The organism is Lacinutrix cladophorae, assembly GCF_053604645.1.
The window spans coordinates 346,029-461,371 of record NZ_JBSHNR010000110.1; the positions used below are offsets into that span (position 1 = coordinate 346,029).

General features: G+C 32.6%; 89 protein-coding genes, 3 tRNA genes and 1 riboswitch (2 of these 93 cut by a window edge). Of the genes, 56 read left to right on the forward strand and 36 right to left on the reverse strand.

The window, feature by feature from the left end; translation table 11 throughout:
• Together ACVC3Y_RS08865 and ACVC3Y_RS08870 are read right to left on the reverse strand one after the other, a co-directional pair.
• A protein-coding gene (locus ACVC3Y_RS08865) for an AsmA family protein (protein WP_452226666.1) crosses the window boundary here: on the reverse strand, nucleotides 1-2,425 show its 5' portion. It extends 293 nt beyond the left edge of the window; 2,425 of the gene's 2,718 nt are visible here — the first part of the coding sequence; the start codon lies at nucleotides 2,423-2,425; the stop codon falls past the left edge of the window.
• A gap of 88 nt (nucleotides 2,426-2,513) precedes the next feature.
• Complete coding sequence (locus tag ACVC3Y_RS08870; protein WP_303422393.1) at nucleotides 2,514-3,218, reverse strand: queuosine precursor transporter; 705 nt, start codon at nucleotides 3,216-3,218, stop codon at nucleotides 2,514-2,516.
• Nucleotides 3,219-3,289: 71 nt separating this feature from the next.
• On the opposite strand from ACVC3Y_RS08870, the gene folK reads away from it, so the two are divergent.
• Nucleotides 3,290-4,417, forward strand: a complete 1,128-nt coding sequence (gene folK / locus ACVC3Y_RS08875) for a 2-amino-4-hydroxy-6-hydroxymethyldihydropteridine diphosphokinase (protein WP_452226667.1) — start codon at nucleotides 3,290-3,292, stop codon at nucleotides 4,415-4,417.
• A gap of 31 nt (nucleotides 4,418-4,448) precedes the next feature.
• A complete protein-coding gene (locus ACVC3Y_RS08880) occupies nucleotides 4,449-6,755 on the forward strand; it encodes a hypothetical protein (protein ID WP_452226668.1) in 2,307 nt (768 codons plus the stop codon).
• On the opposite strand, the gene ACVC3Y_RS08885 is transcribed toward ACVC3Y_RS08880, so the two are convergent.
• A complete protein-coding gene (locus ACVC3Y_RS08885; RefSeq protein ID WP_452226669.1) occupies nucleotides 6,739-7,284 on the reverse strand; it encodes an RNA methyltransferase in 546 nt (181 codons plus the stop codon). The two genes, ACVC3Y_RS08880 and ACVC3Y_RS08885, sit on opposite strands and share 17 nt — an antisense overlap.
• Before the next feature lie 175 nt (nucleotides 7,285-7,459).
• Between ACVC3Y_RS08885 and mutS the strand changes: the two genes are divergently transcribed.
• From mutS to ACVC3Y_RS08900, 3 genes are all read left to right on the forward strand, one after another.
• Nucleotides 7,460-10,072, forward strand: a complete 2,613-nt coding sequence (gene mutS / locus ACVC3Y_RS08890) for a DNA mismatch repair protein MutS (RefSeq protein ID WP_452226670.1) — start codon at nucleotides 7,460-7,462, stop codon at nucleotides 10,070-10,072.
• A 99-nt stretch (nucleotides 10,073-10,171) separates the two neighbouring features.
• Nucleotides 10,172-10,243 (forward strand) — tRNA-Gly (locus ACVC3Y_RS08895).
• Between the two features lie 53 nt (nucleotides 10,244-10,296).
• A tRNA-Leu gene (locus tag ACVC3Y_RS08900) sits at nucleotides 10,297-10,380 on the forward strand.
• 340 nt (nucleotides 10,381-10,720) lie between these two features.
• Here the strand turns inward: ACVC3Y_RS08900 and ACVC3Y_RS08905 are convergent.
• Together ACVC3Y_RS08905 and ACVC3Y_RS08910 are read right to left on the reverse strand one after the other, a co-directional pair.
• Complete coding sequence (locus ACVC3Y_RS08905; protein ID WP_303422381.1) at nucleotides 10,721-11,140, reverse strand: hypothetical protein; 420 nt, start codon at nucleotides 11,138-11,140, stop codon at nucleotides 10,721-10,723.
• Between the two features lie 115 nt (nucleotides 11,141-11,255).
• Nucleotides 11,256-12,491 (reverse strand): 3-deoxy-D-manno-octulosonic acid transferase, encoded by a 1,236-nt coding sequence (locus ACVC3Y_RS08910; protein ID WP_452226671.1) that lies wholly within the window; start codon nucleotides 12,489-12,491, stop codon nucleotides 11,256-11,258.
• Nucleotides 12,492-12,660: 169 nt separating this feature from the next.
• Between ACVC3Y_RS08910 and ACVC3Y_RS08915 the strand changes: the two genes are divergently transcribed.
• Together ACVC3Y_RS08915 and galE are read left to right on the forward strand one after the other, a co-directional pair.
• Nucleotides 12,661-13,818 carry a DegT/DnrJ/EryC1/StrS family aminotransferase gene (locus tag ACVC3Y_RS08915; protein ID WP_303422376.1) on the forward strand — a complete coding sequence of 386 codons (1,158 nt, stop codon included), beginning with the start codon at nucleotides 12,661-12,663 and terminating at the stop codon, nucleotides 13,816-13,818.
• A 101-nt stretch (nucleotides 13,819-13,919) separates the two neighbouring features.
• Nucleotides 13,920-14,930, forward strand: a complete 1,011-nt coding sequence (gene galE, locus ACVC3Y_RS08920; protein ID WP_452226672.1) for a UDP-glucose 4-epimerase GalE — start codon at nucleotides 13,920-13,922, stop codon at nucleotides 14,928-14,930.
• A 2-nt stretch (nucleotides 14,931-14,932) separates the two neighbouring features.
• Here the strand turns inward: galE and lspA are convergent, their stop codons facing one another.
• The 3 genes from lspA to ACVC3Y_RS08935 form a co-directional block, all read right to left on the reverse strand.
• Nucleotides 14,933-15,418 carry a signal peptidase II gene (lspA, locus tag ACVC3Y_RS08925; RefSeq protein WP_303422371.1) on the reverse strand — a complete coding sequence of 162 codons (486 nt, stop codon included), beginning with the start codon at nucleotides 15,416-15,418 and terminating at the stop codon, nucleotides 14,933-14,935.
• Nucleotides 15,418-16,311, reverse strand: a complete 894-nt coding sequence (gene fabD, locus ACVC3Y_RS08930; protein ID WP_452226673.1) for an ACP S-malonyltransferase — start codon at nucleotides 16,309-16,311, stop codon at nucleotides 15,418-15,420. The genes lspA and fabD overlap by 1 nt, the downstream gene beginning before the upstream one ends.
• 88 nt (nucleotides 16,312-16,399) lie before the next feature.
• A complete protein-coding gene (locus ACVC3Y_RS08935) occupies nucleotides 16,400-17,956 on the reverse strand; it encodes an NAD(P)/FAD-dependent oxidoreductase (protein WP_452226674.1) in 1,557 nt (518 codons plus the stop codon).
• Nucleotides 17,957-18,129: 173 nt separating this feature from the next.
• On the opposite strand from ACVC3Y_RS08935, the gene ACVC3Y_RS08940 reads away from it, so the two are divergent.
• Nucleotides 18,130-21,966 (forward strand): T9SS type A sorting domain-containing protein, encoded by a 3,837-nt coding sequence (locus tag ACVC3Y_RS08940; RefSeq protein ID WP_452226675.1) that lies wholly within the window; start codon nucleotides 18,130-18,132, stop codon nucleotides 21,964-21,966.
• Nucleotides 21,967-22,044: 78 nt separating this feature from the next.
• Here ACVC3Y_RS08940 and ACVC3Y_RS08945 read toward each other — a convergent pair whose 3' ends face one another.
• From ACVC3Y_RS08945 to ACVC3Y_RS08965, 5 genes are all read right to left on the reverse strand, one after another.
• Complete coding sequence (locus tag ACVC3Y_RS08945; protein ID WP_303422361.1) at nucleotides 22,045-22,779, reverse strand: SDR family oxidoreductase; 735 nt, start codon at nucleotides 22,777-22,779, stop codon at nucleotides 22,045-22,047.
• Between the two features lie 11 nt (nucleotides 22,780-22,790).
• On the reverse strand, nucleotides 22,791-23,171 hold the full coding sequence (locus ACVC3Y_RS08950; RefSeq protein ID WP_303422358.1) for a DoxX family protein: 381 nt from the start codon (nucleotides 23,169-23,171) through the stop codon (nucleotides 22,791-22,793).
• 1 nt (nucleotide 23,172) lies between these two features.
• A complete protein-coding gene (locus ACVC3Y_RS08955) occupies nucleotides 23,173-23,973 on the reverse strand; it encodes a haloacid dehalogenase type II (RefSeq protein ID WP_303422355.1) in 801 nt (266 codons plus the stop codon).
• Nucleotides 23,974-24,022: 49 nt separating this feature from the next.
• Complete coding sequence (locus ACVC3Y_RS08960; RefSeq protein WP_452226676.1) at nucleotides 24,023-24,625, reverse strand: TetR/AcrR family transcriptional regulator; 603 nt, start codon at nucleotides 24,623-24,625, stop codon at nucleotides 24,023-24,025.
• Between the two features lie 126 nt (nucleotides 24,626-24,751).
• Entirely contained in the window at nucleotides 24,752-25,660 is a 909-nt protein-coding gene (locus tag ACVC3Y_RS08965; RefSeq protein WP_452226677.1) for a dihydrofolate reductase, read from the reverse strand.
• Nucleotides 25,661-25,912: 252 nt separating this feature from the next.
• Between ACVC3Y_RS08965 and ACVC3Y_RS08970 the strand changes: the two genes are divergently transcribed.
• Nucleotides 25,913-26,209, forward strand: a complete 297-nt coding sequence (locus tag ACVC3Y_RS08970) for an isoamylase early set domain-containing protein (RefSeq protein ID WP_303422347.1) — start codon at nucleotides 25,913-25,915, stop codon at nucleotides 26,207-26,209.
• A gap of 80 nt (nucleotides 26,210-26,289) precedes the next feature.
• On the opposite strand, the gene ACVC3Y_RS08975 is transcribed toward ACVC3Y_RS08970, so the two are convergent.
• The 6 genes from ACVC3Y_RS08975 to ACVC3Y_RS09000 form a co-directional block, all read right to left on the reverse strand.
• Nucleotides 26,290-26,703 carry an energy transducer TonB gene (locus ACVC3Y_RS08975; protein WP_303422344.1) on the reverse strand — a complete coding sequence of 138 codons (414 nt, stop codon included), beginning with the start codon at nucleotides 26,701-26,703 and terminating at the stop codon, nucleotides 26,290-26,292.
• A gap of 12 nt (nucleotides 26,704-26,715) precedes the next feature.
• A complete protein-coding gene (locus ACVC3Y_RS08980; RefSeq protein WP_303422342.1) occupies nucleotides 26,716-27,540 on the reverse strand; it encodes a thymidylate synthase in 825 nt (274 codons plus the stop codon).
• Nucleotides 27,541-27,760: 220 nt separating this feature from the next.
• Nucleotides 27,761-29,428 carry a NupC/NupG family nucleoside CNT transporter gene (locus ACVC3Y_RS08985; RefSeq protein WP_452226678.1) on the reverse strand — a complete coding sequence of 556 codons (1,668 nt, stop codon included), beginning with the start codon at nucleotides 29,426-29,428 and terminating at the stop codon, nucleotides 27,761-27,763.
• 14 nt (nucleotides 29,429-29,442) lie between these two features.
• Nucleotides 29,443-30,057: a bifunctional nuclease family protein gene (locus tag ACVC3Y_RS08990; protein WP_303422337.1), complete on the reverse strand. Its 615-nt coding sequence runs from the start codon at nucleotides 30,055-30,057 to the stop codon at nucleotides 29,443-29,445.
• A gap of 86 nt (nucleotides 30,058-30,143) precedes the next feature.
• Nucleotides 30,144-31,103, reverse strand: a complete 960-nt coding sequence (locus tag ACVC3Y_RS08995) for an electron transfer flavoprotein subunit alpha/FixB family protein (protein ID WP_303422334.1) — start codon at nucleotides 31,101-31,103, stop codon at nucleotides 30,144-30,146.
• Nucleotides 31,104-31,209: 106 nt separating this feature from the next.
• Nucleotides 31,210-31,956 carry an electron transfer flavoprotein subunit beta/FixA family protein gene (locus ACVC3Y_RS09000; RefSeq protein ID WP_452226679.1) on the reverse strand — a complete coding sequence of 249 codons (747 nt, stop codon included), beginning with the start codon at nucleotides 31,954-31,956 and terminating at the stop codon, nucleotides 31,210-31,212.
• Between the two features lie 223 nt (nucleotides 31,957-32,179).
• Here ACVC3Y_RS09000 and ACVC3Y_RS09005 point away from each other — a divergent pair, with 223 nt between their 5' ends.
• A complete protein-coding gene (locus ACVC3Y_RS09005) occupies nucleotides 32,180-33,157 on the forward strand; it encodes a pyruvate dehydrogenase complex E1 component subunit beta (protein WP_452226680.1) in 978 nt (325 codons plus the stop codon).
• An 84-nt stretch (nucleotides 33,158-33,241) separates the two neighbouring features.
• Entirely contained in the window at nucleotides 33,242-35,749 is a 2,508-nt protein-coding gene (locus tag ACVC3Y_RS09010; RefSeq protein WP_303422326.1) for a DUF5686 family protein, read from the forward strand.
• 5 nt (nucleotides 35,750-35,754) lie between these two features.
• On the opposite strand, the gene ACVC3Y_RS09015 is transcribed toward ACVC3Y_RS09010, so the two are convergent.
• The gene (locus tag ACVC3Y_RS09015) at nucleotides 35,755-37,428 is read right to left on the reverse strand and encodes an FAD-dependent oxidoreductase (RefSeq protein WP_452226681.1); all 1,674 of its coding nucleotides are present in this window, start codon (nucleotides 37,426-37,428) and stop codon (nucleotides 35,755-35,757) included.
• A gap of 6 nt (nucleotides 37,429-37,434) precedes the next feature.
• On the reverse strand, nucleotides 37,435-38,925 hold the full coding sequence (gene glpK, locus ACVC3Y_RS09020) for a glycerol kinase GlpK (RefSeq protein ID WP_452226682.1): 1,491 nt from the start codon (nucleotides 38,923-38,925) through the stop codon (nucleotides 37,435-37,437).
• Nucleotides 38,926-39,086: 161 nt separating this feature from the next.
• Between glpK and ACVC3Y_RS09025 the strand changes: the two genes are divergently transcribed.
• The 12 genes from ACVC3Y_RS09025 to ACVC3Y_RS09080 all read left to right on the forward strand — a co-directional run bounded on the left by ACVC3Y_RS09025 (nucleotide 39,087) and on the right by ACVC3Y_RS09080 (nucleotide 52,709).
• Nucleotides 39,087-39,626 (forward strand): hypothetical protein, encoded by a 540-nt coding sequence (locus tag ACVC3Y_RS09025; RefSeq protein ID WP_452226683.1) that lies wholly within the window; start codon nucleotides 39,087-39,089, stop codon nucleotides 39,624-39,626.
• Nucleotides 39,627-39,634: 8 nt separating this feature from the next.
• Nucleotides 39,635-40,435 carry an AfsR/SARP family transcriptional regulator gene (locus ACVC3Y_RS09030; RefSeq protein WP_303422315.1) on the forward strand — a complete coding sequence of 267 codons (801 nt, stop codon included), beginning with the start codon at nucleotides 39,635-39,637 and terminating at the stop codon, nucleotides 40,433-40,435.
• Nucleotides 40,436-40,554: 119 nt separating this feature from the next.
• Nucleotides 40,555-40,818, forward strand: coding sequence for a hypothetical protein (locus ACVC3Y_RS09035; RefSeq protein ID WP_452226684.1), 264 nt, complete (start codon nucleotides 40,555-40,557; stop codon nucleotides 40,816-40,818).
• A gap of 108 nt (nucleotides 40,819-40,926) precedes the next feature.
• Nucleotides 40,927-41,787, forward strand: a complete 861-nt coding sequence (locus ACVC3Y_RS09040; RefSeq protein ID WP_452226685.1) for a hypothetical protein — start codon at nucleotides 40,927-40,929, stop codon at nucleotides 41,785-41,787.
• Between the two features lie 28 nt (nucleotides 41,788-41,815).
• A complete protein-coding gene (locus tag ACVC3Y_RS09045; RefSeq protein ID WP_303422306.1) occupies nucleotides 41,816-42,106 on the forward strand; it encodes a hypothetical protein in 291 nt (96 codons plus the stop codon).
• 129 nt (nucleotides 42,107-42,235) lie between these two features.
• Nucleotides 42,236-42,886 (forward strand): TetR family transcriptional regulator C-terminal domain-containing protein, encoded by a 651-nt coding sequence (locus tag ACVC3Y_RS09050; RefSeq protein ID WP_452226686.1) that lies wholly within the window; start codon nucleotides 42,236-42,238, stop codon nucleotides 42,884-42,886.
• 98 nt (nucleotides 42,887-42,984) lie between these two features.
• Nucleotides 42,985-44,295, forward strand: coding sequence for an ABC1 kinase family protein (locus ACVC3Y_RS09055; RefSeq protein WP_303422300.1), 1,311 nt, complete (start codon nucleotides 42,985-42,987; stop codon nucleotides 44,293-44,295).
• 196 nt (nucleotides 44,296-44,491) lie between these two features.
• On the forward strand, nucleotides 44,492-46,333 hold the full coding sequence (locus ACVC3Y_RS09060; RefSeq protein ID WP_303422297.1) for a WS/DGAT/MGAT family O-acyltransferase: 1,842 nt from the start codon (nucleotides 44,492-44,494) through the stop codon (nucleotides 46,331-46,333).
• Nucleotides 46,334-46,336: 3 nt separating this feature from the next.
• On the forward strand, nucleotides 46,337-47,272 hold the full coding sequence (locus ACVC3Y_RS09065; RefSeq protein WP_303422295.1) for an alpha/beta hydrolase: 936 nt from the start codon (nucleotides 46,337-46,339) through the stop codon (nucleotides 47,270-47,272).
• 7 nt (nucleotides 47,273-47,279) lie between these two features.
• Entirely contained in the window at nucleotides 47,280-48,461 is a 1,182-nt protein-coding gene (locus tag ACVC3Y_RS09070) for an alpha/beta fold hydrolase (RefSeq protein ID WP_303422292.1), read from the forward strand.
• A 6-nt stretch (nucleotides 48,462-48,467) separates the two neighbouring features.
• Nucleotides 48,468-51,698: an HAD-IB family hydrolase gene (locus ACVC3Y_RS09075; RefSeq protein ID WP_452226687.1), complete on the forward strand. Its 3,231-nt coding sequence runs from the start codon at nucleotides 48,468-48,470 to the stop codon at nucleotides 51,696-51,698.
• A 9-nt stretch (nucleotides 51,699-51,707) separates the two neighbouring features.
• Nucleotides 51,708-52,709 carry an NAD(P)H-dependent glycerol-3-phosphate dehydrogenase gene (locus ACVC3Y_RS09080; protein WP_303422287.1) on the forward strand — a complete coding sequence of 334 codons (1,002 nt, stop codon included), beginning with the start codon at nucleotides 51,708-51,710 and terminating at the stop codon, nucleotides 52,707-52,709.
• Nucleotides 52,710-52,732: 23 nt separating this feature from the next.
• Here the strand turns inward: ACVC3Y_RS09080 and ACVC3Y_RS09085 are convergent, their stop codons facing one another.
• Nucleotides 52,733-53,134 carry a hypothetical protein gene (locus tag ACVC3Y_RS09085; RefSeq protein WP_452226688.1) on the reverse strand — a complete coding sequence of 134 codons (402 nt, stop codon included), beginning with the start codon at nucleotides 53,132-53,134 and terminating at the stop codon, nucleotides 52,733-52,735.
• A gap of 167 nt (nucleotides 53,135-53,301) precedes the next feature.
• Here ACVC3Y_RS09085 and ACVC3Y_RS09090 point away from each other — a divergent pair, with 167 nt between their 5' ends.
• The 3 genes from ACVC3Y_RS09090 (at nucleotide 53,302) to ACVC3Y_RS09100 (ending at nucleotide 57,599) form a co-directional block, all read left to right on the forward strand.
• Nucleotides 53,302-53,829 (forward strand): inorganic diphosphatase, encoded by a 528-nt coding sequence (locus ACVC3Y_RS09090; RefSeq protein WP_303422282.1) that lies wholly within the window; start codon nucleotides 53,302-53,304, stop codon nucleotides 53,827-53,829.
• Nucleotides 53,830-54,089: 260 nt separating this feature from the next.
• Nucleotides 54,090-56,519: a sodium-translocating pyrophosphatase gene (locus tag ACVC3Y_RS09095; protein WP_452226689.1), complete on the forward strand. Its 2,430-nt coding sequence runs from the start codon at nucleotides 54,090-54,092 to the stop codon at nucleotides 56,517-56,519.
• Nucleotides 56,520-56,594: 75 nt separating this feature from the next.
• On the forward strand, nucleotides 56,595-57,599 hold the full coding sequence (locus ACVC3Y_RS09100) for an App1 family protein (protein WP_303422277.1): 1,005 nt from the start codon (nucleotides 56,595-56,597) through the stop codon (nucleotides 57,597-57,599).
• Between the two features lie 151 nt (nucleotides 57,600-57,750).
• Here the strand turns inward: ACVC3Y_RS09100 and ACVC3Y_RS09105 are convergent, their stop codons facing one another.
• Together ACVC3Y_RS09105 and ACVC3Y_RS09110 are read right to left on the reverse strand one after the other, a co-directional pair.
• Nucleotides 57,751-58,365 carry a deoxynucleoside kinase gene (locus tag ACVC3Y_RS09105; RefSeq protein ID WP_303422274.1) on the reverse strand — a complete coding sequence of 205 codons (615 nt, stop codon included), beginning with the start codon at nucleotides 58,363-58,365 and terminating at the stop codon, nucleotides 57,751-57,753.
• A 7-nt stretch (nucleotides 58,366-58,372) separates the two neighbouring features.
• On the reverse strand, nucleotides 58,373-59,152 hold the full coding sequence (locus ACVC3Y_RS09110; RefSeq protein WP_452226690.1) for a hypothetical protein: 780 nt from the start codon (nucleotides 59,150-59,152) through the stop codon (nucleotides 58,373-58,375).
• A 162-nt stretch (nucleotides 59,153-59,314) separates the two neighbouring features.
• Here ACVC3Y_RS09110 and ACVC3Y_RS09115 point away from each other — a divergent pair, with 162 nt between their 5' ends.
• Entirely contained in the window at nucleotides 59,315-60,208 is an 894-nt protein-coding gene (locus tag ACVC3Y_RS09115) for a GLPGLI family protein (protein ID WP_452226691.1), read from the forward strand.
• Between the two features lie 43 nt (nucleotides 60,209-60,251).
• Entirely contained in the window at nucleotides 60,252-62,948 is a 2,697-nt protein-coding gene (locus ACVC3Y_RS09120; protein WP_452226692.1) for a carboxypeptidase regulatory-like domain-containing protein, read from the forward strand.
• A gap of 155 nt (nucleotides 62,949-63,103) precedes the next feature.
• On the opposite strand, the gene ACVC3Y_RS09125 is transcribed toward ACVC3Y_RS09120, so the two are convergent.
• The 5 genes from ACVC3Y_RS09125 to metK form a co-directional block, all read right to left on the reverse strand.
• Nucleotides 63,104-64,501 carry a metallophosphoesterase gene (locus tag ACVC3Y_RS09125; RefSeq protein WP_452226693.1) on the reverse strand — a complete coding sequence of 466 codons (1,398 nt, stop codon included), beginning with the start codon at nucleotides 64,499-64,501 and terminating at the stop codon, nucleotides 63,104-63,106.
• A gap of 239 nt (nucleotides 64,502-64,740) precedes the next feature.
• Nucleotides 64,741-64,822 (reverse strand) — tRNA-Tyr (locus ACVC3Y_RS09130).
• A gap of 247 nt (nucleotides 64,823-65,069) precedes the next feature.
• Nucleotides 65,070-65,195 carry a hypothetical protein gene (locus ACVC3Y_RS09135; protein WP_452226694.1) on the reverse strand — a complete coding sequence of 42 codons (126 nt, stop codon included), beginning with the start codon at nucleotides 65,193-65,195 and terminating at the stop codon, nucleotides 65,070-65,072.
• 20 nt (nucleotides 65,196-65,215) lie between these two features.
• Nucleotides 65,216-65,347 (reverse strand): hypothetical protein, encoded by a 132-nt coding sequence (locus ACVC3Y_RS09140; RefSeq protein WP_452226695.1) that lies wholly within the window; start codon nucleotides 65,345-65,347, stop codon nucleotides 65,216-65,218.
• 127 nt (nucleotides 65,348-65,474) lie between these two features.
• On the reverse strand, nucleotides 65,475-66,731 hold the full coding sequence (gene metK / locus ACVC3Y_RS09145; protein WP_452226696.1) for a methionine adenosyltransferase: 1,257 nt from the start codon (nucleotides 66,729-66,731) through the stop codon (nucleotides 65,475-65,477).
• Between the two features lie 433 nt (nucleotides 66,732-67,164).
• On the opposite strand from metK, the gene ilvD reads away from it, so the two are divergent.
• The 15 genes from ilvD (at nucleotide 67,165) to argH (ending at nucleotide 85,360) form a co-directional block, all read left to right on the forward strand.
• Entirely contained in the window at nucleotides 67,165-68,844 is a 1,680-nt protein-coding gene (ilvD, locus tag ACVC3Y_RS09150) for a dihydroxy-acid dehydratase (protein WP_303422255.1), read from the forward strand.
• Between the two features lie 100 nt (nucleotides 68,845-68,944).
• Nucleotides 68,945-70,681, forward strand: coding sequence for a biosynthetic-type acetolactate synthase large subunit (gene ilvB / locus ACVC3Y_RS09155; protein WP_452226697.1), 1,737 nt, complete (start codon nucleotides 68,945-68,947; stop codon nucleotides 70,679-70,681).
• A gap of 1 nt (nucleotide 70,682) precedes the next feature.
• Nucleotides 70,683-71,213: an acetolactate synthase small subunit gene (gene ilvN, locus ACVC3Y_RS09160; RefSeq protein ID WP_303422251.1), complete on the forward strand. Its 531-nt coding sequence runs from the start codon at nucleotides 70,683-70,685 to the stop codon at nucleotides 71,211-71,213.
• A gap of 18 nt (nucleotides 71,214-71,231) precedes the next feature.
• Complete coding sequence (ilvC, locus tag ACVC3Y_RS09165) at nucleotides 71,232-72,734, forward strand: ketol-acid reductoisomerase (protein ID WP_303422249.1); 1,503 nt, start codon at nucleotides 71,232-71,234, stop codon at nucleotides 72,732-72,734.
• Nucleotides 72,735-72,819: 85 nt separating this feature from the next.
• Entirely contained in the window at nucleotides 72,820-74,085 is a 1,266-nt protein-coding gene (ilvA, locus tag ACVC3Y_RS09170; protein WP_303422247.1) for a threonine ammonia-lyase IlvA, read from the forward strand.
• 13 nt (nucleotides 74,086-74,098) lie between these two features.
• Nucleotides 74,099-75,676 (forward strand): NADP-dependent glyceraldehyde-3-phosphate dehydrogenase, encoded by a 1,578-nt coding sequence (locus ACVC3Y_RS09175; RefSeq protein ID WP_452226698.1) that lies wholly within the window; start codon nucleotides 74,099-74,101, stop codon nucleotides 75,674-75,676.
• Between the two features lie 434 nt (nucleotides 75,677-76,110).
• The gene (locus ACVC3Y_RS09180; RefSeq protein WP_452226699.1) at nucleotides 76,111-76,740 is read left to right on the forward strand and encodes a GNAT family N-acetyltransferase; all 630 of its coding nucleotides are present in this window, start codon (nucleotides 76,111-76,113) and stop codon (nucleotides 76,738-76,740) included.
• The gene (locus ACVC3Y_RS09185; RefSeq protein ID WP_452226700.1) at nucleotides 76,733-77,914 is read left to right on the forward strand and encodes an argininosuccinate synthase; all 1,182 of its coding nucleotides are present in this window, start codon (nucleotides 76,733-76,735) and stop codon (nucleotides 77,912-77,914) included. Before ACVC3Y_RS09180 ends, ACVC3Y_RS09185 begins: the two co-directional genes overlap by 8 nt.
• A 52-nt stretch (nucleotides 77,915-77,966) precedes the next feature.
• Nucleotides 77,967-78,950 (forward strand): N-acetyl-gamma-glutamyl-phosphate reductase, encoded by a 984-nt coding sequence (argC, locus tag ACVC3Y_RS09190; protein ID WP_303422236.1) that lies wholly within the window; start codon nucleotides 77,967-77,969, stop codon nucleotides 78,948-78,950.
• A gap of 244 nt (nucleotides 78,951-79,194) precedes the next feature.
• The gene (proC, locus tag ACVC3Y_RS09195) at nucleotides 79,195-79,995 is read left to right on the forward strand and encodes a pyrroline-5-carboxylate reductase (RefSeq protein WP_303422234.1); all 801 of its coding nucleotides are present in this window, start codon (nucleotides 79,195-79,197) and stop codon (nucleotides 79,993-79,995) included.
• 39 nt (nucleotides 79,996-80,034) lie between these two features.
• Entirely contained in the window at nucleotides 80,035-81,162 is a 1,128-nt protein-coding gene (locus tag ACVC3Y_RS09200; RefSeq protein WP_452226701.1) for an aspartate aminotransferase family protein, read from the forward strand.
• 31 nt (nucleotides 81,163-81,193) lie between these two features.
• Nucleotides 81,194-82,129, forward strand: a complete 936-nt coding sequence (locus ACVC3Y_RS09205; RefSeq protein ID WP_452226702.1) for an acetylornithine carbamoyltransferase — start codon at nucleotides 81,194-81,196, stop codon at nucleotides 82,127-82,129.
• Nucleotide 82,130: 1 nt separating this feature from the next.
• Nucleotides 82,131-82,907, forward strand: a complete 777-nt coding sequence (gene argB, locus ACVC3Y_RS09210; RefSeq protein ID WP_452226703.1) for an acetylglutamate kinase — start codon at nucleotides 82,131-82,133, stop codon at nucleotides 82,905-82,907.
• Nucleotides 82,904-83,965, forward strand: a complete 1,062-nt coding sequence (locus ACVC3Y_RS09215) for a M20 family metallo-hydrolase (RefSeq protein WP_303422225.1) — start codon at nucleotides 82,904-82,906, stop codon at nucleotides 83,963-83,965. Before argB ends, ACVC3Y_RS09215 begins: the two co-directional genes overlap by 4 nt.
• A 120-nt stretch (nucleotides 83,966-84,085) precedes the next feature.
• On the forward strand, nucleotides 84,086-85,360 hold the full coding sequence (argH, locus tag ACVC3Y_RS09220; RefSeq protein ID WP_452226704.1) for an argininosuccinate lyase: 1,275 nt from the start codon (nucleotides 84,086-84,088) through the stop codon (nucleotides 85,358-85,360).
• Between the two features lie 75 nt (nucleotides 85,361-85,435).
• Here argH and ACVC3Y_RS09225 read toward each other — a convergent pair whose 3' ends face one another.
• Nucleotides 85,436-86,902 (reverse strand): glutamate synthase subunit beta, encoded by a 1,467-nt coding sequence (locus tag ACVC3Y_RS09225; RefSeq protein WP_452226705.1) that lies wholly within the window; start codon nucleotides 86,900-86,902, stop codon nucleotides 85,436-85,438.
• A 3-nt stretch (nucleotides 86,903-86,905) separates the two neighbouring features.
• A complete protein-coding gene (gene gltB / locus ACVC3Y_RS09230) occupies nucleotides 86,906-91,402 on the reverse strand; it encodes a glutamate synthase large subunit (protein ID WP_452226706.1) in 4,497 nt (1,498 codons plus the stop codon).
• Nucleotides 91,403-91,843: 441 nt separating this feature from the next.
• On the opposite strand from gltB, the gene ACVC3Y_RS09235 reads away from it, so the two are divergent.
• From ACVC3Y_RS09235 to ACVC3Y_RS09245, 3 genes are all read left to right on the forward strand, one after another.
• Complete coding sequence (locus ACVC3Y_RS09235; RefSeq protein ID WP_452226707.1) at nucleotides 91,844-92,866, forward strand: outer membrane beta-barrel protein; 1,023 nt, start codon at nucleotides 91,844-91,846, stop codon at nucleotides 92,864-92,866.
• A 32-nt stretch (nucleotides 92,867-92,898) separates the two neighbouring features.
• A complete protein-coding gene (locus ACVC3Y_RS09240; protein WP_303422209.1) occupies nucleotides 92,899-94,203 on the forward strand; it encodes an ammonium transporter in 1,305 nt (434 codons plus the stop codon).
• A 73-nt stretch (nucleotides 94,204-94,276) separates the two neighbouring features.
• Entirely contained in the window at nucleotides 94,277-94,618 is a 342-nt protein-coding gene (locus tag ACVC3Y_RS09245; RefSeq protein WP_452226708.1) for a P-II family nitrogen regulator, read from the forward strand.
• Between the two features lie 200 nt (nucleotides 94,619-94,818).
• On the opposite strand, the gene ACVC3Y_RS09250 is transcribed toward ACVC3Y_RS09245, so the two are convergent.
• The 5 genes from ACVC3Y_RS09250 to ACVC3Y_RS09270 all read right to left on the reverse strand — a co-directional run bounded on the left by ACVC3Y_RS09250 (nucleotide 94,819) and on the right by ACVC3Y_RS09270 (nucleotide 101,871).
• Complete coding sequence (locus tag ACVC3Y_RS09250; protein WP_452226709.1) at nucleotides 94,819-97,398, reverse strand: phosphoenolpyruvate carboxylase; 2,580 nt, start codon at nucleotides 97,396-97,398, stop codon at nucleotides 94,819-94,821.
• A gap of 4 nt (nucleotides 97,399-97,402) precedes the next feature.
• Complete coding sequence (leuB, locus tag ACVC3Y_RS09255) at nucleotides 97,403-98,521, reverse strand: 3-isopropylmalate dehydrogenase (protein WP_303422201.1); 1,119 nt, start codon at nucleotides 98,519-98,521, stop codon at nucleotides 97,403-97,405.
• Nucleotides 98,522-98,726: 205 nt separating this feature from the next.
• Entirely contained in the window at nucleotides 98,727-99,311 is a 585-nt protein-coding gene (gene leuD, locus ACVC3Y_RS09260; protein WP_303422198.1) for a 3-isopropylmalate dehydratase small subunit, read from the reverse strand.
• A 1-nt stretch (nucleotide 99,312) separates the two neighbouring features.
• Nucleotides 99,313-100,695 (reverse strand): 3-isopropylmalate dehydratase large subunit, encoded by a 1,383-nt coding sequence (gene leuC, locus ACVC3Y_RS09265; RefSeq protein WP_452226710.1) that lies wholly within the window; start codon nucleotides 100,693-100,695, stop codon nucleotides 99,313-99,315.
• A complete protein-coding gene (locus ACVC3Y_RS09270; RefSeq protein ID WP_303422192.1) occupies nucleotides 100,696-101,871 on the reverse strand; it encodes a 2-isopropylmalate synthase in 1,176 nt (391 codons plus the stop codon).
• A gap of 147 nt (nucleotides 101,872-102,018) precedes the next feature.
• Here ACVC3Y_RS09270 and ACVC3Y_RS09275 point away from each other — a divergent pair, with 147 nt between their 5' ends.
• From ACVC3Y_RS09275 to ACVC3Y_RS09320, 10 genes are all read left to right on the forward strand, one after another.
• Complete coding sequence (locus ACVC3Y_RS09275) at nucleotides 102,019-103,563, forward strand: hypothetical protein (RefSeq protein ID WP_303423199.1); 1,545 nt, start codon at nucleotides 102,019-102,021, stop codon at nucleotides 103,561-103,563.
• Between the two features lie 107 nt (nucleotides 103,564-103,670).
• A riboswitch (SAM riboswitch) is annotated at nucleotides 103,671-103,792 on the forward strand.
• 120 nt (nucleotides 103,793-103,912) lie between these two features.
• A complete protein-coding gene (locus ACVC3Y_RS09280; protein ID WP_452226711.1) occupies nucleotides 103,913-105,205 on the forward strand; it encodes an O-acetylhomoserine aminocarboxypropyltransferase/cysteine synthase family protein in 1,293 nt (430 codons plus the stop codon).
• A 66-nt stretch (nucleotides 105,206-105,271) separates the two neighbouring features.
• Complete coding sequence (thrA, locus tag ACVC3Y_RS09285) at nucleotides 105,272-108,670, forward strand: bifunctional aspartate kinase/homoserine dehydrogenase I (protein WP_452226712.1); 3,399 nt, start codon at nucleotides 105,272-105,274, stop codon at nucleotides 108,668-108,670.
• 19 nt (nucleotides 108,671-108,689) lie between these two features.
• Entirely contained in the window at nucleotides 108,690-109,853 is a 1,164-nt protein-coding gene (locus ACVC3Y_RS09290) for a trans-sulfuration enzyme family protein (RefSeq protein ID WP_303422186.1), read from the forward strand.
• Between the two features lie 26 nt (nucleotides 109,854-109,879).
• On the forward strand, nucleotides 109,880-110,290 hold the full coding sequence (locus tag ACVC3Y_RS09295) for an RrF2 family transcriptional regulator (RefSeq protein ID WP_303422183.1): 411 nt from the start codon (nucleotides 109,880-109,882) through the stop codon (nucleotides 110,288-110,290).
• Between the two features lie 122 nt (nucleotides 110,291-110,412).
• Nucleotides 110,413-111,033, forward strand: coding sequence for a phosphoadenosine phosphosulfate reductase domain-containing protein (locus tag ACVC3Y_RS09300; protein WP_452226713.1), 621 nt, complete (start codon nucleotides 110,413-110,415; stop codon nucleotides 111,031-111,033).
• Between the two features lie 12 nt (nucleotides 111,034-111,045).
• A complete protein-coding gene (locus tag ACVC3Y_RS09305; protein ID WP_452226714.1) occupies nucleotides 111,046-113,139 on the forward strand; it encodes a nitrite reductase in 2,094 nt (697 codons plus the stop codon).
• Between the two features lie 12 nt (nucleotides 113,140-113,151).
• Nucleotides 113,152-113,934, forward strand: a complete 783-nt coding sequence (gene cobA, locus ACVC3Y_RS09310) for a uroporphyrinogen-III C-methyltransferase (RefSeq protein ID WP_452226715.1) — start codon at nucleotides 113,152-113,154, stop codon at nucleotides 113,932-113,934.
• Nucleotides 113,935-113,945: 11 nt separating this feature from the next.
• Nucleotides 113,946-114,542, forward strand: coding sequence for a precorrin-2 dehydrogenase/sirohydrochlorin ferrochelatase family protein (locus ACVC3Y_RS09315; RefSeq protein WP_303422172.1), 597 nt, complete (start codon nucleotides 113,946-113,948; stop codon nucleotides 114,540-114,542).
• Nucleotides 114,535-115,343, forward strand: the 5' portion of a protein-coding gene (locus tag ACVC3Y_RS09320; protein ID WP_452226716.1) for an NAD(P)/FAD-dependent oxidoreductase. Its footprint extends 241 nt past the window's final position; only the first 809 of its 1,050 coding nucleotides appear in the window; its start codon is at nucleotides 114,535-114,537; its stop codon lies off the right edge, out of view. Before ACVC3Y_RS09315 ends, ACVC3Y_RS09320 begins: the two co-directional genes overlap by 8 nt.

Consider the following 115,343-nt stretch of genomic DNA (forward strand, 5'->3'; position numbering starts at 1 on the left):
GTATTTCAATTAACTGTTTTGTAAGGTTAGTAATACCACTTTTTAAATCTGTTTTTACTGTTGGCGATGTAAATGTTCCACCAATTGTTGCCGTTACTGGGATGGTTATTTTTTCAACAGCAGGATCGTTTATTTTACCAATAAGTTGGTTTATTTCGCTACCTAAGTATTTCGCTGGTACTTGTAAAACGGCATTGTATGCCATGCTTTTGTTGAAGCCATGAGAACCATCTACTGTGATTTTTATGTCTTCATATTTTATATCAAATGGTTTAATGTTTACTTTACCGTCATTAAAATCTAGTTTCGTTTTTAGGTCTTTTAAATCTAGTTTTTCAAAATCTATAAAATTAAAAGCACCATTTAATTTGCTTATTAAAGGGGCGCTTTCTGAAGAGATATCTGTAGTCAATAATTCTGCTAATGCATTACCAGAAACTGAAGATAAATCTGGTGTAAATTCTTCGTTTAAAACACCAGAAAGATTTATGGTAGTATTTAGTTTTCCTTGTAAAATTTTGGCAATTGGTGCTAAACTTTGTAGTAACTCTAAATCTTTAAAGGATTGTGAAATATCAAAATTTGCAATACCTAGATTCATATTAAAAAGAGGTGTTTTGCTTTTGGTGTCTATCAAGCCCGAAATTGCAATGTCACCATCAAAAATATTAGATGTAAGATTTTCTAAAGTTGCTTGTTCCTCTTTAATTTTTAAGTTTCCTTTTACGTTTTTTAGTGTTAAATTATCATATAAAACCGTTTTTGCATCTGCTTGAATCGTGCAATCTAAAAATGCTGGGATTTTAAGAGATTCCTCAGGAGTAGTTTTTTTGTTTTTTGTCGTTGTTTCGGTTTCTGCAACCATAAAATCATTAACGGCAAAAGTGTTAGACTTGACATCAAAATTTCCTTTCAATTTTCCATCACTTAATAAAAAGCCTAATAAATTATTAATCGTTCCTGTAGCGTTTAAGTCACTAGAGCCTGTTTTGGCGTTAAAGCTATCTAAAGAAACTGTTCCTGGGTTAAAGTGAATGTCTGCTTTAGAAATGTGAATTGGGTTTACCATATCTTCACTAGAGAATATAAATTCACTAACACTAACATTACCATTGTTTTTAATTCGTTGGTATGCATTTGTTTCTATGGCATTCCAATCAAAAGAAGTATTTAGCTTTGCTTTTAAAATTCCGCTTAGTTCTTTTTCTAATTCTACTGGATACGCTTTTGTAATATTTGCCAGGTTTAAAACACCATCAATATTAGCATTAACTAATATGTTTTTAGTAATGTTTTTTAGGGTTGCTGAAGATTGAAATACATCTTCATCTATTTTGAAGTTTAAGGTTTTTAAATCTAAATAGGTGTTGTCTATATTTCCATCGTCATTTTTTAACGTTGCATTTATAACAATGTTTTCTACGCTTTTAGGTAAATCAGGATATTTAAAAGATGCGTTATTAGATACTACATTAATATCTAAAGTAGGAATTGTGGTGTCACTGCTTAATCCTTTAATATTACCTTTTACTTTAAAGGTTCCTGTTGTTGCAACGTTTTCAATGTTTTTTGAATATGCTTCTGGAATTATAGCAAGAAAATCTTTAAAATCGGATCCAGTGTTTTCAAAAGAAAGATCGATGTTTTGACCTTCGTCTACCATTTGAAAAAAACCTTGAAATGCTATTGGTAACTGATTTATAATTGCTTTATTTTCTTTAAAAGTGTATTTGCTATTTTCTAAATCTAGACCAATTATAGCATCTAGTTTAATCGTGTTATTGTTTAAGTACTGTGTGCTGTCTAGGCTTAAGCTAACTCTAGCTTCTGTGTTTGTGTCTAATTCAGAAACATCTTCAGAGAAAGTTCCTTTACCAGAATGGTTTAGTTCTGTTATATAAAATGTGGTGTTCGATTTTTCGTCTAGATACGTAAATGCACTATTTTTAATAGCATAATCTTCAATGTCAAAACGGAAACTTTGTTCGTCTTCTGTGACGCTATTGTTTTGGTTCTCATTTTCTTTTACTATATCGTAATTTACATCACCGAATTTGTTCGTTTTTAATGTTAATAAAGCCTCGTTTACGTTAATTGCATTTACTAAAAGTGGCCCTTCGTCTGCTTTTTTTAATAATTCCTTTACAGACATATCGAAAGTAATAGACTTTGCTGTAGCAAAAGTTTCGTCTTTAAAAGGTTCGAAATTGGTAATAACTAAATCGTTTACACTAACATGAGCTTGTGGAAAACTACTAATAAGACTCAGGCTTACATCGCTAAAATCTACTTTAGCATTCATGTTTTCGTTAATAAATTGTTTTACCATATCCTTAATTTGAGATTTAAACATAAAAGGAATGGCAACTAATAGTGCCAAAATAATAAGTAAAGTTATACCAATAATTTTTAAAGCTTTCTTCATAAAAAATACAAATTTATTTGTGTAAGTATTTACGTAATAATACTTGGTTTAGATCTTGTATTGATAGATTTTAGCAAAAGTTTAGCATTTAAAGTAAATTTATCTCTTCGTTGACCTTAAGCTGAAAACGTTTTCTAAAAAGATAAACCCCTAAATATAAAAAGGGAGTATCTACAATAGCAATTAGTACTTTAAAGGCAAAACCAGCAACCAATAATCCAGCAAATTTATCCCATGCTATAATATCAAAAGAACATAGTAATGTTAAGATGGTAAACGTATCTACAAATTGAGAGAAAAAAGTTGAAAAATTATTTCGTAACCATAGGTGTTTTCCTTTGGTTAATTTTTTCCAGAAATGATACACCTGAATATCTACAAGTTGTGCAAATAAGTACGCCATCATGCTCGCAAAAACTGCAATTGCTGTACTTCCAAAAACGGTTGTAAATAATTTGTTGTTGACAGGAGACCAGCTTGTTGCGGGAACTAAATTAGCAACGTAAACAATTAGCATGGAAAAAAATGAAGCAAATATTCCAGCAATTACAATATCGTTAGCTCGCTTCTTTCCATAAATCTCGCTAATTAAATCGGTTATTAAAAAAGTTATTGGATATGGTAAAATACCAACAGAAATTTCAAAAAGAGAAACTCCAAAAATTTTATTAGGAAAAGGGTACCAATAAAAAAACTTCTGAAATATTAAATTAGAAACTACCAAAGAGGTTATAAATAAAGCGCCCAGAAACAGGTAAATACGTTGTGCAGTAAGTTTATCTTTTAATGTCATTGCAAATTGTGAATAAATAGCGAAGATAAATATAAAGCATTAAAAATTGTTTTCCTTATTTTGCTAATTCTATGAGCCAACCAAAAAAAGCATACATTTCCTTAGGGAGTAATAAAGGCGACAAATTTAAAAATTTGCAAAACGCTATAGACTGTATTCATGTACAGGTTGGTAATATTAAAATTATTTCTAAAGTATATAAAACACCTGCTCTTGGTTTTGAAAGTGAAGCATTTTTTAATACCTGTTTGATTTTAGAAACCGAATTAAAACCCAATAAGCTTTTAAAGAAATTACTAGATGTTGAAACGCAATTAGGAAGAGTAAGAACAAAGATTAAAGGGTATCAAGCCAGAATTATTGATTTAGATATTATTTTTTTTGAAGATGAAATTGTAGAAACAAAATCTTTGCATATTCCACATCCCGAAATGCAAAAACGAAAATTTGTTTTGCAACCATTATATAATATTGCATCGCAAATACAACATCCTGTTTTAAAAAAAGAGATTAGTGTTTTATTAGAAGAATGTGAAGATGAAAGTGTTTTAGAACCCATAAATATTTGGCTTAAAAACCCAAGTAAACAATATGATTTTTCAAATTATAATTTTATAGCTATTGAAGGAAATATAGGAGCAGGAAAAACAAGTTTAACCAATAAAATGGCGCATGATTTTAATGCGAAACTTATTTTAGAACGTTTTGCCGATAATCCATTTTTACCAAAATTTTATAAAGAACCAAAGCGCTATGCGTTTACTTTAGAAATGTCTTTTCTGGCAGATCGTTACCAACAAATTAGTGATGATTTATCGCAATTAGACTTGTTTAAAGATTTTATTGTTAGTGATTACGATGTGTTTAAATCACTAATTTTTTCTAAAATAACCTTGCCAGAAGATGAGTTTAGACTTTATAGAAAACTCTTTTATCAAGTATATAAAGATATAGCAAAACCAGATTTGTACGTATATTTATATCAAAATACAGAAAGACTTCAGGCTAATATTAAAAAAAGAGGTAGAAATTACGAGAAGAATATTGAAAACGACTATTTAGAAAAAATAAATGCTGGTTATTTAGAGTTCTTAAAAGAACAAACCGAATTAAACGTGAAGATTATTGATATTTCAGATAAAGATTTTGTGAAAAATAGAGCAGATTATTTATGGTTGTTAGATAAGATTTGTGAATAGTTTTTTAAAATCCCTAAAATATATAGCATTCATGATGCAAAACAGATTTTTACTATTTTACTTTATTCTTTTTTCTTCTATTGCTACAATTGCTCAAAATAAATTTACAGATTCTATAATTACTGCTTTACAAAAAGAGCCCTTATTTTTCGAAAAAGTATTTATTCATACAAATAAGATTAAGTATAATCAGGAAGATACTATTTGGTTTAAAGCTTATGTTTCTTCAAATGAAAATACGCCTTCATTAAAAACCACATTGCTTTATGTTAGTCTGTTTTCGGAAACAGGAGCATTAATAGAAACTCAAAATATATTGATTAATAAAGGTGTTGGTATTGGGCAATTTGAGTTGTTTCATTCTTTAAAAGGTGGAAATTATTATTTGCAAGCACAAACCAATTTTATGAAAAACTTTGGAGAAGCTAATGTGTTTGTTTCTAAGATAAGTATTAGTAATGCTGTAGAGGAAAAAGCTGAAACTAATGAGTTCTTATACGATGTGCAACTCTTTCCAGAAGGTGGTTTTTTGTTAGAAAATGTTGAAAATGTAGTTGCTGTTAAGGTGTTGACTAATGGTCTTGGGAATGATTTTTCTGGTAAAATAGTAGATTCTAATAATAATGAAGTGGCACATTTTAAAAATGCGTATTCAGGAATGGCTAAATCTAAATTTTATTATAAAGAATTAGAAAAATATCAAGCTATTATAGCTACTAATGATTCGGTTTTTCGAGTAGATGTTCCGCTAGCTAAAAAACAAGGTGTAGCAATAACTGTAAGTGATGATAAGGATTTCATAACATTACAATTGCAAACCAATACACAGACGATACAAAATGCAAATGATGATTATTTTATTCTATTTCATCAAAATAATAAGTTAGTCAATTATGCAGATGTTGTTTTAGTAGATACTTCAAAAATTAAACTAAGATTAAACAAAAAAGATTTTTTTAATGGTGTAAATACAGTGACCGTTTTTGAAAATAATACACCGGTTTTAGAAAGGAAATTTTTTGTGTATAAAAGTAATACTAAAAAAGAAGTAAAAATTGAAAAACTACTAGAAGTAAAGGATTCTATTGCATTTAAAATGCTAATAAAAGACACCTCTGGAGTAGCAAATATTAGTGCATCTGTTTTGTCTAATACCGTGGAGCTAGATGAAAATGCAAGTATTGAATCTGCCTTTTTGTTGACTCCTTATCTAAAAGGTTATATAGAAAAGCCTTCTTACTATTTTAATACTAATAATAAAAATAGGTTTAATCATTTAGACTTGCTATTGTTAACACAAGGATGGACGCAGTATTCTTCTACAGAGTATGTGCATAATCTAAATCCAAAATACAAGTATAATTTTGAAATGGGTTTTAAATTATCTGGTTATGTAAAACCATTAGGTTCTAATAATCTTGCCTTAATTAGTGAAGACAATAAGATTATTGACAAGATATTTTTAAACAATAAATTAGATTTTACATTTAAAAATCTATTAATATACAAAGGGGATTCTGTAAAGTTATCTTTTGTAAAGCCAGACAAAGCATTAGCAAAACCAGAAAACATGGTTTTAGATTCTGTTAGTAATTATAAAATGAAGTTTCAACCAAAAAAAAAGGCATCTAACTATTCCTTATCCAAGCAGGAAAACTATAGTCATGTAGATTTTTACCAAAGTAATACTACTACATTAGATACCGTAAATGTTTCGGGTAAGGTTAAAAGTAGAGCGTATTTTGAAAAGAAAAAGCTCGTGAATAAATATAAAAAAATAACTTCCGATATAGGTAAATATATGCCTTTAGAAGTGAGTGATTATTATAAAAATGAATTCTTATTAAGGTATTTAGAGCGAGAAGAAGGTGTTAAGTTGGTTAATTGGAAAGGTTTAGAATGGTATTTGGAGGTTGGTGTAAAAAAGGAAGCACTTTTGTTTATTGATGGTAAAAGAATGGAATCGGAAGATTTAGCAGGTTTGAAATTAGAAATGAAAGATATTGAAAGTGTTATGATGCAGCCATATCCAAAAGAAGGAGGAGCTGTGGCTTATCAAGTGTTTACAAAAGATAACTACAAAAAGGGAATAATAGAATTATACCAGAACTATGTTTTTGAATATGGTTATAATGCTGTCAAAAAGTATTATACACCTATTAATGATTTTAATTTTCAAAATGAAATACAGGAAATAGATTGGAAACCAATATTAGAAACTAATGCTAATGGAGAGGTTGTTTTTAAAGTGAAACAGTATAACTCAGGATATACTTTTTATGTTCAGGGATTTACTAAAGCAGGAGCTCTTATTAGTGAAATTATGGTTGTAGAATAGTGTTTTTCATTTTACTAAAAACATCCCAAACCACAACACCGCAACTTACAGAGATGTTTAAAGAATGTTTGGTTCCAAATTGCGGTATTTCAATAATAGAGTCGCTTGCGTTTACCACATCCTGCGCAACACCTTTTACTTCGTTACCAAAAACTAAAGCGTATTTTGTGGTTGCCCTTGGTGTAAATTTGTTTAGCATTGTTGCATTTTCAGCTTGTTCAATAGCACAGATTTGAACCTGTTCTTCTTGTAGTTTTTTAATAATGTCTAATGTGTTTTCTGCGTATTCCCATGTCACAGTGTCTGTGCTTCCTAAGGCTGTTTTGTGTATGTCTTTATGTGGTGGTGTAGCAGTAATTCCGCAGAGATAAATTTTTTCCACCAAAAAGGCATCACTCGTTCTAAATACAGAGCCTATGTTATTTAAACTTCTAATGTTATCTAAAATAATAATAATAGGAGTTTTGGTAGCGGTTTTAAACCCTTCAACACTCAGTCTATCTAGTTCGCTATTTTTTAGTTTACGCATTTAAAATGTCTTTTTTTAGTTTTCCTAAAGGCAGTAATTAAAATTCTGTCTCTACTTTTTGTGAACAAATGTAAATAACTAAAGTAGAATTGATTTCAAAAAAAATCAAATTATAAGTACCTTAGCAATCTTATAGTCCTAAGTAATTAATAGGGCAAAAATAACACTTTTACTCTTGGCAAAAAAAACAAAAAAAGTAACCCCTTTAATGAAGCAGTACAATGCTATAAAAGCAAAGTATCCAGATGCTTTATTATTATTTCGAGTTGGAGATTTTTACGAAACCTTTGGTGAAGACGCTATTAAAACAGCTGGTATTTTGGGTATTATTCTAACCAAACGAGGTGCAGGTAGCGAAAGCGAAATAGAACTAGCAGGGTTTCCGCATCACTCTTTAAATACCTATTTACCAAAATTAGTAAAAGCAGGAGAACGTGTTGCTATTTGTGATCAATTAGAAGATCCTAAACAAACCAAAAACATTGTGAAGCGTGGTGTTACAGAGTTGGTAACCCCTGGTGTAGCTTTAAATGATGAGGTTTTGATCTCGAAATCTAATAATTTTTTGTGCTCGGTTTATTTCGAAAAAAATAAAATTGGAATCTCCTTTTTAGATGTGTCTACTGGAGAGTTTTTAACTTCGCAAGGAAATGCCGAATATATAGATAAGTTACTTCAAAATTTTAGCCCAAGTGAAGTCTTGGTGTCTAAACAAAAGAGAAGCCTTTTTAAGGAAACCTTTGGGGCTGATTTTCATACTTTTTATTTAGAAGATTGGGTGTATCAAACCGATTATGCAAACGAAACCTTAATAAAACACTTTAATACCAAAACTTTAAAAGGATTTGGTATTGCAGATTTAGAGCAAGGTATAATCGCTTCAGGTTCTGTTTTGCATTATTTAGGTGAAACACAACATAACAAATTACAGCACATCACTTCTATTTCTAGAATTGCAGAAGATGACTATGTGTGGATGGATCGTTTTACCATTAGAAACTTAGAGCTGTATAATTCTACCAATAATAATGCAGTCACGCTTTTACATGTTATAGATAAAACCATTTCTCCTATGGGTGGACGTTTACTAAAACGATGGTTAGCTCTGCCGCTAAAAAATGTAGAAAAGATTAAACAACGTCATGAAGTGGTAGCTTTTTTTACTAAAGATAAAAATACGCTTCAAAAGACACAAAATCATATAAAAGGAATTGGAGATATTGAGCGATTAATATCTAAGGTTGCAACAGGAAAGGTGAATCCCAGAGAGGTAATTCAGCTTAAAAATTCTTTAGAAGCCATACTGCCAATAAAAGAGTTGTCTTCTAATTGTGATAATGAATCCCTTAAAATAATAGGGGATAATCTTCAAGGTTGCAATGTGCTTCGCGAAAAGATTAAAACCATGCTAAATGAAGATGCTCCTGTAAATGTTTTAAAAGGAAGTACGATTGCTGAAGGTTTTTCTAAAGAGTTAGATGAACTTAGAGCATTGTCAACTTCAGGAAAAGATTATTTAGATAAGATGTTACAACGTGAAAGCGAACGAACAGGAATTACGTCGCTTAAAATAGCATCTAACAATGTATTTGGTTATTATATAGAAGTAAGAAATACACACAAAGATAAAGTTCCAGAAGAATGGATACGCAAGCAGACTTTAGTCAATGCAGAGCGTTATATTACTGAAGAGCTTAAAGAGTACGAAAGTAAAATTCTGGGTGCCGAAGAAAAAATATTAGCCATAGAGCAAAAATTATTTGCAGAATTAGTTGCTTGGATGAACCAATACATTAAACCAGTACAGCAAAATGCATATCTAATTGGGCAATTAGATTGTTTGGCTGGTTTCGCGCAATTAGCAAAAGATAATAAGTATAGCTACCCAATAATTGATGATACGCATGATCTTGAAATAAAAGACGGTCGTCATCCCGTAATAGAAAAACAATTGCCAATTGGAGAGCCATACATTGCAAACGATGTTTTTCTAGATAGAGCAACCCAACAAATAATTATGATTACTGGTCCAAATATGTCTGGTAAGTCTGCAATTTTACGTCAAACTGCTTTAATTGTATTACTAGCACAGATGGGAAGTTTTGTTCCTGCAAAAGCGGCTAGAATAGGTTTAGTAGATAAAATATTTACTAGAGTAGGAGCAAGTGATAATATTTCAATGGGAGAGTCTACTTTTATGGTAGAGATGAATGAAACTGCATCTATTTTGAATAATATTAGTAATAGAAGTCTGGTCTTGTTAGATGAAATAGGAAGAGGAACAAGTACCTATGATGGGATTTCTATTGCTTGGGCAATTAGCGAATATTTACATGAGCATCCAGCAAAACCAAAAACACTTTTTGCAACACATTATCACGAGCTAAATGAAATGACGGAAACATTTACTAGAATAAAAAACTACAACGTCTCTGTAAAAGAATTAAAAGATAACGTATTATTTATTCGAAAGCTAGTTGCAGGAGGAAGTGAGCATAGTTTTGGTATTCATGTCGCTAAAATGGCTGGAATGCCACAGCAGGTCTTACATAGAGCAAATAAAATATTAAAGAAACTAGAAAAATCACATTCTAGTGAAGAACTTACTGATAAAGTAAAATCGATAAAAGATGAAATGCAATTAAGTTTCTTCAATTTAGACGATCCATTATTAGAACAAATAAAAGAAGAGATATTACATATTGATATTGATACACTTACACCTGTAGAAGCGTTAATGAAACTTAACGAAATAAAACGAATGTTGATTAAGAAAAAGCAGGTTTGAAAAAAAAAATAATAATTTTTCGAAAAAGGCTTTGCAATTCATAGATTTATTTTAAATTTGCAACCGCAATAGCAATATTGCACGTTCATACAAAAGACTGCGAAAGTAGCTCAGGGGTAGAGCATCACCTTGCCAAGGTGGGGGTCGCGGGTTCAAATCCCGTCTTTCGCTCTGAGACTTTCTTTATAATATACCAAGTGATATTTTAATTAATATCAGCAACTGCTGAAGTGGTGGAATTGGTAGACACGTTGGACTTAAAATCCAATGTCCATTAGGACGTACGGGTTCAAGTCCCGTCTTCAGTACAGATGAAAAGCCGAAACGAAAGTTTCGGCTTTTTTGTTTTAAAAATATACTTGAAAGCTAGCTTTTCCGCATGTTTTTAAAATAAAAAAGCAATCCAATCTTTTGGATTGGTTTTTCTCAACATGTTGAAACTGGGACTCGACGAAGTCAATTCCCATTTTATAGATTTATGTTTCGCGAGATGCACATAAAGGAACCCACGTGGTTAATTCCTTTCTTCAATAAAAAAAGCCTTACAGAAATGTAAGGCTTTTTTGGTTTATATTGTTTCTTAATTTTAAAAATAAGCACAAAAAAAAGCCTTCATAATTATGAAGGCTTTTAAATTAAAGTCTGGTATTAGTGACCAGCTTTAGCTTTTAAATCATTTGCTTTATCAGAAACTGCATCTGAAGCTTTTTCCACTGCATTTCCAGCAGCATCTTTTGCGTCTCCAGCAGCTTTTTCAACAGCATCTACAGCGTTTCCAGCAGCATCTTTTGCAGAGTCAGCAGCATTTTCAATTGCATTTCCAGCAGCATCCACAGCATTACCTGCAGCATCCACAGCAGAGTCAGCAGCATTTTCAACAGCGTCTCCAGCTTCTTCAAGAGCATCACCTGTTGCATCAGCAGCATTTTCTAATGCATCACCAGTAGCTTCAGCAGCGTTTTCTACAGCATCACTAGCTGCGTCAGTTTTTTCTTTTACTTCTCTACATGATGTAAACGATACGCTTAATGCTAATAATAAAGCAGCGCTAAATAATAATTTTTTCATTAGTAATAGTTTTAGTGTTAATTTTCAATAATACGAATGTAATAACTTCAAGTTAAAAACGAATAAATTTTGTTAACATTTTTAACATAATTATTAAATAAGCAAATAAATCAGTTTAAATACGTATTAAGTCTATTATTTGGACTACAGCTCCTGTGTTTTTTTTAATATATTTTAAATTTTGAAGACCAGAATATTCTCTTTTGTCTGGATTTTTAATCCATTTATCAAGTATTAATGCCAATTCTTCTTTGTTTTTTACTGTAAACATGCCATTTGCTTCAATCATTTCATGTGCTTCAGGAAATTCTTTGTAGTTTTTTCCAATTATTACTGGTATTCCAAAAACAGCTGGTTCTAGTGTGTTGTGTAATCCAGTGGTTCCCATAGCTCCACCAACATATGCAATGTCTGCATAGTTATATGTTTTAGTTAGTAAACCAATAGTATCCATTATAAAAACAGGATATTTAGAGAGATCCTGACTTTCTTTTTCAGAATACTTTATGCATCGGACTTCAAGTTGTTTGCAAAATTTTTCTATTTGTGTGGCTTTAATATTGTGAGGGGCAATAATAAATTTTAACTTCTTGGAAGCTTTTTTATTGATGTAATCTATTAAAATGTTTTCGTCTTCAGGCCAGGTACTACCAGCAACAACACATAGACTGTCTTGTTTAAATTCTTTAATAAAATCTAACGTATTGTTTTGTGCTAATTGGCTATACACACGATCAAAACGTGTGTCTCCAGAAACAGTTACTTCATTGTAATTTATTTTATTTAATAGCGTTTTCGAAGTTTCGTTTTGTACAAAAATATGTTCGAATGCAAGTAATGCATTTCTTTGTGCTTTTCCGTAGTACTTAAAAAAAGAATGGTCAGGTCTAAAAAGAGCAGAAATTAAAATAGCTTTTAAATTTCGCTTTTTAATTTCATTTAAAAAATTAGGCCAAATATCATATTTAACAAACACAGTAAGTTGGGGATTTACTATATCTATAAACTTTTTTGCATTTCCTTTAGTATCTAAAGGAAGATAAACAACTATATCTGCTATTTTGGTGTTCTTCCTAATTTCATATCCCGAAGGAGAAAAAAAACTTAGAACAATTTTATGGTTTGGGTAGCTTTTTCTTATCTTTTTAAAAACAGGTAAGCCTTGTTCGTACTCTCCTAAAGAAGCACAATGAAACCATATACAAGTATCCGTATGCGAGATGTTATTTTTTAAAATAGAAAATGTTTGTTTTCTACCCGAAACTCCTTTCTTTATTTTGATGTTAAATAAGGCTACTCCTTTTAAAACCAGAGAGGTTAGCTGAATAAGTATGTTGTAAATGATAGCCAATAGTTTTTGTTTGTTGCTAAAATACATTTCTTTTAAATTAAATACATCTCTCGTATTTAATAAATTATTTATTATTCATTGATCTTCATTGCTAAACGATACGGATTTTTGTAAATTCGTATCATATAATGAGCCTGGTTTTATAGCGCCAGTTTCAAAATTTTAGATTGTGAAAAAAATTCAAATGGTCGACCTTAAAGGTCAATATGCTGGCATTAAAGATGTTGTAAACCCAACAATTCAAGAAATAATAGATAATGCTTCTTTTATTAATGGACCAAAAGTTCATGAGTTTCAAAAAAACTTAGAAGAATATTTAGCTGTTAAACATGTAATTCCTTGTGCTAATGGTACAGACGCATTACAAATAGCAATGATGGGTTTAGGTTTAAAACCTGGAGACGAAGTTATTACTGCAGATTTTACATTCGCTGCTACCGTTGAGGTAATCGCATTATTGCAATTAACTCCAGTGTTGGTAGATGTAGATCCAAATGATTTTAATATTAGTGTTGAAGCAATTCAAAAGGCAATAACACCAAAAACAAAAGCAATAGTTCCTGTGCATTTATTCGGGCAATGTGCAAACATGGAAGCTATTATGAAAATTGCCGAAGCGCATAATCTATATGTAATTGAAGATAATGCGCAAGCAATAGGTGCAACATACACGTATAGTAATGGAGACAAGGCAAAAGCTGGTACTATTGGTCACGTAGCTTCTACTTCTTTTTTTCCTTCAAAAAATCTTGGATGTTACGGGGATGGTGGCGCAATATTTACAAACGATGACGATTTAGCACATACCATTAGAGGAATAGTAAATCACGGGATGTACGAACGTTACCACCACGATGTAGTTGGAGTAAATTCTAGACTAGATTCTATACAAGCAGCAGTTTTAAACGCCAAATTACCATATTTAAACACCTATAATAAAGCAAGGCAATCTGCTGCAAGAAAATATAATAATGCTTTTCAAGGAATATCAAATATAATTACACCTCAAGTAGCTAAAACCTGTTCTACCATTTGTGAAGACTGTGATTGTCATGTTTTTCACCAATACACTTTAAGACTAAAAAATGTAGATAGAGATGCTTTGGTGCAGTTTTTAAATAGCCATGAAATACCTTGTGGAGTTTATTATCCAATACCATTGCATAACCAAAAAGCATATCAAGATACTAGATATAACGAAGCAGATTTTCCAGTTACTAATCAACTAGTAAAAGAGGTGATTTCGTTACCAATGCATACCGAATTAGACGATGAGCAAATAGCATTTATTACTAATAAAATAAAAGAATTTATAGCAAATAATTAGGGCGTTACCACAAGGGTCAGGCTGTACGCTTAAATCTTTTTTTGCCATATATGCCAGCAAAAAAAGGATAACGCTTCTATCCTTAACGCACATAGCAACCAATGAAAATACTTGTCACAGGAGGTTTAGGTTTTATAGGATCGCACACAGTTGTAGAGCTTCAAAAAGAGGGGTGTCAAGTAGTAATTATTGATAATCTTTCTAATTCTTCATTAGATGTCTTAGAAGGGATTGTCTCTATTACAGGAATAAAACCAATTTTTGAACAACTAGATTTAAAAGATAAAACCAAAGTGCAAACGTTTTTTAAAAAGCACCAAGATCTTCAAGGTGTAATACATTTTGCAGCAAGTAAAGCTGTAGGAGAGAGCGTAAATAAACCCTTATTATATTACGAAAACAATATTAATACTTTGGTTTATGTGTTACAAGAACTAGAGAAATTAGAAATAGCTAATTTTATATTTAGTTCTTCCTGTACCGTATATGGTCAAGCAGATACCATGCCAATTTCGGAAGATGCTCCTATACAAAAAGCCCAATCTCCATACGGAAACACCAAACAAATTGGAGAAGAAATAATACAAGATATCTGTAAAATAACACCACAAGTACAAGCAATTGCATTGCGATATTTTAATCCAATAGGTGCGCATGAAAGTGTAAAAATTGGAGAACTGCCAATTGGTGTACCACAAAATTTAGTGCCATTCATTACTCAAACTGCAGCTGGAATACGAGAACAGCTTTCTGTGTTTGGTAACGATTATCGAACTCCAGACGGAACCTGTATAAGAGATTATATTCATGTGGTAGATATTGCAAAAGCACACGTAATTGCATTACAACGTTTGTTAGATAAAAAAAATGAAACCGATTTTGAGATCTTTAATTTAGGAACAGGGACAGGAAGTTCTGTTTTAGAGGTTATTCAAGCTTTTGAACGTGTTTCTGGCGAAAAACTAAACTATAAAATAGTAGATAGAAGAGCTGGAGATGTAGTTTCTGCTTATGCCGATACTACAAAGGCAAATCAAATTTTAGGCTGGAAAGCAAAATATAATTTAGAGGATGCCATGTTATCTGCTTGGAAATGGCAACAACAATTATAAAATTAAGCTACAGTTTCCTTCTTTTTAAAATTACCTAAAATAAGTAGTCCTAAACCTAGCATTACAGACATATCTGCAACGTTAAAAATTCCAGTTCTAAAAACACCACCAAGATCTATATGAAACATATCTGTTACAGAACCATATAAAAACCTGTCGTAAATATTTGCCATTCCACCTCCTAAAATACAGCAAAAACCTAGTAATGAAAAAGTGTCTAAGTTTTTGTTTTTAAAAATTAAAAATAACACATAAGCCATTACAGCAACTGGAATTATAAGTAGAAATATAGCGCGCATCGTTGGACTTAAATCACTTCCCATTCCTAAAAATGCTCCAGAATTTTCTACATTATGTAAGGTGAAGTAATCTCCAATAATTTCCGATTTACTTCCTTTAACAACAGATGCTCTGGTCCAAAACTTGGAAACCTGATCAATAACAATATTGAAAATAATTAAAAAAGCAATAAATAAAGAGCGTTTCATTATGCTTTAGTTTCTATTGTTGCAGCAGCGGTTTGCGCTTCTCTATTAATTTTCTTTACCAATCCTTGAAGTACTTTTCCTGGTCCAACTTCTGTAAATAAGGTGGCACCATCTGCAATCATTTGTTGTACCGATTGTGTCCAACGAACAGGAGCAGTAAGTTGCGAAATTAAATTCTTTTTTATTTCAGCTTCTTTAATAACTGCGTTAGCAGTAACATTTTGATAAATTGGGCAGTTTGGTTTGCTAAAGTTTGTGTTTTCAATTGCAGCAGCTAATTCTTCTCTAGCAGGCTCCATCATTGGCGAGTGAAAAGCACCACCAACAGGAAGTACTAAAGCGCGTCTTGCTCCAGCTTCTTTCATTGCTTCGCAGGCACGATTAATAGCGTCAATTTCTCCTGAGATCACTAGTTGACCAGGACAGTTATAGTTGGCAGCAACTACAATCCCTTCGGTTTTAGCACAGATGTCTTCTACCACTTTGTCTTCTAAACCTAAAACAGCAGCCATGGTACTTGGTTGTATTTCGCAAGCTTTTTGCATTGCTTTTGCACGTTGTGATACTAGACGTAAGCCGTCTTTAAAAGTTAAAGCGCCATTTGCTACTAAGGCAGAAAATTCACCTAAAGAATGTCCAGCAACCATATCTGGTTTAAAACTTTCTCCTAGAGTTTTTGCTAAAATCACAGAGTGTAAAAATATTGCAGGTTGCGTTACTTTAGTTTCTTTTAAAGCTTCAGCAGTACCTTCAAACATAATGTCTGTAATGTTGAATCCTAATATTTCATTAGCGTCTTCAAATAAATGTTGTGCTTCTGGAGCGTTTTCGTATAAGTCTAAACCCATTCCTGAAAATTGAGCTCCTTGACCTGGAAATATATATGCGTTCATTCGTTTTAATTTTGAGTTGCAAAAATAAGATTTTTTTTTAGATGCTAGTTAGCTTCCAAAGTATTCCTTGTAATTAAGATCTATTAACTTATAAACCACTAATTGCAGCTTCTGCACAGCGTTCGCCATCCATGGCTGCAGAAATAATTCCACCAGCATAACCACCTCCTTCACCACAAGGAAAAAGTCCAGTAATTTCTGGATGTTCTAAATTTTCTTTTCTTGGAATATTTACAGGAGACGATGTTCTAGATTCCACTCCAATAATATTCGCTTCGGCGGTATAGAATCCATTCATTTTAGTGCCAAAAGCTTTAAAACCTTGACGTAATCTACTTCCTATTAGCTTTGGAAATAAAGAATGTAATGGCGCTGCATTTAATCCTGGTTGATAAGAAGTAGGATTTAAACTTTCGGATAGATTCCCTTCCACAAAATCGGTTAAACGTTGTGCAGGAGCAGTTTGACTTCTTCCTCCAGCATAAAAGGCGAGTTTTTCAAAATCCTTTTGATATTCTAACCCTTTTAGGACGCCAAATTTCTCGTATTTAGGTAAATCTTTATCCACATTAATTTCTACAACAATACCAGAGTTTGCAAAGGCATTATTTCTTTTAGATGGTGACATGCCGTTAACTACAACTTCACCATTTGCAGTTGCAGCAGGAACAATAAATCCCCCAGGACACATGCAGAAAGAATACACGCCTCTGTCGTTAACCTGATGTACTAAACTGTAAGCTGCAGCAGGAAGTAGTTCGCTACGGTTGCCATTGCAATGGTACTGAATGCTATCTATAATATGTTGTGGATGTTCTACACGAACTCCCATTGCAAAAGATTTTGCTTGTAAAGCGATTTCTTTTTTATGTAGTAAATAGTAGATGTCACGAGCAGAATGACCAGTTGCCAAAATCACTCGATTTGCAGTTAATTCTTTACCGTTTTGTAATTGTAAAGCTTGAACGGCATTGTTTTTTATAATAAAATCAGTGACACGAGTTTCAAAATGAATTTCACCTCCATATTTTAATATAGTTTCTCTTATGTTTGAAACTACTTTTGGTAATTTATTGGTTCCAATATGCGGATGCGCATCTACCAAAATTTGGTCTGTTGCACCATGAAATACAAGATTTTCGAAAATACGACGCACATCACCACGTTTTAAACTTCGTGTGTATAGTTTTCCGTCGCTATAGGTTCCTGCACCACCTTCACCAAAACAATAATTAGAATCTTCGTTTACAAAATGATCTTGGTTAATGGCTTTTAAATCTCTCCGTCTGTCTTGTACATTCTTACCACGTTCTAAAACAATAGGTTTAAAACCAAGTTCTATACAACGCAAAGCAGCATACATTCCTGCAGGACCAAAACCAATAATATGAATAGGTTTGGCTTTTGAAATATCTTTATAGTCAAAAATGTATTCTGAAGTTTCAGGTACAGGTTCATTAATAAAAACAGAAACTTTATAATTAAAGATTATTTTAGGTTTACGTGCATCAATAGATTTACGCAATACTTTAATACCGGAAATATCTTCACGAGATATACTTAACTTTTTAGAAGCTTTTATTAAAAGAATATTTGGTATTTCTTCTTCTTTAAGAGAAACTCGTAATTGCAGGTCTTTAATCATATGGCGAATTTATGAAAAATTGTGATAGGTAATTATAGATTTTTAGGATTTACAGAGTATTAGGAAACAATTATTTAACCAAGTTAATCTTTAGTTAACTCATACATAATGTTAAGCTTTAATTATGGTAATACTACTGCGTTAGTTTTACTTTTTAATCCAAAATAAATATTATGTATAAAAGAATTACACTCTTAAGTGCTTTCCTATTTACTTGTTTTATAGGGTATTCGCAAGTCTCACTACAGATTACAGAAATCTGGCCAGGAAATGGTGAAGGAGACAATTTAACCTCAGACTGGTTTGAAATTACAAATATGGGAGACGTCGCTTGGACTCCTGCTATGGGAGATTTATTTTTTGATGACGACTCTCAAGATTATACAACAGCCGATTTAATAAGTGGTATTACTAGTATTCAACCAGGAGAATCTGTAATAGCAATAGACGATACTGATACTGCAGAATTTATAGCTTTATGGAGTAGTGTTTACAACCTAGTAGGAATACAAATTGGAACTTATAATGGTTCTGGTCTTGGTGGAGGAGGAGATGCGGTTACTTTATTTATGAGTATTGGTGCTCCTGTAGATGCTAATGCAATTATTGATTTTGAAGCATATCCAGATACCGAACTTACTCCAGGACAATCTTATGATGTTACCAAAGGAGGCTTCAGCATTATTGGAGAGTTACCATATCAACCTGTTGCTACTGCTGTAAATAATATGAATGAATCCGCAATTGGTTCACCGGGAAATTTAGGGCCAGCATTGCCTAATCTACAAATTACAGAAATTTGGCCAGGAAATGGAGAAGGTGATAATCTTACTTCCGATTGGTTTGAAATTACAAATGAAGGTCCAGGAGTTTGGACACCAACATTTGGTGATTTATATTTTGATGATGATTCTCAAGATTATACAACAGCCGATTTAATAAGTGGCATTACTAGTATTCAACCGGGAGAGTCTGTAATAGCAATAGACGATACCAATACTGCAGAATTTATAGCAATATGGAGTAGTGTTTACAACCTAACAGGAGTACAAATTGGAACTTATGATGGTTCTGGACTTGGAGGTGGAGGAGATGCGGTTACTTTATTTATGAGTGTTGGCGCTCCTCTAGATGCTAGTGCAATCGTCGATTTTGAAGCATATCCAGATACTGAACTTGCTCCAGGAAAATCTTATGATGTTGTAAAAGGAGATTTTAGTGCTATTGATGAGTTACCATATCAACCTGTTGCTACTGCTAATAATAATATGAATGAACCTGCAATTGGTTCTCCTGGTAATTTAGGAGCTTTAGCAGCATCTACATTAAGTATTGTTGTTGATACGGTTAATTTAACCTCTTTTTTAAACTTACCAGAAACCAATGCTGGTTTTGTAAGTGGCGTTATAAACGATCCTACAGATCCAGCAAGTACTATTGGTATTCCTTTTCATATTATGGATGCAGAAACACCTGTAGCAGATTTAGTGGTTACTGCTACTAGTAGTGATGAAACTATCGTTTCTAATGCAAATCTTGTGCTTACAGGAATTAATGAAGCACGTTTATTAACCATTACTCCTTCTGCTTTAGGTTTTACAACTATAATTGTAACGGTTGAAGATACAGATTCCAATACTGCAACGTATACTATTAATTATGCAGCTTCTGAAGCTTCAGTGACACCAAATACAACTCGTTTTCATACCGGAGCTGCAGATGGTTCTACAGGAATAGCAATAAGCACAGAATATGGTTGGATTGGAGATGACGAAGATCAAACTTTACGTTTATATAACGGGAATCAATCTGGATTGCCAATAACGACAATAGATTTTAATGCTGCTTTAGGAACTACTGCAGAAGCAGATTTAGAAGGTTCTTTTTTATTAGAAAATACAATTTACTGGATTGGCTCTACTGCAGAGGAAGATAGATCGGTTATTTTTACTACTAAGGTTTCTGGAACAGGAGAAGCATCAACACTAAGTTATTTAAATAAATATACTAGCTTAAGAGATGATTTGTTGGCTTGGGATGAAAATAATATGCACGGTTTAGGTACGAATCACTTTCAATTAAGTACTATTTTAGAAATAGAAGCTTTAGCACTTGCGCCAAATAGTACAACAACAGCTTATTTGGGTTTAAGAAGTTCAACATTAGAGAATAAAGCTATTGTAATTCCTGTAACTAATTTTACAGACTTACCAGGAATGCCAGTTGGTTCTGCTACTTTTGGAACTCCTATACTTTTAGATTTAAATGGAAGAAGTTTAAGAAGTATGGAGTGCAATGAAAATGGATGTGTATTAATAGGAGGACCTTTTGGAAACAAAACGGACTTTAAACTATATACTTGGTCTGGAAATGCTGTAGATCAAGCAGAATTGCGTGCTGCAGATTTAACTGCATTACAAGCTAATGGTTCTTTTGAAGGGTTGGTAGCTTTGCCTGTTTCTACTTTCTTAGGAAGTGATGGAGATTCCGACACCGTAAAATTACTAGTAGATTTAGGGGCTACTGTTATTTATAATGATGGAAATGAAAATAAGTCGCTTCGTAGCGAATGGAAAAAATTTAGAAGCGATATAGTTACTTTAGGTCCCGTTGTGCAACCTGTTATTAAAACTCCAGTCATTAATGAGTTTGTTGCAGATCATACTTCTGGAGATACTGCCGAGTTTGTAGAGATTTATGGAGATCCTTTTACCGATTATTCCGCATATACTATTGTTGAAATAGAAGGAGATGGTAGTGCTTCTGGTGTAATTGATGATGGTACTTTTGCTGTAGGAACTACAGATGAAAATGGATTCTGGACAACTCCTTTTCTATCGAATACTATAGAAAATGGAAGTATAACTTTATTGCTAGTAGAAGGCTTTTTGGGTAGTATAGGTGATGATATTGATACCAATAATGATGGTGTTATTGATGTAACTTATTGGAATAGTATTGTAGATGGTATTGCGAGTTCTGATGGAGGTGCTTCTGATTTTGTTTATGCATTAGATCTAGCTCCAGGTTTTGATGGTAATGCAGCTCAAGTAGGAGGAGCGTCTCGTATTCCTAATGGTGTAGATACAGATACCACTGCAGATTGGATGCGTAATGATTTTGAAGGAGAAGGATTAGATGGTTTTACAGGAATTCCTATAGAAGGAGAAGCACTTAATACACCTAATGCTATTAATACACCAGTTGGACCCATATTAAATATTACCGAAATCTGGCCAGGAAATGGTGCAGGAGATAATCTTACTGCAGATTGGTTTGAAATAACAAACAATGGGCCAATAGCTTGGACTCCAAGTTTAGGTGGACTTTATTTTGATGATGACTCTCAAGATCCAGCTTCTGCAGTGTTAATAAGTGGTATCACTTCTATTGCTCCAGGAGAATCTGTTGTTGCTGTTGATGCAGCAGATACCGCAAATTTTGTCGCTATCTGGGAAGGCGTTTATAATATTTCTGGAGTACAAATAGGAACTTACGCAGGAGCAGGTTTATCAAGTGGTGGAGATGCTGTGACTTTATGGATTGGTGAGCCAACAACCATTGGTAATATTGTCGATTTTGAAAGTTTTCCAGATACTGGATCTTTTCCAGGACAATCTTATGATGTAGAAAAAGACGGATTTAGTATAATCAACGAAGTACCTTATGCACCAGTAGCTACAGTAGGAAATGATATGGGCGAATCTGCAATAGGATCACCAGGAAATCAAGGTCCAACACTAAGTACTGTTGATGTTATTGGAAATTCAAATACCATTAAAGTATTTCCAGTTCCTTTTGATAGTGAATTATATGTAAAACTAGATTTGCAAACTCCTGTAACTTCAAAAGTGCAAATTGTAAATGTTTTAGGTGCTGTTGTATATAGTGAAACATTGCAATTAAATACTGGCAATACTTCCATTGATTCTTTAGCTCATTTAGCTTCAGGGATGTATGTTTTACGTATTTCTGAATTAGGACATACAATGAAAATTGTAAAGAAATAACAGTTTTTACTTTATAAAAAAGCCAGTTAGTATGTTACTAACTGGCTTTTTTTATCCATTTTATTGTACTTAATGCGATTATACTAAAGCGCCATTAGCACCAATGACTTGACCCGAAATCCATTTCGAATCGTCGCTTGCTAGAAATAAAGCAACTTTTGCAATGTCTAAAGGTTTTGCAAGACGATTAAAAGCATTCATACTACTAAGTTTATCAATGAATTCTTGCGATTTTCCTTTTAAAAATAATTCGGTTTCTGTTGCTCCAGGAGCCAATGCATTAACTGAAATACCTCTTCCAATTTCTTTAGAAAATACGCGTGTCATTTGTTCAACTGCAGCTTTAGATGCCGAATATAATGCATAGGTGGGAAACATTAATTTTACTGTGCTAGACGATATATTGATAATGTTTCCGTTGTCTGCTAATTTAGTACTAGCTTCCTGTAACGTATTAAATATACCTTTTACATTCACATTAAATTGTTTATTAAAATCCGCTTCCGTATTATCTTTTAATGCCTTCGAAATCATAACACCAGCATTATTAATTAGCACATCTACTTTGCCAAATGCTGCTATTGCTTTGTCAAATAATACCGTTACTTCTTCTTTTTTGCTTACATCTGCTTGTACAGAAATAGCCTTTCCTCCTTGTTCTAAAATAGTGTTTACCGTTGCGTTTGCTTCTGTTTCACTATTGGAATGGTTTACTATTACTTTAGCACCATTTTTAGCTAAAAGTATTGCAATTTCTTTTCCAATTCCTTTAGAGGAACCTGTTACTAATACTACTTTACTTTCTAGTTTCATGTGTTTATGGTTTAAGCGTTATTTAATTTTTTTAATCGAAAAATAGCAATGACTATCAAAATAATAGCAATGCTTACTAGCATCATTTTTGGTTCTGGTCTTGCAAAAAATTCTAAGAATAAAGCTGTAAACATCGTTATAAATAAAAATCCGAAAGCAATCTTGCCTATCGTTTTATTTTTATTAAAAGCAAAAAGGATAAATAAGGTTGCTAAAGCAAACTCTGCAATTCCTGTGAAGATTCTAAAACCATCCGAAGGAATTCCAAAAGCATCTTCAAATTGATTAAAACCAGCTACGCTTTGTGGTTTTCCTAGTAGTTTAGGGACAGCAAAGAATAACATTACAGCACTAACTAGAATATTTATGATTTGATTTGTTAAATATTTCATCCTATTTTAATGCGACTAGTTTAGTGGCAACTTCTGTTAAATTAGATGCTATAATTTCAGGTTTTTCAGCTAAAGGGTATAATTGCGCTCCTGGTCTGCTAATAAAAGCACCTCTCCAATTTGCCCAAAGTGCACCAGCGATATCCCAGCCATGTGCAGCAATTAATAAACATTCGCTAGGCGAAACGCCCATTTTTCGTGCTGCCCAATCGTATGCATCTGTATGTGGTTTAAACTTTCCAATATCTTCAATACTTAATCTTTCGTCAAAAAAATCAATTAGTCCAGCATTTTCAAATTGTGTTTGTACACCTTTATTTGAGGAGTTCGTAAATGATACTAGTTTATAACCAGCATTTTTTAATTTTTGAAGCGCTGCTTTTACTTCTGGATGTGCAGGTAAAGATCGGATTGGCCCTAAAATTGCTTGTTTTCCTTCTTCTTCAGATAAAGTAATATTATGATTTGCAGCTACCATTTGTAGGGCTGCAGCACCTATTACACCAAAATCATTGTACTGTCTTCCTACTGTTGTGACTAAAGAGTATTGTAGCATGGTTGTAAACCATAACGGTAATAGGTCACTTCTGTTTCCTAATACCTTACCAACACTTTCTTTCATTGCAGTTAGGTCTAGTAAAGTTTCGTTTACGTCAAAAAATAATACTTTAGGTCTTGTGTTCATCTTTTCTGTTTTTATTGGATTTTCTAATGAAGAAGCAAATGCTAAGTGTGGAGCAGCTAAACCTACCATAGTAGCTTTTTTTATAAAATCTCTTCTGTTGTTTTTTTCTTTTTTCATGTTTTATATTTAAAAACATACCAAAAGGTATGTTTTGATTTAAAAAAAATTAAGCTTTTAGTTGTTCTAGGTATACTGTGAGACCTAATATGTATTCCTCTAAAATATCGTCATTGGTATACAATTTACGAATACCTCGAATACCTTCAAAAGCACTAATCAAGTAGGTCGCAACTGCTTCACTTGAAATATCTTTTTTTATAGTATTTTCTTTTTTTCCTCTTTCTATTAATTGGATTAAAGCTTTTTTCCAATCTTCAATAATATTTCTTAATGCTATTTGGTATGCTATTTCATGATCACCAATTTCATTTATGAAATTATTCATTGGGCAACCATGTTGTTTATCATATACGGGAAAAGATTTTAAACGCTCTAAAAAAGTAGTTTCTAAAATATCAATAGTATTGCCAGATTTAAATAATGGTAATATCATACCTTCACAAACCCTTTTTTCTAGTTTGAAACTAATAACAGCAAGACCAAGTTCTTTTTTGTTTTTATAGTGATGATAGAATGCACCTTTAGTTAATTTTGTTGCTTTCATTATTTTATCTACACTAGTAGTTTTAAAACCATTCTCATAAAACAGTTTAAACGATTCGTTAAGAATAGTTTGTTTGGTGATTTCCGATTTTAAATCTTGTTGCATGGTACAAAGTTATGTAAAAAAATACTAGTTAGTATGTTTTTGATTTTTATTTAACAATTGTAACTTTTATTTGTTTTTAATTGGAATAATATTGAAAGTTGCTATTAAAACTAAATGTATTATAAATTACTTTCTTTCGTAGGTTAAAAACGAAAACTCATAGTCATGATTTTCATCTTTTACATGATAGGTATCGTTTGTTTTTTTCCAGATTTTGGTATCAATTTCTGGAAAGAAAGTGTCTGCTTCAAACTCTTCATGAACACGAGTAATTTCTATTTTATCTGCTAAATGCATGGCTTGTTTGTAAATTTCACCTCCACCAATAATAAAGGGTTGTAAGTCGGTTTTAGCAATTTCTATAGCTTTCTCAATAGAATTTACAACAAGGACACCTTCAGGAGCTTGGTAGTTTTCTTGTCTAGAAATAACAACATGAGTTCTGTTAGGTAATGGTTTAGGGAAACTTTCAAAGGTCTTTCTTCCCATAATAATATAGTGGCCTGAGGTTAAAGCTTTAAAACGTTTTAAATCATCACGTAAATGCCAAATAAGTTTGTTGTCTTTACCAATAGCATTATTTTCTCCTGCTGCTACAATAATGGTTAAATTTTGTTTTTTTAGTGCTAAATTTTCATTAAATATTTGACTTTTAGCAATATGAGGTGCCTCGTTTTTAAGGTTTTCTTTTAATTTTTCAATACGTTCTTGTTGCTTATTAACTAGTTTTTCTAGTTGTTTTTGTTCCCAATCTTTTCCCATAAAAGTTTGAAACAAAAAAACATTTAAAAAATGCCAGAATAATAATATAAACCAAAATGCTATTATTACAATGGACCATGGTAGTGTTGCTAAAGTAAATTCGTCTGCTAAACCTAAACCAACATTAAAAGTGTATAGTATTAAACCAAAAATAGCAAAAACGATAACATGTGAATAAAAACGTTTTTTTTGTTTTATTCTACGTTGCGCATTTTGAATGAGCTGTAATTGCTCTTGGTCTATTTGGGGGTTGTTTTTCTTTTTACCAAACATGATGTTACATTTAAAAAGTAAAGTTACTTAATCATTTATTTAGAATTACCGCAAACGTTTTAGTTTGATTTACAGTATTTTATATTGATTTTACAATTGTTATATTCTTTAAATACAAGTTAGTTTTATATGAAATCAAGATTTTTAAAGAGTAATTTTTAGTAATAAAATAATAATTCAAAATTAGGTATTTATTTTTTTGATACCTCTAACTTTCTTATTTAATTTTGAACTTGTTAAAACAATAATATTATGGCAATTAAGAAACAATTTTTAAAAAGTAAACCAGTTTGTAAAGTAACATTTACAGTTCCTGCTAAAGAAGCAAATGAAGTTTTAGTAGTTGGAAACTGGAACAATTGGGATGAAAAAGCTGCGCCTTTAAAAAAATTAAAAAACGGAACATTTAAAGGGACTGTAAACTTAGAAAGTGGAAGTTCTTACGAATTTAAATATGTTGTTGATGGACAATGGCAAAATGAAGAACAAGCCGATTCTTTTGTTTGGAATGAATTTGCTTCATCTGAAAATAGTGTAATTAATTTGTAATACTTATCAGTAAAATTAAAAAGGTGTATTCTGAATAGGAGTACACCTTTTTTTTTAATTTATTTTTAAAAGATTACCTATTAAAAATATATAGTCATTAATATTTTAAACGGAACAGCAACAGGCTTTCCATTTAAATAACCTGGTTTTTTCATTTTTGGAAGACGTTTCAATAGTTTAATAGCTTCTGCAGCAATTTCTTTTTTATGCGCTTTAGCAGTTATATTTTTAGTCTTACCTTTTTCATCTATAATAAATTCTACTAAAAATTGAGTGGATTCTTCTTGAGGAAATAATTTATCTGCAAGTTCATAATTAAAACTTAATGTAATGAAATTCATTATTTTTTCGGTAGTACAGCTTTTTAATCCTTGATAATCTAGGTTTTCACTACAGCTTCTATATACGGGAAAACTTTCTGCTTTATTGGTTGTTTCTTGAGAAAAAGCGTCTAAACAGAGGGAAATAGTAATTAATAGAAATAGGTTTTTCATTAATAATTTAAATTAGACGGCAACAGTTCCTTTAATATGTGGGTGCGGATTGTAGTCTTCAAGTGTAAAATCTTCAAATTTAAAGTCGAAAATGTCCATAACATTTGGATTGATTTTCATTTTAGGAAGCGGTCTAGTATCTCTAGATAATTGTAATTCTAATTGTTCGTAATGGTTGCTGTAAATATGTGCATCTCCAAAAGTGTGAATAAAATCTCCAGCTTGATAACCGCAAACTTGTGCCATCATCATGGTGAATAATGCATACGATGCAATGTTGAAAGGCACACCTAAAAAGATGTCTGCACTACGTTGGTACAGTTGGCAAGATAATTTACCATCTGCTACATAAAATTGAAAGAATGCATGGCAAGGAGGAAGAGCGGCTTTACCATTAGCAACGTTTTCTGAAAAGGATTTCGTGGTGTCTGGTAAAACGGAAGGGTTCCAAGCAGAAACCAACATACGTCTGCTATTTGGGTTGTTTTTTAAAGCGTGAATAACTTCTTTTATTTGGTCTATTTCATCATCATTCCAGTTTCTCCATTGGTGCCCATAAACAGGACCTAAGTCGCCATTTTCGTCTGCCCAAGAATTCCATATTTTCACACCATTTTCGGTAAGATAGTTAATGTTTGTATCTCCTTTTAAGAACCAAAGCAATTCGTAAATTATAGATTTTAAGTGTAGTTTTTTTGTGGTTACCATGGGGAAACCTTCACTTAAATCGAAACGCATTTGGTGTCCAAAAACACTTTTTGTACCTGTTCCAGTTCTGTCTCCTTTTTCGTTTCCGTTTTCTAAAACGTGTTGTACTAGGTCTAAATATTGTTTCATAGTATTTTCCACGAAAGTGGAAATCTCATTAAATTAAACTTGATTTTATTTGCAGTTAGAATTTCTAAAAATAAATACCTGAACTGCGCTTTATATGACATAAAAAGCGATGCTAAAATAAAAAAAAGCACCAAGTTTTGTTGCTTGATGCTTTGGTATATTATTATAAAGTTATTAACGTTTTTTATAGGAAATTTACTTTCTATGTTAGTAGGTGTTTTTACCCTATTATCATTCCAGCGATAGTAGCAGACATTAACGATGCTATAGTACCACCAATTAAGGCTTTCATTCCAAATTCGGATAAGGTTTTTCGCTGTCCAGGAGCAAGAGATCCAATTCCACCAATTTGAATGCCTATAGATGCAAAGTTTGCAAAACCACATAGCATATAGGTTGCCATTATAATAGACTTGTTATATGTTAAATGAGTTGCGCTTGCTACATTTTTTAAGTCTGCTAATTGTATATAACCAACAAACTCACTTGCTGCTAATTTGATACCTAAAAGTTGCCCCATTAAAGTCATATCTTCTGTCGCAACACCTATTAACCACATTAATGGAGCGAATATATAACCAAGAATAAGCTCTAAGGATAAACTCTGGTATGCTGTATTTGCAGCAATCCAAGTGTTAATTGTAGTAACATCTCCAACCCAACCTAGAATTCCGTTAAGCATTGCAATAAAAGCTACAAATACTAAAAGCATGGCGCCTACATTTACAGCAAGTCGTAACCCTTCTGTGGTTCCATTAGCAATAGCATCTAGAATATTAGAACCAATTTTTTCGGAGGAAACACTAACATCGGTGTTTATTTCTTCGGTTTGAGGATATAATATTTTTGAAATTACTATAGCGCCAGGAGCAGCCATAACAGATGCAGCTAGTAAATGTTTTGCGAATTGTAATCTTAAAACAGGATCGTCTCCACCAAGAAAACCAATGTAAGCAGCTAATACAGCTCCTGCAACAGTTGCCATACCACCAATCATAACCAGAAGCATTTCCGATTTATTCATTTTCTCTAAATATGCCTTGATAAGTAAAGGAGCTTCGGTTTGTCCAAGGAAAATATTTCCAGCAACACTTAGACTTTCTGCACCAGAAATTTTTAAAACTTTGGATAAAACGATTCCGAAAGCTTTTACTACTTTTTGAATAATTCCTAAATAGAAAAGGAGTGAGGTTAAAGCAGAAAAGAATATGATAGTTGGTAGTACTTGAAATGCGAAAATGAACCCGAAAGTATCCATATCTACGACTAAGCCTTCAAATAGGAATTTACTTCCTGCTCTTGTGAAATCTAGTACGCTTACAAATAAACCGCCAATCCATTCGAATATTTTTTGAACAAAAGGAACTTTTAAAACGCCTACAGCAATAATAAGTTGAAACGCTAATCCTAAACCTACGGTTTTCCAGTTAACCGCTTTTTTATTACTACTAAAAAGGAATGCTAAAACAATTAGGGAAACCATTCCTAAAAGTCCTCGCCACAAACTTTGCATCGAGAAACCTTGACTCTCTATAATACCATCGCTTACTTCTGTAATGTTAGTAATAGCTATATTCTCTTTTTCTTTAGCAGCTGTAAAAAGAAAATCTGTGTTTTTTTCTGTAAAAACTAAAGTAGAATCTGTATGCTCTTTAATCTTGTAACGTCTTATAGTATCGGTTGGTTGGTTATAGTAAAAAACGAGTAAGCTGTTTTGATGTATATAATCACCAGAAGCATTTGTTGTATTAAATTCGCCTTGATTTAGTTCTAAGGTTTCAAAACTATTGTTTTGGTTGTTTGCTATCCATTTTTTTTCAAGGTCTTGAGCACTAGTTGTTGAAAGTCCAAAAAAAATAGCTACAATAGCTAATACAAAATTTCTCATGTGTTGTTATTTATTTAACGTTTAGAGATTTCATCTCTTATATGTGCTGCTTTTTCATAGTCTTCATTAGCAACTGCTTCGTCTAACATATTGTGTAATTCGTCAATTGTTTTACTTGCAAAGGTCTCGTTTGGAGATGTCGTTTCTAATTCTTCTGCAACTAAAGCATCTAAAAGGACATCATCTTCAATGTTTTTTTCTTCGCTTTCTGGATTTACTTTTAAATAAATTCCAGCTTTATCTAAAATGTTTTTATAGGTAAAAATTGGAGCTTGAAACCGCAAGGCTAATGCAATTGCATCACTTGTTCTGGCATCAATAATTTCTTCAATTTTATCGCGTTCGCAAATTAAACTAGAATAGAAAACGCCATCTACTAGTTTATGAATGATTACTTGTTTAACAACAATATCAAATCTATCGGCAAAATTTTTGAATAAATCGTGAGTGAGTGGTCTTGGCGGACGAATTTCTTTTTCTAAAGCAATGGCAATAGATTGCGCTTCGAAAGCACCAATAACTATTGGGAGTTTTCTGTCTCCATCTACTTCGTTTAAAATCAATGCGTAAGCGCCATTTTGAGTTTGGCTATACGAAATACCTTTTATGTTTAACTTGACTAAGCTCATATTTAAAAACACAAAAGACTGTTTAAATTAGGACAAAACAAAATTTAAACAGTCCTTTTTAACAATACAATTTATAAAAAATATATTTATTGTTGTGCCTTAAAGGCTTTTAATTTTTCGATTAAAGCTGGTACAACTTCAAAAGCATCACCAACAACACCATAGTCTGCTGCTTTAAAGAAAGGAGCTTCTGGATCTGTGTTAATAACTACTTTTACTTTACTAGCGTTAATTCCTGCTAAGTGTTGTATAGCACCAGAAATACCAATAGCAATATATAAGTTTGAGGCTACCGGTTTTCCTGTTTGTCCTACGTGTTCGCTGTGTGGTCTCCAACCTAAATCACTAACAGGTTTAGAACAAGCTGTAGCTGCACCAAGTACATCTGCTAATTCTTCAACCATTCCCCAGTTTTCTGGACCTTTTAATCCACGACCAGCAGAAACTACTATCTCTGCATCAGCAATACTAACTTTATCACTTGCTTTATCTACCGATTGTACATTTACGGTGAAATCTGAAACTGTAGGAGTAAATTCTTCCGCAGCAGCGCTACCTGAATTTTCTACTAATCCAAAAGAATTGTTTGATACTGCAACTATTTTTACATCGGTATTAATAGTTGTCATATTAAATGCCTTATTTGTAAACGCTGTACGTTTTACTGTAAAAGGAGAAGTGCTCGAAGGAGCTTCAACCACATTGGTTGCGTATCCAGCTTGTAAGCCAACGGCTAATAATGGTGCTAAATATTTACTATCTGCACTGGAGCTAACAATAACTACTTTTGCGCTTTCTTTTTCTGCAGCTTGCTTTACTACATCTGCATATGCTTTTGCGTTAAAAGTATTTAATTGTGTGTTAGTAACGTTTAATACTTTATCTACACCATAGTTCCCTAAAGCACTTGCATCGCTAGTGTTAATGGTTACAGCTGTCACAGTTGTTCCCAATTGATTAGCAACTGCTTTTGCATAAGAAGCTACTTCTAAAGCTACTTTTTTAAATTTTCCTTGTTCTGATTCTGTATATACTAAAACTGACATGATACATATTTTTATTTGTCATTCCCACGAAAGTAGAAATCTTAATTATTTTTTTTGTTAACTTCAAAAGATCCCAAAGCCAGTTTGGGATAACTTAATTAGTAAACTAAATTACTTTAGCTTCGTTATGAAGTAGGCTTACTAATTCGTCTAAATTATCTGGAGCTACAAGTGTTACAGCACCTTTTGGGGCTGGTTTTTCAAATTTCACAGAAGTAGTTTCAGCTTCGGTTGCAATTGGTTCTAAAACTTGTAACGGTTTTTTACGCGCCATCATAATTCCTCTCATGTTTGGTATGCGTAAATCGCTTTCTTCAACTAATCCTTTTTGGCCTCCTATAACTAAAGGTAAACTAGTAGTAACGGTTTCTTTTCCCCCATCAATTTCTCTAGTAGCAGTTGCATTTGTACCTTCCACTTCTAGACTAATACAGTTATTTACAAAATTAGCATTGGTTAATGCAGCTATCATACCAGGAACCATTCCGCCATTATAATCAATTGACTCACGACCAGCAATTACTAGGTCGTATGCACCATCTTCAATTACTTTAGCTAGTTGTTTTGCAACAGCAAAACCATCTACAGCTTCTGTATTTACTCTAATAGCCTCATCTGCTCCAATAGCTAAGGCTTTACGTAAAGTAGGTTCTGTTTCAGGACCTCCTACATTAACAACGGCTACACTAGCTCCTTGTTTTTCTTTAAACCACATGGCACGAGTTAACCCAAACTCATCGTTAGGATTAATAACAAATTGTACACCATTGGTATCAAATTTTGTATCTCCTTCAGTAAAATTAATTTTTGATGTCGTGTCAGGAACGTGACTGATACACACTAAAATTTTCATAATTATATAATTTAATTAAAATTGTATTTTTTGTAAAGCCTAGAACTATAACGATTTCGGATAAGAAATAACGGATTAATATTTTAGACTTTATTTTCTTGGCTACGAAGTTAATTATAATATTTTGAATATTTACTATGCGTGCATAATAAATTTTAAACAAATCTTTATTAGAAAGTTTTTCTTTTATTGCTATTTTTGTTTTTCATAATATTTATAATAGATGAAGACTATACAATTTAGAGAAGCTATTTGCGAAGCAATGAGTGAAGAAATGCGCAAAGACGAAAGTATTTACTTAATGGGTGAGGAAGTAGCAGAATATAATGGAGCTTATAAAGCTAGTAAAGGAATGCTAGATGAATTTGGTGCAAAACGTGTTATAGATACACCAATTGCAGAACTTGGTTTTTCTGGAATAGCTGTAGGTTCTACAATGACAGGAAATAGACCTATTGTAGAGTTTATGACTTTTAATTTTGCATTAGTAGGTATTGATCAAATTATTAATAACGCTGCAAAAATTAGACAAATGTCTGGAGGACAATTTAAATGTCCTATAGTTTTTCGTGGCCCAACAGGATCTGCTGGTCAATTAGGAGCCACGCACTCTCAAGCTTTTGAAAGCTGGTTTGCTAACACGCCAGGTTTAAAAGTAATTGTACCATCGAATCCTTATGATGCAAAAGGTTTATTAAAGGCAGCTATACGTGATGATGATCCAGTAATCTTTATGGAAAGTGAACAAATGTATGGAGATAAAGGAGAGGTGCCAGAAGGAGAGTATATTGTGCCTATTGGAGTTGCTGAAGTTAAGAGAGAAGGAACCGATGTAACTATTGTCTCTTTTGGTAAAATTATTAAAGATGCATATAAAGCTGCAGATCAATTAGAAAAAGAAGGGGTTTCCTGCGAAGTTATAGACTTACGTACGGTAAGACCATTAGATATTAATACCATTTTAACTTCGGTTAAAAAAACAAATAGATTGGTTATTCTTGAAGAGGCTTGGCCTTTTGGTAACGTATCAACAGAAATTACATACCAAGTTCAAGAGAAAGCTTTTGATTATTTAGATGCTCCAATTGTAAAAATAAACACAGCAGATACTCCTGCTCCTTATTCACCAGTTTTATTAGCAGAATGGTTACCAAATAGTGAAGATGTGGTAAAAGCGGTAAAAAAGGTAATGTATAAATAAAAACGAATTATTTTCGTTATATAAACTTCATTGGCAACATTGTTGATGAAGTTTTTTAGTATAATGAAATTTGAAGTGGACTAAATGAAGTATAAATTAATTCTTTTATTATTTTTTTTCGGAATTGTTACCGTTGTTGCACAAACTAAAGTTAGTGGTAAGGTGTATGATGAGTTTAACGAACCTGTAGCTTTTGCAAATGTCATATTTAAAGGTTCTTCTGAAGGTACAATAACCGATGAAAATGGAACTTTTTATTTAGAGTCTGATGCCACTTGGGATGCTGTGTTAGTTTCTTTTATAGGTTTTGCTACTTTAGATGTTCCTCTAGAAAAAAGAGTTAATTACGAACTTAATTTTGTTTTAAAAGAAGAAGCTGGATCCTTAGATGAAGTCGTAATTGTTACCGGTAAACAATCTAAAAAAGAATCGGAAAATCCTGCCATTGCAATCCTTAAAAAAGTTTGGGAACACAAACGAAAAAATGGATTAAAACAATTTAAACAATACGAATACGATAAATACGAAAAAGTAGAGTTTGACCTCAATACCATAGATAGCTCCCTCATTAAAAGCAAACTATTTAGAGGTATGGAATTTGTTTTTAATGAGGTAGATACCTCTCGAGTAACAGGAAAAACATACTTGCCCATTTTTATTAATGAAGCTGTAACTAAAGTTTACGGTGATAACTTAATTAATAAAGAAAAAGTAGATTTGTTAGGAAATAAAAATTCTGGTTTTAGCGATAATCAGGTCATTATAGATTTCGTAAATGATCTGTATTCAGAATTTGATATTTATGATAACTACCTCAAATTTTTCGATAAGAGCTTTGTGAGTCCAATATCAAGAACTGGAATTAATACCTACAACTACGTCTTATCCGATAGTACATATCGTGACAACAAATGGTGTTATAACATTATATATTACCCAAGACGTAAAAACGAACTTACCTTTAAAGGTGATTTTTGGGTTGCAGACACTACCTATGCAATTAAAGAAATTAATATGCAGGCTTCTAAAAGCGCAAACATAAACTGGGTAAAAGAAATTTATATAGAACAAGAATTTGATGTACTTAATGATTCTTTATTATTATTAAAAAGAGATTATTTTATGTCGGATTTCTCTTTTAATAAAAAGGAAGAAGCTCGAGGAGTTTATGGTAAACGTACTACTTTGTATGATAATTATGCGTTTAATAAACCAAAAGACGAAAAGTTCTATAATCAAGAAGTATATAACTACGATAAAGATATTTATAATCGCGAAGACGATTTTTGGGAAGAAAACCGAATGGAAGCCTTGAGTAAAGATGAAAAAGGTGTTTACAAAATGCTAGATACCTTAAAAACGGTTAAAAAGTTTAAACGTCTTTACAATGTTGGAAGCATTCTAGCTTCAGGATATATTGAAATGCCTAGTTTAAATTTAGATTATGGGCCCATTTTTTCCACCTTTGGTTTTAATGATGTAGAAGGTTTACGATTACGAGCAGGAGGAAGAACCTATTTTGGACAAAATGACCTTTGGCGTATTGAAGGTTTTGGAGCATATGGTTTTAAAGACGATAAATTTAAATATGGAATTTCTGGAAAAGTCCTTCTAGATAAGAAAAATAGATTTATTATTTCTGGTGGAAACCGAAGAGATGTAGAGCAAATTGGAGCTAGTTTAACGACTTCTACAGATGTATTAGGTCGTAGTTTAGCATCGTCGTCTGTGGTAGGAACTGGAACTAACGATAAACTTACCTCTATTAATCTAACGAGCCTCGCAATAGAAATGGAGCCGGTTAGAAACGTAGTTTTTAGATTAAGTGGTAATTATAGAACATTAGAGTCGGCATCTAAAACGTTTAGTTTAGATTATTATACAGACGAAACGCAAACAACTACCGAATCGGAAATCAAACAATTTGAAAGTGCTTTATCTGTTTCATATTTCCCAAAAAGAAAAATGACAGGTTATGGAGTAGAACGTAGAGAAGCTAATGATGGTTTTGCAAGAATATTTGCACAGGTTACTAGAGGAGATAAAGGCGTTATAAATAGTGATTTTGACTATACTAAGCTTCAGTTTTCCTACTTACAACCTTGGTCTGTCGGTGGTTTAGGAAGGTTATATACAACTTTAGAAGTAGGAAAAACATTTGGCGAAGTTCCATTAGGTTTATTAAGTGTGGTTCCAGGAAATCAAAGTTATTTTTCTATATATAATACCTTTTCTAATTTAGATTATTACGAGTTTGTAACAGATACCTACGCATCCATGCACATACAACATAATTTTAATGGTCGTTTCTTTTCTCGAATTCCTTTTTTGCGTAAGCTAAACTGGAGAGAAATAGTAGGATTTAGAGCTGTTGTTGGTGAAATTTCAAAAGAAAACAGAGCACTTAATGCTTCTGGTTTAGTTTATACAGCACCAAATAATAAAGCGTATTATGAATATAGTTTTGGTATAGATAATATATTTAAAGTGTTTCGAATCGATTTTAATTTTAGAGGAAACTATTTAGATAAAACGAATTATCCTGATGCAAGAAAATTTGGTATTACTGGTAGTTTCGGATTCAATTTTTAAGCACTTTAGTCCAATTCTTTATCATAAAAATAAGTAGCATCTTTAATAAGTATACTTAAAATGTCTTCTTCTTTTTTAACACGATTAGCATCCCAATCTAAATATTGTATACAGTCTTTAATAATTAGCGTTTCAAATTTTAAAACACTAGAAATATTAAAGTATAGTCTTCCTGTTCTTCGCACAAAAAAATCGGAAAGACTATTAACCATTTCAAAATGAATACCATACCATAACTCTGCTCTAATTAATCGCGCTTCGGCATTTTTGTTTTTAAAAAATGGCATTTTGCCTACTATTTCATCTGCTTGTTTTCCATAATTGGAAGTTAAGTACCAAGCAAAATAATCATTTTCTATTCCAGCTTTTTGTAGCCTTAAATATAGTTTTTTGCGATATTTTTTTACTTCTTTATTAGAAGTCATTGGGTTCGATGTCAACGTAATTTTTTCAGTTTGCGACTCTTTAAGTTTGACAACTTGTTTATACGTCATTGTATTTAAAACAGCATCAATAGCACGATGTGCCATTTTTCTATAACCTGTTAATTTTCCACCAGCAATAGAAATTAAACCACTTTTAGAAATAAATATTTCATCTTTTCGCGATAATTCGGAAGGGTCTTTTTTTTCCTCATGAATTAATGGTCGTAATCCAGCCCAATTGGATTCGATGTCTTTTTCAACTAAATGAATTTCAGGAAATGCATCATTTACAGCATCCAGTAAATAATGAACATCTGCTTTTGTGGTAACTACACGTTCTAAATTTCCAAAATAATCGGTGTCTGTCGTACCAACATAGGTTGCTCGACCTCTAGGAATTGCAAAAATCATGCGTCCATCTGCTACATCAAAATAAACCGATTGTTGTAATGGGAATTTTTCAATAGGAAAAACAAGATGTACACCTTTAGTTAAGTGTAAATGCTTTTTATTTTTGGAAGCATCTTTCTCTCGTAATTTATCAACCCAAGGTCCAGTTGCAGAAACGAAATTTCGAGATTTTATGTTTAATATTTCTTCGGAATTGTGATCGATACATGAGATAGTTTTAAGTTTTCCTTCTGTATTATATATAAAATCTCTCATCTCGCAATAATTTAGAATCGTTGCTCCAAATTCGGAAGCCTTTTTAAGTAGTTCAATGGTTAATCGCGCATCATCTGTTCTGTATTCCGAATAATAACCGCTTCCAAGAATTGTTGTTTTATCTAATAAAGGTTCTTTTTTTAGAGTCTCGGCTTTGTCAAGCATTTTTCTTCTATCATCTCCTTCTACATCTGCTAAAAAATCGTAGACTCTTAAACCAATTGAGGTCATCATTTTTCCATAGGTACCATCTTCTATAAGCGGTAAAAGCATTTTTTCTGGTATCACTAAATGTGGTGCTAATTTATGCACTATAGCACGTTCTCTTCCAGATTCTCTGACCAAACCAATTTCTAATTGCTTTAAATAGCGTAATCCACCATGAATTAGTTTTGTAGATTTATTGCTAGTTCCAGAAGCAAAATCATTCTTTTCAATCAAACAAGTTTTCATGCCACGAGAAGCAGCATCTAAAGCAATTCCTGCTCCTGTAACTCCACCACCTATAATCACGATATCGAATTTTTGAGAAGTAAGTGTTTCTATTTGTTCTGCTCTATCTCGTATAGAAAATGATTTATTTTTCATATTTAATTAAACTTCTATTATCGACTTGGTTTTTTTAATGGCTTTTAACCAACCTGTATATTTTTGGTTTCTTGTTTTTTCTTCCATTTTAGGAGAAAAAAGTTGGTCTACTTCTCGAATAGATGTGATGTCGTTTGTAGTCCAAACTCCAGCTTTTAGTCCTGCTAGCATTGCTGCTCCTAAAGCGGTAACTTCAAGCATTTTTGGTCTTTCAACAACGACATTTAAAAGATTAGATTGAAACTGCATCAAATAATTATTTGCGCTTGCTCCACCATCAACTTTTAAAGTAGTTAATGTTTTGCCACAATCTTCTTCCATAGCCTGAATTACATCTTTTGTTTGATAGGCTAAGGCTTCAATAGTTGCTTTAATAATTTCATTTTTCCCTATATCTAGCGTGATTCCATAAATAGCACCTTTTGCATTGGCATCCCAATATGGAGCACCTAATCCTGCAAAAGCAGGAACCATATATAAATCTTTTAAAGGCGGAATACTATTACAAATTGCTTCGGTTTCTTGTGCCTGATTAATTAATAACATTTTATCTCGTAACCATTGTATAGAAGCTCCACCAATAAAGATACTTCCTTCTAGTACGTAATTTGTTGGTTCGTTTGGTAGAGTACATGCTAATGTGGAGATTAGACCGTTTTTGGAAGCCACATAATCTTTTCCATTATTTAGTAAAATAAAACAACCAGTTCCATAGGTGTTTTTTGCAATTCCTGCTTCAAATCCTCCTTGACCAAATAAAGCCGCTTGTTGGTCTCCAGCAACCCCGCAAATAGGAATGTTAATTCCGTTAAAAACTACAGAACCAAAGTTTGAAGAGGATGTTTTTACTTTTGGTAACATAGATTTTGGTATGTTTAAAGCAGTAAGTAAAGTGTTGTCCCATTTTAAATCTTTAATATTATAAAGCATGGTACGTGATGCATTGGTATGATCTGTAACGTGTTGCTTTCCTTTAGTGAATTTATATATCAACCAACTATCGATTGTTCCAAATAAAAGTTTCCCGGTTTCTGCTTTTTCTCGAGCGCCTTCCACATTATCTAAAACCCATTTTAATTTAGTTCCAGAAAAATAGGAGTCTATTACTAATCCTGTCTGTTCACGAACATAAGTTCCTAGACCATCTTTTTTTAAAGTATTGCATATGTCTTTGGTTCTATTATCTAACCAAACTATAGCATTGTAGATAGGTTGTCCAGTTTCTTTATCCCAAACTACAGTAGTTTCTCTTTGATTGGTAATACCAATAGCTGCAATATCTTTTGGGTTTATTCCAGTTTCTTTTATAACATTTTCAAAAGTTTCTTTTTGATCTTTGTATATTTCCATAGGGTTATGTTCTACCCAACCAGATTCTGGATAATGTTGTGTTAGTTCTTTTTGAGAGATACCTTTAATAGTACCATTCATATCAAAAATAATGGTTCTGGTACTTGTCGTACCTTGATCAAAGGCAATAACGTATTTTTTATGCATGAACTACTTTTCAAAAATTAAAACATAAAGTACTAAAAAATATTCTATAATGTTATGCGTGCATAAGAAATTATTTTTTAAAAAATATATTTACATAAAAAACCAATTTAGTTTATCAAAAAAAAGTATTGTACTTTGTAATCGATTAAAATTTTAAGATTATGGCTAAGAAAGCAGATCAAACCGCGTCTTTTATGGTTCGGTTTAACCAGATTATTTTTGAAGAAGATGGTGAGTCTAAAGTGCAATGGCGCGGCAAAGTATCGCATGTGCAAGGTGGAGAAGACGAAAGCTTTACTAATTTTAATGATGCAGTTGCTTTTATTCAAGAAAGATTAGGAGATTTAACTTTGGAAGCTACTAAAGATGAATCCCCAGAAGTGCAAGATTCCCTATTAAAAAAGAGTTTTTCTCTATGGAAAACAATGGCAAAAGAAGGGCCAAAAGTTATTATGGAAACAATTAAAGATCCAAGAAAACAAGTAGCAAATATTCAAGATCAAATAAGTTATTTTGGGGAAGACTTAAAAGATAAAGTACATATAGATCAATGGAGAAATGCATCACGTTCCGACTTTAATACAATTAAGGAATCCATTAGCTCTTTAGCAGAAGAAATTAAAAAACTAAATGCAAAAGTAGATGCTATTAGTAAGTCTTCCAAAACGACTAAAACTACACGAACAACTAAAAAGAAGTAAGCTTTTTAATGAATTCACTTCGCAATAGATTAAAAGAATTAAAACAATTTCAAGAAGATGCAGTTATTCGCATTCAAACCTTGGGGCAGTTTAATCTATGGCTTCAAAACGAAAAAGTAGATTCTAAAAAATGGGGACGTGATAAAACCGTACAATTATTACAATATTTAATTTCTAATAGACAACGACATGCGCTTCATAAAGAAAAAATCATGGATCATCTTTGGGAAGATGGCGACGATCGCGATTTTAAAGTAGCATTACATGGCGTTAATAAAGTATTAGAACCCGAAAGAGCTTCTAGAATCGAACCTGTTTTTGTTATTAGACAAGGCGTTAGCTATCAATTAGATTTAGAAAAAGTTTGGATAGATGTAGAAGCACTAGAACAATATATAATAATAGGTAATGAAGCTTTTGGCGAAGATCAAGCTATTGCAAAACAAGCGTATAAAGCAGCAATTGCATTATATCAAGGGGTTTATTTACCTAATCGTGTTTTTGAAGATTGGTCGTCTGAAGAACGCGAGAAAATACAAATCCTAATTTTAGGAGCTTACGTTATACTTGCCGAAATTCTATTAAACGAAAACCCTTTAGAAAGTATTCGTTTAGCACAATGTGCTATTGCAATAGATAATACTTGGGAAGATGCATACAGACTTCAAATGCAGGCTTATATTAAAAAAGGAAACAGACCACAAGCCATTAAAGCTTATCAAAAATGTGCCGATGTATTGGATCAGGAATATGGTATTGATCCATTACCTGCGACAAAGAATCTTCTCAAAGAGATTGAAAGTATTTAAAAGTTTTTAGTAAGAATCACATTTTTCAACTTCAACTTCAATTTCAACTATATTTTAACTGCAACTCATTTGTAACTATCGATTTGTACGTTTGCACCATACATATTAAATAACATATTATGGCTACGAAAATTAAAGCAACAATTATTAATACGACTGCGAATAAAGTTTTAGGATTAACAACTAAGGCAAACGATTTTGCTTTAAATACAACAGAGAAAGTATTCACTAAATCTATAGACTTAACGGAGAAAGGAGTAGGGCTTTCTGCTAAATTAGTAAAGAAAGGTTTAAAAGTTTCTGCTAAAAATCAAGATGTAATATTTAATACTTTAGAGACTGTAAAAGGAAAAGCGGTACAATTTTTGGCAAAGTCTAAATAATTTCAAAACAAATAAAGGAACGCATACACAAGTGTAACTCATTTGTAACTTGCTGATTGTATGTTTGTACCAGAATTAAAAAGAACAATAGAATAACAACAATATATTATGGCAACTAAAACAAAAAAAGTAGCAAAAAAAGCAACAAGTAAAGCTAGTAACGATACTAATGTTGTAACAAAAATTAATAAAGAATTAGTTAAGGCTTCTATAGCTACAATTAATACAGTGGTAGATAATAGTGAAAAATGGCAAAAATTAGCTTCTAAGTTAATTAAGAAGTCAGAAAAAGTAAGAGAACAACAAATCCATATGATTTTTGATACTGCTGAAGCTGTTAAAGGTCAGTTCGTTTCAGGAACAGATAAAATGAAAGATTTAGTTGGTATTGATGCCGATTTAGTTGAAAAAGCCAAAGACATGGCAATCAATAATCCTGTAAGTAGAAAAGTTGTAGGGATAGTTGAAGATATCACAGAGAAGGTTTCTGAAAACCCAATGGTTCAAAAAGCAGAAAAAGTTTCTGAAGACATCAAAAACATGGGAATGGCTAAGTTTAATGAACTTAAAGGTGATGTATTAGAGCAAGCTTCAAAAATAATTGACAAAGGAGAAGCTATAATAGAAGATGCTAAAGAGGCACCTAAAGCAAAAGTTGCTAAAAAAGTAACTAAAAAAGCAGTTGCAACAAAAAAAACAGTGCTAAAAAAAGCAACAGCAACTGCAACCAAAGCAACCAAAGCAACAAAAGTAGTAGCTAAAGCAGCACCAAAGAAAACGGTAGCTAAAAAAACAACTGCAACCAAAAAAGCGGTTACTAAAGCAGTAACAAAAGCTGCTCCTAAAGCAAAAGCAACAGTAGCTAAAAAAACAACAGCTGTTAAAAAAGCAACAGTAAAAAAAGTAGCTGAGGTTAAAAAAGAAGGAGCAACTAAAGTAGCCGAAGCTAAAACAGAAGCTAAAAAATAATTAGATTTAACGTATAATATAATTCAATATGAGTACTACAAAATCACTTTTAGATACACCAAAGAAAATGATATTTAAAACAATAAAAAAAACAAAAAAAGTTGCAGCATCTGCTAACAATTACGCTCTTAATACAACAGAAGAAGTTGTTAGTGAAACTATAATTGTTGCAGAACAATGGCAAACGGTTGCTAATAAAGCAATAAAAGATAGCTTGAAATTAGCTGCTACAAATCAAGATTTAGTTTTTACCGCTTTAACTGGTGTTAAAAAACATGTAAAACTTAGCAAAAAAAGATTTACTAAGCTTATCGCATAGTTTTAAAGTTTTTGTTAATAATTAAGTTGGTTAGTTGAAAAAGGTTGTCTGTAAAGACAGCCTTTTTTGTTTTATAGATGCTCGTTTTAGACAAAACGTTTCGTACTTTTAAGGGCAAATAAAAAGAGAATGGCTAAGAAAAATAAAATTGCAGCATCCGAAATATTAACCATGTATATGGACTATGTGGTGGAACATCGAAATAAGCCAGATTCAATTACAGATTTTACGCAATTACATGGCTTTTCAGAAGAATTATTCCTCACACATTTCACTTCGTTTAAAGATTTGGAAAAGGATATTTATCTGTTGCTTTTCGATAATTCTTTAGCCATTTTAAAACAAACACCAGAGTATGTTTCGTTTACTAAAAAAGACAAACTACTTAGTCTATATTATACTTTTTTTGAAAATCTTTCGCTTAACCAAGAGTTTCTAAAAATAAATTTAAAAGGTTTTGAAAATCAGCTGAAAGCACTTTCCAGGTTTTCCAGATTTAAACGTAGTTTTTTAAAATTTGTAGAAGAATTAGATTTAGAAACCCTTCACTTAAATGTCGATACTATTGAAAATATTCAAAAGAAAACCATAAAAGAATCTTCTTGGATTCAATTATTATTCACCATGAAGTTTTGGTTAGACGATACTTCTGAAGCTTTTGAAAAAACAGATATTTTTATCGAAAAATCAATAAATACAAGTTTCGAGTTGTTAAATACCAAGTCTTTAAATAATATAATAGACCTAGCAAAGTTTTTATATAAAGAGAAAGTGAAATAACAGGATTAAATATTGGTATACCTTCAAAGTTTCAAAAACGAAGGAAATATAAAACGGAGAAAATTTAATATAAAGATATTCGCTTTCGCGAGCATAAAATGAAAACAATTAAAAACATACCAATTTCTAAAATCCAACGTGCATCTAAATTAGTACAAACTGGAGCAAAAGTTGGTGTGAATTATTTAAAATATTTTGGTGATAAAATGGTGAATTCGGAGGAAGAAGCCAAAGAACGACTAGACGAATCTAATGCAACAGATATTTACGATAGTTTAAAAGACCTTAAAGGTTCTGCTCTAAAATTAGCACAAATGTTAAGTATGGAGAAAAACATTTTGCCGCAAGCATATGTCGAAAAGTTTTCCTTATCCCAATTTTCGGTACCACCATTATCTGCTCCATTAGTTTTAAAAACTTTTAAAAAGTCTTTCGGTCAATTTCCAAATGAGATTTTTGATGCATTTAATTCAGAAGCTATAAATGCAGCAAGTATAGGGCAAGTACATAAAGCCGAAAAAGACGGAAAAGCACTAGCAGTAAAAATACAATATCCAGGAGTTGCAGATAGTATTTTATCCGATTTAGCAATGGTTAAGCCAATTGCTATGAAAATGTTTAATATAAAAGGAGAGCATTCCGAAGTTTATTTTAAAGAAGTAGAAGGTAAACTTTTAGAAGAAACAAACTATTTGTTAGAAATAGAACAAAGCAAAGAAGTCGTCACAGCATGTGCGCATATTCCCAATTTAGAGTTCCCAAGATATTACGAAGCGTTTTCCTCGCAACAAATAATAACAATGGATTGGATGGAAGGGATGCATCTTTCCGAATTTACTAAAATAAATACCAATCCAGGGTTAGCAAATCAAATTGGGCAAGCCTTATGGGACTTTTATTTGTACCAAATGCATGTTCTTAAAAAAGTACATGCAGATCCGCATCCTGGAAATTTTTTAATTTCTGAAAAAGGAAAGCTAATTGCAATAGACTTTGGCTGTATGAAAATTATTCCAGAGGACTTTTATTTTCCTTATTTCGAATTATTCAATAAAGAAATTCTGGAGGATCCTAAATTATTTCATAATCAGTTATTGGTATTAGAAATTTTAAGAAAAGAAGATACTAAAGAGGAAATAGTTTTTTTTACTAATATGTTTCACGATGTTTTAAGTTTTTTTACTCAGCCATTTAGAGAAGAAAATTTTGATTTTTCTAATGCTGTTTTTTTTGAAAAAATAGCAGCTATAGGAGAACAATATTTTAAAAGCACAAGATCTAATAAAATGAATGCTAATAGAGGTTCTAAACATTTTATTTATTTAAATAGAACGTTTTTTGGTTTGTTTAATTTAATGTTCGACTTAAAAGCAAATAATATTAAAATAAATAATTATAAAAGCCTGTAAACTTTCCGTTATTCATACTATATCTTCTTAAGTATTCTATTTGTTATGCGTGCATAGTATTTTTTAAAAATAAGGTATATTGCAAAAAATGTGTTATAATTCGAGGTTTGTTTTATTAAAATCATTAAATTTTCAAAAAATAATTAACGAATTGATAATTTCTTTTTAGAATAGCATAAAATACAAGGAACTAATAATGGCAAAAAAAATTGATTTGAAAGACATTGTGCAAGATGCATTCGATGCTTCAATACAACAGATTTCAGGTTCTGATGCTGCATTTTTATATGCAGAATCTCCAACAAGTCCAATGCATATTGCAACATTAAATATTGTAGAAGGTTCTTTAAAGTTTGAAGATTTTAAGGAAATTGTTGCTTCTAAATTACATTTAATTCCAAAATTTAGACAACGTTTACTTAATGTTCCTATGAATTTGGATTATCCATATTGGGTAGACGATCCAAATTTTGATTTAGACTTGCATTTAAACCGAATTAAATTACCTGATCCTTCCAATTGGAAAACATTAAGAGATTTAACTTCTACATTGTTTTCTGCTCCTTTAGATTTACGTAGACCATTATGGTCTGTACATTTTATTGAAGGAATTGACGAAATTGCACAGGTGCCAAAAGGCTCAGTTGCTATTGTAACCAAAGTACATCATGTAATGATTGATGGTAACTCTGGAGTTGGTATTATGGGCGTTTTATACGATAGCGACGAAAACGGAAAACAAAAAAAGCGTGCTAAACCAAAAGCATTTAGTCCAGAACCATTGCCCGATGAGCTTAGTTTATTATTAAAAAGTGGTTATGGTTTTTTAAAAAACCCGTTTAGAATACCAAAAACAGTTGCAGAAACAGCTTATAGTTTTATTAAAAATAAAGCAGCAAAAAAATTAAGTATTCAAAAGGAGTTTAGCGCAACAAAATACCCAGTTCCAATAACTATTTTTAATGGTAATATTTCTGCAAAAAGAACTTGGGGAACTGCAATTTTATCTTTCGATCGTATCAATGCACTTCGAAAAACGATGGGAGGAAGTATTAACGATGTTATTCTTGCAATTTGTGCAGGTGCTATACGTCGCTATTTAGTGGAAAAAGAAAAACTCCCTTTGCATCCACTAGTTGCTAATGTGCCAATTTCTATTCGTACAGAAAATAGCAACCAATTAAATAATCAAATTGCTAATATGATGATTCAATTGGCAACACATATTGAAGATCCTTTAGAGCGATTAGAATATATTCAAGAGCAAACCATGTTAGGTAAATCTAGACACAATACCATGGGAGCAAAAACCTTAGCTAAAATGGCCGATGTGGTTCCTTTTGGTTTGGCAAATTTAGCAGCTGGTTTATATAGTAAATACAATATTAAAGATTTACACAGACCACCTTTTAATGTAACCATAACCAATGTTCCAGGACCAAGAGGTTTATTGTATTTAAATGGACACAAAGTGGTTTCTATTTTTGGATTAACTCCAGTTGTTGATGGTTTCGGATTAATTATTGCAGCATTCAGTTACAATGGTCAAGTAAGTATTACAACAACATCAGATGCTAAGACAATGCCAGATGCCGATTTATTTTCTAGATATATTAGAGAATCTGCTAACGAGTTGGAGTTGCAAATTAAAAACCTAGAGAAAGGAAAAAAGGTTACAAAAACAAAAAAACAAGTAAGAAGCAAAAGCACACCTTTTTTTACTGCTTTAAAAAAGTATTTTAAAGAAAATCCTAAAGCAACTAAAACTTATAAAGGGGTGTACCAAATTCAATTAGATTTAGGAGATAGAACAGACGGCTGGGAAATAGATTTAACCAAAGCAACAGCAGTAATAAAGAAAAAGAAAAATTTAGATCCAAAAGTTTTAATTGAAATTGAAGATCAAAACTTATTGGCTTTATATAAAGGGAAATTACTTTTAGAAGAGTTAAAAATACAAGGAAGAATTAAAATAACAGGAACGGCAGCAAGTAAAGGGAAATTCATGAAGTTACTTTCTGCATTTTTACAAAGATAATTAATGCATTACAATACACATATATTAAAATCTACAGATGGTGAATCCATTTGTTATTATAAATGGGAAGCAAACCCAAATGTGCCTTTTAAAGGTTTAATCCAAATTGCCCATGGACTAGGAGAACATGCTGGAAGATATGATGATATGGCGCACCTTTTACAAGAGGAAGGTTATTCGGTTTATGCTAACGATCATAGAGCACACGGAAAAACAGCAGAAATGAAACGCTTATTTGGGTTTTATGATGGCAAAGAATATTTTGACGATTGTGTAGAAGATATGCACGCTTTGTATCACCTAATGAAAGCTGAAAACCCGAATACTAAATTCATATTATTTGGACATAGCATGGGATCGCTTTTTAGTAGAAAGTATGTAACTAAATATGCAAAAGAAATGGATGCCTTAATTTTATCTGGAACTGCAAGTTTTATAAAAGGATTAGGAAATATTGGACTGGTAACAGCAACAACAGTTACCGCTTTTCGCGGAAGAGCAAGAGGAAACGAATTCTTGAAATCTTTCTTTTTTGGCGAATTTAACAAGAAATTTAAACCGAATAGAACCAAGTTCGATTGGATTAGTAGTGATGAAGCACAAGTAGATATCTATGCAAAAGATCCATACAGAATAGAAGATTTTTCACTAGGGGTTTTTCTAGATATTATCAAAAATTCTAAAAAGCTAAATACACCAGATGCATTTAAAGCAACACCTAAAAATTTGCCAATTCTAATGTTTTCTGGCGATAAAGATCCAGTTGGAGAAATGGGGAAAGGGGTAAAACGTGTTGCTAAACAATATGAAAAAAGAGGTGTAAACGATTTTACCTTCAATTTATACGAAGGAGGACGACATGAAATGTTAAACGAAACCAATGCCAGAGCTGTAAAAGAAGAAATTATTGGTTGGTTAAATGCTCGTATGCAAGATTAAAATACAAATGGAAGAAACCCAAATTACATATAAAATATTTACTCGTTTGGCTGTAGCGCTAGGAACTCTTAATGGTTTAACTATTAGAGAAGCTAAAAAACTAGTGGGTTTACAGTTTAAACAACACCCTTGTCAAAAGGAAATTAAAGTGCTTATTAAGAATGTTAAAAAAGACGAGCACGAAATAATAGAACATTTATTAGACGAAATGATTTTGGTTTGTGATGAATTGGGCCCAAATCGGGATTACATTACACTAATCAAAATATTAGAAAATATAGGAAATTCTATTTCCAAAGGTCACGATCAAAATGAATACAAATACACCAATTCTATTCTAGATAGATTCAAAAAAGAAATAACGATTATAAATAAAAAGATCCCAATTCCTCCATTGTTTAATATGATGATGGAAAGCAGATCGTTAATCGAATGGTCATCCATTTATTGCTTATATCCATTTATTCCAAAACGTATAAAAGGAAAAGGAAAACCAGTACTATTAATTCCACCGTATTTAGGCGACGATTTTTCAACATCATTTGTTAGAAAATATTTAAAATCTCTAGGTTTTGCAACCTATAAGTGGGACTTAGGATTTAACATGGTAAAGGCACATTATATTCCTAGATTAGAAGAAAAACTTGCAGATATCTACCAACAACACCAAGAAAAAGTTAGTATTGTAGGTTGGAGTGGTGGCGGTATTTTTGCAAAAATAATGGCAAATAGACATCCAAGTCAAGTAGAACAAATTTTAACAATTGGCTCACCAATTTGGGGAGTTATGGATATGAAAACACCAGTATATGGTTTGTTAGAATTTTTTAGAGGAAAATCTTTAAAAGAAAGAAATGAAAGATTTCTGGCTGAGTTAGAACCTATACCAACCGTTCCAGTAACTTGTATTTATACAAAAACCGATGGATTAGTTCCATGGAAACATTGTATGGAAGCAGAAACTTTTAGAAAAAATATTAAAAATATTGAGGTCTACGGAAGCCATTCCGGAATGGGAGCAAATGCAAGTGTTTTATTAACAACAGCAAATGCATTAAGCGCCAATTTAAATGGAAAAGAAATACAAGAAGTTTCAGCAAATATTGAGCGATTTTTATATCCCCATTTTTGGAACAAAGCAAGAAAAGCATTACAAACCAAGAAGGCAATTCTCCCAGTCATAAAATAATAATACATGGATCAAATTATTGCACATCATAAATTTCAGAAAGCTTTAAAACAAATTGCGATTCAACAAGATTTAGATCTTGAAGAGGTGAAAAAACAAGGTGCAAATTGTATTAAAGAATTGTATGCACAACAGCAGCCAATTGCTAAATTATTAGCTGTTAAAAGCTTCGATTATATCCTTTCTAGAGCGTATAATGATAAAATTGATGTCGATCCAAAAGGAATCAAAAAACTCATGAAACTCATGCAGCGTAATTCGGTTGCATTCATCATGACACATAAAACTTATCTTGATACTTTGGTGCTAATTTCTACATTGGCTCGATATGGTATGCCAATTCCATATTCATTTGGTGGAAGTAATTTAGCATTTCCAGGAATGAAACAGTTAGGAAATAACGCAGGGCTTATTTTTATTCGAAGAAGCTTTAAAGACGATGCTATTTACAAAGCTGCATTGCGTCATTATATTTCAACAATAATTGACAAAGGAGATCATTTAACTTGGAATATTGAAGGAACCCGTTCCAGAACCGGTAAGATTATTTATCCCAAAATGGGAATTTTAAAATACATTAAAGAAGGCGAATTGCAAAGCGCAAGAAATATAAAATACGTTCCTGTTTCTATTGTTTACGACCTAATTCCAGATGTCAAACAAATGACCGAGGAAGGAAAAGGACAAGAAAAAAAATCGGAAAATGTAAAAGAAGCAGTAAACTATATTAAAAAACTTGGAAACGATTATGGTCGTGCAGCCATTCGGTTTGGGGATCCAGTAGAATTGAATGAAGATTTACAAGCTATCATTCCAGATATGGAAGCAGATAGTTATGCAGATAAAAATACACTCCCACGTTTTGCTTTCGAGCTTATTCATAAAGCGAATGCTATTACTCCTGTAACTACCGTTTCGTTAGTTTGTCATGTTTTGTTAAACGATTTTGCTTTAACCAAAAAAGAAATCGAATTCAAGGTCAATAGATTAATGACATATATTGGTCGGAAACAAGAAGATGTACTTATAGATCGTGGAAATAAAATAGGTGTAACCATTCAAACCGCTTTAAATTTATTGCAAGGTGCAAGAATAATTCAAAAAAGTAGAGCTGGACAAAAAGCACAATATAGTTTAGTTGCTACAGAATATTTGCCAGCAACCTATTACGCAAATATGGCTTCTGGTCATTTGTATCATCAAGCTTTTATTGAAATGGCTTTGGTAAAAATAAAAGGCGATACATCTAATAACCGAATTACCCATTTCTGGGAAGAAATAATGAAACTTCGAAATTTGTTTAAGTTCGAGTTTTTTTACACGAACAAGCCTCAATTTAGTAGTGAGATAGAAGCCGAGTTAATGCGATTCGATAAAAATTGGAGAGCCATTTTAGCAGATCCAAATGGAAATATATCCGCATTATTAAAAAAACAAGATTTATTCGTTTCTAGAGCTATTTTATTATCTTATTTAGAAGCAGATAAGGTAGTTTGTTATACACTTAACAGTTGGGATACAGACGATGAGTTTAATGAAGAAGATTTTATTGAGCTTGCAATGTTTAAAGGAAAAGAATTGCATTGGCAATCTAAAATAACACGTTTAGATAGTGTTTCAAAACCATTTTTAATTAATGCACTTCGTTTTGCTAAAAATGCAAATCTTGTTCCTGTCGAAAGAGTAATAGATTATGAAGGTTTAGAAGGTTGGAAAACGCAAATAGAAGATTTATCAGAAAGGTTATTCTACTTAAAACATATCGAGAATGTACAAGATGAAAAAACGATAAACGAGGAGCCAATCCAACAAAATGTAGTTCCAGATTCTGGTAATGACGAAGTAAATCTAGAGGAAACAATAGAAGAAGGACCACATATAACAGCGTTTTTTGATATGGATAGAACGCTAATTAACGATTTTTCGGCAAAAAAATTCATGACTACACGTCTGTTTAGTGGCAAAACAACAGCAAAAGAATATCTAACACAGTTTGCTACTGCAGCAGTATTTGCATTAGGAAATAGAGATTTTGAAGTGCTTACCAAAATTGCAGCACTTGGAGTAAAAGGTATTACAGAATCTGCATTTACAGAATTAGGAGAGCAAGTTTTTACCGATTATTTAGAGGAAACAATTTATTCTGAATCTCGAGATTTAATAGCAAAACATATAGAAAAAGGACATAAAGTGGTTATTATTTCAGCAGCTACCACTTACCAAATTAAACCAATAGCTAAGGCATTAGGAATTAAAGATATTTATGCTACCGAAATGGAGTTACGTAACGGTAAGTTTACTGGTCGTGTTTCCGAAATGTGCTGGGGAGAAGGTAAAGCTAGAGCCGCACGAAAATTTGCAAAAAAGAATAAAGTAGATCTAGCAAAAAGTTATTTCTATACTGATAGTTTTGACGATTATCCTTTGTTAAAAATCGTTGGAAAACCAGTAGCAACAAATCCAGATCAAAGATTATCCCAAGTAGCATTCGAAAATAATTGGCCAATTCTAAGATTCGAAGAACCAGTTGGTAAACCTTTAGTTAATGGCTTTAGAACAGGGTTAGCAGCAGCAAGTATTTATCCTTCAGCCGTAAAAGGAATTGTAAAAGGAGCAATGACGATGTCTAGACAACAAGCTGCTAATACCACTTTTTCAAGTATTGGAGATTTAGGATCTAAAATGGCTGGATTAGAAATAGCAGTAAAAGGAAAGCATCATTTAGAAGAAATTCGTCCAGCAGTTTTTTGTTTTAACCATCAAAGTGCAGCAGATTTCTTTATTGTTATGAAACTAATTCGTCATGATTTTACAGGGATTGCTAAAAAAGAATTAGAAAGAACACCTTTTGGCCCTATTTTTAAAGCTTTAGGAGCAATTTATGTAGACAGAGCAAATAAAGAAAAAGCTATTGAAGCGATGCAGCCTGCCGTAGAAGCATTAAAGAGCGGTATTTCTGTGGCTATTGCGCCAGAAGGAACACGAAGCGGAAGCAAAACTTTAGGAGCCTTCAAAAAAGGTGCATTTCATCTTGCCATGCAAGCAGGAGTGCCAATTATTCCTATTGTAATTAAAAATGCATATATGGCAATGCCTAAAGGAACAAGCATGTTTAAACCAACACATATAGAAGTAGTTGTCTTAGAACCAGTTGATACATCTCTTTGGAAAAGAAAAAACATCAATAAACATATAGAAGAAGTTCGAGATTTATATATTAATGAATTAGAAAATTAATTTTAAGTTATGAAATTAAACGTAGGAGTTTTAGGAGGAGGATCTTGGGGAACCACAGTTGCATCATTAACAGCAAAAAATAGCGAAACTATTTTATGGGCAAGAAATGAAAAAACAGTTCAGGAAATAAATGAAGAACACAAAAATTCTAAATATTTGCCAGGAGCACTATTACATAAAAACTTAAAAGCTTCAGCTTCCATTGAAGAAACAGTTAAAAATGCAGATGTGATTGTTATGGGGATTCCTTCGCAACATTTTAGAGAAGTGTTACATACTGCGAAACCTTTTATAAGACCTTGGGTTCCCATTGTAAGCTTGTCTAAAGGTTTAGAATTAGACACCAAAATGCGAATGACGCAAATTATAGAGCAAGAGCTTCCTGGTCATCCTGCAGGGGTTTTAACAGGTCCAAATTTAGCAAAAGAAATTCATTCTGGTCAAGCAGCTGCAGCGGTAATAGCCATGGTAGATAAAACCATTGCTAAGCAATTACAGCAAGTTTTTAGCACAGGATTGTTTAGAGTATATACGAATAACGATGTTATTGGCTGTGAACTAGGTGGTGCTTTAAAAAACATTATGGCAATTGCTACAGGAATGGGAGATGGAGCAAATGCTGGCGATAATACTAGAGCAGCCTTAATAACCAGAGGGCTATCGGAATTAACCAGATTAGGTACAGCTATGGGAGGAAGGCGAAGAACTTTTTCTGGACTTGCAGGAATGGGAGATTTAGTAGCTACTTGTTCTAGTTCTAAAAGTAGAAACCATCATGTTGGTTTTCAAATAGGTCAAGGTAAAAGTCTAAAACAAATTATCGAAGAAATGAATGAGGTTGCCGAAGGTGTAAAAACAGCTAAAGTGGTCATGGAACTTGCTAACGATTATAAGGTAGATATGCCTATTTCGAGAGAAGTATATAAAGTTCTTTATGAAGGCAACACCGTAAATGATGCCTTTAAAGGCTTACTTAAAATAGAAAGTGGTTCAGAGAAGGAACCAGGATAATATTCTGTTTAATAATAAATAGTTTACTCTTTTACTTTGTAGTATTCTGTGATTTCTCCATTGGTTTCTAAAACTAAATGAGTAGCGTCTAGTTGTATTAAAGTAGAAGTCCAATTACCATATCTATAAATGTATTCTAGCACAAACTGACTTTCTTCTTTTTTTAAATAAATGTGAGAGTGCGATTTTTCAACAGGTTTATATTTTCCAATAGTTCCTGTTGATTTTACATTTTCAACATTTCCTCTGCCATTTTCAAACCAATAATGATAAATACTTTTAGAGTCCTCATTTTTAATTTTCCAATAACCAGTAAGGGCATTTTCAATTTCAATTTGAGAGGTACAGCATGTTAAACTTTGTGCAAAGTTGATAAACGGAATTAGTAATAAAAAAAAGATGAAATATTTTTTACAAAAAGACATCAAAAAATAAAATTAATAGCTGTTAAATTACTAATATAATAATTTTTGTTTAAATGAAATGGGTTTTAGTTGCTAGACGCTAAATGTTTCTGTATTTTTGGTCTCCAATTTTTACGATTTTAATAATTTTATTTTCGCTTTTGCGGAAATGCATAAATACTTTTTACATGAGCCCAAAAGGAAAATTAACCTTTGATGTTTTAATAGAAATTCCAAAAGGAAGCAGAAACAAATATGAATACGATTTTGATCTACATAAAATCCGATTCGATAGAATGCTTTTCTCATCCATGATGTATCCAGGAGATTATGGCTTTATTCCAGAAACTTTAGCATTAGATGGGGATCCATTAGATGTTTTAGTGATGGGGACTGAACCAACTTTTCCAATGTGTGTTATGGAAGTAAAGCCAATTGGTGTATTTCATATGACAGACGAAAAAGGTCCAGACGAAAAATTAATTTGTGTACCAACTACAGATCCTATCTGGAATATATATAACGACATTGAAGACTTAAATCCACATAGAATAAAAGAAATTACACACTTTTTTCAAGTATATAAAGATTTAGAAAAGAAAAAAGTTGATGTTGGTGGTTGGGGAAATGCGCAAGAAGCTTACCAAATTTTAAATAAGTGTATTGAACGTTACGAAAACAGCGAGCATAAAGCAAAAGGAGATTTCAAGATATAAAGATCTCTAAACTTAAAGTAAAAACCCTTTCATTAAAAAATGAAAGGGTTTTTACTTTTAAATAAGTAAATTTTAAAGTATTGCAATTTGTTATTGTTTACTTTTTAGGTAAAATTAATTTGTTCCTATTTTGTTTAAAGCGCATAAATATCAAAAAGCTTGTTTTTATGTTAAAAAATTGATGATTTTAAAATATTTTTTACTTCTGTTTGAATTTATTACATTAGCAATCATTAAAAACTAATCAAACTAAATATAATATGGAATCAATGATGATTTATATGCCAATTGCATTGGCAATTTTAGGTTTAATCTATATGATGATTAAACAAAAATGGGTAATGAAACAAGATGCAGGAGATGGTAAAATGAAAGAAATTTCAGATCACATCTACGAAGGAGCTCTTGCTTTCTTAAATGCAGAATACCGTTTACTAGCAGTCTTTGTAGTTATCGTAAGTGTATTATTAGCAATTGTATCTTTTGTAGTGCCAACAACACATTGGTTGATAGTTATCGCTTTTATTTGTGGTGCTGTTTTTTCTGCTTTTGCAGGAAATATAGGTATGAAAATAGCAACGAAAACAAACGTAAGAACGACACAAGCTGCTCGTACTAGTTTGCCAAACGCACTTAAAATTTCTTTTGGTGGTGGTACTGTAATGGGACTTGGTGTTGCAGGATTAGCAGTACTTGGTTTAACTGCTTTCTTTATATTTTTCTTTCACTTTTTTATGGGAGGCGTTTGGACAAACACCATGGACATGACTATTGTTTTAGAAACTTTAGCAGGGTTTTCTCTTGGTGCAGAATCTATCGCTTTATTTGCAAGAGTTGGTGGTGGTATTTATACAAAAGCAGCAGATGTAGGTGCAGATTTAGTTGGTAAAGTAGAAGCTGGTATTCCAGAAGATGATCCGAGAAATCCTGCTACAATTGCAGATAATGTAGGTGATAATGTAGGAGATGTTGCAGGAATGGGAGCCGATTTATTTGGGTCGTATGTTGCTACAGTATTAGCAGCAATGGTTTTAGGTAATTATGTGATTAAAGATATGGGTGGAAATATTGGAGATGCCTTTGGTGGTATTGGTCCAATTTTATTACCAATGGCAATTGCAGGAGTAGGAATTATTATTTCTATTATTGGAACTGTACTTGTTAAAATTAAAAGTAACGATGCTAAAGAAGCGCAAGTAATGGGGGCTTTAAATATTGGTAACTGGACTTCTATTATTTTAGTTGCGGCAGCTTGTTTTGGTTTAGTAACTTGGATGTTGCCAGAAACGATGCAAATGAATTTCTTTGGCGAAGGCTTACAAGAAATTTCTTCTATGCGAGTATTTTATGCTACTCTTGTTGGTTTAGTAGTAGGAGCAGTTATTTCTTCGGTAACAGAATATTATACAGGATTGGGAAAATCTCCAATTTTGAAAATTGTACAACAATCTAGTACGGGAGCAGGTACTAATATTATAGCAGGTTTAGCTACCGGAATGATTTCAACATTCCCTTCGGTTTTATTATTTGCTGGTGCTATTTGGGCGTCGTATGCTTTTGCAGGGTTCTATGGGGTTGCTCTAGCAGCATCTGCCATGATGGCAACAACAGCTATGCAATTAGCAATTGATGCTTTTGGACCAATTTCTGATAATGCTGGTGGCATTGCAGAAATGAGCGAGCAAGAACCAATTGTAAGAGAGCGTACCGATATTTTAGACTCTGTTGGTAACACAACAGCTGCAACAGGAAAAGGTTTTGCAATCGCTTCGGCTGCATTAACCTCATTAGCACTTTTTGCTGCTTATGTAACTTTTACTGGAATAGACGGAATAAATATTTTTAAAGCACCAGTTCTGGCAATGCTATTTGTTGGTGGTATGGTGCCTGTAGTATTTTCAGCTTTAGCTATGAATGCTGTTGGTAAGGCTGCAATGGAAATGGTGGAAGAAGTACGTAGACAATTTAGGGATATTCCTGGAATTATGGAAGGTACAGGGAAACCAGAATACGATAAATGTGTAGATATTTCTACTAAAGCATCTTTAAAAGAAATGATGTTACCTGGTTTATTGACTATAGGTTTTCCTTTAGTAATAGCATTTGTGCCAATGTTATTTGGAATGAGTCATTTAGCGATTGCAGAAATGCTTGGTGGTTATATGGCAGGAGTAACTGTTAGTGGCGTGCTTTGGGCAATCTTTCAAAATAATGCTGGAGGTGCTTGGGATAATGCTAAAAAATCCTTTGAAGCTGGAGTAGAGATTAATGGTGAAATGACTTTTAAAGGTTCTGATGCACATAAAGCAGCAGTTACAGGAGATACTGTTGGAGATCCATTTAAAGATACTTCTGGTCCTTCTATGAATATTTTAATTAAACTTACTTGTTTAATAGGCTTAGTTATTGCTCCAATATTAGGAGGGCATACCGAAGAAGGTCTGGCTCTAAATAATGAGGTTCTTGTAGAACAAATTGTAGAAGACGCAAATAACCAAGTAATACGTAAGGCATCTATTCAGAAATTTGAGGATGGTACTGCAAAGGCAATAGTTAAAACGGCTATTATTAAAAATGGAATTGAAGATGTAGTAACTGAAGTTTATCAAGGAGACTTTGATGAGGTTAAGCAAAAAGTGGAGGCTTTAGGAAAGGATGTTACTATTAGAATAAAGGAAGTTGTAGAGTAAAGAACTATATTTTAAATAAAAAAAACCACGCATTTTGCGTGGTTTTTTTGTTATTTTAAGGCAACCTATTTATTTATGAAATTATTTAAGAAAGAACCTGTTCAAATTATTGCTTTTCAAAGCTACGGGACTGATACTCACTTTTATTTAAGAGGAAGGGCTTTACAAGATGAATCTATAGATTTAGAACAACAAGGTTTTTTTAGTGTGCTAATAAATAGTTGGAAACGTTTAGAAAGTGACGAAATTAAGAATGCTAGCATTGTTGTAAAATTACCAGATGGGTCTTTTTTAGAAACAACAAGCGATACGCATGGTTATTTTAAAATGAAAGCGAATGTTAAAGGTTTAAAAGCAATGGCTAATGTAGAGGGTTGGTTAGCTTGTGAGGTTGCTTTTCAAGATGTTGCTATTAAGCCAGGTATACAAAAGGAAAATCGTTTTCCTGCCGAAATACTAATTCCTTCTAATTCAGTAGAATTTGGTGTTGCAAGCGATATTGATGACACCATTTTACACACAGGTGTGGTGTCTACATTAAAGTGGAGAGTGCTCTATAATACTCTTTTTAAATCTGCAAAAATGCGTTTGCCTTTGGATGGTGCTGCCGATTTTTATCATTTATTACATCGTGGAAAGTCTGGTGAAAATGCAAATCCTATTTTTTATGTTAGTCATAGTCCATGGAATTTGTACCGATATTTAGAATTATTTTTAAAACAAAATAATTTTCCGAAAGGTCCTATATTATTAAGGAGTTTTAAAGATATTTTGAAAAAGAAAGCACCCGATGAAAAACCGCAAAAGCAAAAGGAAATATTAGATTTATTAAAAACATACCCCAATTTACCTTTTATTTTAATAGGAGATAGTGGAGAGCATGATCCAGATATTTATATAGAAATAGCAACCTTGTTTCCAGAGCGAATAAAAGCTATTTATTTGCGTAGCGTAAAACATAAGAAGAAAATGCTTCGAGTAAAAGGCTTGCTTGAAAATTATAAAACGACTCCTGCGTTACTAGTAGAGAGTAGTGTACAAGCTATTACACATGCTAGAGAAAATGGTTTTATAGCTTAATGCTAAATATTTGTTGTTTAGAATTGCGTTAAGGATAGAACGGTTTGTTTGAGCTCCTCGCAGAGAGCGAGTAGTGAAAGCCTGACTTTTTTTAATCCTGCTAGAGTTCTAAAACCTAGTAGGATTAAAAAAAGGAACGCCCAAAAATATTTTAAAATAAGCCGTTTATTTCGGCATCAATTTTATTTAATATATAACCTAAATCTTCAGGTCTGTCTACAAAATCAAGATTGTCTACGTCAATGATTAAAAGATTTCCTTTGTTGTAGCCCGTTATCCAAGCTTCATAACGCTCATTTAGTCTACTTAAATAATCTATACTTATCGAATTTTCGTAATCGCGACCTCGTTTGTGTATTTGGGATACTAAATTAGATATAGAGCTGCGTAAGTAAATTAGTAGATCTGGACCTTCTACAAAACTTTCCATAAGATCGAAAAGCGATTTGTAGTTTTCAAAATCTCGATTCGTCATTAAACCCATTGCGTGCAGGTTAGGTGCAAAAATATGAGCATCTTCGTAAATGGTTCTATCTTGAATAATGTCTTTACCACTTTGGCGTATATCTGAAACTTGACGAAATCTACTATTTAAAAAGTATACTTGTAAGTTAAAACTCCAACGTTCCATCTGGTTGTAAAAGTCGTCTAAATAAGGGTTGTCTACTACATCTTCTAGTTGCGCTTCCCATTTATAATGTTTGGCTAGTAATTTTGTTAGTGTGGTTTTTCCAGCACCAATATTTCCTGCTATGGCAACGTGCATATCTTATTTAATTTTTTAATTGAAATTTAGAAAGGATTTTCTCGTGGTAAATATACAAGGTTTCATTGGTTAGTAAAAACTGATTTATTAACAAATTTGGAGTTTTTACTTTTATTAGATCCTCGGTATTTTTCTTTAAAAAGTAGAGTGTATTTTCCTTTTTTAAAATAAGATTTCCGTTGTCTTCTTCAATATTAGTAAAGCCTTCATTTTTAATTTTTTGGGTTAAACTGCCAAAATAATTATACTTGTAGAGGTACTTTTCTGTAAGTAGCCAGCAAAAATTAAAATTACTTTTTAAATCTAAAACACTCGACTGAATAGGTAGTGTAGTTGCTTTTGTTTTATTCGTTTTATAATCGTAGACTTCTAGTTGTTGTGTGTCTTGATTAAAAATCCAAAGCGTATTATCGTTTCCTGTGGTAATTTGTGATACGCTTTTATAGGGTTTTGTGGTATTAAAGTCTATTCTAAAAATCTCTGCTAAACGATTATCTAAAATAATTGCAGTATTAAAATCTTTATAAAAAACATTTATTTTTAAAGGATTAAAAGCGTTTGCCGAAGTTATTTCGCCTAATTGTACATTGCTGTAGTTGATCGTTTTATCTGCGTCTTTTTTGTAAAATATATGGTTGTTTAGGTAGTATTGGGTATCAAAATTATCTATATCAATAATTGTTCTATCTGTGAGATCTATTTTTTTTAGAAGTGAGGTATCTATTGTTTCTTGCCCAAAAGCGGAAATCGTTAGAAGGATACAAAATAGAATATAGGTGTTTTTCATAGGAAAACGAAAAGTACAAAAATTGAACCAATTTCTAATTAAAAAAAATATTTTCATTTTAAGAGTAATTTAACATTTCAAGCTTAAACGTTTTTGTGTTTTAAGTGTCTTATAAGAGTTACTAAAAATGTTTTTAATAATAAAACTACAAACTAAATTTAGATGAAAATAAATAAAACGCTATCTGTTATTTGCTTTACGCTTTTTTCTTGTGTTTTCACATATGCACAACAGGACTTTCAAGGTAAAGCCTATTACGAATCTAAAACAACTGTCGATATGGATAATTTTGGTCCTCCAGATATGCCTGCAGATAGGAAAAAACAGATTATGGAACGTATGAAAAGTTTCTTAGAAAAAAGTTACACATTAACTTTCAATAAAACAGAGTCGGTTTATAAAGAAGAAGAGCAATTAGCCGCTCCTGGTGGTTCTCAAGGTAGGGGTTTTGGTGGTTTTGCTGCTAATTTTACTGCAGGAGAACAATATAAAAATATAAAAAACAATCAGTTATTACAAGAACAAGAATTTTTTGGAAAGCAATTTTTAATTAATGATTCGTTACCAAAACTAAAATGGAAAATGACTGGAGAAACCAAACAGATTGGTCAATATATGGCTATGAAAGCTACAGCAATGAAAGCAGTAGATAAAACGGATTTTTCAAGTTTTAGAAGAAGGGGGAGAGGAAATGATAATGCAGAAAAAAAATCAGATTCTACAAAAGTAAATAACCCAGTTGATGAAATAGAAGTACCAAAAGAAATTGAAGTAACTGCTTGGTATACCATGCAAATCCCAGTAAACCAAGGTCCTGGAGAATATTGGGGGCTTCCTGGTTTAATTTTAGAAATAAATGCAGATAGAACCACTATTCTTTGTTCTAAAATAATATTAAATCCAAGCGAAAAAGAAAACATCAAAGTGCCTTCAAAAGGAAAAGAGGTAACAAAAGAAGAGTATGCTGATATTGTGGTGAAAAAGATGGAAGAAATGCGTGAAATGTATGGAGGTCGAGGAGGCCGTGGTGGACGCCCAGGAGGAAGAGGTCGTTAATACATAAAACAATTCTATTTAAACCAAACCAGAAAAATTTAAAATGAAAAACCTATTAACCCTACTAATTTGCTTAGTAGCTAGTACCACTTTTGCTCAAGTTAGAGTAGAAGGTATTGTAAAAGATAGTATTGGTAACCCTTTAGAACTTGCTAATGTGGTTGCTGTAAATCAAGAAACAAAAGCCCTAGACTCTTACGGAATTACTAATGATGCTGGAAGGTATAAACTTTCTTTAGAGAAAAATTCTAGCTATCAGATACAGGTGAGCTATATTGGAATGAAAACAACAGAAGATCTTTTCGAAACCAAAGAAGAAGATCTTACTAAAAACTATACCCTTTTAGACGATACTACTTTAGACGAAGTAGAGTTGGTTTACGAAATGCCTGTAACTGTAAAAGGAGATACTATTGTTTATAATGCAGATTCTTTTAAAACAGGAACCGAAAAAAAACTAGAAGATGTTTTGAAAAAACTCCCTGGAGTAGAGATTACAGATGATGGAGAAATTGAGGTAGAAGGAAAAACGGTAAGCAAGATAATGGTAGATGGTAAAGATTTCTTTGATGGTGATACGAAATTAGCGGCAAAAAATATTCCTTCCAATGCTATCGATAAAGTAGAAGTGCTTAAAAATTTTAGTGAAGTTGGGCAATTAAGTAGTGTGACTAATAATCAAGATAATATCGCTATTAATTTAAAATTAAAAGAAGGGAAAGATAAGTTTTGGTTTGGTGATGTTACAGCGGGAACAGGAATCGCTTCCGACGATGGTTTGTATAAAGTACAGCCAAAATTGTTTTTCTATAGCCCAAAAACAAGTATCAATTTTATTGGAGATTTAAATAATACAGGAGAAGTTGCATTTACTCGTAGAGACTATTTTAATTTTACAGGTGGATTTAGAAACCTGAGTCAAAGTAGTGGAACCAATATTAGTTTAGGAGATAATAGTTTGAGCTTTTTAAATACCACTAATAATAAAGCAGAAAGTATAGATACTAAATTTGCTGCAGCTAATTTTAGTAACTCCCCAAATGATAAACTTACCATTAGCGGATTTGGAATATATTCTGGAACAAAAACTGCTATTCGCGAAAATAACGAGGTGTCTTACACCGATGACGAACTTAATATTCCAGATGAGTCTACTACCAACTATACGCAACAAGAAAGCAATTTAGGGCTACTAAAACTAAGTGCCGTTTATAAAGCAAATGCGAATAATCAATTGGATTATGATGTTTTTGGAAGATATTCTAAACAAACACAAAATCGTTTTTTTAATTCTTCGGTTTTAGGGCAAGTAGATCAAATAGAAGAACAAACACCTTATAGTATTAACCAGAATTTAAACTACTATTATACTTTAAACGAAAACAATATTTTTTCGCTAGAAGCACAACACTTATTGCAAGATGAAGATCCTTTTTATAATGCATTTATTGAGCAAAAAGACACCTATGCAAGCACCGCAGAAGGTTTAGGGTTAGACGATGCGCAATCTGCTTATAACACTTCACAAGAGAAAAGAGTAAAGTCTAATAAGTTTGATGGTAAGTTAAATTATTGGAATGTACTTAACCAAAAAAGTAATTTAAATTATACCATTGGTTTGGTGTATAGTAACCAAAAATTCAACTCCGATATTTTTCAAGTACTGGATAATGGTTCCATATTTACTCCTACACCAGTGGATGGTTCTAATACCAACGATGTAGATTATACCTTTAGTGATGCTTATGTAGGTGTCCATTATAATTTAAAAGCGGGGAAATTTACGTTAACTCCAGGTTTTTCAGCACATGCATATAATACTAAAGACACACAATTTGGTTCTACTAACAGTAATAGTTTTGCTAGAATTTTACCAGATGCTACCATTAGGTTTCAAATGAAAAAGAGCGAAAACCTAAACTTACGTTACTCTATGCAAACCAATTTTACAGATGTAACGCAGTTAGCAGAAGGCTTATTTTTAAATAATTATAGTTCTATTTTTTCAGGAAACCGCGAATTAGAAAACTCCTTATCACATAATTTAAATCTTTCGTATTTTAGTTTCAATATGTTTAATTACACCAATGTATTTGGTTTTTTAAACTATTCTAAAAATATAGATGGTATTCGTAATAATACAGATTTCGAAAGTGTAATTACAACATCAACACCTTTTAATTCTAATTTTGCAGACGAAACTTTTTCTGCTCGTGGACGTTTTGAACGCCGTTTCGGAAAAATTAAAGCAAATCTTTCTGGATCTTGGAGTTGGGCAACTTTTAATCAGTTTATAGGTGGGAATCTAAGTAAAAATAAAAGTTTTACACAAACCTATGGTACCCGAATTAGTACCTTTTTTAAGAATGCACCAAATGTAGAACTAGGGTACGATTTAACTATAAATGATAATGATCAAGGAAATAACAATACCAAGTTTTATACACACAGACCATTTATAAACTTCGATGCTGTAATTTTAAAAGACTTTAGTTTTGTTACCGAATACAGTTATTATGATTTTAGAAACACCGAAGATTCTCTTAACAAATACGGCTTTTTAGATGCTTCTTTAACGTATCAAAAAACCGATAGCCAGTGGGAATATAAAGTTGGAGCAACCAACTTGTTAGACACACAAAGTTTAAGTCAAAGTAACACCGGAAACATTTCGGTGAGCAATAGAGAGTATTTTATACAACCAAGATATGTAGTATTTAGTGTGAAGTATAATTTATAGAATAATAATTTGGGCGTTACCCTACTTCGCTAAAAAAAAAGCTACGTAGCGTCGGGCTGTACGTTATATCTTTTGTAAAAACAAAAGGATGCCACTTCCATCCCTAACGCAAAAAAAGCCTTCTTAAAACAAAGAAGGCTTTTTTTGTGCTTTAATCAATTACTTGGAGCTACAATAAGTGTTTTAATAACCTCATTAGGGTTTGCTGCATTTCCACCAGCTTTATAAATGCTAGTTACATTATTTAATAGCCTTGCAAAACTTAAAGTATCTATGCGCTTTGTCATAGTTGATAAAGTATCTCCTTTAAATGTATTATTAAAAGACACCAACTTGCCTTCTTTCCATGCAGATCCAACGGTTTTAGATGGCCAATAGTCGTGGTTAATAGTTTTAAAGTTCATCCATTCATGATTAACAGCATCATAATTAAATTGTTTAAAAGAAGGGTTGTTACCATTTCTAGGTGTAATTGCAGGAATAGAAACTATTAAATCACTAAACTGTAAACTATCGTTTTTGTCTTTGTACATCATTTTACGCAATCCATCTAAATGTGTATGGCTTGTCAATGCACCTACAATTCTGTCTTTGTTTTCTGCAACAATATCTAGGAATGCATCTTTTATGTTTTTGCCATTATAGGTAATGTCTGTATCCCAAATTTCAGAACCTCCATGACCATCAATTCCCGGAGGAATATGCATGCCAATCATAATAGCATCTTCCGTACTTCCTTCCGTAAATTGTTTTGTAAACCAATCCATTTGATTTTTAATATCTTTTGCCTGTTCTCCAGGCTTTCCATAATAATGTAAATGGTTCGAATTATGATGAGCGTATTTAAACATTACACTATTTAAAATAATTAAGCGTATACCTCCGTCTTTTCCTAAAGGATATACCGCGTAACAACCTAAATCTCCTCTAGTATTATCTGCTACACATGCCTTTGCTTTCCCTAAGCAGCAAGTGCCACTATTAATAACTGGCCAGTTTTTTACACCAAGACTATCTAAAGCAAAAGGAGTATCTCCATTTGGAGCAGTAAAAGCTCTATAGTCTCCACTCCAAGAATCATTATTTCCTGGAGCATATATTAATGGAACATTGGCTATTTGTGCTGCATTGCGAAGATGACTTAATACTTTGCCTGTGTTTTTTCTAGCAGAGGATAAAGATGTTTTGTCAGTTGGATAGGCATGCCATGGTAAATCACCTAATAGAATAACATAATCCGGTTTTGGTTGTTTAGATGCTCCAGAAATTATATTTGTAAATTTTGTTAAAGAAATATCCCATAAATCATTACCTGTATCTGCCTCGTTGCCATTTTGTACCACCTCAGCTTGTGTCCATTCGCTATGTAAATGTGTGTCGGATATTACTAAGAATGTATTAGATTTTTTTGAAATACTTGTAGAGTCTAGAATAACAATGTTTTTTTCTTCCTGTGGTGCTATAATAGATTCGTTATTAAAAGCATAATATCCAATAGGTACTGCTAAAATTACAGATGTGGCCACCCCAAATATGGTGTTTATTCGTTTCATAATATTTAGATGTTAGTTGTACTAACGAATTTATTATAAATGAGTTAGATATTTTCAGGTGTTATTACGTGATTTTCAAAGAGTTAGATTGGATGTTCTTTAAGCTATTTCGTGAATATAAAAAGAGCATTGCTTACATATGGTCTTTCTGGTTTTCCTCTAAACCAAATCTTAAATAAATTTTGGTTTTATCTCAAAAAAAAAGTTTGCATAAAATATGCAAACTTTTCAAGTTAAAGTGGGGAGAGCAGGATTCGAACCTGCGAAGTTAAAAACAACAGAGTTACAGTCTGTCCTCGTTGGCCGCTTGAGTATCTCCCCAAACGTGACGCCAAATATATTTAAGTTTTATATTTTTTCAACTATATAATTAGGTCTTTTTTATAAAAATTTAGCTTTTAAATTTAGCGAACTACATTTCTTCGAGGTATCTGTTTGTTATCTAAAGTTTTATAGCTTGGTGAGCTGTTTTAATTTATTTGTTTTTTAACATATTTTTCTTTCCAAATAAAAGGATAGTGTTCGGTGTCTATAATTGGATCGATACCAAAAAGTCGTTTAGTACAGATTATGTAGTACAAAAAGCAACTTCTATCCAAACTTGATCCTTAGAATAGGTTTCGCCAACAATAAATATATCACTGTTTTTACCAAGAATCAATTGCGAAGGTTTTCTAATTTTTTCGTTGTACATCTCTCAAATCATAATGTAATTTATAGGCATGCATGGTAACCAGCATTAAATGACGGAAGTGACCAGTCCATGTACTTGGTTAACGATTCTGGAACATCTAAATAGTTCGCTTGCGATCCAAAATGCAGAGCCGCTAATTGTTTGCGTAGCATTTAAATAAATAATAGCTATGTTTATCATTTATTAATCAAGTGCTTAAGCGTGTAAATGCGTGATTGTTAGATAAAAAAAAGCCGCTAATAAAATTAGAGGCTTTTTGAAATGATATAATCGAGATTTTTACAACCCAAAGGCAGTTTTTACTTGCTCTACATAATCTAATTTTTCCCATGTAAATAATTCGACATCCATAGTTAGATCATCTCCGTTTGGTTGTGAGAATGTTTTTCTTACTGTTTCATTTACTCTTCCCATATGTCCATATGCAGCAGTTTCACCATACATAGGGTTTCTTAATTTTAAACGCGTTTCAATAGCAGAAGGACGCATATCAAAAATTTCAGAAATCTTATTAGCGATTTCTCCATCTGTCATATTAAAAGGGCAAGTACCATAAGTGTCTACAAAAATCCCCATTGGTTCTACAACACCAATAGCATAACTTACCTGTACTAGAATTTCGTCACAAATTCCTGCTGCAACTAAATTTTTTGCAATATGCCTTGTTGCATAAGCAGCACTTCGGTCTACCTTGCTTGGGTCTTTGCCAGAAAAAGCTCCTCCACCATGGGCGCCTTTACCACCATATGTATCTACAATAATTTTTCTTCCTGTAAGTCCTGTGTCACCATGAGGTCCACCAATAACAAATTTACCTGTTGGGTTAATGTGATATTTAATATCATCATTAAAAAGAGCTTGTATGTTTTCTGGTAATTTGGCAATCACTCTAGGAATTAATATTGCTACAATATCTTTTCTAATTTTTGTTAGCATCACATCGTCATTTGCATCAAAATCATCATGTTGTGTAGATACAACAATAGCTTCGATTCGCTGTGGTACATTATCATCACTATATTCGATAGTTACCTGACTTTTAGAATCTGGACGTAAATAGGTGATTTCTTTGTTTTCTCTTCTTAATTCAGCAAGTTCAAACATAATCTTATGTGAAAGATCTAATGCTAAAGGCATATAGTTTTCGGTTTCGTTTGTTGCATAACCAAACATCATTCCTTGGTCTCCTGCTCCCTGTTCTTCTTTGCTAGCTCTGTCTACACCACGGTTAATGTCATCAGACTGTTCGTGTATAGCAGAAAAAACACCACAAGAGTTCCCGTCAAACATATAGTCGCTTTTCGTATAACCAATTTTGTTTATGGTATCACGTGCAATTTTTTGTACGTCTAAATAGGTGTTCGATTTTACTTCTCCAGCAAGTACAACTTGACCAGTGGTGACTAATGTTTCGCATGCAACTTTAGACTCTGAATCAAAAGCTAAAAAATGATCAATTAAAGCATCACTTATTTGGTCTGCTACTTTATCTGGATGTCCTTCTGATACGCTTTCAGAAGTAAATAAATATGGCATAAATCCTAATTTTAAATTATAGTTTAATTATAAATTTGTTGGATTGCTTGGTCGCTAGAGAAGTGAATAACTTACTGCTTTAGCATTTTTTTTATGAGGTTGCAATCAGACAAATTTTTCCTCTTAATATTTAATGAGACAAAAGTAGAAAAATAAAACGGAACACATACCTATTTTAAGTTTTTTAAGTAAAAGTTAAGTTCCTTTAACCATATAAAACAACGAACTAGATTAAAATTAATAAACAATAAGGTGCTTAATAAAAAAAATAAAGAATTGAACATCATACATATTTACCTGTAACAACTTGTAAGTCAATAGTTTAATATTTTAATATTACTATTGGATTTAGCTAGGTAAAACGAATAATTAGATATAGAAAACAGTAAACCACTAATTTAGTTCTCGCAAATATAATTTGTATAAAAAAAATATGAGCGAATTAAACAAACACAGTAAAAGATTAACACAAGATGAATCGCAACCAGCATCTCAAGCTATGCTTTATGCAGTAGGCTTGACAGATGAAGACATGCAGAAAGCTCAGGTTGGTATTGCAAGTACTGGTTACGATGGTAATCCATGTAATATGCATTTAAATGGATTGGCTGGAGAAGTTAAAATTGAATGTAAAATTGCAGGTTTAGTAGGTTTAGGGTTTAATACTATTGGTGTTTCAGATGGTATTTCTATGGGGACTTCAGGAATGAATTATTCCTTAGCTTCTAGGGATATTATTGCAGATTCGATAGAAACCGTTATGAATGCGCAAAGTTACGATGCATTAATTTCTGTGGTTGGATGTGATAAAAATATGCCTGGGGCAGTAATCGCAATGTTACGCCTAAATCGTCCTTCTATTATGATGTATGGAGGGACTATTGCTTCTGGGAATTATAAAGGAAGAAAGCTTAACGTTGTTTCGGCTTTTGAGGCTTTGGGGCAAAAAGTAGCAGGAGAAATTGACGAAGAAGAATATAGAGAAATTATTAAAAGAGCTATTCCTGGTGCTGGAGCCTGTGGTGGTATGTATACTGCAAATACAATGGCTTCTGCTATCGAATGTATGGGTTTTGCTTTGCCTTATAATTCTTCCATTCCAGCAGAGAATCCGAATAAATTATCAGAATCAGAAAGAACAGCTTTAGCAATTAAAAATTTATTAGAACTGGATTTAAAGCCTTTAGATATTATTTCTAAAAAATCTTTAGAAAATGCAATTGCTTTAGTAAATGCTTTAGGTGGTTCTACCAATGCTGTACTTCACTTTTTAGCAATCGCACATGCAGCAGATATTGAGTTTACTTTAGAAGATTTTCAACGCGTAAGTGATAGAACGCCTTTAATTGCTGATTTAAAACCGTCAGGAAAATATTTAATGGAAGATGTGCATAGCGTTGGTGGTACACCAGCAATTATGAAATACCTATTAGATAATGGCTATTTGCATGGGGATTGTTTAACCGTTACCGGAAAAACATTAGCAGAAAATTTAGCAGGCGTTGAAGCAATGGAGTTTGAAGAACAAGATGTTATTTATCCTAAAGATAAAGCATTAAAGTCTTCTGGGAATATTCAAATTATTTATGGAAACCTTGCAACAGAAGGGGCAGTAGCAAAAATTTCAGGAAATGAAGGTTTGCTGTTTGAAGGAAAAGCCGTGGTTTATAATGGTGAACAAGAAGCAAATACAGGAATTTCTAATGGAGAAGTTGAGAAAGGAGATGTAGTCGTCATTAGGTATGTTGGTCCAAAAGGAGGTCCAGGAATGCCAGAAATGTTAAAACCAACATCCTTAATAATGGGAGCAGGTTTAGGTAAATCTGTAGCATTAATTACCGATGGACGTTTTTCTGGAGGTACACATGGTTTTGTTGTAGGTCATATTACACCAGAAGCTCAGTCTGGAGGAACTATAGCTATTTTAAAAACCGGAGATAAAATAAAAATTAGTGCAGAAGACAATTCTATAAACGTTTTAATTTCTGATGAAGAATTAGCAGAAAGAAAAGCTACATGGATTGCTCCACCATTAAAACATAAAAAAGGAATTTTATATAAATACGCAAAAACAGTGGCATCTGCTTCAAAAGGATGTGTTACTGATGCGTAAAACCTCTGCCAAGGCAGATTGTAATTGTATTGATGCAATTAAAAATGGAACAAAAATCTCATCCTAAGCTTTGCGAAGGATATCAAATAAAATAAATGAGATGAAAGAAACTCAAACCATTCAAAATAAAAAAGAAAGCACAACTACTGCAGTTCGTGTCTCTGGAAGCGAAGCAGTTGTAAGATGTCTTTTAGAAGAAGGTGTAAAAGTATTGTATGGCTATCCAGGAGGAGCTATAATGCCTGTTTACGACGAATTATATAAATACCAAGACAAAATTCATCACGTTTTAGCACGTCATGAACAATGTGCAGCACATGCAGCGCAAGGGTATGCAAGAATTTCTGGAGAGGTCGGGGTTGCAATTGCAACTTCAGGACCAGGAGCAACCAATTTAATTACAGGAATTGCCGATGCGCAAATAGATAGTACGCCATTGGTTTGTATTACAGGTCAGGTAGCTTCGCATTTACTAGGTAGTGATGCATTTCAAGAAACAGATATTGTTGGTATTTCAACACCTGTTACTAAATGGAACTGCCAAATAACTAAAGCTTCCGATATTCCAGAAGTTTTAGCAAAAGCATTTTATATTGCTAAAAGTGGTCGTCCAGGACCTGTTTTAGTGGATATTACCAAAGATGCACAATTTGAAGAATTTGATTTTGCATATAAAAAATGTAAAGGGGTAAGGAGTTATAATCCTATTCCTAAAACAGAAAAATCTTCTCTAGAAGCAGCTGCAAAACTAATTAATGCAGCTAAAAAACCACTAGTAGTATGGGGACAAGGTGTTATTTTAAGTGAAGCAGAAGAAGCTTTTAAAGCGGTGATTGAAAAAGCAGGAATTCCTTCTGCATGGACTATCTTAGGTGCTTCAGCAATACCAACATCTCACCCATTAAATATTGGAATGGTTGGTATGCATGGTAATTATGCACCAAATGTATTAACTAACGAATGTGATCTTTTAATAGCAATAGGAATGCGTTTTGATGACCGGGTTACTGGAAATTTAGCAACCTATGCAAAGCAAGCAAAAGTGATTCATTTTGAAATTGATCCTGCCGAAATAAATAAAAATGTAAAAGCAGATGTTGCTGTTTTAGGAGATGCTAAAGCGAGTTTAGAAGCAATACTTCCTTTAATAAATAAAAATACACATGCAGAATGGCATCAAAAATTTAAAGATTTATATGCTGTTGAGTATGAAAAAGTAATTAAAAACGATTTGCATCCTACTAAAGAAGGATTGACAATGGGTGAAGTTTTAAATCAAATAAATATCCAGTCAAAAGGAGAAGCTGCAATTGTTAGTGATGTTGGTCAGCACCAAATGATTGCTTGTCGTTATGCCGAGTTTAATCAAACCAAAAGTAATATTACTTCGGGAGGATTAGGTACTATGGGATTTGGTCTTCCAGCTGCTATTGGAGCAAAAATGGCAAGGCCAGAACGTGAAGTGGTTTCTATTTCTGGTGATGGTGGTTATCAAATGACGATTCAAGAATTAGGTACTATTTTTCAACAAAAAGCGGCAGTAAAAGTAGTGGTTTTAAATAATGATTTCTTAGGAATGGTTCGTCAATGGCAACAGTTGTTTTTTGATAAGCGATATGCTTCTACAGAAATGGTAAATCCAAATTTCGTAGCCATTGCAGAGGGATACTATATTAGAGCAAGAAAAGTTACAAAAAGAGAAGAATTAGCAGAAGCAGTTGCAGAAATGATGGCTAGTAAAGAAGCTTACTTTTTAGAAGTTTGTGTAGAAAAGGAAGATAATGTATTTCCTATGATACCAACAGGTGCTTCCGTTTCAGATATAAGATTAGAATAATATGAGTACAGATAAACAACTATTTACAGTTTCCGTTTATACGGAAAATAACATAGGATTGTTGAATAGAATTTCAGCAATTTTTCAAAGAAGACATATAAATATAGAGAGTTTAAATACTTCTCCTTCAGAAATTGAAAGTGTTTCCAGGTTTACTATAGTAGTAAATATGACCGAAGATAATATGAAGAAAATTATAGGTCAAATAGAAAAACAAGTAGAGGTCATTAAAGCTTTTTATCATACAGAAGAAGAAATTATTTATCAAGAATCTTGCATTTTTAAAATGAAATCTGGTTTGTTATTTGATGAACGTGAAATTCAAAATATAATAAAAGAAAGCAATGCAAGAATTGTAACCGTGAATAGAGACTTTTTTGTGATTGAAAAATCTGGTCGTAAAGAAGAAATAGAATTATTATACAGAGAATTAAGTGCTTTTGGGATTATGCAATTTACGCGCTCAGGTCGTATTGCAGTATCTAAAGAAGAAATGAAAATATCAACAATGCTAGAAGCTTTTCAAGCATAACAATTAAAATAAAAGACAATGTCAAATTATTTCAACACATTATCATTAAGAAACCAATTAGAACAATTAGGAAAATGTAGATTCATGGATGCTTCAGAGTTTGAAGATGGTGTAGATGCATTAAAAGGAAAGAAAATCGTTATTGTTGGTTGTGGTGCGCAAGGATTAAATCAAGGATTAAATATGCGAGATTCTGGATTAGATATTTCGTATACATTACGTCAAGTAGCTATCGATGAAAAAAGAGAATCTTACAAGAATGCAACTTCAAACAATTTTACGGTTGGTACATATCAGGAATTAATTCCAACAGCAGATTTAGTGTTAAATTTAACACCAGATAAACAACATACAAATGTTGTGAAAGCAGTAATGCCTTTAATGAAAAAAGGTGCAACATTAAGCTATTCACACGGATTTAATATTGTAGAAGAAGGAACGCAAGTTCGCGAAGATTTAACCGTAATTATGGTTGCTCCTAAATGTCCTGGGACAGAAGTAAGAGAAGAATATAAACGCGGATTTGGTGTGCCAACTTTAATAGCTGTGCACCCAGAAAACGATCCAGAAAATAAAGGTTGGGCACAAGCAAAAGCATACGCAGTTGCTACTGGAGGAGATAGAGCTGGTGTTTTGCAGTCTTCATTTGTCGCTGAGGTAAAAAGTGATTTAATGGGAGAACAAACCATTCTTTGTGGTTTGTTACAAACAGGAGCAATTTTATCTTTTGATAAGATGGTCGAAGAAGGAATTGAGCCTGGTTATGCAGGAAAATTAATCCAGTTTGGCTGGGAAACTATTACCGAAGCTTTAAAACATGGTGGTATTACAAATATGATGGATCGTTTATCTAATCCTGCAAAAATAAAAGCATACCAATTATCTGAAGAATTAAAAGATATCATGCGTCCATTATTTGAAAAACATATGGATGATATTATCTCTGGTCACTTCTCAAAAACCATGATGGAAGATTGGGCTAATGACGATGTAAACCTTTTAACTTGGAGAGCTGCAACAGGAGAAACAGCGTTTGAAAAAACAACGCTAACTACAGATCATATTTCAGAACAAGAGTATTTTGATCATGGAACCTTATTGGTTGCATTTGTTAAATCTGGTGTCGAATTAGCTTATGAAACTATGGTAAGTGCAGGAATTATTGAAGATTCTGCTTACTACGAGTCGCTTCACGAATTACCATTAATTGCAAATACAATTGCTAGAAAGAAATTGTTTGAAATGAATAGAGTGATTTCTGATACAGCAGAATATGGTTGTTATTTGTTTGATCATGCATGTAAACCATTATTAACCGATTTCATGAAAACCGTGAAAATAGATATTATTGGAAAAGCGTATTCTAATGCAAACGGAGTCGATAATATAGAATTAATAGCTGTTAATGATGCTATTAGAAACCATCCAATAGAAACAGTTGGAAAACGTTTAAGAGCAGCAATGACTGCAATGAAAATTATAAAATCAGATGTAAAAACGGAAGATTCCGTTTTGGCTTAACTTTTAATTCCTGCGCAGGCAGGAATCTATACACAAAAGGAAATAATGAGAATAGTAGGGTGAGATTCCTGCTTTCGCAGGAATTATGGAAGAAACCAAGACAATATACAAGCCAACATTAGAAGCGGTTGAAGCTGCTGCTGAAAAATTAAAAGGAGTTGCATCTGTAACTCCTTTAATTGCTAATATGCAATACTCTAAGCAGTTTGAAGCAAATATTTTATTTAAACGCGAAGATTTACAACAAGTGCGTTCGTATAAAATTAGAGGAGCATACAATAAGATCTCTTCTCTAAGTGCGACACAAATTGAAAACGGTATTGTATGTGCTAGCGCAGGTAATCATGCGCAAGGTGTTGCCTTATCTTGTAGGTTGTTAAAAATAAAAGGAACCATTTTCATGCCTTCGCCTACACCCAACCAAAAGGTCGAACAGGTTAAAATGTTTGGTGAAGATTATATAGATGTTGTTTTAGTTGGGGATACTTTCGACGATGCATATGATGCAGCAATGTTGCAATGTGAAAAATTAAATAAAACATTTATTCACCCTTTTAATGATGAAAAAGTTATTGAAGGACAGGCAACTGTTGGTTTAGAAATTATCGATCAAGCACAGCATCCCATTCATTATGTTTTTGTTCCAGTAGGAGGAGGAGGTTTGTCTTCAGGATTATCGTCTGTTTTTAAACTTTTATCTCCAGAAACTAAAATTATTGGTGTAGAACCAGAAGGAGCCCCTTCTATGAAAACTTCCTTAGCTAACAAAAAAAACACTACTTTAAAACAAATTGAAAATTTTGTTGATGGAGCAGCAGTAAAGCGTGTTGGTGATTTAAATTTTGCTATTTGTCAGCAAAATTTAAGTGATATGATAACGGTTCCCGAAGGAAAGGTTTGTCAAACCATTTTAGAATTATATAATAAAGACGCAGTAGTTGTAGAGCCAGCTGGCGCTTTAAGTATTGCTGCTTTAGATCAATATAAAGAAATAATTAAAGGTAAAAACGTTGTCTGTGTAGTTAGTGGAAGCAATAACGATATTACACGTACTCCAGAAATTAAAGAACGTGCTTTATTGCATGCAAAACTGAAACACTATTTTATTATTAAGTTTCCACAACGTGCTGGGGCTTTACGTGAATTTGTAGTCGATATTTTAGGTCCAACAGATGATATCACACATTTTGAATACACCAAAAAAGTAAATCGCGAAAATGATGTTGCTGTGGTTGGTTTAGAACTTAAATCTCCTGCAGACTTGGAGCCATTAATTACCAAAATGAAACTTCATAATTTTTATGGAGATTACCTAAACGATAAACCAGATTTATTCCAATTTTTAGTTTAAATATATAAATATTATGAGCATACCTAAAGCGTATCAAATAAACGAGATTTTAAACCAAGATACTTATTTAGTTAGTGGTGAATTGAAATCATGGGCTGGAGAAACCTCGCAGGTTTTTTCAACAATTTCTTCTACTAAAGAATATAAACCGACATTATTAGGAAGCATACCAACTTTAGGCAAAAAAGAAGCTTTAGAAGCCCTAGATGCAGCATGTTTAGCATATAATAAAGGGCAAGGTTTATGGCCAACTATGAAGGTTGTAGATCGAATTGCATGCATGGAAAAATTTGTTACTCAAATGAAAACCAAGCGTGAAGAAATTGTAAAACTATTAATGTGGGAAATTGGGAAAAACTTACCTGATTCTGAAAAAGAATTTGATAGAACAGTTGAGTATATCTACGATACTATTGAGGATTATAAACAAATGGATCGCGATAGTGCTAAATTTGAAAAAAATGCGGGTGTAAATGCACATATTCGTCGTGGACCTTTAGGTGTTGTTTTATGTTTAGGACCTTATAATTATCCTTTAAATGAAACATTTGCGCTTTTAATTCCTGCTTTAATAATGGGGAATACAGCAGTTTTTAAACCTGCAAAGCATGGTGTTTTATTAATCTCTCCATTGTTAGAAGCATTTCAAACAAGTTTTCCAAAAGGTGTTGTGAATATTATCTATGGAAGAGGTAGAACAGTAGCTGCACCAATTATGCAGTCTGGTAAAGTAGATGTGTTAGCATTAATTGGAAATAGTAAATCTGCAAATGCATTACAAAGTCAACACCCTAAGAGCAACAGATTGCGTTTGGTTTTAGGTTTAGAGGCTAAAAATCCTGGGATAGTTTTAAAAGATGCCGATTTAGATTTAGCAATAAATGAATGTATTGCAGGAACAACTTCCTTTAATGGACAACGATGTACTGCATTAAAAGTACTTTATGTACATGAAGATATCGTTAATGAGTTTAATAAGCGCTTTTCAGAAAAAGTAGACGCACTTAAGTTTGCAAACCCTTGGGAAGATGGAGCAAAATTAACTCCATTGCCAGAACCGGACAAACCAGCATATATTCAAGAGTTATTAGATGATGCTACTGCTAAAGGAGCAAAGATTATTAATGAAAAAGGAGGAGAAACTACAGCGAATTATATTTTTCCTGCTGTGTTATATCCGGTAAATAAAGAGATGCGTGTTTTTCAAGAAGAACAATTTGGTCCTGTAATACCAGTTGTCCCTTTTAATGATATTGAAGAGCCTTTAGATGATATGGCTGCTTCAAATTATGGACAACAAGTAAGTCTCTTTGGTCAAGATGTAAAAACGTTAGCTCCTTTAATAGATACTTTAGTAAACTTAGTTTGTCGTGTAAATTTAAACAGCTCTTGTCAAAGAGGACCAGATGTCTATCCGTTTACAGGTCGAAAAGATTCTGCTGTAGCTACACTAAGTGTACATGATGCTTTACGTTCTTTTTCAATTAGAACTTTTGTTGCTTCAAAAGACAATGCATATAATAATGCTATTTTGAAAGAATTGTTAGACTCTAAGGCTTCAAACTTTGTGAGTACAGATTATATTTTGTAATTTTTTTGAGATAAAAAGCATAATAATAAGGTTTATTTAATTAGGAGGCTTAAAAATTACTAATCTCATAATTTTATAAACTAAATACAGGTTTTGTTAGTTTGTATTAATTTAATTTATAATTTTACAGTATGTTATTTCAAGAAAATAAAAATCAGATCGAAAGACCCATGAGTTTGCCAATGAGCAGACGACGTCGCTAATGCTCAAACTTCAAGCTAATTAGTTAATACGTTTTTTATTTTTTTACAATGAACAATTCACAAATATTTTACACTTTACATACATTTATTAGAAATAATAATAACATTTTAGTGCGTCCTTTTTTACGTCGTCGCCCTTAGGGTGTACTTCTATTTATAGAACTAAGGTGAGTCCAGTTCTGCTTTCAAGAAAACAAAATCATTACATTTTAATTTAATAAATCAATTACAATGGAAATTGTCATTGCTAACAAATCACATAGTATATACGCAGATGTTATTTGCGAAACTATTGCCCAAGCTGCTCAGGTTAGAGGAACAGGTATTGCTAAACGAAAACCAGAATACATCATTACCAAAATGGAAAATGGAAATGCGGTCATTGCTTTAGAAGATAATAAGTTCGCAGGTTTTTGTTATATCGAACAATGGGGGCATGGTAAGTTTGTTGCTAATTCTGGTTTAATTGTTCATCCTGATTTTAGGAATTTAGGATTAGCAAAAAAAATAAAAAAAATAATTTTTGAACATTCTAGAACTAAGTTTCCAGATGCTAAAGTGTTTAGTATTACTACAGGTTTAGCTGTTATGAAAATGAATAGCGATTTGGGTTACAAGCCAGTTACGTTTTCAGAATTAACCGATGATCAATCTTTTTGGAACGGCTGTCAAACCTGCAAAAATTTTGATGTCTTAACAAGAACCGAACAGAAAATGTGCTTATGTACAGGTATGTTGTATGATCCTTCTAAAAAAGAAGCAATAAAACCTGAGGCAAATAATCATGATAAAAAAGTATGGACCAGATTGAAAAACATTAAGCAATCCATGTTCCTAAAAAAAGAAAAGAAAGATGAGTAAAAAATTAGTCATAGCATATAGTGGTGGATTAGATACATCCTATTGCGCAGTAAGTTTAAGTAAAGCTGGATACGATGTACATGCAGTTAGTGTAAATACTGGAGGTTTTTCTACCGAAGAAATAAAAACCATTGAGGATAATGCCTATAAAATGGGGGTGTCTACCTATAAAAACATAGACGCAATTTCCTCGTATTATGATAAAGTGATTAAGTATTTAATTTTTGGTAATGTATTGAAAAATAATACATATCCTTTATCTGTTAGTGCAGAACGTATTATTCAAGCTATAGAAATTGTAGAATATGCTAAAAGTATTGATGCAGAGTATATTGCTCATGGAAGTACAGGAGCAGGAAACGACCAAGTGCGTTTTGATATGATTTTTCAAACATTAGCGCCACATATTCAGATTGTTACACCAATTAGAGACGGAAGCTTGACTAGGCAGCAAGAGATTGATTACTTAAAAGAAAACGGAATCGATATGTCTTGGGGAAAAGCAAAATACTCTGTAAATAAAGGGCTTTGGGGAACAAGTGTTGGTGGAGCAGAAACATTAACGTCAGAAAAACCATTACCAGACGCTGCATATCCTTCACAATTAAAACATGCAGAAGATGAAAAAGTAACCTTAACTTTTTTAAAAGGAGAATTGGTCGCAGTAAACGGAATACAGAACAATCCAGAAGTTAATATTGAAGTATTAAATAATCTTGCCTCGGCGTATGCAATAGGTAGAGATATTCACGTTGGAGATACTATTGTTGGAATAAAAGGACGTGTTGGTTTTGAAGCTGCTGCAGCTTTAATAACCATAAAAGCACACCATTTATTAGAAAAACACACCTTAACGAAATGGCAATTACAACATAAAGATTATATGTCTAATTTCTACGGAATGCATCTGCACGAAGGACAATATTTAGATCCTGTAATGCGAGACATGGAAGCCTTTTTACAAAGCAGTCAGATTAATGTTACAGGAGATGTTTTTGTAACACTGAAGCCATATCATTTTAGTTTAGATGGTATTTCCTCTAAGCACGATTTAATGCATGCTAAATTTGGAAGTTATGGAGAAGAAAATAAAGGATGGACAGCAGATGAAGCTAAAGGGTTTATTAAAATAGTGGGTAATCAGAATAAAATCTATCAGCAAGTAAATCACTAAATAAGCCTTGCAAGGTTTTAAAACCCTTGTTGGTCTGAAAAGAAAATTTTATATGAAAAATATAAGCGTAGGAATTATTGGAGGTGCAGGTTACACAGCAGGTGAATTAATTAGATTGCTATTGCAGCATCCTAAAGCAAACATAAATTTTATTTACAGTACATCTAATGCCGGAAATAAATTATATAAAGTACATCAAGATTTAATTGGTAGTACTAATTTAGAGTTCACCAATAAAATCAATGCTGAAATTGATGTGTTATTCTTGTGTTTAGGTCACGGAAATTCAAAAGCCTTTTTAGAAAAAAACACCTTTTCAGAGAATACTAAAATCATTGATTTAAGTAATGACTTTAGATTGCTTGCAGATAAGGATTTTGAAGGGAAAGATTTTATTTATGGTTTGCCAGAATTAAATAAGAGAGCAATTACAAAAGCAAAATATATTGCTAATCCTGGATGTTTTGCAACTGCCATTCAGCTAGCATTATTGCCTTTAGCAAAAGCAGAAGTGTTGCAAAATGATGTGCATATTAATGCGGTAACAGGTGCAACAGGAGCAGGGACATCTTTGTCTGCGACAACGCATTTTACTTGGCGAGATAATAATTTTTCTCATTATAAAGCTTTTACTCACCAACATTTAGGAGAGATTAACCAGTCGGTAAAATTGTTGCAAAACAGTTTTAATGCAGAAATTAATTTTATGCCAAATCGTGGCGATTTTTCTAGAGGAATTTTTGCGACACTTTATACCAAGTTTAATGGAAGCATAGAAGAAGCAAAACAGTTATATGCTGCGTTTTATAAAGATGCAGCATATACAGTGATTTCAGAAGATGAGATTCATTTAAAGCAAGTAGTGAATACAAATAAATGCATTCTTCACTTGCATAAACATGAAGATAAATTATTAGTGACAAGTATTATTGATAATTTACTAAAAGGAGCTTCGGGACAAGCTGTTCAAAATATGAATTTAATGTATGGTTTTGAAGAAACAGAAGGTTTGCAATTGAAAGCAACCTACTTTTAGTAGTTCTGCTGCAGCGTTAGCGATTACTCATCCATTATTATTTTGGAAGAAATCGTGATTGCTTCGCAGTTGAAGTGGCATCCTTTTTTATTTGTCACTTCGAGCACAGTCGAGAAGTCGTCAAATAAAAAGATATAACGGAAAGCGCGACCCTTGTGGTAATGCCAAAAAAAATAAAGCAATATGAACCAAGCATTTTTAATGCGAACACATTTGACTTTTAAATAACAATAAAATCGAACAAATGAAAATAGCAATCATAGGGACAGGAAATTTAGGGAAATCTATAGCAAAAGGATTGATAACTAATAATGCAATTACCAGTTTATACTTAACCAAACGGGATTTAGAAGGAATTCAGGAGTTTGACGGTTATAAAAATGTGTATTTAACGACAAATAATACCGAAGCTGTAAAGCAATCGGACATCATTATTTTTGCTGTGCAACCTGCGCATTTTGAAGGGATTTTAAAAGATGTGAAACCATTTTTAACAGAAAAGCATGTGCTAATTTCTACCATTACTGGGTTTCTAATTCCTAAGATTGAAGAAGTAGTTGGTGCAGATAAATTTATTATTCGTGCCATGCCAAATACAGCAATTGCGGTTGGTAAATCGATGACCTGTTTGTGTAGTAACGAGCAAGGTGCAAAACGCATTAAAATTGCTGAAGCTATTTTTAACCGATTGGGGCATTCGTTAAGTATTCCAGAAGGTCAGATGCAAGCAGCAACAGTGGTTTGTGCAAGTGGAATTGCTTTTTGGATGCGATTAATTCGTGCTACTACGCAAGCCGCAATTCAGTTAGGCTTTGATGCGAAAGAAGCACAAGAATTAGCAATGTATACTAGTGAAGGAGCTGCTAATTTATTGATTACAAATGGGAATCATCCTGAAGAAGAAATCGACAGGGTTACCACGCCAAAAGGTTGTACGATTGAAGGTTTAAACGAAATGGAACACAAAGGTTTGAGTTCCTCTTTAATTCAAGGTATGGTGGCGTCGTTCAACAAAATTAACAATATTAAAAAAGAGCAAATATAATTGCAATGGAGTATACTCCATTAGATAAATAAAAAAAGCATGAGTTTATTTAACGTATATCCATTGTTCGATATCACGCCTGTAAAAGCGAAAGATGTCTTTGTTTTTGATAAAAACAATACTAAATATTTAGATTTTTATGGAGGTCACGCAGTGATTTCTATTGGTCATTCTCACCCAAAATATGTAGCTGCAATTTCGGAACAGGTATCTAAATTAGGATTTTATAGTAACTCCATTCAGAATCCGTTACAAGTAACATTAGCAAATAAATTAGAAGTACTTTCTGGTTGTAAAGATTATCAGTTGTTTTTGTGTAATTCTGGAGCGGAAGCAAACGAGAATGCTTTAAAATTAGCTTCCTTTCATAACGAAAAGAAAAAAGTAGTTGCCTTTAAAAATGGTTTTCATGGTCGAACTTCTGCAGCAGTTGCTGCAACAGATAATGCTAAAATAATTGCGCCAATTAATGCACAACAAGAAGTTGAGATTTTAGCCTTAGGAGATTTAGAAGCTTTGGAAAAAGCGCTGGCTAAAAATGATGTTTGTGCAGTAATTATAGAGTGTATTCAAGGTGTTGGTGGATTAGATGAAAGTACAGCAGCATTTTACGAAGGTGTAAATGCACTATGTAAAAAATACAACACTTGCTTTATTGCAGATGAGGTGCAATCTGGTTTTGGAAGAACTGGCGATTTTTTTGCCTTTCAAAAATATAAGGTGACACCAGATATTATTTCTGTTGCTAAAGGTATGGGAAATGGATTTCCAATTGGTGGCATTTTAATCCATCCAAATATAAAAGCGACCTTTGGTTTATTAGGAACCACTTTTGGAGGAAACCATCTAGCATGTGTTGCTTCTTCAGTAGTTTTAGAAGTGATTGAAGAGGAAAACTTAATGCAAAATGTAAAAGAAATTTCAGCTTACTTTGTCGAAAAAACAAAAGAAATTTCAGAAATAAAAAAGATAAAAGGTCGAGGTTTAATGTTAGGATTGGAATTCGATTTTCCAATAGCAGAGCTTCGCAAAAAGCTAATTTTTAATCAAAAAATATTTACAGGAAGTGCCAAGAATCCTAATTTATTACGAATTCTTCCTCCTTTAACCATTAAAAAAACACATGTGGATTTGTTTTTTGAAGCTTTAAAAAAAGAATTAGATTAATTAAAAATTCCCATTTTTATGGGGAATGAATATGAAAAAATACACCAACATAACGGATGTTTCAAATCTTCAAGAAATCATAAAGGAAGCCATTTTACTAAAAATGAATCCATACGAGTTTCAAGATTTAGGAAAGAATAAAACCCTTGTGATGCTTTTTTTTAATGCTAGTTTAAGAACGAGACTAAGTACAGAAAAAGCAGCGAAAAACTTAGGGATGAATGTCATGATTCTTAACGTAAATGACGCTTGGAATTTAGAGTTTGAAGATGGTACAATTATGAATGCAAATACTTCAGAACACATAAAGGAAGCTGCACAAGTAATATCACAATATGCAGATGTGATTGCAGTAAGGGCTTTTCCAAGTTTAACAGATAAAAAATTAGATGAATCTGAAAGGATTATGAGTAGTTTTATCAAATACGCAAGTGTTCCTATTGTAAATATGGAAAGCGCAACTGCGCATCCTTTACAAGCATTAGCAGATGCAATTACTATAAGTGAATTAGCAGAAAAAGCGAAACCTAAAGTGGTTTTGTCTTGGGCTCCGCATCCTAAAGCATTGCCACAGGCTGTTGCAAATTCGTTTGTAGAAATGATGCAAAATATGGATGTCGACTTAAGTATTACGCATCCCGAAGGCTATGAGCTAAATGAAGCAATTACCAAAAATACTAGCATACACTACAATCAAGAAGAGGCTTTAAAAGATGCCGATTTTGTGTATGTAAAAAACTGGAGTAATTATAAAGACTACGGAAAAGTATTAAATCAAGATGAAAATTGGATGATGACCAAAGCCAAGTTAGGCAAGGCAAAATTTATGCATTGCTTACCTGTTAGACGAAATTTGGTTGTAGAAGATGCTGTCTTAGATGGTGAAAATTCGGTGGTGATTCAGCAAGCAAATAACAGAACGTTTTCAGCGCAAATTGTCTTGAAGCAAATATTAGAAAATCTTTAAAATGAAAACACTAAAAATCATAAAAATTGGCGGAAATATTATCGATAACGATGATGCTTTACAAGAATTTTTAAATGCATTTGCAAGGATCACTGGGCCAAAAATATTAGTTCATGGTGGCGGAAAATTAGCAACTAGACTAGCACAAAAAATGAAAGTTGAGGTTAATATGATTGATGGAAGACGTGTTACAGATGCTGGTACTTTAGATATTATTACAATGGTGTATGCTGGAAAGATAAACAAGAATGTAGTAGCGCAGTTACAAGCAAATAATTGTAACGCGATTGGTTTTTCTGGTGCAGATGGAAATACGATTGTTTCTAATAAACGACTAGTGAAAAATATTGATTATGGTTTTGTTGGAGATGTAAAAGAGGTGAATACAGAAACCTTGGTGTTACTTTTAAATAATGCTATTACTCCTGTGTTTTGTGCTATAACGCACGATGAAAACGGACAATTATTAAATACAAATGCAGATACGATTGCTTCCGAATTAGCTATTGGTTTGTCTACAGTATTTAAGACAGAATTATATTATTGTTTCGAAAAAAATGGTGTTTTAGAACATGTAGAAGACGATGATTCTGTAATAGAAAACATCAACACTGCTACTTATAAAACATTGGTGGAAAATAAAGTGATTTTTGAAGGTATGCTTCCTAAATTAAACAACTGTTTTCATGCTATACATCATCACGTTCAAAAAGTTTGTATTGGCAAATCAGACATGCTTTTTAATGCAAAGAATAAACATACAACCATTACAAAATGATAGAAAATCTAACAACAAGAGCAATACAGCTGTTAAAAACACTTATTGAAACGCAGTCGTTTTCTTCGGAAGAAGATCAAACTGCACAACATATCGAGCAATGGTTTAAAAATCAAAATATTCCTTTTAAACGAACAAAAAATAACGTTTGGGCAACCAATAAACATTTTCAAGATGGCAAGCCAACCTTATTATTAAATTCGCATCACGATACGGTGAAACCTAATAATGGTTATACTAAAGACCCATTTAAAGCTATTGTAGAAGATGGTAAACTGTATGGTTTAGGTAGTAATGATGCAGGTGGTTGTTTGGTAAGTTTATTAGCCACTTTTGCATATTTTTATAACAGAGAAAATCTGCGTTTTAATTTGGTTATTGTCGCTTCCGCGGAAGAAGAAAGCAGTGGTCCAGATGGTTTAAATAGTATGTTAGATGTAATTCCAAAAGTAGATGTTGCTATTGTTGGAGAACCAACTTTGATGCATTTGGCTGTTGCCGAAAAAGGCTTAGTTGTTTTTGATGCAATAGTAAAAGGAACGCCAAGTCATGCAGCACATCCTAATGATGACAACGCTATTTATAATACCATTTCGGTTTTAGAATGGTTTAAAAATTATAAGTTCGATAAAACTTCTGAAGCTTTAGGCGAAGTAAAAATGACAGTCACACAAATTAATGCAGGTAAACAACACAATGCAGTGCCTGCAGATGTTAAATTGGTAGTAGATGTGCGTGTAAACGATAAATATTCTAACCAAGATATTGTTGCTGTTTTGCAAAAAGAAGCGCCTTGTGATAGTATTCTTCCAAGAAGTATAAAATTAAATTCGTCTTCTATTCCAATCGATCACCCTCTAGTAATTGCAGGAATAGAAATTGGTAGAAGTACCTATGGTTCTCCAACCTTATCCGATCAAGCAGTGTTGCGTTGTCCATCTTTAAAACTAGGACCAGGAGATAGTACGAGATCACATTCTGCAAATGAGTTTATTCATATTAATGAAATTGAAGATGGGATTAAAATTTATATTGAATTATTAGAAAAAGTATTATAAAAAATAAGAAGAATCAAGAACCAAGACAAATACTCAGACGTAAGAGTAAACTGTTTTTTTTCTAACAGCGAAGCGGTCTTGGATCTTGATTCTAAATTTTAAGAATTAAAATTTATTAAAATGAAACTCTGGGATAAAGGAATTAGTATCGATAAAAAAATAGAACAATTTACCGTTGGAAACGATAGAGAAATTGACCTGTATATTGCAAAGTACGATGTGCAAGCTTCGTTAGCTCATGCGATTATGTTAGAGTCGATTGGTATTATTTCTACGGAAGAATTAGAACAACTAAAATGTGGATTACAAGCTATTGCTGAAACTATTGAAAACGGAACATTCGTTATTGAGGATTCTTTTGAAGATGTGCATTCTAAAATTGAATATGAGTTGACTAAAACTTTAGGTAAAGTCGGAAAAAAAATCCACACAGCACGTTCTAGAAACGATCAGGTTTTAGTTGCATTACAATTGTATTATAAGGAGAGTTTAAAAGAAATAAACACTAAAACAAAAACGTTTTTTGAAACACTTTTAAATTTAGCAGAAACACATAAAGAAGCGCTGCTTCCTGGTTATACACATTTACAAGTTGCAATGCCCTCCTCATTTGGTTTGTGGTTTTCTGCTTATGCAGAAGTGCTAATTGACGATGTATATTTGCTAAATGCAGCATTAAAAACGGTAGACCAAAACCCATTAGGTTCTGCAGCTGGTTACGGAAGTTCTTTTCCTATAGATAGGCAATTAACAACTAAAGAGTTAAATTTCTCGACTTTAAAATACAATGTTGTTGCCGCACAAATGAGCAGAGGGAAAAGCGAGCGTACTATTGCTTTGGCTTTAGGAAGTGTGTGTAATACTTTAGCGCGTTTTGCAATGGATATTTGCGTGTATAATAGTCAGAATTTTGGCTTTATTGCATTTCCAGATGAATTAACTACAGGAAGTAGTATCATGCCGCATAAAAAGAATCCGGATGTGTTTGAATTGATTAGAGGAAAAGCAAATAAAATACAAGCATTACATACCGAAATGGTTTTAATTACTAATAATTTGCCAAGCGGTTATCATAGAGATTTTCAGCTGTTAAAAGAAAATATAATTGCTGCAATAGAAGATGTAAAAGACTTATTAGATATTTTTAATTACGCAATTCAACAAGTTATTGTGAAAAATATCGATTTAAATGATGCAAAATATCAATACCTTTTTACAGTAGATAATATTAATACTTTAGTAGTGGAAGGTATGCCGTTTAGAGAAGCATATCAAAAAATTGGAGGAGAAGTGGAGAGTGGAACTTACAAACCCGACATGTCTAAAAAACATTCCCATGTTGGTAGTATTGGTAATTTGTGTTTGGATTGGATTAAGCAAAAATTTCCGGAGTAAAGTATGTATTTATAGTAAAAAAAAAGCACCTTTTTTAAGGTGCTTTTTTTATGTTTATCTTATATTCTCAGGGTTTTAAGCTCTAGGTAAATCACTGTCGTCCTTTAAAGGTAAACAAGATTCTCCCATTAAATAAGTGTCTACATAATGTGCTGCTTGTCTTCCTTCGGAGATTGCCCAGACAATTAGCGACTGTCCACGACGCATATCTCCAGCGGCAAAAATACCAGGGATATTGGTTTTGTAATCTTTTGTAGATGCTTCAATATTGGTTCTAAAATCCATGTTCAAACCAAACTGATCTGCTAATGTTTTTTCAGCTCCTGTAAAACCAAGTGCTAATAATGCTAAGTCGCATTTCCATTCTTTTTCAGTATTAGGTAGTTCTTTAAGTTGTGGTCTTTCGCCAGGAGTAAAAATCCATTCTACTTCCACCGTTTTTAAACCAGTTAAGTTACCTTTTTTATCTCCTAAAAATTCTTTTGTAGAAATGCTAAAAAAACGTTCTACACCTTCTTGGTGTGAAGATGTTGTTTTTAGCTTCATTGGCCAATAAGGCCAAGGTTGATGCGCAGGTCTACCTTCGGTTGGTTTGCTTAATATTTCAAAATTAGTAACCGAAGTTGCTCCATGACGATTAGAAGTTCCTATACAATCGCTACCTGTATCTCCTCCACCAATAACAATAACATTTTTAGCTTCGGCAGAAATCACATCTTTAAATGCTACTAAACCATCTACATATTGGTTGTTTAGCTTTAAAAAATCCATTGCTTGTGTTACCCCTTTTAGATCGGCTCCAGGAATAGGGATGTTTCTTCTAACTGTTGCTCCACCACATAAAACTACAGCGTCAAAGTCATCTTTTATTTTGTTTGCATCTATGTTTTCTCCAACGTGTGCATTGGTTTTAAACGTAATTCCTTCTTCTTCTAAAACCTTAACACGTCTGTCGATAACGTTTTTTTCCATCTTAAAATCTGGAATTCCGTAACGTAATAATCCGCCAACTTTTTCATCTCTTTCAAAAACAGTAACGGTATGTCCAGCTCGATTTAATTGTTGTGCAGCAGCTAATCCTGCAGGTCCAGAACCAATAATGGCAACGGTTTTTTCGGTTCTAATTTTTGGAGGTTGTGCAGTGATCCAGCCTTCGTTAAAAGCGGTTTCAACTATGTTTTTTTCAATATTTTCTATGGTTACAGGATCTTCGTTAATGCCTAAAACACATGCTTCTTCACAAGGAGCAGGACATAGTCTACCGGTAAATTCAGGGAAGTTATTTGTTTTGTGTAATATTTCGGCAGCCTCTTTCCATTTTCCTTTGTATACTTTGTCATTAAAATCTGGAATTAAATTTCCAAGCGGACAGCCACTATGGCAAAACGGTATTCCGCAATCCATGCAACGTGCACCTTGATCTTTTAATTTTTCTTCTTTTAAAGGAATTGTAAATTCTTTGTAGTTTTCAATTCGTTTTTTTGGTGCTATATAACTTTCGTTTTGGCGCTCAAATTCTAAAAATCCTGTTGTCTTTCCCATAATTTACGCTAATTCTAATTGTTCTTGTTCTAATCTTAATAATGCTTGTCTGTATTCTTCTGGTAATACTTTTTTAAACTTTGGAAGGTAGTTGTTCCAGTCTTTTAAAATACGATCTGCCAATGGGCTTCCTGTAGCTTCTAAATGATTTTCAATTAATTGTTTTAGTTGAAGTGCATCTTCTTCGCTATGTATAGGATCGACATTTAAATCTTCAGCATTACAGTTTTGTTTAAAGGTTCCATCTTCATCTAAAACAAATGCAATCCCGCCGCTCATTCCTGCTCCAAAATTTCTTCCTACAGCTCCTAAAATAACAGCAACTCCACCAGTCATATATTCACAACCATGATCTCCAATGCCTTCCACAACTGCTTTTGCACCAGAATTTCTAACACAAAAACGCTCTCCAGCTTTTCCGTTTATGTATACTTCTCCCGAGGTTGCACCATATAATGTTACGTTTCCTGTAATGATATTGTCTTCAGGAACAATGGTGCATTTTTCGGGGACTTTAATAATAATTTTAGCTCCAGATAAACCTTTACCTAAGTAATCGTTTGTGTTTCCATGAACCGTAAATTTTAATCCTTTGGTAGCAAATGCGCCAAAACTTTGTCCGGCCGAACCATGAAAGTCTATATCTATAGTGTCTTCTGGTAGACCATCTGCACCATAAATTTTTGAAATTTCATTACTAACAATAGCACCAACTGCTCGGTCAATATTAGTGATAGGTAATTCAAATTGTGTTTTTTGCCTTCTAAATAAAGCTTGGTGTGCTTGTTTAATGATCTTAAAATCTAAGTGTACATTTAAATTGTGGTCTTGGCAATAGGTGTTATATAGTTTTACATCTTCAGCAACTTCTACTTTGTGAAGAATAGGAGTTAAGTCTATTCCTGAAGATTTATAATGATCAATAGCTTTATTTCTATTTAATTTTTGAGATTGACCTACCATTTCATTAATAGTTCTAAACCCTAGTTTTGCCATGATTTCACGTAATTCTTGCGCTACAAAATACATGTAGTTAACTACGTGTTCTGGCTTTCCTTTAAACTTTTTACGTAATTCTGGATTTTGAGTTGCAATACCAACTGGGCAGGTGTTTAAATGGCAAACACGCATCATGATGCAGCCAGAGGCTACTAAAGGTGCTGTTGCAAAGCCAAATTCTTCTGCTCCTAATAAACAAGCTATAGCAACATCTCTACCTGTTTTTAATTGTCCGTCACATTCTAAAACAATACGATTTCTAAGGTCGTTCATTACTAGTGTTTGTTGTGCTTCGGCAATACCAAGTTCCCATGGTAAGCCACAGTGTCGTAAGGATGTTAAAGGGGAAGCTCCTGTTCCTCCATCAAAACCAGATACTAAAATAACATCTGCTTTTGCTTTGGCAACACCTGCTGCAACGGTTCCTACACCAACTTCTGAAACTAGTTTTACATTAATTCTAGCCGATCTGTTTGCAGATTTTACATCGTAAATTAATTGAGATAAATCTTCAATAGAATAAATATCGTGATGCGGTGGTGGAGAGATTAGTCCAACATAAGGAGTAGAATTTCTAGTTTTAGCAATTTCTCTATTTACCTTAGGTCCTGGTAATTGACCGCCTTCTCCAGGTTTAGCACCTTGCGCTATTTTTATTTGAATTTCGTTTGCACTTGTTAAGTAATTTGATGTTACACCAAAACGGCCAGAAGCTACTTGTTTTATGGCAGAGTTTTTCCAATCTCCTTGTGAGGTTTTATAGAATCGTTCTTGATCTTCTCCACCTTCGCCAGAATTAGATTTCCCTCCAATTCTATTCATGGCAACAGCTAAATTTTCATGAGCTTCTTTACTAATGGAGCCATAAGACATGGCGCCAGTTTTAAAACGTTTTACAATCTCTGTCCAAGGTTCTACTTCTTCTAGAGGAATTGGGTCGAATTGATCGAATTCAAACAAGCCTCTAATAGTCATTAAGCTTTTGGATTGATTGTTTACCAATTCGGAGTATTCTTTAAAAGTAGATGCTTTATTCGTTCTAACCGATTCTTGAAGTTTAGCAACAGTTAGCGGATTGAACATGTGTTTTTCTTGTCCGCGTCTCCATCTATAATCTCCCCCTACTTCAATATCTGGTTCTGTGTTTTTATGAAATGCTTTTTTATGACGTTTTACAATTTCTTGCTCAATTTCTCTTAATCCTATACCTTGAATTCTGGTTGTTGTGTTAGGGAAGTATTTTTCAACAGTTTTTGTGTTTATTCCAATACATTCAAATAATTGAGAACCTCTGTACGAGTTAAGTGTTGAAATACCAATTTTATTCATCACCTTTAATATGCCTTTTCCGACTGCTTTGTTATAATTTTTTATTGCAGTTAAATATTCTAAATCGGTAACATCTTGGTTGTTGATTTGTTTTTGTACAATCTCATTTACAATATAAGGATTTACTGCGCTTGCTCCATAACCAAATAGTAATGCAAAGTGATGCACTTCACGCGGTTCTGCCGATTCAATAATTAAACTTATTTTTGAACGTTTTTCTAATTTATGAAGTGCATGATTTAAATATGAACATGCTAAAAGAGCAGGAATTGGTGCGTGATTTTCGTCTACAAATCTATCAGATAAAATAATAATATTTGCACCATTATCTATTGCTTTAGATGCCTTGGTAACTAGGTTTTCAAGTGCTACTTCTAATTCGTTTAATCCACGATTTACTTCATATAACATAGAAATAGATTCTACTTTAAAATCTGGATTTGTATCGTAATCTCTTATCTTATCTAAATCGTGTTTTGAAATAACCGGGTTTTGAATTTTTAGTTTTTTGCAGTGTTCTGCATTGATGTCAAAAAGATTTACATCACTACCTAAAGTTAAGCTAATATCTGTGATTAATTCTTCTCGAATTCCGTCTAAAGGCGGATTAGTAACTTGTGCAAATAGCTGTTTAAAGTAGTTGTATATTAGTTGTGGTTTTTCAGATAAAATTGCGATAGGTGAGTCACTTCCCATAGATCCAATAGGTTCTTTCCCTAATTGCGCCATGGGTCTTATAATGGTGTTTATATCTTCTTGTGTATAGCCAAAAACAACTTCACGTTTTTTAAGAGCTATTTCGTCGTACTTAATAGGTCCTTTTTTTGCCTTAATATCTCTAAGGTGGATTAGATTTTCGTTAAGCCATTTTCTATAAGGATATTTGTTTGCAATTTCTTCTTTTATCTCTTCGTCATTAACTATCCTACCTTCATTCATGTTTACTAAAAACATTTTTCCGGGTTCTAAACGACCATGATACTCTACGTTTTCAGGTTTAATATCTACGACACCTGTTTCAGAAGACATGATAACATTTCCTAGTTTAGTAACGGTATAACGAGAAGGACGAAGCCCGTTTCGATCTAGTACTGCTCCAATAAAATTACCATCTGTAAAAGGAATAGAAGCAGGTCCATCCCAAGGTTCCATTAAGCAAGAATTATACTCGTAAAATGCCTTTTTAGCATCCGACATATTTGGGTTTTTCTCCCATGCTTCTGGTACTAACATCATCATAGCTTCTGGAAGCGATCGACCTGTCATTAATAATAATTCGACAACCATATCTAAGGTAGCAGAATCCGATTTTCCTTTTAAAATGGTTGGGATTATTTTTTTTATATCATCACCAAATAAAGGGCTTTCCATAATTTCTTCTCGAGAAAACATGCGTGATATGTTACCTCTTACGGTGTTTATTTCCCCATTATGACATATATATCTAAAAGGTTGTGCTAAATCCCAAGTAGGGAAGGTGTTTGTAGAAAAACGTTGATGTACTAATGCTAATCGTGTATCTAAAGCCGAATTAAAAAGATCTAAATAATACTCATTAATATGTTCTGGCATTAATAATCCTTTAAAGATTATTATTTTGGTAGATAAACTTGGTAGATAAAAGAATTTAGATTCTGATAATTTAGAATCATATATTGTGTGTTCTGCAATTTTACGGGCAGCATATAATTTTAGGTTGAATTCTCTTTCTGTTTGGTTTTCATCTGCCTTTCCAATAAAAATTTGTTTTACAAAAGGCTCTGTTGTTTTAGCAACTTTTCCTAAAACTTCACTATTAACAGGTACATCTCTCCAGCCAATTAATTTTAGGCCTTGATTTTGTATTTCTTTTTCAAAAACATCGATACAAAATTGACGTTGATTATCCTTTTTTGGAAGGAATACATTACTAACGGCATATTGACCAGTTTCAGGTAAGTCGAAATCACAAAATATTTTAAAAAATTTATGCGGAATATCAATTAATATCCCAGCGCCATCCCCAGTTACTCCGTCAGAACTTACAGCTCCGCGATGCTCTAGTTTTACTAGGATTTCAAGTGCTTTATGTATAATGTCATTTGATCGTTTTCCTGTTAAACTACATATAAATCCTGCACCACAATTATCGTGTTCAAATTCTGGTAAATAAAGTCCTTGTTTCTTAAGCATAATTAGTAAAATTTAAAGGCTTTTTTCGCCTTATTTCTTCTCTAAGATATGTGCTATAATTTGATTAAAAAAAAAGTATAAAGACTTTTCTCATATTGGTAGTTAAGTTGGATGTAAATGAAAATTCAATAATGAATACGATTGAATATTAATAAATAAGCAATGAATAATATTTAATAAAAAATCATTTTTTATACGAAATCGTTTTCGAAAAGACTGAAAAGTTATTTATAGTTTATTAAAATTAAAAAAAAATTGATAATAATGCTTTTTCTAAATGTGGATTTCGTAAATAAATAGATAATAAATTATTTTACCCTATGAAAAATAGGGGTTAAAATAAAATTATCATAAAAATGATGATTTACACCCTTAATTTTTAGGGGTTAAAAACTTTTTAATATAGATTTGACTTTCTATTAACCACTAAAATATTTACTTATGAAAAAAATTTTACTATCTGCTATGTTATTAGCAACAGGCTATCTTTCTGCACAAGAAACTACAGAGCCAGAACCAAAAGAAACAAAGTTCTCTTTTGAAGGAAGTGTTGATGCATATTATCAAACAAACTTAACTTCAAGTGATAAAGCAATCTTTGGAGATGATGGAGATGCTTTTCAAACTTTTGGTACTTCATTTGCAGACGAAACAGGTTTTGCTTTAGGTATGGCGAATATTATTGCTAAATACGAAGGAGCGAAAACTGGGGTAGTTGCAGATTTAGTTTTTGGGCCAAGAGGAGATGCTGCTATTGGTGGGTATAATTTAAATCAATTATATGCATATTGGAATGTAACAGAAAGTACAACATTAACTTTAGGACGTTTTAATACGTATTTAGGTTATGAAGTAATTTCTCCTACAGGTAATTTTAATTATAGTACTTCTTATTTGTTTTCTAGTGGGCCATTTTCTCATGTAGGTTTAAAAGCAGATTTTGCTTTATCTGATGATTTTAGTTTGATGCTTGCTGTTATGAATCCTACAGATGTAAATAATAATCTTATTGGAGGTTATGCATTTGGAGCTCAACTTGGTTATTCAGGTCAATACTTGAATTTTTACTACGACGATAAAGAAGTTTTAGGTTTTGAAGTAGATTATACAGGTGGATTTGATATTTCAGATTCTTTCTATTTAGGTCTTAATGCTGCTTATGCAGATAATGAAGGAGAAGGTTTTATGGGAGCTGCTATTTATCCACAATTTGCTGCCTCAGATAGTTTTTCTATTGGTTTAAGAGGTGAGTACTTTGATTGGCTAAGTGATTCTGATTCTTTTGTAGACGATTCTGATGTATTAGCTATTACTTTAACAGGAAGTTATACATACGAGAATTTAACAATAATACCAGAATTAAGATTAGATAATAATTCGCAAGAGGTTTATGCAGATAGTGATTTAGAAGGGACTAAAAGTTTGTCTACTTTTTTAATCGCTGCGGTTTATAAATTCAATTAAAAAAAAGTACTAACTAACTACAAACAATAATTATGGAGAGTTTTTTAACAATAATACCAAATTTAGTCGCAACACAAGAAGTTGCGGCTGCTACAACAAAAGATATAGAAGATGCGGTTAACGCAATTAATGGCGATTTCGGAATGTTATGGATGCTTATTTCGGGTATTCTAGTATTCTTTATGCAGGCAGGTTTCACATTAGTAGAAACGGGAATGACGCGTTCAAAAAATGCAGCAAATATAGCAATGAAAAACTTGCTTGATATTTGTGTTGGATCCCTAACGTACTGGTTGGTAGGTTATTCTTTAATGTATGGAGACACTTCTAACGGATGGTTTTTCTGGGGAGGTTTAATGCAAGGTGAAGGAGCCGATCTATTCTTTCAAACCATGTTTGCTGCAACAGCTGCGACAATTGTATCAGGAGCTATAGCGGGACGAACTAAATATTCAACTTATGCTATATTTTCTGTTGTAATGACAGCTTTAATTTATCCAATAGCAGGTGGATGGCAATGGCAAGGTTCTGGTTGGTTAACCGAATTAGGATTTATTGATTTTGCAGGTTCTTCTATTGTACACTCTGTAGGGGGTTGGGCTGCTCTTGTAGCTGCTTTTATGGTAGGTCCTAGAATAGGAAAATATGTAGATGGAAAAGTAATTGCAATTCCAGGTCACAACCAAGTATTAGCAACTTTAGGTGTGTTTGTACTTTGGTTAGGTTGGTTTGGATTTAATGGAGGTTCTCAATTAGCTTGGGGAGGTGCAGATGCAATAGCTGCTTCTAATGTAGTATTAATAACAAATTTAGCTGCAGCAGCTGGTGGTCTAGGAGCATTAGTTACTACATGGATTTGGTATGGTAAGCCTAACTTGCCGCAAACATTAAATGGTGCATTAGCAGGTTTAGTTAGTATTACTGCTGGTTGTGGTAATATGTCTGCAGTTGGAGCTATTTTTGCTGGATTAATTGGAGGTATTATTGTAGTGTTTTCAATCGAGTTTATTGAAAAGAAACTTAAAATAGATGATGCTATTGGAGCAGCTTCTGTTCATGGTGTTGCTGGTGCTTGGGGGACTTTAGTAATAGGTCTTTGGGGTATAGATGGTGATACAGGAATTGGTTTGTTTAATGGCGGTGGATTTAGCCAACTAGGTGCTCAGGCAACTGGAGTATTGGCTTACGCAGTTTGGTCTGTAGTATTATCGTTTATTATATTAAAGATATTGAAATCTACAATGGGACTTCGTGTAACTGAAGAAGAAGAAACGGTAGGTTTAGATTTATCTGAACATGGAGAAATTGCTTATCCAGGAAAAAGAGATAGAGGTTAAAAACAGTCTTTTAAGTAATAGCTCTAAATAATAAAGTTTAGAGCTATTACTTAATTTTGAAATAAAAAAATAAATGAAAAAAGTAGAAGCGGTTATTAGAAAATCTAAATTTTTAGATGTTAAAAAAGCTTTACATGAAGTAGGAGTTAACTTTTTTTCATTTTGGGAAGTAACTGGGTTTGGAAAAGAAAATGATGACGAGGACTTGTCTAAGGTTATTTCTAATAGTACTACTGAAATCGAAAGATATTACATGTCTATTGTCGTTAATGATGATTTTGAAGAAGTAACAATAAAGGCAATATTAGATGCTGCACCTACTGGTGAAGTTGGTGATGGCGTAATTTTTGTTTCTCCTGTCAATGAAGTTTATAGAATTAGAACTGGAGAAAAAGGACCAAATACCTTACGTTAAGAATAGGTGATTTGGCTGGAATTTAAAAGAATAGAATTTTAAAATATTAAGAAATAGAAGAACTTGATGCTAGAAAAACCTACTTATGTTATATAGGTTCTATAGTATTAATTATTTAGTTTAATTGTTTGTTAGTAAAAACCTCGAAATGTAATGTTTCGAGGTTTTTTAATAATAAGACTAACAATAAAATATTTAGGTTAGGCAGAGTTACGGCTTGCATTTATATTTCCAAATAAGGAACGCGTTACTATTTTTTCAAAGATTTTAATTTGTGCTTCATCCCTAACTTCTGCTTTTTCAAGTTCTTGAATCTTTTTTAAAGCAAATTGTTGTATAGTTAATAAAGGTAAAACAATAGATTCTCTAACTGCAATAGATGCTTTTCCGGCAGGTTCTTCTTGCATCAATTCTTTATATCCAGTTAGTTTAAGTATAAGACGTTTTGTGGTTTCGTATTCGTTATGAATTACATTCCAGAAATCTCCATATTCTGGATCTTCAGACATGTATTTCGTTAAGTCGAAAAAGGATTTAGATAAGGACATCATACTGTTTTCTATTAATGTTTTAAAGAAATCAGATGTTTTAAATAAATGCTGTGCTTTGTCAAATTCACCAGCATCTTCATATTTCTTTAGGGCTGTTCCTACACCGAAAAAACCTGGCACATTTTGTTTTAATTGACTCCATGAACCAACAAAAGGGATTGCTCTTAAATCTTCAAAAACTAAGCCGTCTGATTTTCCTCTTTTCGATGGACGACTTCCAATATTTGTTTTCGCATAATATTTTAAAGTACTCATATGTTCTAAATAAGAAATGAACTTTGGATGTGCTTTAAAAGCAACATATGCTTCATAGCTTAAATTTGCAATATCATTCATTACTTCTCTGTTTTCTGGAAGCATGCTTAGGTCTGTTTCGCTAAAACTATTATGAATTCCAGAGGTAATAAGTTGTTCTAAATTATATTGCGAAGATTCAGATGTACCAAAATTGGAACTAATTGTTTGTCCTTGTATAGTTAATTGTACTTCTTTGTCTTCAATCGTTGGGCCTAATGACGCATAAAAATTATGTGTTTTTCCTCCTCCACGGGCAGGTGGGCCACCACGACCATCGAAGAAAATAGCAGTTATATCATATTTTCTAGAAATAGCGGTTAGGTTCTCTTTGGCTTTATAAATTGCCCAGTTTGCCATTAAATAACCACCATCTTTTGTGCCGTCACTAAAACCAAGCATGATGGTTTGTTTGTTACCTCTTGCTTTTAAGTGCGCTACATATTCTGGGTTTGTATATAAAGCTTCCATAACTGCAGGAGCATTTTCTAAATCTGTAATGGTTTCAAAAAGTGGTCCAATATCTACAGTTAATTCTTCTTGAAAGGCGACCAGTTTTAGCATCGCAAAAAGTTGCATCACGTTTAAAGTGGTCTGGTTGTTACTTATTATATATCTATTTGCAGCTTTTTCTCCATTAGAGTCTTGAATAGTTTTAATAGCCTTCATGGTATTTAAGGCTTTTAAGGTTTCTTCATCTTTTATTAAGGAAGGATCTACAGTTCCTTTTACTTTTGATAAGATTTTTACTTGTTCCGATTCTGATAGGTCATGATAGTTTTTCGGGAAAATATTGCTTCCATTATCTATTAAAGCATTTACCATATCATTAAAAAATTGGTCATGCTTTCTACTGTCTTGACGAATGTCTAGATTCGCAAAATGAAATCCGAAAAGATGAATTTTATTTATCAAACTATTCACTTCAGATGCATAAAGTGATTGGTGTTTGTCAATAACAATTTGTTTAATTTCTTTTAATTCAGAAGTAAAACTATCTGCAGTTAAACTAGAGTTTTTATTCGTTATTATTTTATAGAGTTCTTTTTCTAGAGCGTTAATTTTATCTTCAACACCTTGAAAAGTTAGTTTTCTTTTTAATTTTCTTATGTCTCTATAGTAATTTTTAATTACAGTGTCTTGTAGTCTTTTGGCAACATTTAATGTGATTTCTGGAGTAACAAATGGGTTTCCGTCTCTATCTCCTCCTGGCCAAAAACCAATATTTATAATGTCGTTATCTATTTGTTTTCCGTCAAAAATATTTTGTTGAATATAATCGTAAATGCTTCCAAAGGATTTATAAAATACATTTTCTAAATACCAAATTAGACTTACTGCCTCATCATAAGGTGTAGGTTTTTTATGTTTGAAGAAAGGTGTTTTTCCTAATTGCGCTAATAAATCATTTATGCGAAGCAAATCATTTTCTTTAACAGCTTCGGTTAAATCTGTAATAATTCCTAAAACAGAACCAGGATAAAATTGTGTTGGATGTGCTGTTAAAACAATTCTAACTTTAAATTCTTCCAGGTATTTTTGAAGTGTTTCTAACTTGTCTTCTGCAGAAGCGGTTTCTTTTAAACTTCTTAAAGTACCAATTCCATCCATGTTATTAACTATAGGGAATGCGGCATCTTCAATAGCATCAAATAAAACGACTTGGCGTTCGATATATTGAATAAAACGAAATAATAAATCGATCTGACTTTCTTTAGATCGTCTAGCTTGATACTTTTTAAAAAAAGTGTTAACTATAGTTGTTGGGTCTTCTCCATTTTCAAAACCATTCTTACAAGTTTCATGAAACAATGGTAATAAAACTCCTGTTTTTGTAATAGAATCAAAAGGTAATGTCATGAAAATACTATTGTATATCTGGTATTTAGATAGTACATTTTGATTAAATCGGGTGAGTTTTGGTTGTGTAGACATAAAGTTATATGATAGTAGATTGACCTAGGTGAATGTTAGAAAAATTAAGGTTAGAGTCTTTTGGATTAGAAATGTAATCTGCAATAAAATCGCCGACTTTAGATGTAGTTACATTCGTGTACTCTGTATTTAAATCTGGTGTTGTTATATTAAGTAGTAAAGATTTTTCTACTCCTTTTCTAATTAGTGTTGCTTCTTCTGTTAAATCAAAATGATCTAACAACATTGCGGCAGATAAAATCGAGGCAATAGGATTTGCAATTCCTTTGCCTGTTGCTTGTGGATACGAACCATGAATAGGTTCAAACATAGCATGTTTGTCTCCAACAGACGCCGAAGCCAATAAGCCAATAGAACCGCCTATTACACTAGCTTCGTCACTAATAATATCTCCAAACATGTTTTCTGTTAAAATAACATCAAATTGTTTTGGATTTAAAATCATTTGCATGGCTGCATTATCTACAAATAAGAAATCTAAAGTTACTTGCGGATAGTCTTTTGCAATTTCGCTAACTACTTTTCTCCAAAGCCTAGAGCTTTCTAAAACATTCGCTTTATCTACTAAAGTTACTTTGTTTCTTCTCGATCCAGCAGCTTTAAAAGCTAAATGTGCAATACGTTCAATTTCTATTTTTGTATATAAGCACAAATCCGAAGCTGTATTTCCATCCTCGCTTAAATGTTTTTCGCCAAAGTAAATACCACCAGTTAATTCTCTGTAAATACTAATATCTGTACCTTCAATAATCTCTTTTTTTAAAGGCGATTTTTCAATTAAAGTATCATAAGCTTTTACGGGTCTAATGTTAGCGAATAGACCTAATGATTTTCGTAAACGCAGTAAACCTTGTTCTGGACGCACTTTAGCATCCGGATTGTTATCGTATTTTGGATCTCCAATGGCACCAAATAAAATAGCATCATTCGCTTCGCAAACATCTAAAGTTTCTTCAGGTAAAGGGTTTCCAGTTTCGTCAATTGCAATAGCTCCAACTGGAGCGTGTGTAAAAGAAAACGAATGATCAAACTCTAGAGCAATTGCTTGCAAAGCCTTAATTGCTTGTTTTGTAACTTCTGGGCCAATGCCATCTCCGGGTAAAACAGCTATATTTAATTTCATAATATTTTTTGCGAAAGCAGGCATGTTTTCCTACTATCTTTTTAATTTATATTTTTATTTCCGTACAATTAGAAATCTTATTTTAATTTTTGGGCGTTACCTAAAGGTCGCGCTTTCCGTTATATCTTTTTACACTTTCTATCTTTAAAATCGTATCTATCAAATAGATGTAAAAAGGATGTCACTGCAATCGCTAACGCAATTATCAGCTAGTTGCATTTTCATACGCTTCAATTTCTGATTTTTTGCTAAGTAAATAGTCAATATCATCATAACCATTAATCATACACGTTTTTTTGTATGCGTCAATTTCAAAAGATTCCGATAGTGTCTCATTAACCGAAATAGTTTGCTTTTCTAAATTTACAATTATTTCTGTTTCTGGATTGTTTTCTAATATACTTAATAATTCTTTTAAAAATGTTTCAGAAACTTGAACAGGTAATAAACCATTATTTAAAGCATTTCCTTTAAATATGTCGGCAAAAAAACTAGAAACAACTACTTTAAATCCATATCCAGTTAAAGCCCAAGCTGCATGTTCTCTACTAGATCCACAACCAAAATTATCTCCAGCAACAAGTATAGTCCCAGAGTAATTAGCATTATTAAGTGCAAAATCGGTATTTACAGATCCATCTTTATGGTATCTCCAATCTCTAAAAACGTTATCACCAAATCCTTTTTTGTCTGTAGCTTTTAAAAAACGAGCAGGAATAATTTGATCGGTATCTACATTCTCAATTTGTAATGGAATTGCTCTAGATTGTAATGTTGTAAATTTTTCCATGTTAGTTAAGATGTTTAGTGATATCAATAATTTTCCCTTCTACAGCAGTTGCTGCTGCTACTAATGGACTAGCAAGAATGGTTCTAGAACCTTGTCCTTGTCGTCCTTCAAAATTTCTATTGGATGTAGATACACAATATTCGCCTTGCGGAATCTTATCATCGTTCATTGCTAAACAAGCAGAACAACCAGGTTGTCTTAACTCAAACCCTGCAGCATCAAAAACATCTTTTAGTCCTTCTTCTATAATTTGTGCTTCTACTTGCTTGCTTCCTGGAACTAGCCAAGCAGTAACATTAGCTGCTTTTTGTTTTCCTTTTATAAAGTTTGCAGCAACTCTAAAGTCTTCTATTCTAGAATTCGTGCAACTACCAATAAACACAAAGTTTATAGGTTTATTAATTAAGCTTTCACCTGCTTCAAAATTCATGTATTCTAAAGACTTTTTGAAAGAAGCATTTTCTTCAACAGGAATGTTTTCTGTAATTTTAATTCCCATTCCAGGGTTAGTACCATAGGTAATCATTGGTTCTATATCTTCTGCATCAAAAAAGTATTCTTTATCGAAAGTTGCACCTTCGTCTGTAGGTAAGGTTTTCCAATACGCTACTTTTTTATCAAAATCTTCGCTTTTTGGAGCAAACTCTCTTCCTTGTACATAATCAAAAGTAGTTTGGTCAGGTGCAATCATTCCGCCTCGAGCGCCCATTTCAATACTCATATTACAAACAGTCATTCTACCTTCCATACTCATTTCTTCAAACACATTTCCTGCATATTCACAAAAATATCCTGTTCCAGAATTGGTTCCTAGTTTAGAAATAAGGTAAAGAATTACATCTTTAGGTAGTACGCCTTTTTTTAGTTTTCCATTAACAGATACTCTTAAACTTTTTGGTTTGGTAAGTAATAAGCATTGGCTAGCAAAAACTTGTGCTACTTGACTGGTTCCAATACCAAATGCAATAGTGCCAAAAGCACCATGTGTTGAGGTGTGGCTGTCTCCACAAACCATAGTCATTCCTGGTTGTGTAAAGCCTAATTCTGGAGCCATAACATGAACAATACCATTGTATTTATGGCCTAGTTGGTATAGGGTAATATTATTTTTTTTACAATTTGTAGATAGTTGTTCTAATTGTTTTCTAGATAACTCGTCTTTAATTGGTTGGTCTTGATTTTGTGTTGGTGTATTGTGGTCTGCGGTTGCCACAATCTGGTTAGGTCTAAAAACAGGAATTCCGCGATCTTCTAATTCATTAAAAGCTTGCGGACTTGTCACTTCGTGTATTAAGTGTTTGTCTATGTAAAGTACCTGTGGACCATTTTTTATAGTATCGACCACATGAGCATCCCAGACTTTATCAAATAGTGTCTTCTTCATTTAAGCGGAAATTATTTGTTGGTATACTTTACTAGATTCAATTATTTGATGAATATCTGCATCATTAATCTCTTTCTTTTTGTCTGCAAAAGTTAAAAAGCTAGCATAAATTTCATCTAATTGTAGTTTTGTTAATTCGTAACCAATATTCTTAGATCTATACGCTAAAGCAGCTCTTCCACTTCTAGCAGTTAATACAATAGCCGATTCGGTTACACCAACATCTTTTGGGTCAATAATTTCATAAGTCTCACGGTTTTTAATAACACCATCTTGGTGTATTCCTGAGCTATGAGCAAAAGCATTTGCACCTACAATTGCTTTGTTTGGTTGTGTGTAAATTCCCATGCTATCGGAAACCAATTGACTTATTCCATAAAGCATTTCGGTTTTAATATTGGTGTCTAAATTTAGGTAAGGATGTTGTTTTAAAACCATCACCACTTCTTCTAAAGCAGTATTTCCTGCGCGTTCACCAATGCCATTTATAGTACATTCAATTTGACGAGCTCCATTAATGACTCCTTCTATAGAATTAGCAGTAGCTAAACCTAAATCATTATGGCAATGGCATGATAAAATGGCTTTTTCAATACCTTTTACATTTTCTTTTAAGTATTTTATTTTCGCACCATACTCGCTAGGTAAACAATACCCAGTAGTGTCTGGAATATTTAAAACCGTTGCTCCAGCTTTTATTGCAGCCTCACAAACTCTAGCTAAATATTCGTTTTCTGTTCTTCCTGCATCTTCTGCATAAAACTCTACATCTTCAACAAAAGACTTTGCGTATTTTACTGCAGCAAAAGCACGTTCTATAATAGCTTCTTTATTCGATTTAAATTTATGTAAAATATGCGAGTCGGATGTGCCAATCCCAGTATGTATTCTTGGTTTTTTAGCAAATTGTAATGCTTCTGCGGCTACTTTAATGTCGTTTTCTACTGCTCTAGTTAAACCACAAACGGTTGCGTTTTTAACTATTTTCGAAATTTCTTGTACCGATTTAAAATCACCAGGACTAGAGACGGGAAAACCAGATTCTATAACATCAACTCCTAGTTGATCCAGCTGTTCTGCAATAATAACCTTCTGTTCTGTGTTTAGTTTGCAACCAGGTACTTGTTCACCATCTCGAAGGGTTGTATCAAAGATTTGTATATTGTTATTTGACATATATCAAAATATATTTTTAGTATTGTATTACGAATTTATATTTTGATTAGGTATTATTATTTGTTTTTCATTTACTTTTACGATGCTCAAAAGCATAAAGATAATCTAATTACTTAAAAATCAAATAGTTAAAACAGTATTCTATTGATAACTAAAGAACAAAAAGATAATTTATTTTTATTAGTTAAGTCATTAACTAAATCTGAAAAGCGGCAATTTAAATTGTATGTAGGACGGCTGGGAGTAAATACGGACTCTAAGTTTTTAAAACTGTTTAATTTACTAGATAAAGCTACAACTTACGACGAAACTTCTATTGTAAAAAGTGGTATTGTAAAAAAACAACAGATAGCTAATGTAAAAGCACATTTGTACAAACAAATTCTAATTAGTTTAAAATTAAATCCTTCGCATCAAAATGTACGTTCTCAAATTAGAGAACAGTTAGATTTTGCTTCTATTTTGTATCATAAAGGATTGTATAAGCAAAGTTTAAAAATATTAGATAAAGCCAAAGAATTAGCCATAGTAAACGAAGAAAAAAATGCTGCTTTTGAGATTATCGAATTAGAAAAAATAATAGAATCTCAATACATTACTAGGAGTATTAGTTCTCGTGCAGACGAACTAGCAATGCAAGCAAAAGAGATTAGTTCTTTAAATGTTATTGCTAGTAAATTGTCTAATTTATCTCTTCAGCTTTACAGTATCATTTTAAAAACAGGTTATGTTAAAAACGAAGAAGAAAGTCGTTTAGTAACCGATTATTTTAATAAAAGACTCCCTAAATTCAATATGACAAAAGTTGGTTTTAGAGAGAAATTATGGTTTTACAAAGCGCATTTGTGGTATAGTTTTTTGTTACAGGATTTTTTGAATTGTTATAAGTATGCATCCAAATGGGTAGATCTATTTTATCAGAATCCGAGTATGATAAATTTAAATCCTGTGTTTTTCTTAAAAGGAAATAATTATCTTTTAGAGGCTATTTATTTTATTAGAAATAAACCAAAGTTTATTGCTAAACTAGAAGCGTTTAAGGGTACAATAAATAGTTCTAATTTTCCGAAAGATGAAAATGTAGCTACTTTAGTTTTTTTGTATACTAACTTTCATAACATTAATAAATACTTTATTGATGGTAGCTTTCAAGAAGGTTTAGCCTTAATACCTCAAATTGAAAAGGAGCTAATTCCGTTTAGAAATAAAATCGATGCACACCATAAAATGGTTTTTTATTACAAGTTTGCTAGTTTGCATTTTGGAGCTGGAAATAATAAAGAATGTATTCGGTATTTAGATAAAATAATATCGAATAAAACACTTTCTATGCGCGAAGATTTACTTTGTTTTTCTAGAGTTTTAAATCTTGTTGCACATTACGAAGCAGGTTTAGACTATCATTTAGAAAAGTTACTACTTAGTACCTATAAGTTTCTAATAAAGATGAATGATTTGCATGAAGTGCAAAAAGAAATGATAAAATTTATTAGAGGATTACAAGATATTTACCCACAAGATCTAAAAAAAGAGTTTAAAAAATTATTAGAAGTTTTAAAAACCTATGAAGATCATCCATACGAACGTCGTGCATTTTTATATTTAGATATTATTTCTTGGTTAGAAAGTAAGATTGAAAAAAAGCCTGTTGGTCAAATTATTAAAGATAAATATTTAGCAAATTATGCTTGATTTTTTCTGTGATTTAAAAAAAAAACAAATAAAAAAGCATAAAAAATTTGGATATTAAACTTTTGTAATGCAATATTTGTGCTCACAAAGTTCAAACACTTACTGAAATGTTATCAAGAAAGGCGGAGAGATAGACTCGATGAAGCCTTAGCAACCCTTAGATTTACTAAGAAGGTGCTAAATTCTACTTAATTTTCAATTCATTAATTGAAGATTGGATAGATAACTTAAACCTAATTACTCATCTGTAATTAGTATTTTCTTTTTAACATTTTTCTATTAAGTATGCTTCTAATGAGGCTTATTTGACTTTTGGTTTAATCATTAATTAACTCAAAAACTTAGAAAAATGAGTACACAAAAATTCGCAACTAAAGCATTGCACGCAGGACACGACGTTAGTCAAACAGCAGGAACCAGGGCAGTTCCTATTTATCAAACATCATCTTATGTTTTTAACGATTCAGACGATGCAGCAGGAAGATTTAATCTTTCGGTTCCGGGATTTATTTATACACGATTAAATAATCCTACCAACGATATTTTAGAACAACGATTAGCAGCCTTAGAAGGAGGGATTGCTGCAGTAGCAACTGCTTCTGGAACAGCAGCAATTTCAACAACGTTACTTACTCTATTAAAAGCAGGAGATCATATTGTTGCATCGAGTAGTTTGTATGGGGGAACCTATAACTTGTTAAGTGTTACCTTGCCTAGACATGGTATTACAACTACATTTGTTGATCCTTCAAATCCCGAAAACTTTAAAAAAGCAACCCAAGAAAATACAAGAGCATTTTTTGTTGAATCTTTAGGGAATCCAAAATTAGATGTTCTGGATTTGGAAGTGATTTCAAAAGAAGCAAAAGAAAACAAAGTGCCGTTAATTGTAGATAATACAGTTGCGACACCATATTTATTAAACCCGATTGCACATGGTGCAAATATTGTAATTCACTCGCTTACCAAATATATAACTGGAAATGGAACTTCTCTAGGAGGAGTCATTATCGATGCAGGGACATTTGATTGGACCAACGGGAAATTTCCTGAATTTACAGAGCCTTCTGCTGGTTATCACGGATTAGTATATAGCGAAGCTATTGGTGCAGCAGCATTTATTGCAAAAATTAGAATTGAAGGATTAAGAGATTATGGCGGCGCATTAAGTCCATTTAATGCCTTTCAAATTATTCAAGGTTTAGAAACTTTGGAACTTCGCATTAAAAAACATAGTGAAAACGCTTTAGCTTTAGCCACTTGGTTAGAAGAGCAGCCAGAAGTAAATTGGGTAAATTATCCAGGTTTAGCATCTAGTAAATACAAAGCACTTGCAGAAAAATATTTACCAGAAGGACAAAGTGGAGTCGTAACTTTTGGAGTAGAAGGAGGTTTCGAGTCTGCTAAAAAAATTGCAGATACCACCAAACTATTTTCTTTGTTGGCTAATATTGGAGATACCAAATCCCTAATAATTCATCCTGCAAGTACAACACACCAACAATTAGATGAAGTTGCACAAGCAGCTTCTGGAGTTACTAAAGATTTAATTCGCCTTTCTGTAGGTATTGAAAATATTGAAGATTTAAAAGACGATTTAAAAGCAGCTTTTAAAGTGGTAAAAGAAACCATTTTAGCATAAAATTTAAGTTCTTAATGCTACGCAAATCATATTTTGCGTAGCACTTTTATCTAATAAAATCTACAAATGGCTTCACTACATTACATAACAATTCCTGGTTTTGAACTTGCTTCTGGAGTGCTTCAAAATATTGAGTTATCCTATCAAATTTTCGGACAACCTTTACATAAGGCTCCCATTGTATTGGTAAATCATGCGCTAACAGGAAATAGTAATGTTGCCGGAAAAGATGGTTGGTGGAGCGATATTATTGGCGAAGAAAAAGTAATTGACACGAATGTATATACCGTTTTGGCATTTAATATTCCTGGAAATGGATACGATGGTTTTGTAATTGAAAATTATAAAGATTTTGTAGCAAGAGATATTGCGAAAATATTTTTAGTTGGTTTACATAAACTAAAAATTGCATCTGTTTTTGCTCTTATTGGAGGTTCTTTAGGAGGTGGAATAGCATGGGAAATGGCTGTGCTATCTCCAGATTTAGCTACTCATCTAATAACTGTTGCTACCGATTGGAAATCTACCGATTGGCTAATTGCAAATTGTCAAATTCAAGAGCAGTTTTTATTAAACTCCAGCAATCCTGTTCACGATGCTAGAATGCATGCTATGTTGTGTTACAGGACGCCGAAATCTTTTAAAGAGCGTTTTAAAAGAAGTAGAAATAACGACTTAGAAATTTTTAATGTCGAAAGTTGGTTGCTGCATCATGGTAAAAAATTACAAGAACGTTTTCAATTATCGGCGTACAAGTTAATGAATCAATTGTTACGTAGTATAGATGTATCAAAAGGGAGAGATAATTATGATGCTGTTTTAAAAAACATCAACGCAAATATTAGTATTGTAGGTGTAGATTCGGATTTGTTTTTTACTGCCGAAGAAAATAGAGAAACACAAAAACAATTAGCATTATTACATCCAAATGTGACGTATAATGAAATTAATTCCGATCATGGACATGATGCTTTTTTAATAGAATTTGATCAGTTAGAAAAAATAATTGAGAATATTTTTAGACCAAATTCAAAAAATAAAAAAATGAAAATATTAAAATTTGGCGGTAAATCATTAGCAAATAATGAAGGTTTAAATAGCGCTATTTCTATAATAAAAGATAAAGTAGAAAAGCAAGAGCGAATAACTGTTGTTGTTTCTGCTAGAGGAAATGCAACGAATGATTTAGAGGGGATTCTTATTAAAGCATCTAAAAAAGAAGCATATAAAGAAGCATTTGCTACATTTCAAGAATATCAAAAAGCACCATTAAAAACTATAGATTTTTCTGAAGAATTTAAAACGCTAGAAACCATTTTTGAAGGTGTTTCTTTATTAGGAGATTATAGCGAGAAAATTGAAAATCAAGTTTTAGCTTTTGGCGAAATATTATCAGCAAAATTAATTACCGAATTACTAAAATCTCAAAATATAAATGCCAATGCAACAGACGCTAGAGCACTAATTAAAACAGATGACAGTTTTAGTAACTCGCAACCAATACATGCGCTTTCTAAAGAAAATGTTTTAGCACATTTTAAACAATATAATGGTACAACAGTAAATGTGGTTACTGGTTTTATTAGCTCTAACTTAAAAAATGAAACTACCACTTTAGGTCGAAATGGAAGTAACTATTCGGCGGCACTTTTAGCGAACTATTTAGATGCTGAAGAGCTTCAAAATTATACACATGTTAATGGTATTTATTCCGCAAATCCAGATTTAGTTCCCGACGCAAAAAAAATTAAAGTACTTTCTTTTGCCGAAGCGAATGAGTTGGCAAATTTTGGAGCAACTATTTTACATGCAAAAACGATTATTCCATTATTAGAAAAAAACATCCATCTTCGTATTTTAAATACATTTAACCCAGAAGACGAAGGCACTTTAATTACTGCCAAAAAAGACAGTAACCAAGCTACTTCCTTATCTGTATTAGATAATGTAGCCTTAATAAATTTAGAAGGAAGAGGTTTGCTAGGTAAAGTAGGTGTCGATGCTAGAATTTTTAAAGCATTGAGTACACAGGATATTAGTGTAAGCATTATTTCTCAAGGATCTTCTGAAAGAGGAATAGGCTTAATTATCGATGCCGATAAGGCAACAAAAGCGGTTATCGCTTTAGAACGTGAGTTTGAAAATGATTTTTATTCGCAAGACGTTAATAAAATTGATGTGGTAGATGATGTTTCGGTTATTTCTATAATTGGTATCGAATTAAGCGCTTTTCATAAGCCGTTTAATGCACTAATAAAAAATCAAATTACACCATTGCTTTTTAATAATACATTTACTGGTAAAAATGTAAGTTTGGTAGTTAAAAAAGAGCAATTGCTAAAAGCTGCAAACGTAATTCATGGCGAAGTATTTAGCAGTTGTAAAAAAGTTAATCTAGCTATTTTTGGACATGGTTTGGTAGGTGGTGCATTGATTAATCAAATTATTTCTTCAGCTAAAGATATTGAAAAACGCAAAGGAGTAAAGCTTAATATTTTTGCGATTTCTAATTCTAAAAAAATACTACTTTCTAAAAATGGTGTTACTCAAAATTGGAAAGAAGATATTGTGCAAAATGGTGAAAGTTATTCGATTCAAACTGTTATAGATTTTGCCGAAAAACACCATTTAGAAAATTTAATCGCTATAGATAATACAGCAAGTAAAACATTTGTAAATTATTATAATACTTTAGTTTCTAATGGGTTCGATTTGGTTTCTTCTAATAAAATTGCAAATACTATCGATTTAATTTTTTATAATGAATTACGAAACAATTTAGATAAGTATCAAAAAAAATATTTATACGAAACCAATGTTGGAGCAGGTTTGCCATTAATTGATACCATTAAATTATTACATCTTTCAGGTGAAAATATTACACGAATTAGAGGTGTGTTTTCTGGGACATTGAGTTATATTTTTAATAGTTTTTCTGTGGAAGATAAATTGTTTTCAGAAATACTTAGTGAAGCAATTGATAAAGGTTTTACAGAGCCAGACCCTAGGGAAGATCTTTGCGGAAACGATGTCGCTAGAAAATTACTTATTCTTGCAAGAGAGCTAGATTTAAATAATGAAATTGAAGATGTAGTCATTCAAAATTTAATTCCGGAGTCGCTTCAAGATGTAGATGTATCTACTTTTTTAAATGCTTTAGAGCAGATGAATGATAGCTATAAAGTTTCCAAAGAAGACCAAAAAGAAAATCATGTGTTACGTTATATTGGTGATTTATCTGGTAATTTAGAAGATGAAAATGGCGCGAAATTAGAAGTCAAGTTAGTCTCTGTTCCACAAAGTTCACCATTAGGTGCTTTAAAAGGATCGGATTCAATTTTTGAAATTTATACAGAATCTTATGGAGACCAACCATTGGTGATTCAAGGAGCTGGAGCAGGAGCGCAAGTGACAGCAAGAGGTGTTTTTGGGGATATATTAAGGTTAGTTGAGAATAATAATTAGAAAATAATAACAAAAGTTAATGGATAAGCATTTTGAAACCGAAGCAATTAGAACGCAAATAGAACGTTCTCAATTTTTAGAGCATTCTTCGCCACTATATTTAACATCTAGTTATGTTTTTGAAGATGCAGAAGATATGAGAGCATCTTTTGCCGAAGAAAAAGAACGCAATATCTACAGCAGGTATTCTAATCCCAATACTTCCGAATTTATTGATAAAATTTGTAAAATGGAAGGGGCGGAAGATGGTTTTGCTTTTGCAACAGGTATGTCTGCCGTTTTTTCAACATTTGCAGCACTGCTAAATGCAGGAGATCATATTGTTTCATCAAGAAGTGTTTTTGGAACCACGCATGGTTTATTTACTAAATTTTTACCAAAATGGAACATCTCCACAAGCTATTTCGATATTAATAATTTAGACGCTATTGAAGATTTGATTCAACCAAGTACTAAAATCCTATATGCCGAAAGTCCAACAAATCCAGCAGTAGATATTCTAGACTTAGAGCGTCTAGGAAACCTAGCGAAAAAACACAATATTTTGTTGGTAATAGACAATTGCTTTGCAACCCCATATTTACAAAACCCAATTAAATTTGGAGCAGATTTAGTTATTCATTCTGCAACAAAATTAATCGATGGTCAAGGTCGTGTTCTTGGAGGAGTTACCGTTGGAAGTAAAGATTTAATAAAAGAAATTTATTTGTTCTCAAGAAATACTGGTCCTGCCTTATCTCCTTTTAATGCTTGGGTATTGTCTAAAAGTTTAGAGACGCTTGCGGTTCGAGTAGATAGACATTGTGAAAATGCATTGCAAGTGGCTTCCTTTTTAGAGTCGCACCCAAAAGTAAATCTTGTAAAATACCCTTTTTTAAAATCGCATCCACAATATGAAATTGCTAAAAAGCAAATGAAAAAAGGAGGGAATATTGTTGCTTTCGAAGTGGAAGGAGGAATTGAAAATGGTAGGAGTTTTTTAAATAAAATTAAAATGGCATCCCTTTCTGCTAATTTAGGCGATACTAAAACTATTGTTACACATCCTGCATCTACAACGCATAGTAAATTAACCGAAGTAGATCGATTGGAAGTTGGTATTACAGATGGATTAGTTCGTGTTTCTGTAGGATTAGAAAATGTAGAAGATATTATTAACGATTTAAAACAGGCTTTAGATTAAACTTATTAAATAAGTATCTTTGCTACATGCTTTCTAAAAAAACAAAATACGGAATTAAAGCACTTACTTTTTTGGCGAAACAAGAAGGGAATGCTCCAGTACAAATTGAAACCATTTCAAAAAGTGAAAATATTTCAAGAAAATTTCTAGAGAGTATTTTATTGAGTTTAAGAAAAAATGGTTTTTTAGGATCTAAAAAAGGAAAAGGTGGTGGATATTATCTATTAAAAAAACCAAGCGAAATTCAAATGGTAGATGTTATGCGAATTCTTGAAGGACCAATTGCTATGGTACCATGTGTGAGTTTAAATTTTTATGAAAAATGTTCCGATTGCCCAGACGAAGCATCTTGTGCTGTACATTTATTAATGGTAAAAGTGAGAGATAATACACTAGATATTTTCAGAAATACTTCTCTTGCAGATTTAACCAATTAATATATTATTAAAAATTGCTCTATATTTTTAAGGAATATTTAGTAATTATAAAGAAATAAAACAATACATTTGTTTTAATATCCTACTAAATCGATAGGAATTATAGAATTAAAATAAATAGCATGATAAAATTAGATATTGATACCTTAAATAAAGAGTTAAAAAACAAAACACCAGATGAAATTATTCAATGGGCTTTAACCTTGTCAAATAATAGAATAGTTACTACAAGTTTTGGTAAGTATTCTGCAATTTTACTAAGTACCATGTCTAAGCATGATAAAGATATAAAGGTGATTTGGTGTGATACATTATATAATCAGCCAGCTACTTATACCCATGCAGAAAACCTTATTAAAGATTTTAGTTTAAATATAAATAAGTATCAATCATTAAAAACCAAAGAAGAAATAGATGCAACTATTGGTTTGCCAACTGTGGAAGATGATAATCATGCAGAATTTTCGGAAGTAGTAAAACTGGAACCTTTTAGAAGAGCGTTACAAGAGCATCAACCAGATATGTGGTTCACAAATATTAGAGTGCGACAAACCGAATTAAGAAATAAGAAAGATATTCTAAGTTATAGTAAAGATGGTATTTTAAAAATTAGTCCATTTTATTATTGGTCAGATTACGATTTAGATAATTATTTAGAAGTACACAATTTGCCTAAAAATCATACGTATTTCGATCCAATAAAAGCCTTAGAAAATAGAGAGTGTGGTATACACTTGCAATAAAGTAGATAGATTATGCAGAGTTTTAGAACCGAAATAGAAAATCCGATAGTAGCGCAAGATATTATTGATTTAGCCAATAAAATTGAACTTTTTAAAGCAGGAAAAGTAGATGAAGAAAAATTTAGAAGTCTTCGACTTGCAAGAGGGGTTTATGGCCAACGCCAACAAGGTGTGCAAATGATTAGAATAAAACTGCCTTATGGTAAAGTTTTAAGTAGTCAATTACATAGAATAGCAGATGTGTCTGATGAGTATTCTCGAGGTAGATTACACATTACTACTCGACAAGATATCCAAATTCATTATGTAGATCTAGATCGTACACCAGAACTTTGGGCAGAACTAGAACGAGATGATGTTACCCTTCGTGAAGCTTGTGGTAACACTGTTCGAAACGTAACTGCAAGTGAAACTGCTGGAATAGATGTCAACGAACCTTTTGATGTTTCTCCGTATGCAGATGCAATTTTTAAATTCTTTTTGCGTAATCCTATTTGTCAAGAAATGGGAAGGAAATTCAAGGTTTCATTTTCAGGGACCGATGAAGATACAGGCTTGTCTTACATGCATGATTTGGGTTTTATTGCTAAAATTGAAAATGGTATTAGAGGTTTTAAAGTAATGCTTGGTGGCGGTTTAGGGTCACAACCAAGACACGCAGATGTATTTTATGATTTTTTAGAAACCGATAAAATCATTCCTATAATGGAAGGTGTTTTGAGAGTTTTTGATCGTCATGGAGAACGTAAAAGTCGTGCAAAGGCAAGAATGAAATTCTTAATTAAAGACATCGGTTTAGATGCTTTTAGAAAATTAGTAGAAGAAGAACAAGATGCTATCGAATTTAAATCAGTAGCTATTGATACCGAAAAATACCCAGTTTCTACTCCGGTTTCTGTTGAAGTTCCTAAAGTAGAAATTACCAATGAAGAAACGTTTCAGTTATGGAAGACAACAAATGTTATTCCGCAAAAACAAGACGGTTTTTTCGCTATAGGAATTAAAGTGCTTCTAGGAGATTTTTATACCGATAAAGCGAGATTGCTAGCAGATTTAGTTAACGATTATGCTGCAGGAGAGCTTCGTTTAAGCTTACGTCAAAATATTGTAATCCCTTTTGTTAAAGAGGAATTACTACCTTTTTTCTACCAAGAATTATCTAAACTTGGTTTTGCAGAAGCAGGTTATAATAAAGCAGTAGACATTACAGCTTGTCCTGGAACAGATACTTGTAATTTAGGAATTGCAAGTAGTACAGGAATTGCTGATGAGCTAGAACGTGTTATTAAAGCGGAATATCCGCAGTATTTAAAAAATGAAGATTTAATTATTAAAATTAGCGGTTGTATGAATGCTTGTGGACAACACAATGCAGCAAATATTGGTTTTCAAGGGATGTCTATTCGTACACCAGATAAATTAGTTGCTCCAGCTTTACAAGTACTTTTAGGTGGAGGGAATAGAGGAAATGGCCAAGGTGTTTTTGCAGATAAAGTAGTGAAAATGCCAAGTAGAAGAGGACCGGAAGCTTTACGTAGAATTTTAGACGATTTTGAAGCAAATGCTAAAGGGAAATTGTTTGTAGATTATTATGTGCAACAAGGCGAAAAGTATTTTTATGAAATGCTTAAAGACCTTTCAGATGCCACCAATTTATCCCAAGAAGATTTTATAGATTGGGGAACTGAAGAAACCTATGTTAAAGCAATTGGGATTGGAGAATGTGCAGGTGTTGTTATCGATTTAATTGCAACTTTATTTCTAGAGAGTGAAGAAAAAATTGACACTGCAAAAGAAGCTTTTGGAAACAAAGTATTTTCAAACGCAATCTATTTTGCTTATAGTTCGATGGTTAATTCTGCAAAAGCCATTTTACTTTCCGAAAATATTTCAACCAATACACAAGCAGGAATTATTAATACATTTCAAACCGAATTTGTAGCGAGTAATAAAATTAATTTAGGAGTCTCTTTTTCCGAATTAATTTATCAGATAAAAAACAATGCACCAACCGAAGCATTTGCAAAAAGTTATATTAAAAATGCAGCAGATTTCTTAGAAGCTGTTCGTGTGTTTAGAGAAAATGAAAAACAATTAGTAAGCTAAATTACTTCTACTATGAAAGCGATAATAATACCAAAGTTAACCGTTGTAGGCGCAGGACCTGGAGATCCAGATCTAGTCACTCTAAAAGCAATAAAAGCCATTAAAAATGCAAATGTAATTTTGTATGATGCGCTTGTAAATAAAGAACTATTGCAATATGCATCACCAAATGCAGAACTCATTTTTGTTGGAAAACGTAAAGGTTGTTATGCATACCAACAGGAGCAAATTAACGATTTAATTGTTGCTAGAGCTAAATCTCATGGTCATGTAGTACGCTTAAAAGGAGGAGATCCCTTTATCTTTGGTCGTGGAGCAGAAGAGATTGATTATGTAAGACCATTTGGTCTAGAAACCTATATGGTTCCTGGTATTTCATCTTCTTTGGCTGTGCCAGCATATCAAGGAATCCCACTAACCAAAAGAGGAAGTTCGGAAAGTTTTTGGGTGATTACGGGAACAACTAAAGCTCACAAGATTTCAAAAGATATAGCAGTTGCTGCAAAGTCATCAGCTACAGTGGTTATCTTGATGGGAATGAGTAAGCTAGAAGAAATTGTGTCTATTTTTTCTTCCGAAGGGAAACAAAAAACACCAATAGCAATCATTCAAAACGGAACTACAAAAGATGAAAAATTTGGAGTAGGTACTATAGAAACCATTTGCAATGTCGTGAAAGAAAAACAACTAGCAAATCCAGCAATAATTGTAATAGGAGAAGTGGTTGAAAAACGAGTGCTATTAAATTCAATATTCAATAAAGTGAATAAACAACCAGAAGTAATTTCAGTATAAGATGTATTATTATGCAAGATAGAAATAACTTATATCCAATTTTTTTAAAAGTAGAGCAACTTAATGTGCTAATTGTTGGAGGAGGAAATGTAGCATTAGAAAAATTAAGCTTTTTACTTAAGTCTAGTCCAAATGCAAAAGTACAAATGATAGCTCCTTTTTTTAGAGAAGAAACGATTGCGTTAGCTACTAAATTTGGAATAGAAATGATAAATGGAGTGTATACTAATTCGTTTTTAAGTAATAAACATATTGTCATTGCGACCACAGATAATGTAGCGGTTAATGTAGAAGTGTATCACGATTGTAAAGAAAGAAATATTCTGGTAAACGTAGCAGATAATCCGCCATATTGCGATTTTTACATGGGAGGAATTGTCACCAAAGGAAACGTGAAAATAGCCATTTCTACTAACGGTAAATCACCAACTACAGCAAAACGTTTGCGTCAATTTTTCGAAGATGTAATTCCAGATAATATTGATGATATGGTTAAAAACTTAAACATATTTAGAAAAACAATAAAAGGTGATTTTGAAGAAAAAGTAGAAACATTAAACGAATTCACAAAAGGATTAATTAGTAAAAAAGAAGTACATCATGATTAAAACAGATATATTAATAATAGGAGCAGGTCCAACAGGTTTATTTACAGTTTTTGAGGCAGGATTGCTAAAATTAAAGTGCCATTTAATTGATGCATTGCCTCAACCTGGCGGACAATGTTCGGAGATTTACCCAAAGAAACCTATTTACGATATTCCTGGTTTTCCAGAAGTTTTAGCAGGAGATTTAACTACCAATTTATTAGAGCAAGGAAAACAGTTTGAGCCAGGTTTTACTCTAGGGGAGCGTGCCGAAACTATTGAAAAACAGGGTGATGGTAGCTTTATTGTAACCACTAATAAAGGAACAAAACATCAAGCTCCAATTGTCGCTATAGCAGGTGGTTTAGGTTCTTTTGAACCTAGAAAGCCCAAAATAGAGAATATTGCTTATTATGAAGATAAAGGAGTAGAATACTTTATTAAGGATCCAGAAGTATACAGAGATAAAAAAGTGATTATTTCAGGAGGAGGAGATTCGGCTTTAGATTGGAGTGTCTTTTTAGCAAATGTAGCTTCGAATGTAACTTTAATACATAGAAGAAATGAATTTCGTGGAGCTTTAGATTCTGTAGAGAAAGTTCAGGAGCTTAAAAAACTAGGTAAAATCAATCTTATTACTCCAGCAGAAGTAACGGCTTTACATGGTAATACCAAATTAGAAGGAATAACGGTTACCAAAGAAGGAGAGAAAACATTATTAGAAACCGATCACTTTATTCCGTTATTTGGATTGTCGCCTAAGTTAGGGCCAATAGCTGATTGGGGGTTAGAAATTGTTAAAAATGCTATAAAAGTAGATAC

What these genes read in the sequence shown, in the direction of transcription:
- ACVC3Y_RS09045 (WP_303422306.1), top strand. Translation starts at nt 41,816, where the DNA reads ATGAGTACTACAAAATCACTTTTAGATACACCAAAGAAAATGATATTT.
- ACVC3Y_RS09070 (WP_303422292.1), top strand. Translation starts at nt 47,280, where the DNA reads ATGGAAGAAACCCAAATTACATATAAAATATTTACTCGTTTGGCTGTA.
- leuB (WP_303422201.1), bottom strand. Translation starts at nt 98,521, where the DNA reads ATGAAATTAAATATAGCTGTTTTACCCGGAGATGGCATTGGCCCAGAA.
- cobA (WP_452226715.1), top strand. Translation starts at nt 113,152, where the DNA reads ATGAAAGCGATAATAATACCAAAGTTAACCGTTGTAGGCGCAGGACCT.
- ACVC3Y_RS09225 (WP_452226705.1), bottom strand. Translation starts at nt 86,902, where the DNA reads ATGGGAAAGACAACAGGATTTTTAGAATTTGAGCGCCAAAACGAAAGT.
- glpK (WP_452226682.1), bottom strand. Translation starts at nt 38,925, where the DNA reads ATGCATAAAAAATACGTTATTGCCTTTGATCAAGGTACGACAAGTACC.
- ACVC3Y_RS09175 (WP_452226698.1), top strand. Translation starts at nt 74,099, where the DNA reads ATGAGCATACCTAAAGCGTATCAAATAAACGAGATTTTAAACCAAGAT.
- ACVC3Y_RS09015 (WP_452226681.1), bottom strand. Translation starts at nt 37,428, where the DNA reads ATGAAAAATAAATCATTTTCTATACGAGATAGAGCAGAACAAATAGAA.
- argC (WP_303422236.1), top strand. Translation starts at nt 77,967, where the DNA reads ATGAAAAATATAAGCGTAGGAATTATTGGAGGTGCAGGTTACACAGCA.
- ACVC3Y_RS09200 (WP_452226701.1), top strand. Translation starts at nt 80,035, where the DNA reads ATGAGTTTATTTAACGTATATCCATTGTTCGATATCACGCCTGTAAAA.
- ACVC3Y_RS09205 (WP_452226702.1), top strand. Translation starts at nt 81,194, where the DNA reads ATGAAAAAATACACCAACATAACGGATGTTTCAAATCTTCAAGAAATC.
- ACVC3Y_RS09005 (WP_452226680.1), top strand. Translation starts at nt 32,180, where the DNA reads ATGAAGACTATACAATTTAGAGAAGCTATTTGCGAAGCAATGAGTGAA.
- ACVC3Y_RS09140 (WP_452226695.1), bottom strand. Translation starts at nt 65,347, where the DNA reads ATGCTACGCAAACAATTAGCGGCTCTGCATTTTGGATCGCAAGCGAAC.
- ACVC3Y_RS09280 (WP_452226711.1), top strand. Translation starts at nt 103,913, where the DNA reads ATGAGTACACAAAAATTCGCAACTAAAGCATTGCACGCAGGACACGAC.
- ACVC3Y_RS09030 (WP_303422315.1), top strand. Translation starts at nt 39,635, where the DNA reads ATGAATTCACTTCGCAATAGATTAAAAGAATTAAAACAATTTCAAGAA.
- ACVC3Y_RS09065 (WP_303422295.1), top strand. Translation starts at nt 46,337, where the DNA reads ATGCATTACAATACACATATATTAAAATCTACAGATGGTGAATCCATT.
- leuD (WP_303422198.1), bottom strand. Translation starts at nt 99,311, where the DNA reads ATGGAAAAATTTACAACATTACAATCTAGAGCAATTCCATTACAAATT.
- ACVC3Y_RS09180 (WP_452226699.1), top strand. Translation starts at nt 76,111, where the DNA reads ATGGAAATTGTCATTGCTAACAAATCACATAGTATATACGCAGATGTT.
- ACVC3Y_RS09025 (WP_452226683.1), top strand. Translation starts at nt 39,087, where the DNA reads ATGGCTAAGAAAGCAGATCAAACCGCGTCTTTTATGGTTCGGTTTAAC.
- ACVC3Y_RS09125 (WP_452226693.1), bottom strand. Translation starts at nt 64,501, where the DNA reads ATGAAACGAATAAACACCATATTTGGGGTGGCCACATCTGTAATTTTA.
- ACVC3Y_RS09115 (WP_452226691.1), top strand. Translation starts at nt 59,315, where the DNA reads ATGAAAATAAATAAAACGCTATCTGTTATTTGCTTTACGCTTTTTTCT.
- ACVC3Y_RS09315 (WP_303422172.1), top strand. Translation starts at nt 113,946, where the DNA reads ATGCAAGATAGAAATAACTTATATCCAATTTTTTTAAAAGTAGAGCAA.
- ACVC3Y_RS09010 (WP_303422326.1), top strand. Translation starts at nt 33,242, where the DNA reads ATGAAGTATAAATTAATTCTTTTATTATTTTTTTTCGGAATTGTTACC.
- ACVC3Y_RS08950 (WP_303422358.1), bottom strand. Translation starts at nt 23,171, where the DNA reads ATGAAATATTTAACAAATCAAATCATAAATATTCTAGTTAGTGCTGTA.
- ACVC3Y_RS09135 (WP_452226694.1), bottom strand. Translation starts at nt 65,195, where the DNA reads ATGTACAACGAAAAAATTAGAAAACCTTCGCAATTGATTCTTGGTAAA.
- ACVC3Y_RS09085 (WP_452226688.1), bottom strand. Translation starts at nt 53,134, where the DNA reads ATGTCTTTTTGTAAAAAATATTTCATCTTTTTTTTATTACTAATTCCG.
- ilvA (WP_303422247.1), top strand. Translation starts at nt 72,820, where the DNA reads ATGGAAGAAACCAAGACAATATACAAGCCAACATTAGAAGCGGTTGAA.
- ACVC3Y_RS09100 (WP_303422277.1), top strand. Translation starts at nt 56,595, where the DNA reads ATGAAATTATTTAAGAAAGAACCTGTTCAAATTATTGCTTTTCAAAGC.
- ACVC3Y_RS08980 (WP_303422342.1), bottom strand. Translation starts at nt 27,540, where the DNA reads ATGAAACAATATTTAGACCTAGTACAACACGTTTTAGAAAACGGAAAC.
- ACVC3Y_RS09060 (WP_303422297.1), top strand. Translation starts at nt 44,492, where the DNA reads ATGGCAAAAAAAATTGATTTGAAAGACATTGTGCAAGATGCATTCGAT.
- ilvC (WP_303422249.1), top strand. Translation starts at nt 71,232, where the DNA reads ATGTCAAATTATTTCAACACATTATCATTAAGAAACCAATTAGAACAA.
- gltB (WP_452226706.1), bottom strand. Translation starts at nt 91,402, where the DNA reads ATGCTTAAGAAACAAGGACTTTATTTACCAGAATTTGAACACGATAAT.
- ACVC3Y_RS09120 (WP_452226692.1), top strand. Translation starts at nt 60,252, where the DNA reads ATGAAAAACCTATTAACCCTACTAATTTGCTTAGTAGCTAGTACCACT.
- ACVC3Y_RS09090 (WP_303422282.1), top strand. Translation starts at nt 53,302, where the DNA reads ATGAGCCCAAAAGGAAAATTAACCTTTGATGTTTTAATAGAAATTCCA.
- ACVC3Y_RS08995 (WP_303422334.1), bottom strand. Translation starts at nt 31,103, where the DNA reads ATGTCAGTTTTAGTATATACAGAATCAGAACAAGGAAAATTTAAAAAA.
- ACVC3Y_RS08975 (WP_303422344.1), bottom strand. Translation starts at nt 26,703, where the DNA reads ATGAAAAACCTATTTCTATTAATTACTATTTCCCTCTGTTTAGACGCT.
- ACVC3Y_RS08970 (WP_303422347.1), top strand. Translation starts at nt 25,913, where the DNA reads ATGGCAATTAAGAAACAATTTTTAAAAAGTAAACCAGTTTGTAAAGTA.
- argH (WP_452226704.1), top strand. Translation starts at nt 84,086, where the DNA reads ATGAAACTCTGGGATAAAGGAATTAGTATCGATAAAAAAATAGAACAA.
- galE (WP_452226672.1), top strand. Translation starts at nt 13,920, where the DNA reads ATGAAAATACTTGTCACAGGAGGTTTAGGTTTTATAGGATCGCACACA.
- ACVC3Y_RS09105 (WP_303422274.1), bottom strand. Translation starts at nt 58,365, where the DNA reads ATGCACGTTGCCATAGCAGGAAATATTGGTGCTGGAAAAACCACACTA.
- ACVC3Y_RS09110 (WP_452226690.1), bottom strand. Translation starts at nt 59,152, where the DNA reads ATGAAAAACACCTATATTCTATTTTGTATCCTTCTAACGATTTCCGCT.
- ACVC3Y_RS09250 (WP_452226709.1), bottom strand. Translation starts at nt 97,398, where the DNA reads ATGTCTACACAACCAAAACTCACCCGATTTAATCAAAATGTACTATCT.
- ACVC3Y_RS09300 (WP_452226713.1), top strand. Translation starts at nt 110,413, where the DNA reads ATGATAAAATTAGATATTGATACCTTAAATAAAGAGTTAAAAAACAAA.
- ACVC3Y_RS08905 (WP_303422381.1), bottom strand. Translation starts at nt 11,140, where the DNA reads ATGAAAAAATTATTATTTAGCGCTGCTTTATTATTAGCATTAAGCGTA.
- ACVC3Y_RS09270 (WP_303422192.1), bottom strand. Translation starts at nt 101,871, where the DNA reads ATGTCAAATAACAATATACAAATCTTTGATACAACCCTTCGAGATGGT.
- ACVC3Y_RS09240 (WP_303422209.1), top strand. Translation starts at nt 92,899, where the DNA reads ATGGAGAGTTTTTTAACAATAATACCAAATTTAGTCGCAACACAAGAA.
- ACVC3Y_RS09000 (WP_452226679.1), bottom strand. Translation starts at nt 31,956, where the DNA reads ATGAAAATTTTAGTGTGTATCAGTCACGTTCCTGACACGACATCAAAA.
- ACVC3Y_RS09095 (WP_452226689.1), top strand. Translation starts at nt 54,090, where the DNA reads ATGGAATCAATGATGATTTATATGCCAATTGCATTGGCAATTTTAGGT.
- ACVC3Y_RS08935 (WP_452226674.1), bottom strand. Translation starts at nt 17,956, where the DNA reads ATGATTAAAGACCTGCAATTACGAGTTTCTCTTAAAGAAGAAGAAATA.
- leuC (WP_452226710.1), bottom strand. Translation starts at nt 100,695, where the DNA reads ATGAAGAAGACACTATTTGATAAAGTCTGGGATGCTCATGTGGTCGAT.
- ACVC3Y_RS08955 (WP_303422355.1), bottom strand. Translation starts at nt 23,973, where the DNA reads ATGAAAAAAGAAAAAAACAACAGAAGAGATTTTATAAAAAAAGCTACT.
- ACVC3Y_RS08870 (WP_303422393.1), bottom strand. Translation starts at nt 3,218, where the DNA reads ATGACATTAAAAGATAAACTTACTGCACAACGTATTTACCTGTTTCTG.
- argB (WP_452226703.1), top strand. Translation starts at nt 82,131, where the DNA reads ATGAAAACACTAAAAATCATAAAAATTGGCGGAAATATTATCGATAAC.
- ACVC3Y_RS08965 (WP_452226677.1), bottom strand. Translation starts at nt 25,660, where the DNA reads ATGTTTGGTAAAAAGAAAAACAACCCCCAAATAGACCAAGAGCAATTA.
- ilvD (WP_303422255.1), top strand. Translation starts at nt 67,165, where the DNA reads ATGAGCGAATTAAACAAACACAGTAAAAGATTAACACAAGATGAATCG.
- ACVC3Y_RS09305 (WP_452226714.1), top strand. Translation starts at nt 111,046, where the DNA reads ATGCAGAGTTTTAGAACCGAAATAGAAAATCCGATAGTAGCGCAAGAT.
- ACVC3Y_RS08945 (WP_303422361.1), bottom strand. Translation starts at nt 22,779, where the DNA reads ATGAAACTAGAAAGTAAAGTAGTATTAGTAACAGGTTCCTCTAAAGGA.
- proC (WP_303422234.1), top strand. Translation starts at nt 79,195, where the DNA reads ATGAAAATAGCAATCATAGGGACAGGAAATTTAGGGAAATCTATAGCA.
- ACVC3Y_RS09055 (WP_303422300.1), top strand. Translation starts at nt 42,985, where the DNA reads ATGAAAACAATTAAAAACATACCAATTTCTAAAATCCAACGTGCATCT.
- ACVC3Y_RS08985 (WP_452226678.1), bottom strand. Translation starts at nt 29,428, where the DNA reads ATGAGAAATTTTGTATTAGCTATTGTAGCTATTTTTTTTGGACTTTCA.
- metK (WP_452226696.1), bottom strand. Translation starts at nt 66,731, where the DNA reads ATGCCATATTTATTTACTTCTGAAAGCGTATCAGAAGGACATCCAGAT.
- ACVC3Y_RS09080 (WP_303422287.1), top strand. Translation starts at nt 51,708, where the DNA reads ATGAAATTAAACGTAGGAGTTTTAGGAGGAGGATCTTGGGGAACCACA.
- ilvN (WP_303422251.1), top strand. Translation starts at nt 70,683, where the DNA reads ATGAGTACAGATAAACAACTATTTACAGTTTCCGTTTATACGGAAAAT.
- ACVC3Y_RS09235 (WP_452226707.1), top strand. Translation starts at nt 91,844, where the DNA reads ATGAAAAAAATTTTACTATCTGCTATGTTATTAGCAACAGGCTATCTT.
- ACVC3Y_RS09245 (WP_452226708.1), top strand. Translation starts at nt 94,277, where the DNA reads ATGAAAAAAGTAGAAGCGGTTATTAGAAAATCTAAATTTTTAGATGTT.
- ACVC3Y_RS09290 (WP_303422186.1), top strand. Translation starts at nt 108,690, where the DNA reads ATGGATAAGCATTTTGAAACCGAAGCAATTAGAACGCAAATAGAACGT.
- ilvB (WP_452226697.1), top strand. Translation starts at nt 68,945, where the DNA reads ATGAAAGAAACTCAAACCATTCAAAATAAAAAAGAAAGCACAACTACT.
- ACVC3Y_RS08880 (WP_452226668.1), top strand. Translation starts at nt 4,449, where the DNA reads ATGATGCAAAACAGATTTTTACTATTTTACTTTATTCTTTTTTCTTCT.
- ACVC3Y_RS09215 (WP_303422225.1), top strand. Translation starts at nt 82,904, where the DNA reads ATGATAGAAAATCTAACAACAAGAGCAATACAGCTGTTAAAAACACTT.
- folK (WP_452226667.1), top strand. Translation starts at nt 3,290, where the DNA reads ATGAGCCAACCAAAAAAAGCATACATTTCCTTAGGGAGTAATAAAGGC.
- ACVC3Y_RS09075 (WP_452226687.1), top strand. Translation starts at nt 48,468, where the DNA reads ATGGATCAAATTATTGCACATCATAAATTTCAGAAAGCTTTAAAACAA.
- ACVC3Y_RS08960 (WP_452226676.1), bottom strand. Translation starts at nt 24,625, where the DNA reads ATGCAACAAGATTTAAAATCGGAAATCACCAAACAAACTATTCTTAAC.
- lspA (WP_303422371.1), bottom strand. Translation starts at nt 15,418, where the DNA reads ATGAAACGCTCTTTATTTATTGCTTTTTTAATTATTTTCAATATTGTT.
- ACVC3Y_RS09050 (WP_452226686.1), top strand. Translation starts at nt 42,236, where the DNA reads ATGGCTAAGAAAAATAAAATTGCAGCATCCGAAATATTAACCATGTAT.
- ACVC3Y_RS08885 (WP_452226669.1), bottom strand. Translation starts at nt 7,284, where the DNA reads ATGCGTAAACTAAAAAATAGCGAACTAGATAGACTGAGTGTTGAAGGG.
- ACVC3Y_RS08940 (WP_452226675.1), top strand. Translation starts at nt 18,130, where the DNA reads ATGTATAAAAGAATTACACTCTTAAGTGCTTTCCTATTTACTTGTTTT.
- ACVC3Y_RS09185 (WP_452226700.1), top strand. Translation starts at nt 76,733, where the DNA reads ATGAGTAAAAAATTAGTCATAGCATATAGTGGTGGATTAGATACATCC.
- fabD (WP_452226673.1), bottom strand. Translation starts at nt 16,311, where the DNA reads ATGAACGCATATATATTTCCAGGTCAAGGAGCTCAATTTTCAGGAATG.
- ACVC3Y_RS09295 (WP_303422183.1), top strand. Translation starts at nt 109,880, where the DNA reads ATGCTTTCTAAAAAAACAAAATACGGAATTAAAGCACTTACTTTTTTG.
- ACVC3Y_RS09040 (WP_452226685.1), top strand. Translation starts at nt 40,927, where the DNA reads ATGGCAACTAAAACAAAAAAAGTAGCAAAAAAAGCAACAAGTAAAGCT.
- thrA (WP_452226712.1), top strand. Translation starts at nt 105,272, where the DNA reads ATGGCTTCACTACATTACATAACAATTCCTGGTTTTGAACTTGCTTCT.
- ACVC3Y_RS08990 (WP_303422337.1), bottom strand. Translation starts at nt 30,057, where the DNA reads ATGAGCTTAGTCAAGTTAAACATAAAAGGTATTTCGTATAGCCAAACT.
- ACVC3Y_RS09035 (WP_452226684.1), top strand. Translation starts at nt 40,555, where the DNA reads ATGGCTACGAAAATTAAAGCAACAATTATTAATACGACTGCGAATAAA.